The sequence below is a fragment of the Thalassomonas sp. M1454 genome, assembly GCF_007097525.1.
Taxonomy (GTDB): domain Bacteria; phylum Pseudomonadota; class Gammaproteobacteria; order Enterobacterales; family Alteromonadaceae; genus Thalassotalea_A.
Map to the genome: position 1 here is coordinate 57,672 of NZ_VKDD01000003.1, position 115,343 is coordinate 173,014.

The 115,343-nt window shown below is 37.8% G+C and carries 102 protein-coding genes and 5 tRNA genes (1 of these 107 only partly in view); 55 read left to right on the forward strand and 52 right to left on the reverse strand.

Annotated elements, in window-relative coordinates:
• A protein-coding gene (locus tag FNN08_RS08555; protein WP_143584782.1) for a TonB-dependent receptor crosses the window boundary here: on the reverse strand, positions 1 to 2,604 show its 5' portion. 9 nt of this gene lie to the left of the window's left edge; 2,604 of the gene's 2,613 nt are visible here — the first part of the coding sequence; its start codon is at positions 2,602 to 2,604; its stop codon lies beyond the left edge, outside the window.
• A 544-nt stretch (positions 2,605 to 3,148) separates the two neighbouring features.
• Here FNN08_RS08555 and aqpZ point away from each other — a divergent pair.
• The gene (gene aqpZ / locus FNN08_RS08560) at positions 3,149 to 3,844 is read left to right on the forward strand and encodes an aquaporin Z (RefSeq protein ID WP_143584784.1); all 696 of its coding nucleotides are present in this window, start codon (positions 3,149 to 3,151) and stop codon (positions 3,842 to 3,844) included.
• Positions 3,845 to 3,932: 88 nt separating this feature from the next.
• Here aqpZ and pgi read toward each other — a convergent pair whose 3' ends face one another.
• Positions 3,933 to 5,579, reverse strand: a complete 1,647-nt coding sequence (gene pgi, locus FNN08_RS08565) for a glucose-6-phosphate isomerase (protein ID WP_143584786.1) — start codon at positions 5,577 to 5,579, stop codon at positions 3,933 to 3,935.
• Between the two features lie 195 nt (positions 5,580 to 5,774).
• Here pgi and FNN08_RS08570 point away from each other — a divergent pair, with 195 nt between their 5' ends.
• Positions 5,775 to 6,788 (forward strand): LacI family DNA-binding transcriptional regulator, encoded by a 1,014-nt coding sequence (locus FNN08_RS08570; RefSeq protein WP_143585253.1) that lies wholly within the window; start codon positions 5,775 to 5,777, stop codon positions 6,786 to 6,788.
• A 12-nt stretch (positions 6,789 to 6,800) separates the two neighbouring features.
• Here FNN08_RS08570 and FNN08_RS08575 read toward each other — a convergent pair whose 3' ends face one another.
• Positions 6,801 to 7,463 carry a TetR/AcrR family transcriptional regulator gene (locus tag FNN08_RS08575; RefSeq protein WP_143584788.1) on the reverse strand — a complete coding sequence of 221 codons (663 nt, stop codon included), beginning with the start codon at positions 7,461 to 7,463 and terminating at the stop codon, positions 6,801 to 6,803.
• Between the two features lie 164 nt (positions 7,464 to 7,627).
• Between FNN08_RS08575 and FNN08_RS08580 the strand changes: the two genes are divergently transcribed.
• The 9 genes from FNN08_RS08580 to FNN08_RS08620 all read left to right on the forward strand — a co-directional run bounded on the left by FNN08_RS08580 (position 7,628) and on the right by FNN08_RS08620 (position 14,602).
• The gene (locus tag FNN08_RS08580) at positions 7,628 to 8,773 is read left to right on the forward strand and encodes an efflux RND transporter periplasmic adaptor subunit (protein ID WP_143584790.1); all 1,146 of its coding nucleotides are present in this window, start codon (positions 7,628 to 7,630) and stop codon (positions 8,771 to 8,773) included.
• Positions 8,774 to 8,785: 12 nt separating this feature from the next.
• Positions 8,786 to 11,857: an efflux RND transporter permease subunit gene (locus tag FNN08_RS08585; RefSeq protein ID WP_143584792.1), complete on the forward strand. Its 3,072-nt coding sequence runs from the start codon at positions 8,786 to 8,788 to the stop codon at positions 11,855 to 11,857.
• 227 nt (positions 11,858 to 12,084) lie between these two features.
• A tRNA-Met gene (locus tag FNN08_RS08590) sits at positions 12,085 to 12,161 on the forward strand.
• An 8-nt stretch (positions 12,162 to 12,169) separates the two neighbouring features.
• A tRNA-Leu gene (locus FNN08_RS08595) sits at positions 12,170 to 12,254 on the forward strand.
• 10 nt (positions 12,255 to 12,264) lie between these two features.
• Positions 12,265 to 12,339, forward strand: a tRNA-Gln gene (locus tag FNN08_RS08600).
• Positions 12,340 to 12,391: 52 nt separating this feature from the next.
• A tRNA-Gln gene (locus tag FNN08_RS08605) sits at positions 12,392 to 12,466 on the forward strand.
• 350 nt (positions 12,467 to 12,816) lie between these two features.
• A complete protein-coding gene (gene nagB / locus FNN08_RS08610; protein WP_143584794.1) occupies positions 12,817 to 13,623 on the forward strand; it encodes a glucosamine-6-phosphate deaminase in 807 nt (268 codons plus the stop codon).
• A gap of 231 nt (positions 13,624 to 13,854) precedes the next feature.
• Positions 13,855 to 13,939 (forward strand) — tRNA-Leu (locus FNN08_RS08615).
• A gap of 237 nt (positions 13,940 to 14,176) precedes the next feature.
• Positions 14,177 to 14,602: an N-acetyltransferase gene (locus FNN08_RS08620; protein WP_143584797.1), complete on the forward strand. Its 426-nt coding sequence runs from the start codon at positions 14,177 to 14,179 to the stop codon at positions 14,600 to 14,602.
• A 111-nt stretch (positions 14,603 to 14,713) separates the two neighbouring features.
• Here FNN08_RS08620 and FNN08_RS08625 read toward each other — a convergent pair whose 3' ends face one another.
• On the reverse strand, positions 14,714 to 15,946 hold the full coding sequence (locus FNN08_RS08625; RefSeq protein ID WP_143584798.1) for a dipeptidase: 1,233 nt from the start codon (positions 15,944 to 15,946) through the stop codon (positions 14,714 to 14,716).
• A gap of 330 nt (positions 15,947 to 16,276) precedes the next feature.
• Between FNN08_RS08625 and FNN08_RS08630 the strand changes: the two genes are divergently transcribed.
• Positions 16,277 to 17,263: an AraC family transcriptional regulator gene (locus tag FNN08_RS08630; protein WP_143584800.1), complete on the forward strand. Its 987-nt coding sequence runs from the start codon at positions 16,277 to 16,279 to the stop codon at positions 17,261 to 17,263.
• A 100-nt stretch (positions 17,264 to 17,363) separates the two neighbouring features.
• On the opposite strand, the gene FNN08_RS08635 is transcribed toward FNN08_RS08630, so the two are convergent.
• Positions 17,364 to 18,530, reverse strand: coding sequence for an FAD-dependent oxidoreductase (locus tag FNN08_RS08635; protein ID WP_143584802.1), 1,167 nt, complete (start codon positions 18,528 to 18,530; stop codon positions 17,364 to 17,366).
• 462 nt (positions 18,531 to 18,992) lie between these two features.
• Here FNN08_RS08635 and miaB point away from each other — a divergent pair, with 462 nt between their 5' ends.
• The 12 genes from miaB to tpx all read left to right on the forward strand — a co-directional run bounded on the left by miaB (position 18,993) and on the right by tpx (position 32,199).
• The gene (miaB, locus tag FNN08_RS08640; protein ID WP_143584804.1) at positions 18,993 to 20,438 is read left to right on the forward strand and encodes a tRNA (N6-isopentenyl adenosine(37)-C2)-methylthiotransferase MiaB; all 1,446 of its coding nucleotides are present in this window, start codon (positions 18,993 to 18,995) and stop codon (positions 20,436 to 20,438) included.
• A 30-nt stretch (positions 20,439 to 20,468) separates the two neighbouring features.
• On the forward strand, positions 20,469 to 21,467 hold the full coding sequence (locus tag FNN08_RS08645; protein ID WP_143584806.1) for a PhoH family protein: 999 nt from the start codon (positions 20,469 to 20,471) through the stop codon (positions 21,465 to 21,467).
• A 19-nt stretch (positions 21,468 to 21,486) separates the two neighbouring features.
• The gene (ybeY, locus tag FNN08_RS08650) at positions 21,487 to 21,957 is read left to right on the forward strand and encodes an rRNA maturation RNase YbeY (protein ID WP_143584808.1); all 471 of its coding nucleotides are present in this window, start codon (positions 21,487 to 21,489) and stop codon (positions 21,955 to 21,957) included.
• Positions 21,958 to 21,985: 28 nt separating this feature from the next.
• The gene (locus tag FNN08_RS08655) at positions 21,986 to 22,861 is read left to right on the forward strand and encodes an HlyC/CorC family transporter (protein WP_143584810.1); all 876 of its coding nucleotides are present in this window, start codon (positions 21,986 to 21,988) and stop codon (positions 22,859 to 22,861) included.
• A 43-nt stretch (positions 22,862 to 22,904) separates the two neighbouring features.
• The gene (lnt, locus tag FNN08_RS08660) at positions 22,905 to 24,470 is read left to right on the forward strand and encodes an apolipoprotein N-acyltransferase (protein WP_143584811.1); all 1,566 of its coding nucleotides are present in this window, start codon (positions 22,905 to 22,907) and stop codon (positions 24,468 to 24,470) included.
• Between the two features lie 100 nt (positions 24,471 to 24,570).
• Positions 24,571 to 24,963, forward strand: a complete 393-nt coding sequence (locus FNN08_RS08665) for an OsmC family protein (RefSeq protein WP_143584813.1) — start codon at positions 24,571 to 24,573, stop codon at positions 24,961 to 24,963.
• Between the two features lie 167 nt (positions 24,964 to 25,130).
• Entirely contained in the window at positions 25,131 to 26,408 is a 1,278-nt protein-coding gene (locus FNN08_RS08670) for an efflux RND transporter periplasmic adaptor subunit (protein ID WP_143584815.1), read from the forward strand.
• A 72-nt stretch (positions 26,409 to 26,480) separates the two neighbouring features.
• Positions 26,481 to 27,179: an ABC transporter ATP-binding protein gene (locus FNN08_RS08675; protein ID WP_143584816.1), complete on the forward strand. Its 699-nt coding sequence runs from the start codon at positions 26,481 to 26,483 to the stop codon at positions 27,177 to 27,179.
• Between the two features lie 9 nt (positions 27,180 to 27,188).
• On the forward strand, positions 27,189 to 28,502 hold the full coding sequence (locus FNN08_RS08680) for an ABC transporter permease (protein WP_143584818.1): 1,314 nt from the start codon (positions 27,189 to 27,191) through the stop codon (positions 28,500 to 28,502).
• Positions 28,503 to 28,511: 9 nt separating this feature from the next.
• On the forward strand, positions 28,512 to 29,726 hold the full coding sequence (locus tag FNN08_RS08685) for an ABC transporter permease (protein WP_143584820.1): 1,215 nt from the start codon (positions 28,512 to 28,514) through the stop codon (positions 29,724 to 29,726).
• Positions 29,727 to 29,840: 114 nt separating this feature from the next.
• Positions 29,841 to 31,490 (forward strand): amidohydrolase, encoded by a 1,650-nt coding sequence (locus FNN08_RS08690; protein ID WP_143584822.1) that lies wholly within the window; start codon positions 29,841 to 29,843, stop codon positions 31,488 to 31,490.
• A 79-nt stretch (positions 31,491 to 31,569) separates the two neighbouring features.
• Positions 31,570 to 32,199, forward strand: coding sequence for a thiol peroxidase (gene tpx / locus FNN08_RS08695; RefSeq protein WP_143584824.1), 630 nt, complete (start codon positions 31,570 to 31,572; stop codon positions 32,197 to 32,199).
• Between the two features lie 58 nt (positions 32,200 to 32,257).
• Here the strand turns inward: tpx and FNN08_RS08700 are convergent, their stop codons facing one another.
• On the reverse strand, positions 32,258 to 32,869 hold the full coding sequence (locus FNN08_RS08700) for a DUF924 family protein (protein WP_143584826.1): 612 nt from the start codon (positions 32,867 to 32,869) through the stop codon (positions 32,258 to 32,260).
• A gap of 263 nt (positions 32,870 to 33,132) precedes the next feature.
• Between FNN08_RS08700 and FNN08_RS08705 the strand changes: the two genes are divergently transcribed.
• Positions 33,133 to 33,591: an Hsp20 family protein gene (locus FNN08_RS08705; RefSeq protein ID WP_143584828.1), complete on the forward strand. Its 459-nt coding sequence runs from the start codon at positions 33,133 to 33,135 to the stop codon at positions 33,589 to 33,591.
• Between the two features lie 411 nt (positions 33,592 to 34,002).
• On the forward strand, positions 34,003 to 35,337 hold the full coding sequence (locus FNN08_RS08710) for a glycosyltransferase (protein WP_143584830.1): 1,335 nt from the start codon (positions 34,003 to 34,005) through the stop codon (positions 35,335 to 35,337).
• Between the two features lie 10 nt (positions 35,338 to 35,347).
• Here FNN08_RS08710 and FNN08_RS08715 read toward each other — a convergent pair whose 3' ends face one another.
• The gene (locus FNN08_RS08715; RefSeq protein WP_143584832.1) at positions 35,348 to 36,139 is read right to left on the reverse strand and encodes an alpha/beta fold hydrolase; all 792 of its coding nucleotides are present in this window, start codon (positions 36,137 to 36,139) and stop codon (positions 35,348 to 35,350) included.
• A 128-nt stretch (positions 36,140 to 36,267) separates the two neighbouring features.
• Here FNN08_RS08715 and FNN08_RS08720 point away from each other — a divergent pair, with 128 nt between their 5' ends.
• From FNN08_RS08720 to FNN08_RS08735, 4 genes are read left to right on the forward strand one after another with little or no spacing between them, the layout of a single operon-like run.
• Complete coding sequence (locus FNN08_RS08720) at positions 36,268 to 36,519, forward strand: hypothetical protein (RefSeq protein WP_143584834.1); 252 nt, start codon at positions 36,268 to 36,270, stop codon at positions 36,517 to 36,519.
• A 51-nt stretch (positions 36,520 to 36,570) separates the two neighbouring features.
• Positions 36,571 to 37,170, forward strand: a complete 600-nt coding sequence (locus tag FNN08_RS08725) for a glutathione S-transferase family protein (RefSeq protein ID WP_143584836.1) — start codon at positions 36,571 to 36,573, stop codon at positions 37,168 to 37,170.
• Positions 37,171 to 37,193: 23 nt separating this feature from the next.
• Entirely contained in the window at positions 37,194 to 37,751 is a 558-nt protein-coding gene (locus tag FNN08_RS08730; protein ID WP_143584838.1) for a sugar O-acetyltransferase, read from the forward strand.
• Positions 37,752 to 37,777: 26 nt separating this feature from the next.
• Positions 37,778 to 38,101, forward strand: coding sequence for a hypothetical protein (locus FNN08_RS08735; protein ID WP_143584840.1), 324 nt, complete (start codon positions 37,778 to 37,780; stop codon positions 38,099 to 38,101).
• 411 nt (positions 38,102 to 38,512) lie between these two features.
• Here FNN08_RS08735 and FNN08_RS08740 read toward each other — a convergent pair whose 3' ends face one another.
• From FNN08_RS08740 to FNN08_RS08750, 3 genes are all read right to left on the reverse strand, one after another.
• Positions 38,513 to 39,145 carry a DUF3299 domain-containing protein gene (locus FNN08_RS08740; RefSeq protein WP_143584842.1) on the reverse strand — a complete coding sequence of 211 codons (633 nt, stop codon included), beginning with the start codon at positions 39,143 to 39,145 and terminating at the stop codon, positions 38,513 to 38,515.
• A gap of 79 nt (positions 39,146 to 39,224) precedes the next feature.
• Positions 39,225 to 40,601 (reverse strand): metal-dependent hydrolase family protein, encoded by a 1,377-nt coding sequence (locus FNN08_RS08745; RefSeq protein ID WP_143584844.1) that lies wholly within the window; start codon positions 40,599 to 40,601, stop codon positions 39,225 to 39,227.
• Between the two features lie 252 nt (positions 40,602 to 40,853).
• A complete protein-coding gene (locus FNN08_RS08750) occupies positions 40,854 to 41,450 on the reverse strand; it encodes a hypothetical protein (protein WP_143584846.1) in 597 nt (198 codons plus the stop codon).
• 114 nt (positions 41,451 to 41,564) lie between these two features.
• On the opposite strand from FNN08_RS08750, the gene FNN08_RS08755 reads away from it, so the two are divergent.
• Entirely contained in the window at positions 41,565 to 42,560 is a 996-nt protein-coding gene (locus FNN08_RS08755; RefSeq protein ID WP_143584848.1) for a helix-turn-helix domain-containing protein, read from the forward strand.
• Positions 42,561 to 42,753: 193 nt separating this feature from the next.
• Here FNN08_RS08755 and FNN08_RS08760 read toward each other — a convergent pair whose 3' ends face one another.
• From FNN08_RS08760 to FNN08_RS08815, 11 genes are all read right to left on the reverse strand, one after another.
• Complete coding sequence (locus tag FNN08_RS08760) at positions 42,754 to 43,470, reverse strand: hypothetical protein (protein WP_143584851.1); 717 nt, start codon at positions 43,468 to 43,470, stop codon at positions 42,754 to 42,756.
• A gap of 89 nt (positions 43,471 to 43,559) precedes the next feature.
• Positions 43,560 to 43,838: a hypothetical protein gene (locus FNN08_RS08765; protein ID WP_143584853.1), complete on the reverse strand. Its 279-nt coding sequence runs from the start codon at positions 43,836 to 43,838 to the stop codon at positions 43,560 to 43,562.
• Positions 43,839 to 44,077: 239 nt separating this feature from the next.
• Positions 44,078 to 45,562 carry a PKD domain-containing protein gene (locus tag FNN08_RS08770; protein WP_185962607.1) on the reverse strand — a complete coding sequence of 495 codons (1,485 nt, stop codon included), beginning with the start codon at positions 45,560 to 45,562 and terminating at the stop codon, positions 44,078 to 44,080.
• 512 nt (positions 45,563 to 46,074) lie between these two features.
• The gene (locus tag FNN08_RS08780) at positions 46,075 to 46,428 is read right to left on the reverse strand and encodes an MGMT family protein (RefSeq protein WP_143584859.1); all 354 of its coding nucleotides are present in this window, start codon (positions 46,426 to 46,428) and stop codon (positions 46,075 to 46,077) included.
• The gene (locus FNN08_RS08785; protein ID WP_143584861.1) at positions 46,429 to 47,955 is read right to left on the reverse strand and encodes an FG-GAP repeat domain-containing protein; all 1,527 of its coding nucleotides are present in this window, start codon (positions 47,953 to 47,955) and stop codon (positions 46,429 to 46,431) included.
• Between the two features lie 12 nt (positions 47,956 to 47,967).
• The gene (locus tag FNN08_RS08790) at positions 47,968 to 48,633 is read right to left on the reverse strand and encodes an SDR family oxidoreductase (protein ID WP_143584863.1); all 666 of its coding nucleotides are present in this window, start codon (positions 48,631 to 48,633) and stop codon (positions 47,968 to 47,970) included.
• Between the two features lie 151 nt (positions 48,634 to 48,784).
• On the reverse strand, positions 48,785 to 50,290 hold the full coding sequence (locus FNN08_RS08795; RefSeq protein ID WP_143584865.1) for a parallel beta-helix domain-containing protein: 1,506 nt from the start codon (positions 50,288 to 50,290) through the stop codon (positions 48,785 to 48,787).
• Entirely contained in the window at positions 50,283 to 51,527 is a 1,245-nt protein-coding gene (locus tag FNN08_RS08800; RefSeq protein WP_143584867.1) for a cytochrome-c peroxidase, read from the reverse strand. The genes FNN08_RS08795 and FNN08_RS08800 overlap by 8 nt, the downstream gene beginning before the upstream one ends.
• The gene (locus FNN08_RS16590; protein WP_143584869.1) at positions 51,527 to 52,192 is read right to left on the reverse strand and encodes a c-type cytochrome; all 666 of its coding nucleotides are present in this window, start codon (positions 52,190 to 52,192) and stop codon (positions 51,527 to 51,529) included. The genes FNN08_RS08800 and FNN08_RS16590 overlap by 1 nt, the downstream gene beginning before the upstream one ends.
• A gap of 115 nt (positions 52,193 to 52,307) precedes the next feature.
• Positions 52,308 to 53,351, reverse strand: a complete 1,044-nt coding sequence (locus tag FNN08_RS08810) for a helix-turn-helix domain-containing protein (RefSeq protein ID WP_143584871.1) — start codon at positions 53,349 to 53,351, stop codon at positions 52,308 to 52,310.
• 136 nt (positions 53,352 to 53,487) lie between these two features.
• Entirely contained in the window at positions 53,488 to 56,175 is a 2,688-nt protein-coding gene (locus tag FNN08_RS08815) for a TonB-dependent receptor (protein ID WP_260679299.1), read from the reverse strand.
• 159 nt (positions 56,176 to 56,334) lie between these two features.
• Here FNN08_RS08815 and FNN08_RS08820 point away from each other — a divergent pair, with 159 nt between their 5' ends.
• The 5 genes from FNN08_RS08820 (at position 56,335) to FNN08_RS08840 (ending at position 60,280) form a co-directional block, all read left to right on the forward strand.
• On the forward strand, positions 56,335 to 56,949 hold the full coding sequence (locus FNN08_RS08820) for an arylesterase (RefSeq protein ID WP_143584873.1): 615 nt from the start codon (positions 56,335 to 56,337) through the stop codon (positions 56,947 to 56,949).
• A 197-nt stretch (positions 56,950 to 57,146) separates the two neighbouring features.
• Positions 57,147 to 57,707, forward strand: a complete 561-nt coding sequence (locus FNN08_RS08825; RefSeq protein ID WP_143584875.1) for a DUF882 domain-containing protein — start codon at positions 57,147 to 57,149, stop codon at positions 57,705 to 57,707.
• A gap of 112 nt (positions 57,708 to 57,819) precedes the next feature.
• Complete coding sequence (locus tag FNN08_RS08830; protein WP_143584878.1) at positions 57,820 to 59,292, forward strand: DNA-3-methyladenine glycosylase 2 family protein; 1,473 nt, start codon at positions 57,820 to 57,822, stop codon at positions 59,290 to 59,292.
• Positions 59,293 to 59,316: 24 nt separating this feature from the next.
• Entirely contained in the window at positions 59,317 to 59,811 is a 495-nt protein-coding gene (locus tag FNN08_RS08835; RefSeq protein WP_143584880.1) for a methylated-DNA--[protein]-cysteine S-methyltransferase, read from the forward strand.
• 94 nt (positions 59,812 to 59,905) lie between these two features.
• A complete protein-coding gene (locus FNN08_RS08840; RefSeq protein WP_143584882.1) occupies positions 59,906 to 60,280 on the forward strand; it encodes a hypothetical protein in 375 nt (124 codons plus the stop codon).
• Positions 60,281 to 60,306: 26 nt separating this feature from the next.
• On the opposite strand, the gene FNN08_RS08845 is transcribed toward FNN08_RS08840, so the two are convergent.
• Positions 60,307 to 62,337, reverse strand: a complete 2,031-nt coding sequence (locus tag FNN08_RS08845) for an NADPH-dependent 2,4-dienoyl-CoA reductase (RefSeq protein ID WP_143584884.1) — start codon at positions 62,335 to 62,337, stop codon at positions 60,307 to 60,309.
• A gap of 132 nt (positions 62,338 to 62,469) precedes the next feature.
• Here FNN08_RS08845 and FNN08_RS08850 point away from each other — a divergent pair, with 132 nt between their 5' ends.
• Positions 62,470 to 63,084 carry a TetR/AcrR family transcriptional regulator gene (locus FNN08_RS08850; RefSeq protein WP_143584886.1) on the forward strand — a complete coding sequence of 205 codons (615 nt, stop codon included), beginning with the start codon at positions 62,470 to 62,472 and terminating at the stop codon, positions 63,082 to 63,084.
• Between the two features lie 51 nt (positions 63,085 to 63,135).
• Here the strand turns inward: FNN08_RS08850 and FNN08_RS08855 are convergent, their stop codons facing one another.
• From FNN08_RS08855 to FNN08_RS08880, 6 genes are all read right to left on the reverse strand, one after another.
• On the reverse strand, positions 63,136 to 63,903 hold the full coding sequence (locus FNN08_RS08855; protein WP_143584888.1) for a hydratase: 768 nt from the start codon (positions 63,901 to 63,903) through the stop codon (positions 63,136 to 63,138).
• A 133-nt stretch (positions 63,904 to 64,036) separates the two neighbouring features.
• Complete coding sequence (gene rluB, locus FNN08_RS08860) at positions 64,037 to 64,909, reverse strand: 23S rRNA pseudouridine(2605) synthase RluB (RefSeq protein ID WP_143584889.1); 873 nt, start codon at positions 64,907 to 64,909, stop codon at positions 64,037 to 64,039.
• Between the two features lie 9 nt (positions 64,910 to 64,918).
• Positions 64,919 to 65,515, reverse strand: a complete 597-nt coding sequence (scpB, locus tag FNN08_RS08865) for an SMC-Scp complex subunit ScpB (protein WP_143584891.1) — start codon at positions 65,513 to 65,515, stop codon at positions 64,919 to 64,921.
• Positions 65,515 to 66,312, reverse strand: coding sequence for a segregation and condensation protein A (locus tag FNN08_RS08870; protein WP_143585257.1), 798 nt, complete (start codon positions 66,310 to 66,312; stop codon positions 65,515 to 65,517). Before FNN08_RS08870 ends, scpB begins: the two co-directional genes overlap by 1 nt.
• A 75-nt stretch (positions 66,313 to 66,387) precedes the next feature.
• Positions 66,388 to 67,008 (reverse strand): L-threonylcarbamoyladenylate synthase, encoded by a 621-nt coding sequence (locus tag FNN08_RS08875; RefSeq protein ID WP_143584893.1) that lies wholly within the window; start codon positions 67,006 to 67,008, stop codon positions 66,388 to 66,390.
• Between the two features lie 38 nt (positions 67,009 to 67,046).
• Positions 67,047 to 67,925 (reverse strand): PHP domain-containing protein, encoded by an 879-nt coding sequence (locus tag FNN08_RS08880; protein WP_260679300.1) that lies wholly within the window; start codon positions 67,923 to 67,925, stop codon positions 67,047 to 67,049.
• 637 nt (positions 67,926 to 68,562) lie between these two features.
• Between FNN08_RS08880 and FNN08_RS08885 the strand changes: the two genes are divergently transcribed.
• The 8 genes from FNN08_RS08885 (at position 68,563) to FNN08_RS08920 (ending at position 76,620) form a co-directional block, all read left to right on the forward strand.
• Positions 68,563 to 70,176, forward strand: a complete 1,614-nt coding sequence (locus tag FNN08_RS08885; RefSeq protein WP_143584897.1) for an anthranilate synthase component 1 — start codon at positions 68,563 to 68,565, stop codon at positions 70,174 to 70,176.
• Between the two features lie 12 nt (positions 70,177 to 70,188).
• Entirely contained in the window at positions 70,189 to 70,803 is a 615-nt protein-coding gene (locus FNN08_RS08890) for an aminodeoxychorismate/anthranilate synthase component II (RefSeq protein WP_143584899.1), read from the forward strand.
• Positions 70,796 to 71,803 carry an anthranilate phosphoribosyltransferase gene (trpD, locus tag FNN08_RS08895; RefSeq protein WP_143584901.1) on the forward strand — a complete coding sequence of 336 codons (1,008 nt, stop codon included), beginning with the start codon at positions 70,796 to 70,798 and terminating at the stop codon, positions 71,801 to 71,803. Before FNN08_RS08890 ends, trpD begins: the two co-directional genes overlap by 8 nt.
• The gene (gene trpCF, locus FNN08_RS08900; protein ID WP_143584903.1) at positions 71,796 to 73,187 is read left to right on the forward strand and encodes a bifunctional indole-3-glycerol-phosphate synthase TrpC/phosphoribosylanthranilate isomerase TrpF; all 1,392 of its coding nucleotides are present in this window, start codon (positions 71,796 to 71,798) and stop codon (positions 73,185 to 73,187) included. Before trpD ends, trpCF begins: the two co-directional genes overlap by 8 nt.
• 38 nt (positions 73,188 to 73,225) lie before the next feature.
• Complete coding sequence (trpB, locus tag FNN08_RS08905) at positions 73,226 to 74,437, forward strand: tryptophan synthase subunit beta (RefSeq protein ID WP_143584904.1); 1,212 nt, start codon at positions 73,226 to 73,228, stop codon at positions 74,435 to 74,437.
• Positions 74,437 to 75,261 (forward strand): tryptophan synthase subunit alpha, encoded by an 825-nt coding sequence (trpA, locus tag FNN08_RS08910; protein ID WP_143584905.1) that lies wholly within the window; start codon positions 74,437 to 74,439, stop codon positions 75,259 to 75,261. The genes trpB and trpA overlap by 1 nt, the downstream gene beginning before the upstream one ends.
• 75 nt (positions 75,262 to 75,336) lie before the next feature.
• Positions 75,337 to 75,495 (forward strand): DUF2897 family protein, encoded by a 159-nt coding sequence (locus tag FNN08_RS08915; RefSeq protein ID WP_143584907.1) that lies wholly within the window; start codon positions 75,337 to 75,339, stop codon positions 75,493 to 75,495.
• 75 nt (positions 75,496 to 75,570) lie between these two features.
• Positions 75,571 to 76,620 (forward strand): CNNM domain-containing protein, encoded by a 1,050-nt coding sequence (locus FNN08_RS08920; protein WP_143584909.1) that lies wholly within the window; start codon positions 75,571 to 75,573, stop codon positions 76,618 to 76,620.
• A 40-nt stretch (positions 76,621 to 76,660) separates the two neighbouring features.
• On the opposite strand, the gene ppiC is transcribed toward FNN08_RS08920, so the two are convergent.
• Positions 76,661 to 76,939 carry a peptidylprolyl isomerase PpiC gene (ppiC, locus tag FNN08_RS08925; RefSeq protein WP_143584911.1) on the reverse strand — a complete coding sequence of 93 codons (279 nt, stop codon included), beginning with the start codon at positions 76,937 to 76,939 and terminating at the stop codon, positions 76,661 to 76,663.
• A 125-nt stretch (positions 76,940 to 77,064) separates the two neighbouring features.
• On the opposite strand from ppiC, the gene can reads away from it, so the two are divergent.
• Positions 77,065 to 77,667: a carbonate dehydratase gene (gene can / locus FNN08_RS08930; RefSeq protein WP_143584913.1), complete on the forward strand. Its 603-nt coding sequence runs from the start codon at positions 77,065 to 77,067 to the stop codon at positions 77,665 to 77,667.
• A 206-nt stretch (positions 77,668 to 77,873) separates the two neighbouring features.
• The gene (locus FNN08_RS08935; RefSeq protein ID WP_143584915.1) at positions 77,874 to 79,040 is read left to right on the forward strand and encodes a MerR family transcriptional regulator; all 1,167 of its coding nucleotides are present in this window, start codon (positions 77,874 to 77,876) and stop codon (positions 79,038 to 79,040) included.
• Between the two features lie 62 nt (positions 79,041 to 79,102).
• Here the strand turns inward: FNN08_RS08935 and FNN08_RS08940 are convergent, their stop codons facing one another.
• The 19 genes from FNN08_RS08940 to FNN08_RS09030 form a co-directional block, all read right to left on the reverse strand.
• Positions 79,103 to 79,501: a DUF3718 domain-containing protein gene (locus FNN08_RS08940; protein ID WP_143584917.1), complete on the reverse strand. Its 399-nt coding sequence runs from the start codon at positions 79,499 to 79,501 to the stop codon at positions 79,103 to 79,105.
• A 178-nt stretch (positions 79,502 to 79,679) separates the two neighbouring features.
• Entirely contained in the window at positions 79,680 to 82,139 is a 2,460-nt protein-coding gene (locus FNN08_RS08945; protein WP_143584919.1) for a DUF5916 domain-containing protein, read from the reverse strand.
• A 617-nt stretch (positions 82,140 to 82,756) separates the two neighbouring features.
• Positions 82,757 to 84,568 (reverse strand): DEAD/DEAH box helicase, encoded by a 1,812-nt coding sequence (locus FNN08_RS08950; protein ID WP_143584921.1) that lies wholly within the window; start codon positions 84,566 to 84,568, stop codon positions 82,757 to 82,759.
• Between the two features lie 401 nt (positions 84,569 to 84,969).
• Positions 84,970 to 85,980, reverse strand: coding sequence for a lyase (locus tag FNN08_RS08955; RefSeq protein ID WP_143584923.1), 1,011 nt, complete (start codon positions 85,978 to 85,980; stop codon positions 84,970 to 84,972).
• A gap of 236 nt (positions 85,981 to 86,216) precedes the next feature.
• Positions 86,217 to 86,987, reverse strand: coding sequence for a DUF4097 family beta strand repeat-containing protein (locus FNN08_RS08960; protein WP_143584925.1), 771 nt, complete (start codon positions 86,985 to 86,987; stop codon positions 86,217 to 86,219).
• 194 nt (positions 86,988 to 87,181) lie between these two features.
• Positions 87,182 to 88,618 carry an NADH-quinone oxidoreductase subunit N gene (locus FNN08_RS08965; RefSeq protein ID WP_143584927.1) on the reverse strand — a complete coding sequence of 479 codons (1,437 nt, stop codon included), beginning with the start codon at positions 88,616 to 88,618 and terminating at the stop codon, positions 87,182 to 87,184.
• A complete protein-coding gene (locus FNN08_RS08970) occupies positions 88,615 to 90,105 on the reverse strand; it encodes a NuoM family protein (RefSeq protein ID WP_143584929.1) in 1,491 nt (496 codons plus the stop codon). The genes FNN08_RS08965 and FNN08_RS08970 overlap by 4 nt, the downstream gene beginning before the upstream one ends.
• Entirely contained in the window at positions 90,102 to 91,952 is a 1,851-nt protein-coding gene (gene nuoL, locus FNN08_RS08975; RefSeq protein ID WP_143584931.1) for an NADH-quinone oxidoreductase subunit L, read from the reverse strand. The genes FNN08_RS08970 and nuoL overlap by 4 nt, the downstream gene beginning before the upstream one ends.
• A 1-nt stretch (position 91,953) precedes the next feature.
• A complete protein-coding gene (gene nuoK, locus FNN08_RS08980) occupies positions 91,954 to 92,262 on the reverse strand; it encodes an NADH-quinone oxidoreductase subunit NuoK (RefSeq protein WP_143584932.1) in 309 nt (102 codons plus the stop codon).
• A gap of 3 nt (positions 92,263 to 92,265) precedes the next feature.
• On the reverse strand, positions 92,266 to 92,784 hold the full coding sequence (gene nuoJ / locus FNN08_RS08985) for an NADH-quinone oxidoreductase subunit J (protein ID WP_143584934.1): 519 nt from the start codon (positions 92,782 to 92,784) through the stop codon (positions 92,266 to 92,268).
• A 75-nt stretch (positions 92,785 to 92,859) separates the two neighbouring features.
• On the reverse strand, positions 92,860 to 93,387 hold the full coding sequence (nuoI, locus tag FNN08_RS08990; protein ID WP_143584936.1) for an NADH-quinone oxidoreductase subunit NuoI: 528 nt from the start codon (positions 93,385 to 93,387) through the stop codon (positions 92,860 to 92,862).
• Positions 93,380 to 94,405, reverse strand: a complete 1,026-nt coding sequence (gene nuoH, locus FNN08_RS08995) for an NADH-quinone oxidoreductase subunit NuoH (RefSeq protein WP_143584938.1) — start codon at positions 94,403 to 94,405, stop codon at positions 93,380 to 93,382. Before nuoH ends, nuoI begins: the two co-directional genes overlap by 8 nt.
• On the reverse strand, positions 94,398 to 97,247 hold the full coding sequence (gene nuoG, locus FNN08_RS09000) for an NADH-quinone oxidoreductase subunit NuoG (RefSeq protein ID WP_185962608.1): 2,850 nt from the start codon (positions 97,245 to 97,247) through the stop codon (positions 94,398 to 94,400). Before nuoG ends, nuoH begins: the two co-directional genes overlap by 8 nt.
• The gene (nuoF, locus tag FNN08_RS09005; RefSeq protein WP_260679301.1) at positions 97,240 to 98,622 is read right to left on the reverse strand and encodes an NADH-quinone oxidoreductase subunit NuoF; all 1,383 of its coding nucleotides are present in this window, start codon (positions 98,620 to 98,622) and stop codon (positions 97,240 to 97,242) included. The genes nuoG and nuoF overlap by 8 nt, the downstream gene beginning before the upstream one ends.
• Positions 98,622 to 99,179 carry an NADH-quinone oxidoreductase subunit NuoE gene (gene nuoE / locus FNN08_RS09010; protein ID WP_143584941.1) on the reverse strand — a complete coding sequence of 186 codons (558 nt, stop codon included), beginning with the start codon at positions 99,177 to 99,179 and terminating at the stop codon, positions 98,622 to 98,624. Before nuoE ends, nuoF begins: the two co-directional genes overlap by 1 nt.
• 6 nt (positions 99,180 to 99,185) lie before the next feature.
• The gene (nuoC, locus tag FNN08_RS09015) at positions 99,186 to 100,973 is read right to left on the reverse strand and encodes an NADH-quinone oxidoreductase subunit C/D (RefSeq protein WP_143584944.1); all 1,788 of its coding nucleotides are present in this window, start codon (positions 100,971 to 100,973) and stop codon (positions 99,186 to 99,188) included.
• On the reverse strand, positions 100,973 to 101,572 hold the full coding sequence (locus FNN08_RS09020) for a NuoB/complex I 20 kDa subunit family protein (protein WP_409574604.1): 600 nt from the start codon (positions 101,570 to 101,572) through the stop codon (positions 100,973 to 100,975). The genes nuoC and FNN08_RS09020 overlap by 1 nt, the downstream gene beginning before the upstream one ends.
• 40 nt (positions 101,573 to 101,612) lie before the next feature.
• Positions 101,613 to 102,041 carry an NADH-quinone oxidoreductase subunit A gene (ndhC, locus tag FNN08_RS09025; protein WP_143584948.1) on the reverse strand — a complete coding sequence of 143 codons (429 nt, stop codon included), beginning with the start codon at positions 102,039 to 102,041 and terminating at the stop codon, positions 101,613 to 101,615.
• 297 nt (positions 102,042 to 102,338) lie between these two features.
• Positions 102,339 to 102,857, reverse strand: a complete 519-nt coding sequence (locus FNN08_RS09030) for an outer membrane beta-barrel protein (protein WP_143584950.1) — start codon at positions 102,855 to 102,857, stop codon at positions 102,339 to 102,341.
• A 231-nt stretch (positions 102,858 to 103,088) separates the two neighbouring features.
• Between FNN08_RS09030 and FNN08_RS09035 the strand changes: the two genes are divergently transcribed.
• The 6 genes from FNN08_RS09035 (at position 103,089) to FNN08_RS09060 (ending at position 108,903) form a co-directional block, all read left to right on the forward strand.
• Positions 103,089 to 103,568, forward strand: a complete 480-nt coding sequence (locus FNN08_RS09035; protein WP_143584952.1) for a DNA polymerase III subunit psi — start codon at positions 103,089 to 103,091, stop codon at positions 103,566 to 103,568.
• A gap of 17 nt (positions 103,569 to 103,585) precedes the next feature.
• Positions 103,586 to 104,032 (forward strand): ribosomal protein S18-alanine N-acetyltransferase, encoded by a 447-nt coding sequence (gene rimI, locus FNN08_RS09040; protein ID WP_143584953.1) that lies wholly within the window; start codon positions 103,586 to 103,588, stop codon positions 104,030 to 104,032.
• A 228-nt stretch (positions 104,033 to 104,260) separates the two neighbouring features.
• Positions 104,261 to 105,841, forward strand: a complete 1,581-nt coding sequence (prfC, locus tag FNN08_RS09045; RefSeq protein WP_143584955.1) for a peptide chain release factor 3 — start codon at positions 104,261 to 104,263, stop codon at positions 105,839 to 105,841.
• Positions 105,842 to 105,918: 77 nt separating this feature from the next.
• Positions 105,919 to 107,658, forward strand: coding sequence for an arginine--tRNA ligase (gene argS / locus FNN08_RS09050; protein WP_143584957.1), 1,740 nt, complete (start codon positions 105,919 to 105,921; stop codon positions 107,656 to 107,658).
• A 187-nt stretch (positions 107,659 to 107,845) separates the two neighbouring features.
• Positions 107,846 to 108,070: a hypothetical protein gene (locus FNN08_RS09055; RefSeq protein WP_143584959.1), complete on the forward strand. Its 225-nt coding sequence runs from the start codon at positions 107,846 to 107,848 to the stop codon at positions 108,068 to 108,070.
• Between the two features lie 65 nt (positions 108,071 to 108,135).
• Positions 108,136 to 108,903: a TatD family hydrolase gene (locus FNN08_RS09060; protein WP_143584961.1), complete on the forward strand. Its 768-nt coding sequence runs from the start codon at positions 108,136 to 108,138 to the stop codon at positions 108,901 to 108,903.
• Here FNN08_RS09060 and FNN08_RS09065 read toward each other — a convergent pair.
• Complete coding sequence (locus tag FNN08_RS09065) at positions 108,880 to 109,407, reverse strand: AhpA/YtjB family protein (protein ID WP_185962609.1); 528 nt, start codon at positions 109,405 to 109,407, stop codon at positions 108,880 to 108,882. The genes FNN08_RS09060 and FNN08_RS09065 overlap by 24 nt on opposite strands.
• A 215-nt stretch (positions 109,408 to 109,622) precedes the next feature.
• Here FNN08_RS09065 and serB point away from each other — a divergent pair, with 215 nt between their 5' ends.
• Together serB and radA are read left to right on the forward strand one after the other, a co-directional pair.
• On the forward strand, positions 109,623 to 110,633 hold the full coding sequence (gene serB, locus FNN08_RS09070) for a phosphoserine phosphatase SerB (protein ID WP_260679302.1): 1,011 nt from the start codon (positions 109,623 to 109,625) through the stop codon (positions 110,631 to 110,633).
• Positions 110,634 to 110,750: 117 nt separating this feature from the next.
• The gene (radA, locus tag FNN08_RS09075) at positions 110,751 to 112,124 is read left to right on the forward strand and encodes a DNA repair protein RadA (protein WP_143584965.1); all 1,374 of its coding nucleotides are present in this window, start codon (positions 110,751 to 110,753) and stop codon (positions 112,122 to 112,124) included.
• A 71-nt stretch (positions 112,125 to 112,195) separates the two neighbouring features.
• Here radA and FNN08_RS09080 read toward each other — a convergent pair whose 3' ends face one another.
• The 3 genes from FNN08_RS09080 to FNN08_RS09090 form a co-directional block, all read right to left on the reverse strand.
• Positions 112,196 to 113,053, reverse strand: a complete 858-nt coding sequence (locus tag FNN08_RS09080) for an MBL fold metallo-hydrolase (protein WP_260679303.1) — start codon at positions 113,051 to 113,053, stop codon at positions 112,196 to 112,198.
• Between the two features lie 87 nt (positions 113,054 to 113,140).
• A complete protein-coding gene (gene dinB / locus FNN08_RS09085; protein ID WP_143584967.1) occupies positions 113,141 to 114,205 on the reverse strand; it encodes a DNA polymerase IV in 1,065 nt (354 codons plus the stop codon).
• Between the two features lie 138 nt (positions 114,206 to 114,343).
• A complete protein-coding gene (locus FNN08_RS09090; protein ID WP_143584969.1) occupies positions 114,344 to 115,156 on the reverse strand; it encodes a DUF481 domain-containing protein in 813 nt (270 codons plus the stop codon).
• Positions 115,157 to 115,343: the final 187 nt, after the last annotated feature.

The following is a 115,343-nucleotide window of genomic DNA, read 5'->3' on the forward strand; positions in this document are numbered from 1 at the left end:
AACGCTTGCACCTACACTAATGCGGCTAGCAGTTTCGTACTCGTATAAAGGGAAACCTTCAGTAAAGCCACTATAAGATGTTGGGTAATTATTGTTACCGAATTGCTTAGCTTCTTCTTCAAGTAAGTTAGTCGCATCAACTCGAATATCAACATTCTCTGTTAAATGATACGTAGCACTTAAATCTAAAGAGCCAAAGTCATCGTGTAAACGGTTACCGTAAGAGCCTGTCTCACGGATCATGTACTCACTACGCCAGTTATATGATAAACGCACAGATAACGCATCGTTTTCAAAGTAACCAGTTACATTGTACTGATCTTTAGATGAATCACTTAAGAATGGGTTACCATCAACATAAGTCGCTTCATCAGTTGAAGTATCAGTGTATGTGTAGTTAATTAGCGTACCAAAGCCATTACCAAAGTCTTGTTGGTATTGAAGCTCTAAACCTTCAATTTGTGCATCTTGGCCATTCGCTTTTTCTTGTACAGTCCAACCATTTGCATTTTCATCAACCGGTGTAGTTGGTAGAGGGAAATCAATGTCTGCTGCATCTGCTTTATATTCAGTGAAAGTTACAAAGTTTTTCACATCTTTCATGAATAAAGTCGCTGAAATTAATGATGAATCATCAAAGTACCATTCAACACCGATATCAAACATATCAGCAACGAAAGGCTTAAGACCAACATTACCTACAACCCAGTATTGGTTATCAGGTAAATCATCGTTAGCGCCAACTACATTAGGGTTAACGTACATATCAACGTACTGAGGACGAGCCATTGCACGAGAAGCCGCTACACGAACGATAACTTCATCTGAGATATCCATCGCTAAGTTGAAGCTAGGTAAGAATTCTGCATAATCAGCTTCAGTGCTAGTTTTTGCACCTTCAACATAGTAAATAGATTCAGCGTCAGTGCCCGCGTAACGAACACCAAAGTTACCACGCATACCTTCAGTTTCAAACGTTGCCATAACATAAGCAGCGTAGTTATCTTCTTCAATATGGCTGTAAGAACCTAAATCTTCAGTTTCGCCAATAATACTGTCTTTCGCCCAAGATTTTAATGCGTCTGCATCAAACTTCTTAATTGAATAGTCACCAGAGCCAACATCTAAATTACCATCTTGGATATCTGCAGTATTGATAACATTGTTAAAACCGTCAGCTTGAATGTATTCAAAACGACGAGAAGTTGTTTCATGTTGAGCAAACTTTAAACCGGTTTTGATCTCAGTGATCACACCTAAATCAACATTAAAGGTGATGTCACCTTGTAGGTATGATTCTTCATCTGTTTTAGGTGTGCGGTTAAAGTTTGGCCCTGTACCCATTGCAAGTGTGCCTGGGTCGTAAGTTGCCATATCAAAACCAGCTGGTAAATTCCAAGTTTGACCACCACCAGTAAAGTCATAAGTACCGCCGGCAATAGAAGGTACTAAACCATCATCAAGAACCATCTCAAAGTCAGTACCACCAGTTGATTCAGTTGAACCTACTTGTACCTTAACTTGATAATCATCACCACTGTAGTTAAATGTTAAATCTACAACATCTGAATCCATCGTCGCTTCACGTGGACGCATTTGATAAAAAGCAACGTTTAAAGGACCTGCAACTTGTGTACCTTGGTTAGTAATATTACCATCGGCATCTGTTTCTTGACCTAACCATGTAGTTTGATCAACAGGAACACCACCCCATGAGCTATCAGCCTGAGTTAACCAAAGTGCGTAGTTAGTGTTATCTGCTTCCATTTGCATATCCATAACATTTAACACGAAATCCATGTTATCTGTCGGCGCATATTGGAAAGTAGCGGTAATTGCTGAACGTTCACGTTCTTGTTCAAAGGCAACAGGACCTGCACCCCATTCCCAGAAAGCTTCATTACCTTGGCGTTGTAATGAACGCTCTTGCATAACACCAGAAACTAAGAAACCCATAGTTTCGGCTTCGTTTTTCCAGCTATACATAGCTGAAGCTTGTGGATCAGTTTCTTCTGAATCTGATTGGTAAGAGCCTTCAACTGATGCATAAATTGTATTTGCATCTAAATCTAATGGTTTACGAGTATTAACAATAACCGTACCACCGATACCGCCTTCTGCAAGGTCAGCTTGTGAAGTTTTATAAACTTCTAAATCGCCTACTAATTCTGAAGGAAGTAATTCGTAGTTGAAACTACGTTTAGCTGGCTCAAGTACGAACCAACCAGTTGAAGCAACGTTTTGGCCATTCAAAGTAGTCAATGTTAAATCTTGACCTGCACCACGAATTGAAACTGCTGCACCTTCACCGAATTGACGTTGAATAGTTACACCAGGAATACGTTGTAATGACTCAGCAACGTTCTTATCTGGGAACTTACCAATGTCTTCTGCGCTAATCGCATCAACACTTGCGTTTGAGAAACGTTTTGCATTTAAGTTTTTCTTGTTGCTTCCACGAATACCAGTAACTTCAATCACTTCGATATTTTCATCTGCATTAGCTGCTGCTTCTTCAGCGGCTACTGCTGATGCTGAAGCACCTGCTAATACCATTGCGATACTGCTAGCTAGTACATGTTTTTGGAATTTGAATGACGACATTTTATTTCCTACCCTTGCATTATATTTTTTAGTTTTCACTTTTGTTAGCCGTCATTGGAAACCACAACAAAGAAAAAAGTCTCTCTGTAAACCAAATTGACAGCGCTGTCATAAAGCTTGAGTAAAACCATACAATGATTTTTACATCTTGGCTACAAAAAATTACAAAAACCTGTAATTTTTAACAGATATTTATTAACAATAGCTTTACAATGCCCGAAATAAACCAAGTTTATCAGTTACTTATAGTTACAATATTTTTATCATTAAGTAGGTAAGTTTTTATTTTAAACAACATAAAAACCTTGTTTAAAATGAAAAATTAAGACTAACTAATTAAAATTTATAATATTTTTTAGGCAGATTTGCGAAAAGCAGACTAAATTGTATATAGACTTAAAGTACGAAGATTGATGTTGATTTATGATAAAAAACAAATTAAGTAACCGATTAATATCAATTACTTAAGTCCGTAACGTTATTGCTTTGTTAATAAAAATACACTCAAGTAATAACTCCATAAAATAAACATAGGAAATATATTATGGGTTTAACAAATAAATTAGCTGCCGAGTTTTTCGGTACATTTTGGCTAGTATTAGGCGGTTGTGGTAGTGCTGTTTTGGCTGCTGGTTACCCTGAATTGGGTATAGGTTTTGTAGGTGTTTCATTAGCCTTTGGTTTAACAGTTTTAACCATGGCTTATGCAATTGGTCATGTATCAGGTTGTCATTTAAACCCTGCCGTATCTTTTGGTTTATGGTCAGGCGGTCGTTTTCCTGCAAATGAATTAGTACCATACATTGTTGCACAAGTTGTTGGTGGTATTGCCGGCGCAGCTGTACTTTACTCGATTGCTAGTGGCGCTCCAGGCTTTGATGTAGCTGGTGGTTTTGCTTCTAATGGTTTTGGTGAGCATTCACCAGGTGGCTATTCAATGACAGCAGTGCTTATCTGTGAAGTGGTTATGACATTTATGTTCTTAATGGTAATTTTAGGTGCAACAGATAGCCGAGCTCCAGCAGGTTTTGCGCCAATCGCTATTGGTTTATGTTTAACCCTAATTCACTTAATCTCTATCCCAGTAAGTAACACGTCAGTTAACCCTGCACGTAGTACTGGTGTTGCAGTATTTGTTGGTGACTGGGCAACAAGCCAGCTTTGGTTATTCTGGGTTGCTCCAATTGTTGGCGCAATTCTAGCTGGTAAAGTTTATGCTTGGGTAAGTGCTGAGAAATAAGCGCAAGCTAGCAAAATTTAAAAAAGCTTAAAATAAAATGGCGAGTAATTAACTCGCTATTTTTGTATCTTGGTGCTTAACAAAGCAATTACAGTTGGGACGCCGCTTTATAAAACTCAATCAAATTACGAGTTGAGCTGTCATGGCTTGCACTTACCTTGTCAGATTCAAGCTCTTGTTGAATACTTTCAGCTAAGCCTTTGCCTAATTCAACGCCCCACTGATCAAATGAACAAATCTCTAAAATAATGCCCTGCACAAAGATTTTATGTTCATAAAGCGCAATTAACATGCCTAAGGTTTTTGGCGATATTTGCTTTAATAATAAGGTATTTGTTGGCCTATTGCCTTGATGAACTTTATGCGGAGCAAGCTTATCAATAACTTCTTGCGTGCGCCCTTTTGCTTTTAAATCTGCCCTTACTTGTTGTTCATTTACACCAGTCATTAACGCTTGTGTTTGCGCAAAGAAATTAGACATTAAGGTAGAGTGGTGCCCTGGCACTGGCGTTACACTTTTAACAGAGCCAATAAAGTCTGCTGGTACAACGTTATTACTTTGATGTAAGTATTGATAAAACGCATGTTGACCATTGATACCAAGCTCCCCCCAGATAGAAGGTACTGTAGGGTAAGATATTTGCTCTCCTTGCCACGAAACTGACTTACCGTTACTTTCCATTTCAGCTTGCTGTAAATAAGCACTAAGCATATGTAAGGTTTGATCGTAAGGTAATATAGCTTGCGATTTAGCACCTAAAAATGTGCAGTTCCACACACTTAGCAACGCCATAATAATCGGCGCATTTTCTGCCGATGGCGCTTGTTGGAAATGTAAATCCATTGCATGAGCACCTTCGAGTAATTCGATAAATTTATCAAAACCTAAATCTAATGCAATTGGCAAACCGATAGCTGACCATAAAGAGAATCGACCACCGACCCAATCCCACATAGAAAAGATATTATCAGGGTCAATACCAAATTCAGTGGCATTTTTAATATTGGCCGATACAGCAACAAAGTGTTTGGCAATGGCTGATTTATCTGGCGCCGATTTTAATAACCAATTAGTTGCGGTATTAGCATTGGTCATTGTTTCTTTGGTTGTAAAAGTTTTACTCGATACAATAAATAATACTTTTTCAGGGTTTAGTGGTGCTAAAACTTCAGTAATTTGGGCGCCATCAACATTAGATACATAATGAACATTTACACTTTGATCGCTGTAATGCTTTAGTGCTTCAGTGACCATTTGCGGGCCTAAGTTAGACCCACCTACTCCGATATTGACAATATCGGTAATGCGTTTACCACTATAACCTAGCCATTTACCTTGCCTAACCTGCTCTACAAATTCTTGCATTTTGGTCAATTGACTTTCGACTTCATTGGTAACATTTTCATTATTAAAATAAAGTGGGGTTTTACTGCGATTTCGTAGTGCGGTATGCAATACCGCCCTATCTTCAGTCATATTGATCCGCTCAGCATTAAACATTTTGTCACGCCAAGCGGGTAAATCAACATCATCAGTAAGCTGTAATAATGTATTGATGACAGTGTCATCAATTAAATTTTTAGAATAATCGAATAACAAGTCAGGTAACTTTAATGAAAATTTATTAAAGCGCTGAGGATCTGCAGCAAAAAGATCATTCATGTGTGTTTGTTTCATTTGCTCAGCTAGCTTTTCTAATGATTTCCAACTTGATAAATCAGTACGATTAGACATTTAAAACCTCAATTAGTGATGATATTTGTAATATTTTGATGTTAAGGTAAAGTTAAATGACAGCGCTGTCAATTTTGTTTTATGAAAAAAAATTCAAAAAAAATAGAAACTTTGTTACTAATTTTTAGGACAAATGCTTTATAGTGCGATAATAAAATGTCGATAGATAACCACGGACAAGGCAAAAAGATTAATATGAAAGTGACCATTAATGACGTTGCAGAGCTTTCTGGTGTTTCAATGAAGACGGTTTCAAGAGTCATCAATAACGAAGCTTCAGTGAGACAAGCAACCAGAGATAAAGTAATGGCAGCAGTTAAGGAGTTGAATTATCAACCTAACTTGGCCGCCCGCTCTCTTGCTGGCACAAAATCTTATACCATTGCCTATATTTACGATAACCCAAATGCTTATTATGTCATTGATATGCAAAATGGTATTTTGTCGGAATGTAAGAAACAAAACTTTGAACTTGTTATCCACCCATGTAATTCCAAAGCAGATGACATCATTGAAGAAATTACCAGCATGATCAAACACTCTCGAGTAGCAGGTGTTGTACTTACACCGCCATTTTCAGAGATGCCAAGTGTAACAGAGCGTTTAACAGACATAGGGGTTAAATTTGTCCGCATCATCTCAGGTCATAAAGTACCTGATGAAATTTCTCCGTGTATTATGGTAAATGACTTTGATGCAGCTGTTGAAATAACCCAACATTTGATTGATTTAGGCCATAAAGATATTGGCTTTATCAGTGGTGGCAAAGAGCATAAATCAACGTTCGAACGTATTGAAGGATACAAATCAACGCTAGTTAAGAATAATATTACCGTACAAGAAGATTTAATTATCGATGGTGAATATTCATTCGAGTCTGGCGTTAGTGGTGCCGATAAGTTATTGCAAAGACAAAATAGACCAACTGCAATATTTTCATGTAATGATGAGATTGCCGCTGGTGCCCTGTTTGCTTCACGATTACAACACGTAGCTATTCCTAAAGAGCTATCGATTGTTGGTTTTGAGAATTCCCCATTCTCAAGACAAACCTGGCCGAAGATCACTACTGCCGATCAGCCAAACCAAACCATAGCGCAAAATGCGACAGCCTTATTAATTAATGAAATTAGAGGGCAAAAAACCGATGAGATATGTGAGCAATTTACGCCGAAATTATTGGTTAGAGACTCAACCGCAAAGCACTAACTACTTTGCGGTTTAAAATATTTTATTAAAATTAAAGCCATAGCCCGTTAAAAATAGGTCTATGGTTTTTTCTATATACTGCGATATCTCAGAATCCGTTAACTGCATTTTTGTATTATATTCACGGCGCATCATAGCTTCGCCTTTGATCATAGATAAAAACTGAATAGCAGCCATATGAGGATCATTTATATTTAATAGTCCCTGCTCGGTATAATGCTTAAAGATATCACTCATTTCAGCAATGACAGGTTCAGGGCCAGCAGCAAAAAATAGCTGAGAAATCTCTGGGTTAGTTTGCGACTCAAAAATACAAATACGATGTATCGCAATACCTTCTTTAGATAAAATTAATTCAATAAAATTGTGTGAAAAAGCCAGTAAAGCTTTGCGTGGGTCATTCAGCATATCTTCTGGCATTGAAGACATTCTAAATAAATTACAACGTGAATTGATCGAGGCTTTAAACAAGTCTTCTTTATTACCAAAGTGACTATAAACCGTTTGTTTCGAAACTCCAGCCTGTTTAGCAATATGATCCATACTAGTTGCTAAAAAACCCTTATCACAAAATAGATCAGTGGCAGCGGTTAAAATTAACTGTCGCTTCTCTTCACTCTTACTGCGAGTTTTATTTGCTGTTTTAGCTGTTGTTTTTACTTCAGTTTCACTCATTAATAACCTTAACCTTACAACTATTTTGGTAACCAAACTGTACAGTTTGTGAATAACTTATATCTCAATTGTAACAAATCACACTAGACAGTCTAGTTTAAATTACCTAAACTAGACTACACCGTCCAGTTTTATTTATAAATATTTGGTACCGAAAAATTATTATGCTTACATTAAAGTCGTTTATTTCACCGTTGCAAAGACTCATACATTTACCTCGAAATGCATTTGCTTTTGCATTATTAGGCATGTCTATAACAGCTTGTTCGCCAGAACAAAATGCAGGCGCAAGCAATCCAGATAATTCTCACCAACCTTATTACCATAAGGTTAATTCAAAAGTATTAGAACAACTTGATGGCTACTCTGTATTACGTAAATTTTCAGGTACTGTAGTAAGTAAGCAAACAGCACAGCTTAACTTTGAAGTTGCTGGTCGTGTTGATAACATTGCCTTTTTTGAAGGTGATATGGTTAACAAGGGCGAAGTAATCGCAACTCTCAATACCGAATTACTTAATATTGAGAAGCAACAACTGTCAGCACAACTTAAACAAATTGATGCAGAAATAGTGTTAGCAAAAGCCAACCTAGAAAGAGTAAATTCATTAATAAACGACGGCTACGCTTCTAAGCAAAACTTAGATGAATTAAACGCACAACAACAAGTTCTTATTGCAACCCAACAGCAATTAGCTGCAACAATTAAAGCCAAGCAATATCAAATTAGTCATGCAGAAATTACCGCCCCATTCTCAGGTGTAATTAATCAACGAAATATTAATATTGGCGAAGTAATTAATAGTTCAAAAATTGCCTTTGAATTACAAAAACAGCAAGAAAGTGAATTAAAAGTTGGTGTGCCACAGCATCTGATCAGCCAGATTAGGCAACACCAAAAGTTTAATTTATTGATTAACAATACCAAGGTTAAAGTTAGCGAGCTTGCTATCAACTCTAGGGTTAACCTGCAAAACCGTACCATTCAATTGCGCTTCCCATTACCCAGTGAATTGACTTTATTTGATAATCAACTTGGCTATTTTGAATTTGAACAGTTTTATCCTCAAACCGGATTTTGGGTACCTATTACTGCGTTAACCGATGGTATACGCGGTACATGGAACGTCTACACTATCGAACCTAGCGACAATGAACAGCTTTATAAATTGGTCAATCATAGCGTTGAGGTTATTCATACAGAACAAGATACAGCATTTATTCGAGGCAACCTAAAATCAGGCCAACAGTTATTAGCTGATGGACTGCAAAGAGTAGTACCTGGCCAAATAGTAAAAATTGCAGAGTAAGTTGAGCCTATTATGATTGAATTATTCGTTAAAAATGGCCGCTTAATGATCTTAATGATCGCGCTTTTGATTGTTTCAGGTCTTGCATCCTTGCATAGCTTACCTCGAGCTGAAGACCCAACTATGGTCAATCGCTCAGCAAGTATTATTACTAAATATCCGGGTGCTAGTGCGGAGCGTGTCGAGGCTTTAGTTACAGAAGTACTTGAACAGAAAATCCGTAAGCTATCTGAAATTGATTATATTACTTCAAATTCACGTCCTGAAATTTCAGTCATAGTAATCAAGCTCAAAGGTGAGGTTACTGAGGAAGATCCTGTCTATTCAAGGATCCGTGATTTAATTGCCGATGTTGCAGACCAACTACCAGCTGAAGCTCTGCCTCCATATCTTGAAGACGAACGTAGTTTTGCTTTTACCCAATTAGTCGCCCTTAACTGGCAAGCAGACTCTGAGCCTGACTTAGTTATATTAGGGCGTTATGCCAAAGAGTTAAAATCGCAATTACGTTTAGTCCACAATACCGATATTGTTGAGATTTATGGTCAAAATCCAGAAGAAATATTAGTTCAAGTTAATCAAGACCAAGCCGCAATGGCAGGTATTTCTTTAAACCAGATAAGCCAAGCAATATTAAGCGCAGATGTAAAAATTCCGGCTGGTAAATTAGTCAATGACTATAACCAAATGCAAATAGAGCTCAGTGGCGCGCTCGACTCATTAGATAGGATCCGTAATATTCCTATCGTATCTAACAATAGTAGTTCATTAAAAGTTGGTGATATCGCTCTAGTTAAACGTCATATAAAACTTCCAATGACTGAAATGGCTATTGTAAATGGTAAGCCCGCTTTAGTTGTTGGTACTCGCATGATCCAAGATATTCGCGTAGATACTTGGACTAAAAACGTGCAAAAACAATTGGCTCTATTTGAACCAATACTGCCAAGTTCTATTAAGCTTGAGGTTTTATTTGATCAAAATGATTATACCGATAAGCGCTTAAATGGCTTGATAGAAAACATCTTTATTGGTTTTGCTATTATCGCTGTTGTATTGCTTTTTACTTTAGGGGTACGCTCAGCAGTTATCGTGGTTATATCATTACCTTTAACCGTATTTTTTACCCTTTCAGTAATGAATGTTTATGGCTTACCAATTCATCAAATTTCAGTAACAGGCTTAGTTGTTGCGCTAGGTATTATGGTTGATAACGCCATTGTTATGACCGATACCATTCAACAGAAAAAATTACAGGGTATTAATGGCCTAAAAGCTGTTGTCGATTCAGTTAAACATTTATGGCTGCCGCTACTAGGCTCTACTGCAACAACTGTACTTGCGTTTATGCCGATAGTTTTAATGCCAGGTGATGCTGGTGAATTTGTTGGCGGCATAGCACTTAGTGTTATATTTTCTTTAATTGGCTCTTACGTTATTTCACATACCATTGTCGCCGGTCTTGCTGGCCGCTTTATTAAAGTAAAACTTAATCAACAAGCTTGGTATCACAATGGTTTAAAATTTCCGCGTTTAGATAAGCTATTTAAAAAATCTTTAGCATTTACCTTTAACTGGCCAAGAACGACTATTGCATTAGTCTGTATTCTTCCTATAACCGGTTTTATCATGGCAAAACACCTTGACGAGCAGTTCTTCCCTGCCTCAGAAAGAGATATGTTTCAAATTGAATTATTTATGCCAGCCCAATCTAGCATTGTTGCTACCAAAGATATGACCGATAAAATATCTTCAACATTAAATAAGCATGAAGAGATTAAACATTTACGTTGGTTTATTGGTAAAAGCGCGCCCTCTTTTTATTACAACTTAATGAGTAATAAAGACGGCATGCAAAACTATGCACAAGCGATGATCACAGCAACTGATTTTACTGCGGCCAATAAGCTAATACCTAAATTGCAGCTGATTTTAGATGAAGAATATCCACAAGCTCAAATTATTGTACGTAAACTAGAGCAAGGCCCTCCATTTAATGCGCCAATAGAGATCCGTATTTTCGGACCTAACTTAGACACCCTGCAAGTTTTAGGTAATGAAGTTAGACGTGTATTTTCAGAAACTGAAGATATTATGCACTCAAGAGCAACTCTATTACCTGGAACGCCAAAAGTGTGGCTTGAAGCTGATGAAGACGCGGTAAACGCATTAAACTTAAACCTTGCAACCATTGCCAACCAATTACAAGTTGGTTTAGATGGCGCGGTTCAAGGTTCAATAATTGAAGCAACCGAGTCTATTGATGTGCGAGTAAAAACCGATAACAGCCAACGTACAGATGTGAACCATTTAAACAACTTCCCTGTTATTAACCAGCAAGACGGTCAATTTATTCCACTATCGGCAATAAGTAACGTTAAAGTAAGTCCAAGCCGAGGCGCTATTCCTCACCGCGATGGTAAACGAGTTAATGTTATTGAAGGTTATGTACGCTCGGGAGTGTTACCTTCTGTCGCTTTAAAAGATATTTTACTAAAACTTGAGCAACAAAACTTTGTATTGCCAAATGGCTATGAATTACAAGTTGGTGGTGAATCAGATGCACGAGACAATGCTGTAGGAAAATTGCTTAGTAGTGTAGGGATTATCTTAACCTTGCTTATAACTGTGGTAGTACTTTCATTTAACTCTTTTAGAGTATCAAGCATTATATTTATCTCCGCATTTATGTCGACGGGCTTAGGCCTACTGTGTGTTTATCTATTTAATTACTCTTTTGGATTTATTGTGATCATTGGCTTGCTTGGCTTAATGGGCCTAGCGATAAATTCAGCAATTGTGATTTTAGCTGAGCTAAAAGCCAATAACAGTGCCATTGTCGGTAATAAAGAAGCAATAACGACAGGCGTACTTAGTTGTACCCGTCACATTAGCTCAACCACAATCACAACCGTTGGTGGATTTTTACCATTAATATTATCTGGCGGTAAATTTTGGCCTCCATTTGCAGTAGCAATTGCCGGTGGCACAGTTTTAACTACTTTATTATCTTTTTATTTTGTACCCGCAGCATTTTATTTAATGGCAAAACGCAAAAAATTTCAAAAAACAGGACATGCTTAAACAAATGAGTTCTAGTTAATTTTGTAAGAAATAAATGTTTTCGATTTAAATTCGCTGAAAAATATTAATTTTAAGTTAAAATTTGTGTGATTTAACCTCAGATCGACGACTCTTTAAGCAAACGATCAAAAAGTCACGATTTTTTCGAAAAAAACAGTTGACGTGACCGAGGTAGATTTGCATAATACGCCGCACTTGCTTAGGGCGACTTAAGAAAGTAATGTTATGGCTACATAGCTCAGTTGGTTAGAGCACATCACTCATAATGATGGGGTCCCAGGTTCGAGTCCCGGTGTAGCCACCATAACATTTGCGGACGTGGCGGAATTGGTAGACGCGCTGGATTTAGGTTCCAGTATCTTGCGATGTGAGAGTTCAAGTCTCTCCGTCCGCACCATTTACATTGTTGGAGTATAGCCAAGCGGTAAGGCAGCGGGTTTTGATCCCGTCATTCCAAGGTTCAAATCCTTGTACTCCAGCCATTCTCTTTTAACTCCTAAAAGATTATGGGTTCAATGTAGGAAGCTATAAAGTTGGAGTATAGCCAAGCGGTAAGGCAGCGGGTTTTGATCCCGTCATTCCAAGGTTCAAATCCTTGTACTCCAGCCATTCTTCTTTCTTCCCCAAGACTCAAAAACTTCAAAAACTTCAAAAACTTCAAAAACTTCAAAAACTTCAAAAACTTCAAAAACTTCAAAAACTTCAAAAACTTCAAAAACTTCAAAAACTTCAAAACAATATATCCTAGCAAGCTTTAAACTGATTTGTATCTTAATTTTATTCTCGTTTTATATAGCAGCTTTTTCTATCTAATCAGCTTAGCAATATCCTTTTATTTTTCTCTTAACCTATACTCCATTGATTCATTTTAAAAATAAAATGTAAAAATAAATGACAGCGCTGTCATAATATTGTTATAGTTTGTTTATCAAGTTCAAATACTAAGTTTAGGATTTATTATGCAAGTGATAATTTATGATGATGCTCAACAAGTTGCACAAAGTGCCGCCGTTTGGGTAAAAACATTAATACAACAAAAGCCAGATACTGTTCTAGGCTTGGCTACAGGTAGCACCCCTATCAGTTTGTATAAAGAACTTGTTGATGAACACAAAAAAGGCAACCTTAGTTTTGCCAATGTTAAATCTTTTAATTTAGATGAATACCATCAAATTGAAGAAACTAACCCACAAAGCTACCGCAGCTTTATGAAACAGCATTTGTTTGACCATGTCGATATAGACCAATCAAACACTTACCTACCAACTTGTGCTATAGGTGAAAACCCAAGAGCACAGGGCTTAGCTTATGAAGAAAAAATTAAACAAGCTGGTGGTATCGATTTACAAATACTAGGTATTGGCGCTAATGGCCATATTGGTTTTAATGAACCGACATCAAGCTTAGTATCACGTACTCGCATTAAAACGTTAACAGAGCAAACAATCACCGATAACTCACGTTTATTTAGTGCTGATGAAGAACAACCAACTATGGCGATGACAATGGGCATAGGCACCATTATGGATTCTCGCTATGTATTGCTTATGGCAACAGGTAAAAACAAAGCGAAAGCAGTTTTAGATACAGTTGCAGGCCCATTATCAGCAATGTGCCCTGCTTCAGTATTACAAATGCATGAAAATGCGGTGATTTTATTGGATAAGGAAGCTGCTTCTGAGCTTGCCGATCATGAATACTTCCAATGGACAGATGAACAAAATAAAAAACTCAATGCCGAGTTTGGTTTGTTCCATAACTTCTAAAAATCAACAGGGTCAGATCAACTTGAAATTAACCTTGAGAAGCTATTCAAGTTGAGTTGTCCGACCTAATAAGTTTTAGCTTAATTAGGTAAGGTTAGTTTGTAATACTCCCCCTCTTACAAGTTAACCTTACCTATTAGCTTATTTTTCAACCTGATTTTTTTTATTTCTTCATTTTAATTAAATAACGCTTGCGCTTTATAATTCATTCTTTATAATTCGCTTCGGATTGCGGACGTGGCGGAATTGGTAGACGCGCTGGATTTAGGTTCCAGTATCTTGCGATGTGAGAGTTCAAGTCTCTCCGTCCGCACCATTTAAAACTCTAAAGTAAATTTTTTAAGTTTATTTTGGAGTTTTTTTATGTCCAAAATTTGGCGTGTGATGCCAACTTCACTTTATCTTCGAGTTCAAACTACATCTGACACCTAGCTCTTTTCAGTGAGATAAGCTAGAAAATGTAAAAATATTAACTCAGCTAAGAACTAATTGTGTAATTAGATAAAATCACTTTAAGATAAACCATTGTTTAAATAATTAAATTGAGACAAATATGATTAGAACACTACGAACGGAAGATCTAGATGACGCTGTAGGCATCTGGTTAAATGCATCAATTAAAGCACACAACTTCATTTCACAAGATTTTTGGGTTTCACAACACCAGAATATGCGTGATTTGTACTTACCTAATAGTGAATCTTGGGTTTATGAAGATGATGGCCGTATCCTTGGTTTTATTTCCTATTATGAAGGAACTATCCCCGCAATTTTTGTCGACCCAAAGTCTCAGTCTAAAGGAGTTGGAACTCAGTTATTAGAAAAATTAAAAGATAAATACCAAAACTTAACGTTAACTGTTTACTCAGAGAACCATAAAACCCATCAGTTTTATATACGTCAAGGTTTTACAGATGTTGGCAAATGTATTTGTGAACACACGGGTCATGAGCAGCATGAGATGCGTTGGGTAAGATAAGTACTGTAGCTAATCAACTAGAAAACTTATAACCTTCTTAACTACAAAGAACATAATTAAGAAGGCACTAGACTCACTAACGCTCATTAGAACGTTTTATAATTGAAAAATTTACTTCCAAGTTTGTTTATAAACTCGGGTTAAATTACCACCATATAGCTTTCTTAAGTCATCATCTGAATAACCCATTTTCCACAGTTCGTCTGTAACAGCCGCAAGGTGTTTTGATAACTCAGCACAGCCTGCTGCGCCTTTTTCAAAAGCGTCAATCATATAACCGTTATCTGCATATTTATCAGCATTCGCTATTGCAAACGGTACTACTTTGGCAGTAGTCATTAAATCATCTGTGCCAATGCCCACATGGTCTACACCGGCAACTTTTACTGCGCCATCAACCATCTCGGCAAATTGTTTTGGGCTAATATCATCTGGCCAAATACCATCCATCATAAACTCAGTCGCGGTTATTGCTACAACGCCCCCTAAAGACACTACTTTTTTAACCTGCTCATCAGACAGCAAACGATAACACGCAGCTAAACGATAATCAGCATCGCCTTTTTTCAAGCCATTTTTTTCCATTCGCGCTTGGGTTTCTTTAATCGTTTCATGTGGCTCACAATTATAAGTAGACGCTACTGGTGAGTGAGAGAAAATAGGCGGTACGCCTTTATGATTTTTCTCCATATAATTCATCATATCCATAGTGGTTTTATATGCCGTATGTGACATATCTACCGTGATACCATGTTTTACCATTTCATCAATGACTTCTTTACCAAAGTCAGTGAGGCCACCTTTATCACCGTTAAGGTACGATAAAACACCTACGCCAGCTTTTTCGGTTTCGTTATAGGTAAGCTGCATCGTTTTAATACCTAGTGCAGCTACATCTTTAACACGACTTGCATCGCCTTCAAGGATCATCGTGGTTTGGGATGCCCATTGCACTGCATATTCACCATTTTCTAAAGCTAGCTGAAAATCTTCTGGTTTGTTAACAAAGCGAATTGGCGTTTTTGCCTGTTTTGCGGCATCAGCCCAAGCTTTATGTTCGGCAACCAGAGTTTTAAAGTTCGGTGTATGTGGAGCGGCTATTGTTACAGAAGCTCCGGTAATTCCGCGAGATGCTGCTAAGTCAATATAATTAGCAACTTCAATAGGATCGTCCCAACCGGTTTTATAAGGAGATGCATAAAAATCAATGGCGATATTATCTTGAACGAACTTTTGTGCTTTTTCTGATGCGGTATTGTGCCAATCTCGGGTTTCGATTGAAGCATTAACAGAGGCTGTAAAACCTAGCGCTATACAAGCACTTAAAAGTGTTTTTTTTATCATAAAGCTTTCTCCCTAAAAATATATTAATCAACAGGTATGCCACTGCTATTTTATTTAACCTCACCGAAACAGTTAAAATATCTAGCAACATATCAAGTATATGGCATGTTTATAAATATTGGACTAAATCCAAAAAACATATAAAACTATAACGAGCCTCAATAAAGAAACTTTATATAATTTATATATTTAATAATAACTTACAATGATAGCACCACATTTTAATTACAAATGCAGCAGTTATCATTTCCCGACACCAATTTAGCCTTATAATTAAATTATTATCGTAGACTTAACTTTTAACCGTTTTTAGCAAGGAATTTTTAAACAGTGGCTATTAATATTTATGTTGTACGAGCGAGCCATATGCAGCCATTTTTCAGTGCGCTTGAAGCAATAAACCAACCCATTTCGCCTTTACTCGAGCAAGTAGGTTTAAGCACCGAACAATTTGATAATCCAGACAACTTAATTCCTGAAGCACCGCTTTGGGAGTTTATCGAACTCGCAAGCATTGCTTGTGATAAACCGCATTTTGGTTTCTTTGTCACTGAGCATACATGTTTAGATACTTATGGCGCATTTGGAGAGCATTTATGCCATCAAGATAACCTACTCATAGCACTTGAATCTTTTATCTCTGACTTACAAACTCATGCTAACTACATGAACTATTGGCTTGAGGAGAGTGATGAATATGTGTGGTTATGTCGTAAAGGCACACCTGGCATTGAAAAAGGCAAATGGCCCGTTGAACAACATGTTATCAGCCTTATGGCGGAACTCATTAAAGTCTACGCCGGTGCCAATTGGTGCCCCAAAGAGGTTAGATTTGCTAGTGAAACTGGGAATGGTATCGAATATGCCTACTATTTAAAAAATACTCAGCTCTCTTTTAATAACCCTTTTGGCGCAATTGCTATAGAAAAAGAAAAACTAACCAGCAGCTCTACCCTGAAAAAGAAAGAATCTAACCTTTCTGACATAGTGCCAAGTATCTTACCTGAAACATTAACGACGCTTATTGCTGAAAAATACTTCGGAACTCACCCTAGTGTAGAAACAATAGCCGCATCATTAAATATTAATCCTAGAACGCTTCAACGCTATTTATCAACAAACAATACCACGCTTAAAGCTATACTGGAGAGAGCTAAATATGCTCAGGCAAAGTCGCTTTTATCACAAGGGGACATTTCAATTCTACAGGTTGCAGACTTATTAGGTTACACAGCTGCCGCTAATTTTACTCGCGCATTTAAACGCTGGAGTGGATTAACCCCAAAACAATTTAAAAGCAACAAAGCCAATAACTAACAAAAAAGACAAAGTATTTACTAAAACGGGTACCTTTCCTCTGAACTTGCCCCAAAAGCACTCTTGTATGAGTCTTTTATTAAAATTAATAAGCTAATATTTATAGTCCGCAAGCATAAGCCAGCGCTTTTTCTTTAAGGATAGGTGCACGGTGAGCGGCGAACACTCCTATATTTCTTAGTAGTTTTAATGGCCCAGATTTATTTTTAAACGTACCATAAATTGCATCCATACCAGACATCATCAATAGATTGTCAGCTCTTCTAGAACGTTCATATCGTTTTAACACTTCTTCACTATCAAAGTTTTCACCAGAGCCTATCGCTTTGGCGATAACTTCTTGCAGTGCTTTGATGTCTTTAAAACCTAAGTTAACACCCTGCCCAGCTAATGGGTTTATGGTGTGAGCTGAATCACCAACTAAAATCACTCGCCCTTTTACGTATTGATTGGCATGACGACGTGTTAAATTAAACGCACCTTTAGCAACTACTTCAATGCCGCCAAGTCGTTTTGGAAAGGCTTGTGTAATTGCTTGAGTAAGTTGTACATTACTTAGCTTAGATAAGCGCTTAATTTCATCACGGCTATGGTACCAAACTAAAGAGCCGTTATTGCCTGGCATTGGCAAATAAGCAACCGGTCCTGTTGGGCTAAAGTGCTGCCAAGTAATATCTTGTTGTGGTAATTCGGTTTTTACATTGATTAGCATAGCTGATTGCTGATAATCCCAGCCCGTAGTGCCAATATTTGCTAGTGTACGAACTTGCGAATTAGCGCCATCGGCACCAATTAAAATGCGTGCTGTAACCGTTGAATTAGATAATTCAGCAACTACTTCATCTTTGGTTTGAGAGTAAGAAACTAATTGCTCTGGACATAACAAGTTAACATTAGGGTTTTGTTCTAGTTGCTGCCAAACCGAAAGCTGTATAAGGCGATTTTCAACAATATGACCTAAATGAGGCTGCTCAATTTCATCACTGTTAAATTCAGCGTAAGCAATATCATTTTCCCAAACACCTAGTCGCTTATATGGGCATGCTCGCCAATTTTCTACTTGCTGCCAAGCGCCTAATTGGTTTAATAACTGTTGCGAACCAAGAGATATCGCAGATACGCGCAGATCAAAGTCTTGCTCAGAAGAGAATTCTTTTGGTGCATATGCTTCAACAACAGCTACCTTCAAACCTAATTCAGCTAAGGCTAAGGCTGTCGTTGCGCCAACCATGCCACCACCAACTATTAAACAATCAACTTTTAACACTGGGATATCTCTTAATGATTACATTAGCTTTATTCTAGCTAACCAAATTAGATAAATCGTTAGTTATTTTACTCTTTTTATATTTTTATTATGTTTTATTGATTTTACTCATGATTTATCAAAAATCAGCATAGAAAACAGCAATTACAAAACCAACTTTCAAGCTAAGCCTTTGCTAATATTGATATTAATTTATCCACCTAAACTTATCTGCTGTTACTTGTTAATCAAATCAATTAATAAAAAACGCCTTACTTGTCTATTTTTTATTCTTGTTTACAAATTAATACTGGCTCTTTAGTAGCGTCAACTGTGAAGAAAGAGTAAAATACCGCTCTTTTTTTGGTTAATAAGATAATTTATATCGGTTTTTAACTGGTATTTGTTCAGTCACACGTTATAAACGAGGCTTGAACGATAATTAACCTAAGTGTTTTCGCGATATTATTGGGCAAATAAGCAATGAGTAAAAAGCTGTATATTAAAACCTGGGGCTGTCAAATGAACGAGTACGACTCGCAAAAGATGGCAGATTTATTAGACTCTACCCACGGCTTCACTGAAGTACATGAACCGGAAGAGGCAGATGTATTATTACTTAATACCTGTTCAATCAGGGAAAAGGCTCAGGAAAAAGTTTTCCATCAACTTGGTCGTTGGAAAAACTTCAAAAATGACAATCCAGATTTAATTATTGGTGTTGGTGGCTGTGTTGCTTCTCAAGAAGGTGACGCTATCCGTCAACGTGCACCATTTGTTGATATTGTATTTGGTCCGCAAACATTACACCGCTTACCAGAAATGATTAATCAGGTTAACAGCGATCACGACTCTTCTGTTGTTGATGTTAGTTTCCCTGAAATTGAAAAATTCGACCGTTTACCAGAGCCAAAAGCTGAAGGCCCAACAGCATTTGTTTCTATTATGGAAGGTTGTAGTAAATACTGTACTTTCTGTGTTGTACCATATACTCGCGGTGAAGAAGTTAGTCGTCCGTTAGATGACGTATTATACGAGATAGCTCAGCTTGCAGAGCAAGGCGTACGTGAAGTTAACCTATTAGGTCAAAACGTAAATGCTTACCGTGGTGATATGCACGATGGAAGTATTTGTCGTTTCTCTGAGTTACTGACCTTAGTAGCCACTATCGATGGTATCGACCGTATCCGTTATACCACTTCGCACCCGGTAGAATTTACTGAAGACTTAATTGAAGTTTACAAAGAAATTCCTGAATTAGTAAGTCACTTACACTTACCTGTACAAAGTGGTTCAGATCGTATTTTAAATATGATGAAGCGTGGTCACACTGCTATTGAATATAAATCAAAAGTACGTGCCCTTAAAAAAGCGCGCCCAGATATTTGTATGTCTTCAGATTTCATCATTGGTTACCCAGGTGAAACTGATGAAGATTTCGAAGCAACAATGAATCTTATCAAAGCCATTGATTTCGATTTAAGTTTTAGCTTTATCTACAGTGCTCGTCCTGGTACGCCAGCAGCCGATGCAATTGACGATGTTTCAGAAGAAACGAAAAAGCAACGTTTGCATATTTTACAAGATCGTATCAATGCGCAAGCACTATCAATTGCTCGTAAAATGTTAGGTACAGAGCAACGTATTCTGGTTGAAGGTCCTTCTAAGAAGAATCCTATGGAGTTACGTGGTCGTACTGAAAACAACCGTATCGTTAACTTTGAAGCACCACATACTGTGATTGGTCAATTTGTCGATATTGAAGTAACTGACGTTTACAGTAATTCATTACGTGGTAAATTAATTCGCACTGAAGATGAAATGGGCTTACGTATTGCACATTCTCCAGCTGATATTTTAGCAAACCAACATCACCAAGCGAAAAGAGCAGGTGTTGATGAGCTAGGTGTTGGCACATATACGCCTTAGTATTTTATATAAATTAAAGAGACACTGTCCTTGAGTAAAAAAATAATAAGCCAACAAATAACGCTAGAGCCTGAAGATAATAATCGCTTTGCTAATTTGTGTGGCCCGATGGATGACAATCTACGAAAAATTGAACGACGTTTAGGCGTTGAAATTAGTTATCGTGGTACTTTAGTTAAAATCGTTGGTAACCAAGCTCATTGTGATGCAACCATCGAATTATTAAAAAATCTATACGTTGAAACCGCTCCTGTGAAAGGTAAAGCCGGCATAGTTACTGCTGAAGCCATTCACTTAGCGATATTAGATTTAAATATTTTAGAGCAAGGCAGTGAAAATGAGTCAGCATTTGAAGAAATGGTGACCATTAAAACTAAGCGCGGCATAATTAAGCCGCGTAATGACAATCAAAGTACTTACGTACAAAATATCTTAACAAATGATATTAGCTTTGGCGTTGGTGTTGCCGGTACTGGTAAAACATACTTAGCTGTTGCCTGTGCTGTAGATGCCCTTGAACGTCAAGAAGTACGCCGTATACTACTTACCCGCCCTGCTGTTGAAGCAGGAGAAAAGTTAGGTTTTTTACCTGGTGACTTGTCACAAAAGGTTGACCCTTACCTGCGCCCTCTTTATGACGCTTTATTTGAAATGTTAGGTTTTGAGAAAGTTGAAAAGCTGATTGAGCGTAATGTGATTGAAGTAGCTCCCCTTGCCTATATGCGCGGGCGTACACTTAATGATGCCTATGTTATTTTAGATGAAAGCCAAAACACCACGGTTGAGCAAATGAAAATGTTCTTAACTCGTATTGGTTTTAATTCAAAGGCGGTTGTTACGGGTGATATTACGCAAGTAGATTTACCAAAAGGTCAGCGCTCGGGTTTACGCCACGCAATTGAAGTATTACAAGATATTAAAGGCGTTAGCTTTAACTTCTTCCAAGCAAAAGATGTTGTACGCCATGCCGTTGTTGGTCGTATTATTGAAGCTTATGAGCGTCACGACACTGACAGCCTGCACCGCTAATTAATAAAATTAAACTCATATGACTCAAGCTCAAATTACATTAGATGTGCAAATTGCCTGTGATAACCCTCAACTACCTAGTGTTGAGCAATTACAATTATGGGCAGAAACAGCACTATTACCATACGGTAAAAACTTTGAGCTTACCGCTCGCATCGTTGAAGTAGCCGAATCACAACAATTAAACCATCAATATCGCGGTAAAGACAAACCAACTAACGTGCTATCTTTTCCTTTTGAGGTGCCTGAAGGTGTTGAATTAGATTTATTGGGTGATTTAATCATTTGTGCGAACGTCGTTGAAAATGAAGCAATTGAACAAAATAAAGCATTAAATGCCCATTGGGCGCATATGATTATACATGGATGCTTGCATTTATTAGGTTATGATCATATAAGTGAAGAAGAAGCAGTTGAAATGGAAACCATTGAGATTAAATTAATGGCTTCACTTGGGTTTTCTAACCCTTACATCGACTGTACAGATTAACTAACTTTAAAGGTATAAAACAAGCTCTATGAGCGAAGACAACCCCCAATCTGGAAACGGTTCTTCTAAAACATTTATGGAAAAAATAGTCCAAGTGTTTACTGGAGAACCGCAAAATAAAGAACAACTGGTTGAAGTATTAAATGATGCCGAAGACCGAGAACTGATAAAACCATCTACCAAACTAATGCTCGAAGGCGTATTAGAAGTATCTGATATGCGTGTTCGTGACATTATGATCCCACGCTCGCAAATGATCACCATCGACATAGAGCAAACAGTTGAAGAGTTTCTACCAACCGTTTTAGAGTCGGGCCATTCAAGATTTCCAGTAATCAATGATGATATTGATCATATTGAAGGTGTTTTACTGGCAAAAGATCTTTTAGCCCATGCGTTTACTAAAGATTCTACTCAGTTCACTTTAAAAGACATTATTCGCCCGGCGAATATTATTCCAGAAAGCAAGCGCGTTGAACCTTTATTAAAAGAGTTCAGACAAGAGCGTTACCACATGGCCGTTGTTGTAGATGAATACGGTGGTGTTTCGGGTATAGTTACCATTGAAGATATTATTGAGCTTATCGTTGGTGAAATTGAAGATGAGCACGATGACTTAATTGAACAAGATATACGTCATTTAAGCGGCAATGTTTATCAAGTAAAAGCATTAACCGACCTTGAAGATTTCGATGAATACTTTAACTGTGAATTTGATAATGAAGAAGCCGATACTATCGGCGGTATTATTATTCATGAATTTGGCCATATGCCGAGTAAAGATGAATGTATTGAAATCAATGACTTTCATTTTAAAGTTGAAAAAGCCGACAAACGTCGAATCTTACAACTTCAAGTAACGGTTGCTAAAGATCACGAAATCACAGGTAAAATCACCGATTAAAGCGGTTCAAAGAAAATAGCTCAACAACTAAAAGAATAATAGAATGCGCACATCAAAAGGATTTAACCTGCAAATCAACAACAGCGGTTATTCATACCTTGTCAGTTTTTTTGCCGGACTAAGCTTAGTTTTTGCTTATGCGCCATTCTCACTTTGGCCAATAGCACTATTGGCTCTATTAGTTTGGTTTACCCAGTTAGATCAGCGCTCACCAAAGCAAGCATTTTATCAAGGTCTAGCCTTTGGTTTTGGCTGGTTTGGCGCGGGCATCAGTTGGGTGCACGTTAGTATTGAACAGTTTGGCGGCATGCCGCTGTTCGTGTCCGTTCTGCTAATGATTTTACTCTGCGGCTATCTCGCCCTATACCCTGCTTTAGCGGCATGGCTTAGTGCCAAGTTATCAATTAATAAAACCGTTAATTTATACTTCTTACCTTTTGTTTGGCTTTTAAGTGAATACTTAAGAGCGCACATGCTTACCGGTTTCCCTTGGCTTGCGTTAGGTTATAGCCAGATTGATGGACCTTTTGCAGCACTCGCTCCTTTTATTGGAGAGGTGGGTATTGGTTTTGTTTTACTCTACTTTGCAGTAGCCGCATTTAAACGAATTAAGCGTAAACAAATTAGATTAACTCGAATTATTTTACTCTCTAGTATTGTTGCCATCACCCTTACACATAATGTCAGTAATATTGAAGAAACTGGTGAAAATATTAATGTCGCTTTGGTGCAAGGTAACATAAAGCAAGAATTACGTTGGGACGAAGCTCAAGAGCAAAACATAATAAATAGCTATATTGATGACAGTAAAGGTTTGTACCAAAGTCATGACTTAGTTATTTGGCCTGAGGCGGCAATTCCAAGAATAGAGCCTCTTGCCCAAGAGTATTTACAGCAACTAGATGAGCAAGCATTTGAGCAAAACTCAGCATTAATCACAGGCATTATTAACTACGATCCGGACAGCCGCAGCTTTTTTAATCGTTTAGTTATGCTAGGTAAAAAGCAAGATGGCGATAAGCTTGGTGATTACTATTACCGTAACTCAAACCATTACGACAAGCATCATTTACTGCCTATTGGCGAATTTGTGCCATTTGCTAGCTTATTAAGGCCATTAGCACCATTTTTCAATTTACCAATGTCGTCATTTAGCCGTGGAGACTATGTACAGAAGAACTTACTGGCTAATAATCTAAATATTGCGCCACTAATATGTTTTGAAATTGTATTTCCTAAACAGTTAGCAGCAAATATGAACCAACAAACCGATTTACTCTTAACTGTGAGTAATGATGCTTGGTTTGGCGACTCGCATGGCCCACATCAACATCTAGAAATTGCACGTATGCGTGCCTTAGAGTTTGGTCGCCCCATGCTAAGATCTACAAACAATGGCATTACCGCAGTAATAAACCATAATGGTGAGATTATTGCTGATATTCCACAGTTCACCAAAACAACGTTAAGTACGCAGGTGCCGTTAGTTAGCGGAGCAACTTTTTACAGCCAGTATGCGCTGCATTTAGATAAGCTTTTATTTTTGATTTTCTTAATCTCTTTGATCTGGCATAAGTTTTCATTTAAAAAAAGCAATAAATACTCTTAAATTTCAACATAGTAAAAATTCGTTGTTATAATTTTAATAAGCTAACTAGCCGTACTAGTTAGCGTGTTACCTTGTTAAATAAAACGATTAGGACTGTGTTATGAAAATTGATGTTGAAATGCTTGCTGGTCAGCAGTTAAAAGCAAAATTTGGTGATTATGAAGTCATTAGCGATCAAAATAAATCTGTTGGTGGCAACGAAGAATATCCTGAGCCTTTTGATTACTTTTTAGCAAGTATGGCCCTATGTGCAGGCTTTTATATTCGTAAGTTTTGCCATACTAGAGATATTTCTACAGATGGTATTGTGATCAGTCAAACTAATCAGGCTATTGGCGATGATCACTATAAAAAGAAATTCAATATCTCTGTTACTCTACCCGACAGCTTTCCTAAAAAGTACCGTAAAGCGGTATTAAGTGCTGCAAACTCATGTACCGTAAAAAAAGTAATTCAAGCTTTGCCAGAGTTTGAAATATCGCTTGCCGAATAAAGACAAATTAAATATTTTGGCATTATTACATTGCTAATAATGCCAACACTCCCCCTTGCTCGCCATCATAGTTAATTAAATGTAAATTTATTTAAACCTTTTTCCCCTTACTTGCTACTTACTTAAAAGAATAGCAAATGATTGTAATTAAAATTCGGGGGAATTTTATGAAAATAGCAGATACCAGCAACCAAGATGTGGTTGTTGCAACGAAAAACTCTAAGCGTAAATCAATACTGATTACTGCGCTAATAGTAAGTACTCTGGCCATTTCAATATGGCAACTTGCACCGGCGGCAAGCAGATGGAGCCAAGCTGAAAAGTCAGTTCCGATGTCTCGAGTACGTATAGCAGAAATCAATCGTAGTGACTTTATACGTGATATCTCAGTACAAGGACGCGTGGTTGCAGCTGTAAGCCCAACTGTTTACAGCCCTGCAGAAGGTACTATAACTTTTAGTATTGAAGCTGGTAGTGAAGTTACTGAAGGCACTGAGCTTGCGGTAATTGAAAGTCCAGAGCTCACGAGTCGGCTCGACCAAGAGTTATCCACTCTAGAAAACCTTAATACCGGATTTAAGCGTCAAGAAATACAAGCGAAGAAGCAACTGTTAATTGATCAAAAAGCCGTTGATTTAGCGCAAGTAGCATTAACCACTGCTGCACGAGAAAAACGCCGAAGCGATCAAGCCTTTGCTAAAAATGCAATCAGCCAAATCGATTTCGAAAAGGCACAAGACGATTTAGCAAATGCAAAATTGCAATATGATCACGCCGTTGCAGATGCCGCCCTTGAACAAGAGAGCCTTAATTTTGATTTACAGTCACTCGGCTTGCAAATACAGCGACAAAAGCTTTTAGTTAAAGATTTACAACGCCAAGTTGACTCACTAACAGTTATTTCTCCGGTAAACGGTATTGTGGGCAATTTAAATGTTGAAAATAAAACTTACCTAAGTAAAAACCAAGCAATATTAATGGTGGTCGATTTATCTCAATTCGAAGTTGAAGTAGATATTCCAGAGAGTTACGCCGATGACTTAGCGATAGGAATGGATGTAGACATTAGCTTTGATCAACAACGGTTTAGTGCTCGTCTAGTAACAATTTCCCCCGAAATACTGAACAATCAGGTTACTGGACGAGTACGCTTCGAACAAAAAACACCAGCCAGTTTGCGCCAGAATCAACGCCTGAATACTCGAATCTTATTAGAGTCTAGAGAAGATGTATTACAGGTTAAACGAGGACAGTTCCTAGACAGTAGTAACGGCCGTTTTGCTTATGTTGTTAGTGACGGTATGGCAAAGAAGACCATGATTAATGTTGGCGCTAGAAGTTTAAGTAGTGTCGAGATTTTATCGGGATTAAAGGAAGGTGAGCGAATTATTATTTCAGGCACCGATATATTTGAAAGCGCAGAGCAAGTGCTACTTACCCAATAACAAACAAAATAATTTAATAAGCGAACGCTTTATTTAACTAAATAATATTAAGAATTCAGTAAGGAATAACCCATGTTAACGATGAAAAATGTAAGCAAAGTATTTAAGACCGATAATATTCAAACTCACGCATTACGTGATTTTAGTTTAACCGTAAATGAAGGTGACTTTGTTAGTGTCACCGGACCTTCCGGTTCAGGTAAGACAACCTTTTTAAACATTGCAGGTTTATTAGAAACATTTAGCAGTGGCGATTTTTTATTAGATGATATTAGTATTCAACAATTAAACGATCGCCAACGTTCAAAAATCCGCAATGAAAAAATTGGCTTTATTTTTCAAAGTTTTAACCTAATTCCAGATCTAAATTTATTCGACAATGTTGATGTGCCGTTAAGATATAGAGGCTTTAATGCCAAAGAGCGCAAACAACGGATAGAACATAATTTAGATATGGTGGGTTTAGCCTCGCGCATGAAGCATTTACCAAGTCAACTTTCAGGTGGGCAACAGCAACGAGTAGCCATAGCAAGAGCACTCGCTACCGACCCTAGATTTTTATTAGCCGATGAGCCAACAGGTAATTTAGACACCCAAATGGCGCAAAGTGTAATGAGTTTATTAGAAGATATTAATAAACAAGGCACCACAATCGTTATGGTAACTCATGATAATGACCTGGCAAATCGAGCTTCTCGTAAGATTCAAATAAAAGATGGCCGTGTTAGTGAGCTTGATGTGGTTGTTGCTAATTCACAAGCAATTGCTTAGGGGTTGATTATGTTTTTCTATTACCTAAGACTGGCACGGATCAGCATTGTTAAACATTGGGGTTTAAGTTTATTGATGATAGTCGCTATTGGTTTAGGGATCGGCGCATCAATGACTACCGTGACAGTTAATTATTTGATGTCAGCAAACCCAATTCCGCATAAAAGTAGCCAATTATATAATGTGCAACTTGATAGTTGGGATATAAACGAACCTTATAATGATGATGGTACGCCGCCAGAGCAACTAACTTACCGAGATGGCACCAACCTTTTAAATGCCAATAAAGCGTTCAGACATAGCTTACAAGCGCAAGCAAATGGTGTAATTGAACCAGAAGGCAAAGATAGTTTACCTTTTATGGTTTCAGCCAGAGCTAATACGGCAGACTTTTTCACTATGTTTGATCTGCCGTTTATTTACGGTGGTGGCTGGGATAGCGCTGCAGATCTAAATAAGCAACAAGTGGTGGTTATTAATTCCGAAACTAACCAAAGAGTATTTGGCGGTGAAAACTCAGTAGGTCGAGACCTAAAAATTAATGGTAACTATTTTAAAGTCGTTGGCGTAATTGATTACTGGGATCCTAAGCCAAGGTTTTATGATATCAGTACAGGTGCTTTTAATGACGCAGAAGAAATTTTCGTCCCATTTGCAATGATAGCAGAAGAAAAAATAGGCCGTTCAGGTAACACCAACTGTTGGAAAACACCTGAAGGCGAAGGTTTTGAAGGCTTTTTAAACTCAGAGTGTGTGTGGCTACAGTTTTGGGTAGAGTTGCCAAATCAGCAAGATAAAGAAGATTATTTAAGCTTTCTTAACGCCTACGTTGAAGAGCAAAAAGCATTCGGTCGATTCGAACGCCCATTAAACAATAAATTACTAAATGTTATGCAGTGGTTAGAGCAACAACAAGTGGTTGAAGATGATGCCATTATGATGATGGCTATGTCACTTATGTTTTTAATTGTTTGTTTACTTAATACCGTTGGCTTATTACTAGCGAAATCCCTTGGTAAAGCACCAGAAATCGGCTTACGCCAAGCATTGGGCGCTAGCAGAAGAACCTTATTCGCTCAGTACATTATAGAGTCTGCTTGTATAGGTATAGCAGGAGGAATACTTGGTTTATGTTTCGCCTGGTTAGGGCTGCAAGGCATTGGAGCTTTATATGGCGATATGCTCAAAGGCTTAACTAGCTTAGATACAAACATGGTAGCAAGTGCTATAGCGCTAGCCATTGTAAGCAGTATTTTGGCAGGCCTTTACCCCACTTGGCGAGCATGTAATGTTCAGCCTTCTCAACAACTTAAAAGCCAATAGGAGAGCATAATGCTAGAGTTAGGATTGATATTTCGCGCATTATTGCGCAACAAAGTAGGTGCTTTACTCATTGGTCTACAAATAGCACTAACGTTAACTATCATGACCAATGCAATTTTCATGATGCAAGAACGTAATGCTCAAATGGATAGACCAAGTGGGCTAGATGAAGCAAATTTATTCTTTGTAAATAACACCATTTTTGCCACTGACTACAACCAACAAGTTGCCTTAGAAGAAGATTTAACATTGTTACGTAATACCGAAGGTGTTGTCGATGCCATTCAAATTAATGCTATACCAATGAGTGGGGGCGGTTGGTCAATGGGCTTACAAACAGAGTCTGGAGTAGGTAAGGATAGTGTTGGCGTTGCTGTTTACATGGTTGATGACCATGCTATTAACACTTTAGGTTTAGAGCTTATCGCAGGTGAAAACTTTTCGATAAATGATATCCAATGGCGAGAATCATCGCAAACAACCTGGCCAGCTAAAACTATTATAACCCAAGCAATGGCTGAAAGTTTATTTGCTGATGATTGGCACTCTGCAGTAGGTAAAACAGCTTACATATCGCAAGAACAACCTATGCAAATAATAGGTATTGTCAAAACATTACAAGCACCATGGAATGGTTGGGATGGCGTCGAACGCAGCATGCTTGTGCCTTTTAAAATGGAAACAATGGGCAGCCGCTATATGATAAAAACCGAACCAGGCCGCCGAGATGAATTAATGCCTATTATTGAAAAAGCATTAGCTGATAGTAACAAAGGCCGAATCATCCGCCGAGTCACTACCATGGATGATATACGAGAGCGCAGTTATCGTGGTCACAATGCGGTAAATAAAATCCTATCAACGGTAATTGTTGTTCTAACCTTGATCACTGGCTTTGGTATTGTCGGTTTGGCAATGTTCAGTATTAATCGTCGTACTAAACAAATAGGCACACGCCGAGCTTTAGGTGCAAGTAAAGGCCAAATAATGAGTTACTTTATGATTGAAAACATAATGATTTCAAGCTTTGGTATTGTGTTAGGCATAGCAGGTGCAATAGGCTTAAATATATGGTTAGTAAATACATTGTCTATGTCGCCAATCAATATTGAGATTATTGTCTTTGGTGTAATTGTTTTATATTTTGTTGGCCAACTTGCCGTGCTTTATCCAGCTCGAAAAGCTGCAAATATTCCGCCAGCTACCGCAACAAGGACAGCCTAAAGCAAGTATTTTTTATAATCAAAAGGGCCTAACGGCCCTTTTTCAATTCTAGCTATTGCTGTTAATTTCAATATTGATACTATAACGACACAATAACTAAAATTTAAAATATCTATGAAACATTTAAAGATTACTAGCGCAATTATTGCCACCCTACTTTCACCAAACCTACTCGCAGCAACAACCTTAATCGAGAATATTCAAGGTTACTCGCATAACGGCGAGCAATTACAACAGTTCAAAGCGGTACAATTTAGTGATGACAAGATTGACAAAGTCTTTTTTAGCTCGGATAAATTACCAACAAATTCTGATATCAAACGAATTGATGGACAAGGTAAAACCTTATTACCAGGCTTAATTGATGCACACGGTCATGTGCTTAGTTACGGGTTAAGTCTAACAAGCGCAGAGCTATATTCCACTTCTTCAGAGCAAGATGCTGTGCAGCAAGTAGTCGAGTTTAATAAAGCCAACCCAAGTAATGGCTGGATAAAAGGCCGTGGTTGGAACCAAGTTCAGTGGCAAAACAAACAATTTCCAACCGCGAAAAGCTTAGATAAGTATTTTAAAGATACCCCTGTTGTCCTTGATAGGGTTGATGGTCATGCCTTATGGGTAAATAGCAAAACGTTAGAATTAGCAGGCATTAATAAAGATACTAAAGAAGTTGATGGCGGCCAAATAATACGTGACGAGCAAGGTAACCCAACAGGCGTATTAGTTGATAATGCCATGAACCTTGTTTTCGCTAAAATTCCAGCATTAACACCACAACAAACAAAAGAAGCATTATCACTTGCGATGAAGTCTCTAGCTAAAGTTGGGCTAACTAGTGTTCATGATGCAGGTATTGAAACAGCAAACATTGATGCCTTTAAAGCAATGAGTGCTAATGATGAAATGCTCATTCGTATAAATGCCATGCTTGGCGCTTGGGATCCTGAATTTAGTAAGCAACTTGCTAAAGGTCATTTCAATTCAGAAGACGATATGCTGTTAATTAACTCGGTTAAAATTTCTGCTGATGGCGCTTTAGGTAGCCGCGGTGCTGCTCTAATTGAAGACTATTCAGATATGCCTCATCATAAGGGCTTATTACTTTATAGTAACGAAGAGCTGACCGCAGTAATGAAGCAATCTATGCAAGCAGGGTTCCAAGTGAACACTCATGCCATAGGTGATAATGCCAATAAAATAGTTATCGATAATTATGAGCAGTTAATTAAACAAACCAAAACAAAAGATTTACGTCATCGCGTTGAGCATGCGCAAATTTTGCAACTATCAGACATTCCTCGCTTCCACCAGTTAGGTATTATCGCATCAATGCAGGCAACTCATGCGACAAGCGATAAAAATATGGCCGAAGACAGGGTTGGTAGCGAACGTATTAAAGGAGCCTATGCATGGCGCTCATTATTAGAGGCTAAAGCTGTAATAGCAGCTGGCTCTGACTTCCCTGTTGAATACCCTAACCCATTTTTTGGTTTACATTCATCGGTAACAAGACAAGATCAACAAAATCAGCCTGAAAATGGTTGGTATAGCAATGAAGCAATGACCATAGCTGAAGCATTTAAATCTTTTACCATAGATGCAGCTTACGCTGGCCATCAAGAGAAAATCATTGGCTCGATTGAAACCGGTAAAAAAGCCGACTTTATTTTAATTGATCAAAATATATTTACTATCGATGCTAAAGAGATTTGGAAAACCAAGGTAATTAATACTTGGGTAAATGGTAAAAAAGTTGAGTTTTAAGTTAAAACTCGAAGATATCACTTTCACCAAAGTGATATTTTAACTACCATTACCTCAATATTTTATAATAAGTAGAACTATGAAGAAATTACTCACACTATGTATGGCTACAGCAATCAGCTTTAGCGCAATTGCCGCTGACGGTATTAAACAAACTACAGGCTTAGTAGTTGCTGGTGGTAAACCAATTACTCTGCTTGGCAAACAAGTATATGTTGGCTCTCAAGCACCTAATTTTAGAGTGGTAAATGAGCGTTTCAGCCCAGTAAAGCTAAGTGATTTTGCCGGCAAAACAGTAATGCTGTCGGTGGTGCCAAGTTTAGATACTGGTGTTTGTTCACTGCAAACTAAACGCTTCAATGAAGAAGTTGCCAACCTTCCAGATTCAGTTGCTATGTTAACTATTAGTAATGATTTACCGTTTGCCCAAAAACGTTTTTGTACTACAGAAACCGTTGAAGATATTACCGTTTTATCTGATTCGGTATGGCGTGATTTTGGTGAAAAATACGGTTTGCTGATTAAAGATATGGGCTTACTTAGCCGAGCTATCTTTGTTATTGATGGCAGTGGAAAAATCACCTACAAAGAGTTAGTTGCCGACATATCAATGCACCCTGATTATGATGCAGCAATAGAGGCTGTTAAAGAAGCAGCTAATATTGCTGTTGAAGTAACTACAGAGCACGAAGTTACACAAAGTAATTAAAAAATATAAGTGACAATATCGGTCAAGCAACTAATTTAAATTAGGTTATTAACTAGAATTAAGTTGTTTGACCAAAATTAACGCCGGTTTTTAAAAACTGCAACTCAGCATCACTAGATTCCCTTCCCAATACTTCATTGCGATATGGAAAACGTCCATATTGTGCGATTATCTGCTCGTGCTGCTTAGCAAAACTCAAAGAATGTCTAATTAGTTCTTGATGAGACTCATCTGTATAAACTTGCTGTAAACTTTGAAAGTGACTCACACATTGTTGTTGCAGTGCTAAATCTTCTGCATGCTCTAAAGGGTGATAAAAAAACACCCGCTCAATTAATGCCAGTTGTTTGTCATACCCTTTCTCAATCCCTTGTAAGCAATATTTAAGTGCTAAGTGATCACTTAAAAACGCTTGCTCAGTGCCGCGAAACATATTTCTGGGCATTTGATCTAATAAAACAATTAGGGCCATTGCGCCTTTAGCAGAAGACATCCAATATTCTAATGAACCATTTAATGCCTGTAGATAGAGATGTTCAAATTTTTGTAAAATAAAAGCATCATCATCAGTGGTTGCACTATACCAAATTCGCTGATTTTGAGCTGGTGATAGTTGGTTATCTAACTTACCAAACCAAAAATCAATTACTTCATCAATATTCCCGCTCATTAATTATCCTTATATATCAAAGCGTTAAATTACAAAATAAAATTTTATTAAAATTAATTTAATTTTATCCTTGAAAATAAAACCAACGTTCCCATCTTTATATTGTAGTCGCCATAAAGGGTCTACACACATCAAGTCTAAATGTTGTCGATTGATAACTTGATTATAGAATCAAATGTCATAACAACAAGATTGGTAAATTAAACGCCTGTTCCTCGGAAAGGCACATTATTAACATATTGCTAAATAGCTAGGATATGACTATGCGTACACTTACAAAAGATTTTTCACCATTATACCGTTCATTCATTGGTGCTGAGCACTTAGCCTCATTAATGGACAAAGCAAATAAAGCAGAAAAACAACCTGCTTATCCTCCATACAACATCATTTCAATAGCCGAAGATAAATATCGAATTACTATGGCTGTTGCAGGATTCGTTGACTCTGAATTAGATATCGAATCGAAAGAGAATTCATTAGTAGTTACTGGTACTAAGGTAGCTAAAGAAGAAGATACTAACGTAACTTACCTTTATCAAGGAATTGCCGAACGCAACTTTGAAAGAAAATTCCAACTAGCAGATCATGTAAAAGTTATCTCTGCCCATATGGAAAATGGTTTATTACATATAGATCTATTAAGAGAAATCCCTGAAGCCTTAAAACCTCGTAAAATTGCCATTAACGGTAAAAGTTTACTTGAAGGAGAATCTAATTAAGGCTTGATTTGCTCGCGCAAAATGCCAATTTTAATTAATTGGCAACAACTCTCCCTATTTTTTAGCCCGACTTTGTCGGGTTTTTTTATGCTTTTTTATATTTTATTTAAAGTAAATCTTTACAACATTATAAACAAACAAGCTCGAACCTATATTGTTTGCGATTATTTTTAAACAGTTATCCCGCAAAGACTTAGCTCAATTTATAGCCACACCTGAATCATCACAAAAACCAGAGATTATTGTACAAACCAACAATAGCAAGACTTTCAAGCCAACTAACCATGTAGTTAGAGCTATTTACATCTGAGAAAATATAGGCATACTGCTAGCCTCTAAAAACAAATTAACATTTTATTTACAGCTAAAGGTAATGGATGTCCTGATTAAGTATTACAGAGAATTATCACCATGAAAATTTCATTATCATTACTGCAACGATTACCCCTTTTGGTTTTATTTAGCATTACCTTCATCGTATTTTATTTAGCGCTGACGACAGAAAAAGTTGCAGCACCTATATTTAACGATGCTCGTTTGATTTTGTTTTTGTTATTACTACCCATGTTATTTAGGTATGTATTACAGTTATTACTACTACCAATCTACTCCGTTTTGTCTAGAAAGATCAGCGCTAACGTTAATAAGATAGAGCCTTTGTCAGTAACAGTTTTAATACCGGCTTACAATGAAGAAGTGGGTATCATCAAAACCCTACAATCGGTTATCGACACTCAATACCCAAAACTTGAAATCATTGTTATTAATGATGGTTCAACTGACAAGACTCATCAGTTAATGACAAACTATATTGAGCATCAAACGCCAAGTTTAAACTCGAATATACAGCTACACTACCTTGCACTTACTAATGGTGGTAAATCTAATGCATTGAACCAAGCGTTAAAGGTTGCCTCAAATGACATTGTTATGACCATAGATGGCGATTGTATTATGGACCCAAATGCCATTAAAAATACCGTTAAGCAATTTAGTTGTGACAAGGTTGGCGCTGTCGCTGGCAACGTCGTTATCGGCAATAAAAGTAAGCCTATTGAGGTTATTCAGCAATTAGAATACTTATGTGGCTTCTTTTTAAGACGTGCTGATTCAGTATTAAATTCGGTATTCATTATTGGCGGCGCCGCAGCGGCTTATCGCAGAAAAGTGCTAACAGAAGTAGGTTTTTTCAATAGCGAGATAGTTACCGAAGATATTGAAATGTCGACAAGGATCTTAGCTGCAGGTTATAAAACCAAATTTGCCAGTGATGCCATTACTTATACTGAAGGACCATCAAGTTGGAAGGGGCTATTTGAGCAAAGGCTTCGTTGGAAGTTTGGCCGTTTTCAAACATTTATTAAATACAAAGAGTTATTCTTTAGTAAGCAAAAGCATCATAGTAAATATCTGACTTGGTTAGTATTTCCGGTAGCGGTATACGCAGAGTTTATTTTATTACTTGAAGCTTTAATTGTGGTCGCTTTTTTTGCTATTACCTTTTATAGCAATGATTACTTACCGTTAGCGCTACTAATCTCGTTTATGACGGTAATGATCACGATACAAGTACATGCGCACTATAAAAGCCGATTCCATCGAAATTTGTTATTACTAGCGCCTGTAGCTTGGTTATTATTTTATGTTGTTGAAGTTGTAGAGTTTCAAGCGCTTTGCCGAAGCATAAAACGTTTAGTGAAAAAACAAAGCTTACAATGGCAAAAGTGGGTTAGAGTCGGCCTTTAGCTAACCCCCTTTAAACTATCGAATCGATAAACTGTTCAATCTTATTAGCTATGTCATTAGCATGACTAATTGGTGCCATGTGGCCAGCATCAAACTCTGTCAGGCTCGATCCTGTTATATTGTTTTGTAAAATACTGATCAATGTTTTACTTATGTCAGGGCTTTGTGTACCACACATTAAGTTTACCAAACAGGTGATTTTATCCAAATCTTGAGCCGTATAGTTTTCCGAAATTAACCCTTTAAAATCTAGGTTTACTTTATCAATATCTTGCGCCATCAAACGCTGCATTTTTATCGGTAATTGATCGAAAAATCCGGGTTTATTCCAAGTATTGGTAAAAATTCTCGCGCCCTCTTCATTTGAGCTAATAGCAACATTGTGGGCAAACTCATCAACTTGCTTGCGAACCTCACTACCTTTTTCAAGCAAATGAAAAGCAACAGGTTCAAACAAACTTAAACTTAGTAATCTATCAGGGTTTTCAACAGAGATTTTTAATGCATTAGCACCACCAAACGAATGCCCTACCAAATGAAAACCTTGTGTGCCGATGACATGATTCACGATCGACATTACCCGTTCCACTTCAGTATTGAGGGAGTAATTAACTGCATCAATAACCTCTGGAGCACTGCCGTAGCCTAATAAATCAATGTTAATACAAAGGTAGTTTTTACTAAGCATGGAAACTAATAGTCGCCATTGCTTAGAGCTACTCAAAGAGCTGTGCAATAAAACTACGGCTGGACCACTTCCTGAAACAGTTGCCCCCTGCATTAAATCTTCATTAACTAACATCCAAACAAGCCTTTAATGGATAATACTAATTTATAATTCGCCTATCTTAGCTTAATCATAAATTGAATAGTATTACTGTGGCCTAATTTATATAATGAAATCTTGTTAATCACTCACTCTAATTGATTATGGCCAAACCAAATAAAAAGTTGCCCACTAAAAGCGTAGATATTTTATGCAGGCAATGTAAAAGCGTATTATTTAAGTATAAAAAAGGTGGAAAAGGTGCGTTATTAAAATGCTTTAAAGAGCGTATTACCCAAGACTTTACTAAGCAGTCATGCCAGTGCCCAAACTGTGATAGTATTTTTGCTCGTGATGTTTTAGTAAATGGCACACCAGCATTTAAAATCATCGGTAACAAAGCTTTTGCCAAATAAACATGATATAAATTAAGCAATAATAAATCAGTTAAATGGAGTTGTTAACCAGTGATAATTTATGGTGATAGAAAATCAGGCAACTGCTATAAATTGCAGTTATTGTGCGCAAATTTAAATATTGAACACCAATGGATAGAAGTAGATATTTTAAATAAAGAGACGCAATCCAGTGATTTTTTAGCTAAAAACCCTAACGGCAAAATTCCTGTTTTAGAACTCGACTCTGGTGAGTTCTTAACTGAATCAAATGCTATTTTAAATTACCTTGCGCAAAATTCGCCTCTACTCGCAAATGACCTCTATCATCAAGCAAAAATACTGCAATGGCAATTCTTCGAACAATACTCCCACGAACCTTTCATAGCTGTGGCTCGTTTTATTGAAAAATACTTAGGCTTACCAGCAGAGCGTTTAGAGGAATATAAGCAAAAACAGCAAGGTGCATATAAAGCTTTAGATGTAATGGAAAACCACTTATCAACTAATAGTTTTTTTGTTAGTAATCAATACAGTATTGCCGATATATCACTCTATGCTTACACTCATGTAGCCGATGAAGGTGGCATAAGTCTTGTTAACTACCCTAATATAAATGCTTGGTTAGTACGGGTAGAACAACAACCGGGCTATTGTAAAATAGCGCAATAAGATCATTAATTTCTGGATTACCAATGAGCCGTTCTGAAAAAGACAAAATGCTTAATTGTGAGCAATATAACCCGCTTGATCGTGAACTATCTAAAGAACGCGAAGATTGCGCCCTACTTTGTAAAGAGTTTAATGATTCATCACCTCAAGATACCAAACAGCGCCAAGCACTACTCAAATCTTTATTCGGGCAAAAGTATCAAATATGGATTGAACCACCATTTCATTGTGATTACGGCCAAAATATAACGCTAGGCAAACAAGTTTTCTTCAATTATAACTGCGTTGTCTTAGATGCGGCTAAAGTGACTATAGGAAACCATGTTTTTATTGGGCCTGGCGTACAAATATACACATCCACTCATCCTAAAGATCCAGCAATAAGAAGAAAGTTCTTTGAATCAGCCTTGCCAATAACAATAGGCAATGATGTGTGGATTGGCGGTAACGCGATTATTTTACCGGGAGTAACTATCGGCAATAGAAGCATTATAGGCGCAGGTAGTGTAGTAACAAAAGATGTACCAGATGACGTAACAGTAGGCGGTAATCCCGCTAAAATTATTAGCTCGAACAAATAAATATAAACCTAAACAAACTGAAAATTATGACACCAAAACTAAAACAACTTTCCGAAATCATTGCTGCAGCTAATGACAAGTTCTTTCACCTATATACCAACATAAATACTTCAATAGGCATTATGGATAAAGTACTGCGCCAACAAGGTATGAACTCAGACGCTGTGATTATTAACTGCATTAGTAACAACAAAAAGATTGTGTTCTTACTACACGACGAAAAGCCTGAAACAGTGGATATTGCATTAGGCACAAATGATGGCGATGTAGAAACATCAAACCAATACCAACTAGCAGAACTTGATGTTGATAAGACATTAGAAATAATGACAGAGAACTTAGTCAAGTAATCAAAGCATTACCACATCATAAGTAGAAAAAGAGCACCGTCATCGTGGCGAAGGCCACGACCTCATTGAACGTGCCGTGGGTCCGGTTTGTGCCAGCTGCCTCTATACGATATTAGAAAAAATACTCCGTCATTCCGTTGCGCTTTTGAACGGAATCTTCTCCAGTTATACGGTGACTTTGAACGGCAATTCAGTGCCAACTAGAGTCATTCACAACATAAGAAAAAGAGCATCGTCATTCCATCGTGTTTTTGGATGGAATCTCCTCCAGTTTCAAAGTGGCTCGACCGGCTGAAAAGTGCCATTTTGAGCCGTTCAATTTATTTAATCTCTTTATAAGGTTACGAATAAAACACGCTCACCTCTTCTGATTATTGAATACTGATACTTAATGATGTCTAAACGAAACCATTAAAGTTCAGTAACGTTAGTTGCCACCATGCTGTAACCCATAGTGATATCACGTTTACCATCGACAATATGCAGGTTTTCGGTGTGTAAATTAGCATTTAACTTGCCTTCCACCCAAATAGGTTCCTTAACTGTTTTAATACTGTAGCCTTGTGGAAATGATACTCGAATAATTTGGTTCGCTGGTGGTGGTGGCATGTGTACACAGGCGCCTGCTGTGGGTACAAGCAAAAACTCTGTTGTTACCATATCGCCTTTAAAAGCAACAGGTAGTAAAAAGCCTGCCATGCGAATATCTTTACCATCAAGTTGATGATTTAGCGATTCTACTTCCTCCTGCTTTTGCACCATGTACTCTTCACGAATTCGAAACATTTCATCAGCATCAATGCCTTCTTGTTTTAATTCTGCTTTAATCTTGTCAATTTCTGAATGTGTGTCGCGATCATGCGTGTGCATAAGTGAGAAAATTTCTTGAATCTTGCCTAATTGTTCTTTGGTCAACTCTGGCAAAACGATATTTTTTTCAGGAAGATCAGGTTGTAATGTATTCCATTCAACAACTTCAGAAGCAAGAGAAGCATTAATGATACTTACACACAATAAAAAAACTACACTTAATTTTACGAACATAGGGACTCAACATGGATATGAAAAAACTTGAACATTAAAAAGGATCAACGCTTGAGATTAACGTTGATCCTAGTTTTACTTAAAGTGTATTTTTGTAAATAACACCATCTTTCATGATTAACTTGATTGTTTCAGGGCTGTCTGAACGTTTTTCAGCACCAAACCATTTATCGCCAGTACCAACAATAGAAAAGTCTTTTAATGGATTGCCGTCTAATAAAAGAATATCGGCATAAGCACCAACTTCAATCACACCAAGTTTACCTTCTGGATAAGGGTTCCAGTAATCGCCCGTTAATGCGGCAATTTCTCCCCCAACAGATGTTAATGTTTTTAAAGATTCAAATGGTCCGAAGAATTGATTGTTCAGGTGTTTCTCATATGCAATTTGAATATTACATGCGTCAACAGAGCCTACGCAATCAGTTTGAAAGCCGCGTGGTGCAGGACACTCTTTTGTCATACTAGGCATATACGTTTTAAATGCTTCTGTAGCCGATTTTGCTTTACGTAAACTTGAAGGCACATTTTTAACTGCGGGAATATCTAATAAGCCAGGGTCAAAAGCGGTAATATTAGTTGTAATATAAGCCCCTTTCTCTTTCATTAGTTCAGATATTTCACAATCAAACATAAAACCATGCTCAATAGTTTTAACGCCAGCATTTAAGGCTGCAATAATGGCCTCTTTACGATATGAATGGGCCATAACATATGAACCGTAGCTATCCGCCACACCTACAGCAGCTTCTAACTCTTCTTTAGATCCCGCGAGTAATTGCCATGGGTCAAAAGCTGATGTAACGCCACCTGATTGCATATACTTTAATTGTGTTGCCCCCATACGCATATTATTACGTGCATACTTTTTAATTTCGGCAACACTGTCAGCTTCTTGCGCTAAATTTAATCGCCCCATGTTGGTTTCAGCCCCAACGGGTGAAGAGTAGTTGGCGAAATCAGCATGACCACCTCTTGCACTTAAAAAAGCACCTGAAGGGTAAAAACGTGGCCCTTTAATTTGACCAGCATCAATTGCCCTACGTAAACCACCATTGGCTCCACCAGCGTCACGCACTGTGGTAAAGCCTTGCATTAAATACATTTCAGCCATACGAGTACCGTGTATAGCAAAATCTTCCCAAGTTGCATTAGACTCCATTGCTGGTAGTGTTGGCCCCATTAACATTAGGTGAGCATGATTTTCGATAAAACCAGGTGTTAACGTTTTTCCTGTACCGTCTATCACTGTCGCTTCGCTATCAGCTTTAATCGACTTTGCCGAAATACGCTTAATTTTATTATCTTCAACTAGTACAAAATGATCTTCATACAGTTTATTTTCTGTACCATTAAAAATATCAACATTTTTGAAAAGCACTTGTCCTGCCGATGCTGCGCCAGTTACAAGTGCGGAACAAACTACCGCTATCGTTTTTAATTTCAAAGCTTTCATATACTTACCTTATTTTTGTTAAATTTAACCATTTATCCATGTATTAAAAACATTTTCGACTACTGGAGTGATAGTAAAAGTCACCATAAAATCAGGACCAAAATCATCGTCTTTTTCCACGTAGTAATCTATTTCAAAACCAAATTTCCATGGACGAGAGCCTAAGATTGCCGTCTTACTGATGTTAATATTTAAAGGAATTGTCCATTCATTATCAGCTTCATGATTGTACTCAACTTTAGGTGCTGAGCCCTAAGTCCAGCCGCCAGAGGCAAAGTTAATCCACATTAATTGCGATGACGTCACGCTTAGTTTACCTGCATCACCTAAGTCACCTTCATCGGTACTTTGAATATGAGAAGTGTATGCCCCTATTAAGCCTTGCTTGTCCATTTTTCCGTAAAACAAGCTAGGACCAATAGCCGTAACTTCACCGCCACCAACTTTGTCATCACCCGTTGGCATTGAACCAACCATACCTAAGGCAAACAATGTTCCCGGCGTTGTATCACCAAATGCGTAAACTAAATCAAAACTGATATCGGCTAAGCCTGATTCCTCATTTCTACTATCGTAGACTATAGGTAGAGCAGGTCTGAATATAATTTTATTACCGCCATCAAGCAGAAAAGGCAAAACTGGTTGGAATAATGTTTGGGTAAGCTCTGTATCATCCTCAAATGATTTGAATTGATTTTTGAAAGCTAGACTTGCAAAAGCAGTATTTGGGTTGGCAAGTTCTTTAGCGGCTTCATCAGCAGAAGCCCCTTTATCGGCCATTGCGAATGAACTTAAGCACAATGCACCTAAAGAAATGGCATTAAAAATAAGACGTTGAAGCTGAACCATATAGAAGCCAATTAGTTGATAACTATTAAATTTAAATCAAAGTATAGTTGTAGAATCAATTTAATACATATAATATTTACCATAATACGCCACATTAGTTAATAAGTTGTAAAATTGCTTTCATTTACTACAACCTCATCAGAAATTTTTGCTTACTTCATTCACTATTTAAAAACTAAAAATATAGATGTCGATACTTACCTAGCTCAACACTTCTTACCCAAAAAGAGCGTAATCCAATGCAAAAACATAGCCATTTCAACACCATTAATTTATGAAATGTTTACGGATATTTGCTGTAAAGAAAACTTAAATGGATTTGGCTGGTATGCTGGGCTAAACGCGGGCATAAATGGATTGGCAAATTTAAGCCTTCTGGCAGTTGAAGAGAGTACTTTAGAAAATATACTTAATAGCTTCATTAAGCATTCACAACTTGGCTCCTCTAACGCTAACTTTTTTATTGTAGAGCATCAACAAACTATTCAATTTTGCCATAAAGGTGGATTAAACACTCCTAACCAGGGTTATTTTGAAGTCGAATTATATTTATTAAGCTTTTTTCAAGAGTTAGTAAAGAAAGTTACAGGTGAGAACTTTAAAATTGATTACGCAACTGTTAGGAGTAATGCCACGGTCAACATACCGATAAATAAGGTTGATGATAACCAAGCTTATTTTTCCTTTTTAATACCTAAAAGTTTATTGAAATGCCCTAATCAACTGCTTAAAACAGCCTGTACTTTTAAAGAGTTTGGCAATATTGGTACAAGCGCTTTTTTAAGAAAAAACGTTGATGATCCTGTATCAAGGTTAAAGTCTATTTTAATGGTTTACGATATTAATGAGCTTCCAACAGCTAAAGCCGTTGCGCTAATGGCTCAATGTTCCTTAAGAACATTACAAAGAAATTTATGGCAACTTAATTCTTCATATGTAGACATAATTCAAGAACTAAAAATGAAGCAAGCATCAAGGCTGCTAAAAGATAGCGCAATGTCGATTGAAGATATTGCACGTTCTATACATTATAAAAACACCGGACATTTTAGCCGAGCTTTTAAAAAAAGTTATGGACAGACGCCGTCCTCATACCGAAAGGTAGAGTAACGTTACCTATCAACTTCGAGACAATGATAACTATAGGGCTTTGTACAACGCCCTATAAGCTTATAGCTATTTACGATAAAAAGGTGGAGTTACATAAGACCCTTTTTGTAGAAGCGAATCAATGTAGCTTTATTACTGTGAACGTCCGTTGTTCGCTCTTTGCTGCCTGTGGGTTTTAGATTAATTTTAAAATCTACTTCTCTAAGTACGCTTGTATTTGAACTTGGTTGACATGACAAATGCCTTCAGATACTTCAATGTTTGAACTATACCAGTTTTGATACCCTTCTTTTTCAATAGTGACATTGTAAATACCAGCTCTTTCAGGTGCAGCTCCGACACCGATTATAAAATCACCATCCCCTGCCGCACTAGATCCGCCCATACAATCAATGAGCTCTTCTATATAATCGCCATCTTCAATTGTGATTGTGGCATCACAATGAAGTCGCTCTCCTGTTTCTTTATCAAATAATTCAAACCATAGTCCAGATTCTATATTGTCAGTACAGGCCACGCCTTGATCTTCTGGAGATATTTTTTCTAGATAGGCTTGTATATTTACCGTGTTTACGTGGCATTCATTTTCAGATACTACTACGTTGTAGGTATTCCATTCGTAGTAACCTTCTTTAGAAATGCTAATGTCGTAGTTACCTGCACGCTCATCCGCAGCCCCTAAAATAATGGAATCATCACAGTTCGTTTCTGGAGTGTTTTCTACTTCTTGGGTAAATGTACCATCCTGTATAGTCGCTTTTGCTCCACAGGATATGGGTAACTGGGTTGCACTATCAAAAACTTCAATTTCAATAGCTGGCTCTTCTGAATCATTGCAAAAAAAATCATCCTCATCCCCGCCGCATGAAAATAAGAATATTGGCATAATGGTGGCTATAAATTTCTTCAAAAATTCTTCCTTAAATTTATTTTTTTATTAAACATCCGTGCTGATGTAAATTTGTGACGGTCTCTTTATCGCTCTTTTTTGTCGTTGACTTATTCTTTTGACAGCTTCAACTTGGACTCTATATTGGATAAGCCCTCAGGTTCAAGTAATGCCAACAAAGCACTAAACCGAGAATTTACATGCAAACTAATCTGTATGAATAATCCAACGACTAAACCAAGAGTTGCATGTTGAATTGAAAGGTCGCTAAATGCGTACATAAGAATTTGAAATATATTAATTACACCCATCATGATTTCAGGGATAGAGAATGATGTCCCTTTTAATATATTAACTAATCTTTTTTTATCATCTGGTGCTAAGTACATATAAAAATCCTTTTATTAGCTTGGTCAATGACGGTTCATCGCTCAAAGCGGAAGTACATCAACCGCTCACCTAACTTATCCTATCTTAACCCATGAACAAGTCAAATATTCAATATTGTGAATAAAAATTCGAGGACTATGCCTCGAATTTTTTAGTGTCCCCACTTAAGGTTAATGCCTTGGATATTAATCACTAGGGCTTTAAAGGTGAACTTTTATAAAGGTCTCAGGTTGAACTCTTATGAACCCGTGATTAGGTATGAAAACCCGTCAATTTTTAAGAATAAATTATCATGATATTCCCAGTGATAAAGATCATCGTCGCAAGGCTCTCCATAAGGAACATCGTAACAACTATCAGTTGGGCCGATATATATCTCAGAACCTTCAAGTGTTTCGTGATTGTATATTACTTTCGCTTGGCGACCTGAAGACGCAACTGGGCGCTTCACAATAATTCTCTTGTCTCTATCGTCTTGATGATAAGCTATTTGCCAAAGGTTACCCTCAAGATCTAGCTTACTTGTATCAATATCAGCATTGTAGCCAGAAGGCATGTCAGAAAAATACCCATCTTCTAATACTTCCATAGTGGATAAGTTAATAGTAAGTCTTATTGAGTCGTTTACATTGGTATTTGATTTATAATATGCCAACCAGACTTTTGTATCGCCTGACTCAGGGGCGATAAACTGTCGAGCGCCGCTGTAATATGTCCAATCATAAGCATAGGGCATATTTAACACTGTTTCGTCAAGATTCGCATCAACGTAAATAATCCCTTTTTCAGCAGTAAACACCAAAAGGCCACCATCTGGAAATACTGCTAACAGGCGATTAATACTGGTAGTGCCCGTATCATAAATCTCATTTCCCGTTTGATCATAGAACGTCCTATTGGGGCATGAGTATACAAGCTCTTCAATACCTGGTACCACCAACATCCGACTAAAACCACAACCTTCTGCTTTTGCTGTATGGATAATTACCTCATCGGAAAGATTTGCATCTGGGTATACCCAATAGCCATTATCATCACGACTTATCTCTTGATACATAAATGCATAAAAATTTTTGTTAGGGAAACCAGAATCTGAATATAAGTAGCGACCAGTGCTAGCAATTTGTCCTTCAATCAAATGATCTTTAATTAAGCCAACACAAAAATCGTGAGGATTGCTCGGGTCAACAATTCCATAGTAACGGGTGTTTTCTTGAAGCGTTCCTAGTAGGTAAATTTTATTTGGGTCTAATGCGTTACAGTCAAGCGTTTGTTGCTCAGCATTTATCAATACCGAATCCGTCAGACTATAATCCTTGCCATCAAATACCTTTAATTCAATCTCATATTGACCAACTACATCAGCAGTAAAATTTGGATTAAAGCGAGCATCACCGTTGAGCAATAAATCACTATATTGAGGCTGACGTACAACACTCCACTGGTAGGAAAGTGAGTCATTGTCATCATCATAGCTGCTGCTGCCATCCAACTGAATATAAGTCTCAATATTCGCGTTAATATCTATGCCCGCATCAGCAACAGGCATACTGTTAGGTACTGGTTGTGGCGTTGGTTGTGGCGCTGGTTGTGGCGCTGGTTGTGGCGCTGGTTGTGGCGTTGGAGTAGTCTCTGTGCTTCCTCCTGAATCGCCGCAGCCACTTAATAGCAGCAACGTCAATGCAAAAAGGCTTTTATTGTTCCATTTTTTTTGTATTTTCATTTATTAAAATTAATATCCATATACTTTTGTAGTACCATATTCTTACCTATTCTAGGTAAAAAAGAAACCTTACTTTAAAAATGAAAGGCAGTACATGGCACAATTTGTACGATCACAGTATATAGCGTAAGTTATTGACAACAAACGGCTCTGATGAGCGAATTATAGTCATTCACACCTTTTATATTCATAGATTATATTTATAAGTTACGTACTTGCTGTCTACGAATAATGAGCGAGCATATCTAAAGAAGTGATTAAGTCCTCAGTGTTCAATACCTATAACAAAGTTATTCTTGTTTTTGTTATTTGGTTTCTTCCTGTTGTAGGTTTTTTAGTTGCAAAGCTTAGCCTACCATCTAAACCGAAGTATTTAGGCGACAAAAATAATTCTTTTATTGGTCAAGACTACACTAATGGCGGGGACAGTTAATAAACCAATAGAAAACTGTTCGAGATGACGTTCACTGTCCCTAATTGGCACTAAGTTACCGTTCATAAATTCCGAATAACTAATACTCTAATTTAAACAATAATTCAGAAAGATCTGGCTGCCATTGAAATTCTTTGAGTTTAATTCGGCCATTCAGAACCACTACTTGTTCTGTTTGCAGTAAGCCTTTTTGTTGTTCAAAGTGCTCACTGCCAATAGGAAAAGATATTTTACCTTGCGAGTTAATCACTCTGTGCCAAGGTACTTTTATTGATTTAGGAGCAAAACCTAGTGCACGTCCTACTAACCTTGCTTTGCCTGGCAGGCCAGCTAAATCGGCGATCTGGCCATAGCTTGCTACTTTCCCTTTTGGAATAAGCAAAACGGTTGCCCAAATCCTTTTATAGTTTGGATTTTCAGGTTTATCTGACACTTATTTAACCTGTAAAACTAACAATTTATTGTGTCTTTTAGCGCCATCTTCACTGTCATAGCGAATGATGATTTCATCTTTACCATCTAAGTTAATATCATCTGAGCTAAGTAATTTACCATTTTTGGGTAAACGAATTTCAAGGCTTTGTGAGCGAGTAGATACTAATTGCTTGTTAACATCTCCTGGGTAAATATTTAACGAGGTTTCCGACTCTGATAAAATCAACTCTTTAATACCATCTCCGTCTAAATCAGCTAATTTGACCACTGGAGAGCCACTTTTCCCCGAAGATAAGCTAAATTTAAGCTGAACTTGTTCACTTACTCTTTGTTGATATTTTTGTTGGTTGTCTAATGAAAAGATTAAAACATCTTGGTCAACACTGCCTGATAACAGCGCACTTATTATTTGTGACACAGAAATATCAAAAGATGAAACTAATATCTCTTTACGTTGGTCATTGTTTAAATCAATAAACTCGAACCCTGCTAGAGTTCCCTCCCCTTTAACCAATGAACTAGCTTGGTTAGGGTAACTTAATTTTCCTTGATTTATTTGCCCTAAATAAATTTCATAGTCATTACTCTTATCTAGCACACCAGAGCTTTGAGTATATGCAACCACCATATCAGGTAGTAAATCACCATTAATATCTTCTAACTCTTCTACCGTTCGATATTGTAAATTACTTTGATCTAAGCTTTTACCATCCGCTCCACGAGCATCCCACCACTTTAAGCTTTGCACTTCTTTGCGCACAGAAATACTTGTAGGTTTAGTCGCAAACTTTCCACCCGGAGCTTGCATAAATGCCAACAATTCGGCATCACCAGATAAGACAATATCTGTTTTATTATCTTGGTTCATATCGACTAAATAATAAGGTCTCTCAGTATAGCTAACACTATTGTCATAAAGCTCAACAGTAGGTGCAATAGGCAATTCCTGTTTTACAAAAACATTTGCACCTTGGTTTAAATAAATATTTAAGTTACGAAAATCTGACAAAATAATATCGTTTAAACCATCTTCATTTAGGTCATTAATAAACTCTGCAGACTTAAGGTAGGTTGCGTTATCGTTGATATAAATTGAATCTACCTTAGCAACTGCAACAAATGGCTGTGCTAATTTGGCGTTGAAATATAAAACGTGATTACTTGCTAAGAAATACAAAGACTGTGAATTGTCTTCTTTAGGTTCGGTTACATCAAAACGAAATACATCTTTAGGGATATCAATAATCAGCACTTGCTGATAACTTTGTTTTTCATCGTCAAATGCAAAGAGTGTTAATTTAGATTGACCGTTGTCATTACCAATAAAAATAAGCTCTTTGCCTTTATTTTCAAGTAAATCTACGCGGATCACATCTTGAGCAATATTAAATGGTGCTACAACTTCAAAATGGCTAAATTCATACTCTTGAGCACTCACCTTTGATAGCTCAGCAAATAGAAGTATTAATATGCCACTAACTTTAGCAAGCTTTAACCAAGCTAATATTTGTAAATGATTATTCATTTATATTCCTAATTACCAAGGTAAAATTTGACCGTTTGAATGATAAAAAACACCGGTATTGGCTAACGATAGATCATCAATTAAGTTAACTAAACGACCAGCAGCAACGTCAGCAGAAATGTCACCGTTGTGATTTACCATATCAGTTTGCACGTAGCCGGGATGATATATTCCTGTTGCAATGTCACGATTAGCTAAATCAACCGCTAAAGATTTTCCCGCTGCATTTAACGCTGCTTTTGACATTCGATAGCCATAACGACCTCCAGAATCATTATCAGCAATAGACCCCATTCTTGAGGTAATTAGGGCAACTTTACTGCCTGAGCTTAGGTTTTTCTGCAATCGTTGACATACATTGATCGGGGCTAACGCATTAACCATAAATTGCTCAATAATGGTTTGGTTATTAAAGTTAGACAGGTTCTCGTCTCGTAAAATACCAGCATTGTTGATTAAAATATCAATAGTAATACCGGCAAGTGCTGTCATCATTTTGGCTAAACCAGCATCACTTGCTACATCAATATCAGTAACAACCGTTCCCCCTAATTGCTCAAGCTCTGGCGAGCTTTGGCGACATAGCGCAATAACATTATCGCCATTTTGCTTATATATTTTCGTAAAAGCCAAACCTATACCTCGGTTTGCTCCGGTGATTACAATTGTACGGCTCATCACTTTTCCATTTGATAAAATTTCATATGTTAACAGTATGTATAATTATCGAGTTAAGATCACAATTAATTTGTAACTTTTTATTCTTTTTTTTGATAAAAAAAAGGCCATAAGTAAACTTATGGCCTGATGACAAAAATAGTATTAAATTTTATTTAGTTCTTGAAAGCATATATTTAGCAACGGCTAAACGAGTTTCTTCGTCTAAATAATTTTGCGGTGGCATTTCAGGATAGTCATCACGCTTTTTGGTTGGTTTTGCGATGTAGTCAGCAATGCCTTGTGGGTTATCCATATATAACGCTTGAATAATACTAACTGGTGGTCCAATCATGCGGTCACTATAGGTATGACAACCAGTACAAACGCCTAAATAAGCAATTTTACCGGTTTCAGATTTATCAATAACACGAGGCGGAACAGGTGTGTCTAATAAGTAAGTATCAATATCTTTGGTATTAGTAAAGTCACACTCTTTCCAAGAGCTAACACCCGAGGTGATGTAACGATGACGATTAATGATACAGCTATCTACACCACCACCAACTTTAATAATATCGGCTTTATTAGTGTCTTTAAATTCGGCTAATAATAAGGCTTTTACTTCATCGATAGTATCGTAGCCATTATTTAGCATAAAGTTATCTAAAATCATGGTACGGTCTGAATTTGGCTCTGATTCAGGATCGTTCGAACCCGAACCAAAATCATCATGACCAGCAATTAAAATACCTGCCGTTTTGTTGTTAGTAATAATATTACCTTCAACAATAACGTCATCGCCAGCCCAGATAACAATACCAGATCCGGCTGGGATCATGCTCACCATCGAGCCTGGTATAGCAAAGTTTTTATGATTATTATCGACAACAAAGTTATTACGGATAATAACATCGTAAGTGGTTTTAATCGGTAAACCAGGGGTAACAAACGCTAAGATGCCACCAGTGTTATTATGCACGTAATTGTTTTCAACAATAGCGTGGCGAGAATTTTCAATTTCAATTCCAGCAACACTTTCAAATACGTCGTTGTATGCCACTTGAATATTGTCACTCATCCCCACATAAATCGCAGCATCTTCAATACCCGATACGATGTTGTGCTCAACAATACCGTTTTTACCTAACTGTGGAAAAATGCCGTAAATACCCGTATCAACAATTAAGTTATTACGAATAATAAAGTTATTACCGGCTTGGCCCATAATGCCGTTGCCTTTGTAACCAGTAATTTTCATGTTTTCAATAACAAAATTATTACCTGAATATAAAACCGCGTCATTTAACACGCCTTTACCATCCATAGTGGCACGCTCGCCTTCTTTAACCACGCCGATAATTGAGATGTTTTCTTTATCTACGTACACAGTTTCATGGTAAGTACCAGGCATTACTTGGATAGTATCACCAGGATTTGCAGCTTTTACCGCTTCCATAATCGACTCGCCATCATTGACGGTGATTACTTCACCTTTTACTACTTCAATTGCGCCTGCACTGGCATCAGCATCTTTTGATGCATCATAGCCGCCACTGAAACTTGCGCCACTACTGCTTGATGTTATGACTGCGTCTTTATTTAAGCCGCCCCAATAACTACCGGCAGCAAAAGCCCCTGCAATTAATACTGCGCCTATAATTTTGCCTTTACTCATCTTCTTCTCCACTTGCTGTATTATTATATTTATTTGTTATTATTTTTTCTTTCTTATTCGCCTTTGCATAGTTTGCATCAATCACCGGTAGACCTGACGGTAAATGAGTTGGTAATTGCGGCGTTAAACTTTCATCGGTTAGGGTTTGTAAAAACTCAACAATAAGGTCTATTTCAGCATCTTGTAAATTAGGCTCCCAAATATGCCAATGAATCAATAATTCTTCACCTTCAGGGATTGCGTGACCTCGGCCTTTATTATAAAACTCAGTTGCCTCACGTAAATCCTTCATACCACCAGAATGCATGTAAGGTGCTGTTTTTGCAATATTTCTAAGTGTTGGAACCTTAAAGCCACCACGGTTCTTTTTATTATTGAAGGTTTTTTCAGCGCCAACATCAAATGGAATCCCCTCTGGTTCAGGCGTGCCAATTACTGCAATTTGGTTATTGGTAAATAACGGTGGTTGATGACATTCAGCACAACGCGCAACAAAAGAGCGGAATATATTTAAACCTTTAATTTCATTTTCAGATAAGGCTTGATGATAGCCATGGGCATATTGATCGTAACGTGAATTCAAGGAAATCAAGCTAGTCTGAAAAGCAGTTAGCGCAATAGTAATATCTTCAACAGTTAACCTACTTGAGTTTGGAAAAGCCACTTTAAACATCTGCTGATATTGTTCAATACTGCTTAACGTTTTCACTAAATGTTCAGGCGTATTACCCATTTCGTTAGGATCAAACAATGGACCTAATGCTTGCTCTTCTAGGGAATTGCTACGCGCATCCCAAAAGAACTTATCTAAAAAGGCCACATTCCAAAGTGTTGGTGCACTACGAGCAACCTTTTCTCCGGTAATACCTACACTTCTGTCTAAATCATCACTAAAGCCTTTATCGGGCTGATGACAGCTACCGCACGATAAGCTGTTATCTTTTGATAACGCAGGATCAAAAAATAAATAACGGCCTAAATCAATTTGCTCTGGTGTAAAGCCATCTCGATATTTAGGTAATGAGGTTTGCGTGCCACCTAAGCCTCTATTTTGCACTGAATTATAAAACTGGTACATATTGCGCAATTCACACACACCAGCGTTTGTTTTTTCAAAGCTTGGTGGGCATTGCGTGCTTAGTACAAAGTCAGTTTTATTAGAGGGATTATTGTTTTGAGCAACGACTTGTGTGCTTGCCAAAAATGCTACAACAATGGTGAGAAACAATAAACGCATTACTTGTCTGATTGCTTTGATTTAATAAAAGCAATAATGTCGATTAAATCTTTTTCACTGCGCACCATACCCGCCATCATTTTCATTTGGCGACCTAATTTATCGTCAGCGTGGTAGCCGCGAATGCCAGCTTTATAATTATTAACTTGCGTGGTTAAATATTGCGAAGACAAGATAGTTAAATTTGGTGCTTTTAGGCTTTCATTGCCATTAGCTGTTGGGCCATGACAGGCACCACAAACTGCATTGTATTTATTATCACCGTTTCGAGCATCGCCCTCTATTGCTATAGCCTCAACCTGTGATGGTAATGAGGCGAGATAAGCACTTACATTGTTAACCGCTTGCTCATTGGCTAAAACCTTTGCCATAGCAGCCATTTGTTGACCGCTAACATCGTCAGCATGAGTGCCACGCTTACCCGATTTAAAATTATTGAGTTGCGTTGCTAAATACCAATCGTATTGACCTGCTAAACTTGGCGATTTTAATGCATCATTACCTTGAGCCTTATCGCCATGACAACTAATACAAGTTTGATACAAGGCTTTACCAGCATTTATATCAGCAGTTGCCTTCTCAGTATTTGCTATTGATGAATTGGAGAAAGTGAAAAGCAAGCTCAGAGCAGTAATTTTAATTAGTAACGTAGAGAGAAAATTCATAAGCACTCATGATTAGTTAAAAACAGTAAATACTATACTATTATTTATTCACAAAATGCTTACGTATTTTTAAAAAATGCTGACGGATTATTAAAATTATCGATTAAATAATCAATTAAGCTGACTGATTCTTACGGTATTCGCTAGGTGTAGCGTTATGGGTCATTTTAAACGCTCTGTTGAAAGAGCTTAGTGAACGAAAGCCTGCTTCCATTGCTAAACTTAATATCGGGGTCGTTTTATGCTCATTGGTAAGTAATTTTTCACTGACATATTGAATGCGATAGTAGTTTAAAAAATCATTAAAATTGCGATAACCGAGCTCGGTATTAATTAACACTCTTAATTTATGCTCAGCAATACCTATACTTTTTGATAATTGTGAAATAGTTAAACCTTCTTGTTTATATAAAGACTCATCTAACATTGTTTGCTTTAAGCTTTGCAATGCGGCATCTTCCACAGGTAAGGCTTCATTTACCTCAGTATTAACAGGCTTTGCAAATAAACTATCAGGTTTAACACGGAACATATAAAAATTTAAGCCCGTCATCAGTAAAGCCAACAAAGCCATTTCCAGTGGATTTAACCAAGACCAGTTTACCTGCACTACTTGTCCTAACAAGATCACTAAAATAATATAAGTTGCAGCTATGCTAATAACACCGCCACGAACTATACGGCGATCAGCAACTAAGTCGTTGCGCCAGCTTTTTATAGCAACAAAAAGTGCATAACAAGCTAAGCCTAAATCTAAAATTAAAACAAAGACTTTACTCGGATATAAAATAGCTGAATCACTTTCTAAATTTAAATTAATCTGCACCATCTGCGCCACAAGTAAAATAATAGCCGGTGTTGTAGCAAGTGAAAATTGCCAAGACTTAAGCTTTACTTGTTCACGAAATAAACTTACACAGACTAAATAAAACACTCCAGGTAATAAATTTCCCGCGATAAATATTAACCAAGCGAATAAGTTATCAAGGGTAAAGCTACCAAAGATGTTAGGTAACAAATAAAGGCTGGCACAAACAACCAGAGAGCAATACAGACGGACTTGTTGACTGTTGGCTAAAAGAGGTAATAGTAAAAGAATGGCTATAACCATTTGAGCAAAAGCAAACTGAGCAAAAAAATGGCTTATCTGGTCCATCATAAAATACAAACTTGGGAAATTATTAGATTCTAAAGATTATCATTCCCGGTAACGAATACCAAGATTAATAAAATGTATAGCGTAAAAATGCCACCTTGATTTAGGTGGCTATTGTTAATAATTAACGCTGCAGAAATTAGAATGAATATTGAATATCAATACCGGCTTCTAAACCACGGTTAACACTAGTGTAGCCAGTACCTAATATATCTTTAGTACGACCACCTGGAGCGCCACTGTAACGGTTATCCATTAAGTTTTTACCCCAAATACCAATTTCTATCGCATCGCTTTCGCTGATCCAAGAAATACGCGCATTAAGTAGTTCGGTATCGTCAAAATAATGAGGGATTTCATTAACCCACTCATCTTCACCAATAATTGCACCACGATCGTTTTCTCTAAATACATAATCAAGATGCACAACTGTGGTGCCAAAACCTAAGTCTGGCATCCAATCGGCTTTAAGGGTGTAAGATGTATTGGTGTCACTTGAGCTGCTACCGGCAGGAATTAAGGTACCAACATCATTATAAAACTCTTCAGTTTCAATATCAGTGCTTCTAACTTCGGTAACAAAACCAGTTACAAAAGTATCGGTTACTTGCCAGTCCATACCAAGCTCAAAACCATCAATTTCCATATCTTCATTAACAATGGTAGGTAAAGCTTGTGCTTGATCCGGTTGCTTAGAGTTTTTACTGGTTTGTCTGTCATCTAAGATATTGTGGAATATAGCAAACGTTGTACGTACGCTATCAAATAATACCCCTTTATAGCCAATTTCAAAGTTTACCGATTCTTCCGGTTCAAATGAAACATCAACCGGCTCACCAGTTGCAGGATCAATAATAATTGAACCATCCGCTTCACTATGAGGCGAATTTAATGAATCAAAACCACCTGATTTATAACCTGTGGCAACCGATGCAAAAACCATATGGTCGTCGTTTATCTGATAGCCAGTACCTAAACGACCAGTTGTTTTACTCCAAGTTTTTGACTGCCACAGCTCCTCTCTTGGTGGGAATAAAACATTGCTTACCCCAGGTCTTACTTGGGCAAACTGAGTTTCACTTACTTCCCATGAAAAATCTTTTTCATCTTCAGAGTAACGTAAGCCAAAGAATACATTCCATTTATCAGTTAACTGGAAATCAAAATCAGAATAAATACCATAGCTGGTAAATTCACCATTATTGATGAAATTTTCTGACCACATCATGCCTGAAAAACTTGGACCAAAGATTAAAGCTTCGCCAAATTCAAGCGCGGCTAAATCATAAGTTAAGTCACCTGTTTGTCGAACAAAATCGGCATCAACTCCCATGCCCATAGCCATTAAGGTATTGGCCCATTCATCGGCATTCCAAATATGATCCATTTCTAAACCAGAATCGTCATAAGCTTGGTTTACTACATCATCAAATGATACTTGACCAATACAAGCAGTAGGATCTGGAGCACCTTGAAGAGTACACGCATACAATGCAGCTGCAGTATCAACATCACCGCCCGCCATATCAATTAAACCGGCCTGATCAAGACCATTATAAACCTCGCCTTCGACAACGCCTTTAACTTGACCATTAAGATCACCTGTAACTAAGCGAGCAACGGTATCCGTTGTCACATTAATATAAGTTGTTTGATGAACATCTTCTTTTGAGTAAGTAATACCGCCCACATAGTTAAACTTGTCACTGTTATAGTTAACCTGTAACTCGTTATAAAAAATATCTGAATCTTCGTGGTTATCGGTATCAAGATAGCGAGTAATGTCTTGCGTACCATCTTCATCTATACGGTTATTCGTTTCCCATTCACGGTAACTTGTGGTGAACATCATTGACCATTGGTCATTAAATTCATGTTCAAATTTTAAGGTGGTTGCCGTCATATCTCGGCTTTCACCGCCATTAACAACATCATTAGCAAAAGTATCGGCAAACGGGTCACGTGGATTTTCAGCGTATTCACTTAAACCAATTGCAGCACCAGGAGCTTGATCTAACTTATCCCAATCGTAAGACAATAAAATATTAGTTTTATCTGAAACATCCCACTTAAGTGCAACACGAGCGGCTTGGTGGTCTTTTTCACCAGCATCCCATACCTTTTCACCCATATTTAATGGTGAATCCGCAACATTATCAATATAGCCATCTTGTGTGTTGTTTAAGGCATTTATTCTCAGGTAAACATTATCTGTGATACCAAAGTTAACCATACCTTCAAGGCGCTGTAGATTATCGGTACCAAAGCTACCTTTGATAAAGCCTTCGAATTCTTCTTGTGGCGCATTAGGGATCATATTTACAACCCCCATGGCAGCGTTTTTACCAAATAATGTACCTTGCGGACCTTTTAATACTTCAACTCGCTGCATATCTGAAAATAAAACATTTTGCGCAGCACGCGGTAAATACACACCATCAAAAAAAGTTGCCGTTGAAGGATCTCCACCGACACTTATATTTGGACTTGATACACCGCGCATAGTAACACCGGCTTGGGTAACATCGCCGTCACTAAAATCAAACCCTGGAATAAACTTATCGATATCACTCAACATAATTGAGCCACTTTGCTTAATTGTTTCTGCAGAGATACTGTCGACAGTTACCGGCACTTTCATCACGTTTTGCGAACGTTTTTGCGCGGTTACCACAATAACATCATCGATGTTTGCTTTATCTTCTTCGCTTTCTTCTGCTGCATAGCCAACAAGTGGCGTAGCAATTAATGCCGCGGCAATTGTTTTAGCAAGGAATTTTTTCTTTAACTTAGTCGCTGAACTATTTTGAATAGATTGAAATGACACGAATTTTCCCCAATAAACTTATTTTTATTATTTTTTACGTTATTCCTTAACGTGTTTTTTATTAGACTTTCCATGCCTTTATCATATACTCCCTTTATTGTTAATATATGTAAAGCAATTTGTTAAAAACTAGTAACCACAAATAAAAAATAATAATCAATGAATAAACCTAACCCTCTATTTTTAATTACCTTTTTTCTTGTATTGTGTTTAGTACAATCATGCAATAACGCTAAATTATCGCCATTGCCATATTCGGCTAAAATATTAGCTTTTGGTGATAGCCTAACCTTTGGTAAAGGTGTTAATAAAAATCAAAGCTACCCAACAGTACTAGCAGATTTAACTGGATTAACCGTAATTAATGCTGGAGTTTCAGGTGAAACAACGGAGCAAGGCTTATTAAGGCTTCCTGGTTTATTAGATAAACACCAACCAGATTTAGTCATTTTATTAGAGGGAGGGAATGATATTTTACGAAACATTAATTTATCAAAAACCAAAACTAATTTAGCTTTAATGATTGAATCAATGCATGCAAGAGGGATAGAGGTAGTATTAATTGGCGTACCTCAGAAAAGCTTATTTTCTAGCAGTGCCGATTTATATCAAGAGTTAGCCGATGAATATCAACTAGTGTTTGATAAAAATATAATTTCTTCACTGCTAAAAACTCCGGCTTTAAAGTCAGATTCAGTGCATTTTAACCAACAGGGTTACCGAAAACTTGCTGAACGAGTATCTGAAATATTACAAGATAATGGCGCAATATAAGGCGTTTATACTGTTTTGTACAAAATAGTACAATTTAATACGCCATTAACTTTTCATTAAAAACTACTTTACCAATAAACACTTACAAGCTTTACTTAACCACACTTAACAACTGTACACTTTTTGTACTGTTGCCATATTTAAAAATTATAGGTAATCTAGCCGACCTTTCAATAACTATGTATCTAAGAGGCAGTATGGGCTTAGCTTGTGGTAACCGTAGACAGTTTTTTCGCCAAGTAAGTGCGGTAGTAGCATTAGGAGCGACAACACCTTTAATTGCAACTAAAGCACAGGCAAGTTTAGGGCAAAAATCGGTACGTCGTTTAGCGTTATATAATCGCCATACTAATGAAAGAGTAGAAGGTGTTTATTGGGCTAACAATTCATTTCAAACTGATGTTGTTAATGCTTTTGAGCATAACCTTAGAGATCATAGACAAAATGAAGCTGCGCCAATGGATAGACGTTTATACGATTTCCTGCATCAAATACAACAGCGCTTAGTAACGGATAAAGAAATTCATATAATTTCAGGCTTCCGCTCTGAAAAAACCAACAATATGTTAGCTAGTCGCAGCAATGGTGTTGCCAAAAAAAGTTTTCATATGAAAGGCATGGCTATCGACTTTACCATTCCAGGTATTGATCTTAAATTAATCCGCGATACAGCTAAGTCACTTAAACTAGGCGGTGTTGGTTACTACCCTAACTCTGGATTTATCCATATAGATACCGGTTGGGTTCGTAGCTGGTAATTTCTACATTGAAACCTTGTGACATTAGTTTTGACTAATGTCGGGTTTTCGCGAGAATAACTTTATCTAATGTCGTATGATGAACTCAATTAAATTTTGAGTTCTGTATGTTATGCAATTAGATCCGACAATATGTAATCGAGCCAGACTTTCTCGTGATGAACGTTTCGACGGTCAATTTTATACAGCAGTAATTACTACTGGAATATATTGCCGTCCGACTTGCCCTGCCGGCCCAGCAAAAGAAGAAAACGTGCGTTACTATCAAAGCGCTACTCATGCAGAGTTTAATGGTTTTCAGCCCTGTAAACGTTGCAAACCGGAGTTAGCGCCTGGGCAAAAATTACCTTCCATATTAGATCAAGCGCTAGAGTATTTAACGTATCAGCCACAACTATCTGTTTTACAACTTGCTCAAAAATTAGCAATAAGCGAGAGGCAATTACAACGCCTGTTTATTGAAAAAATAGGGTTAAAACCGAAACAATTTATTAATCAAAAAAGGCAAATTAATGCCCGTAATTTATTACTTACTACCTCATTACAATTAAATGATATAGCGATAATTAGTGGCTTTGGCAGCTTACGTAGTTTTAACGAGCAAATAAAAGCGCAGTATGGCATAACCCCTTTGGCTATTCGCAAAAGTAGTAAAGCTAAACTTACTGATAATTTATCTATAAAGTTGAATTATAAAGGAGAGCTCAATTGGCCATTAATGCTCGATTTTTTAGCAAATAGAAAAATTCCAAATATCGAGTTTATTGAGCACAGTTACCAACGCACTATAAATATAGATAACAGCACTGGTTGGCTGGAAGTATCAAAACCAACAAAACAAAATTATTTGCTACTGAATATTAATTTAGATAATTATTGTGCATTACCAAAAGTAATCTACCGCATTCGTAAAATGTTTGATTTAGATTGCGACTTACTCTCAATACAAACTCAGCTTAAAAAAGATGCTGATTTAGCTAAAGTAATAGACAAGGTAAATGGATTAAGGCTACCGGGATGTTGGGATATTTTTGAGTTTTCTATCCGAGCTATCTTAGGCCAACAAATATCAGTTAAAGCGGCAACAACTCTTGCCGGTAGAATTGCCGAAAAATATGGCACAGCAGTACAAAGCCAAGGAGCCAGTGCAGGTAAGACAATAGACAATACGTTTCCAGAGCAATTAAGTTTATATTTTCCTACCTATCAACAATTACTGAAAGCTGAATTTAGCGATATCGGTATTACCAATACACGACAACAAACATTAAAAACTTGGGTTAATTTTTACAGTGAAAATATAGAATTGTTCGCCCAAGCTCAAGACAGTGACTCTTTTGAGCAGAAACTTTGTCAGGTTAAAGGTATTGGTCCTTGGACAGCTAACTATTTAGCGATGCGTGGTTTAGGATTACCTGATGCATTTCCGGCTGCCGATTTAGGTATTATTAAAGCATTAGCAAAAAATAAAAATACAGAAGATGAACAACGACCAACCACTAAAGAAATACTTAGTAGAGCAGAGAGCTGGCGACCTTGGAGAGCTTATGCAGCTATCTACTTGTGGTATTCACTTTCTTTGTAACAATACATACGAGACTTATAGATTATGATTTACTGTCACATTTTAACTAGCCAATGCGGCGACGTAGCAATTTTAGCAAGCGATGAAGGCATTACTGAAGTTGCTTTTCAGCAAGGTAAAGTTGCCGTTGATGTGTTAACCGAATACTGCCGTGATGAGCAACAATACCCACAACACTTGCATGATGCAATAGAGCAATTAACGCAATACTTTGCCGGCCAAAGAACTCAGTTTAATTTACCACTAAGCCAGACTGGAACAACATTTCAAATGAATGTTTGGCATGCCTTAACAAAAATACCGTCAGGAAAAACCATAAGTTACGGTCAGCTTGCTAAAAACATCAACAAACCTGCTGCTGTTCGTGCTGTAGGCAGTGCAAACGGAGCTAATAAAATTGCCATTATTGTGCCTTGCCATCGAGTGATAGGCGCAGATAAAAAGCTTACCGGTTATGCCGGCGGTATGGGAATAAAAGCAAAACTACTTATGTTAGAAGGAGCTAACTTTAGGGTGTAATAGCAATTTTTATTAATTAGAAATTAGCACGTGAGTTCTTCTAACTCTATTGGTAAACTAGCCCTGAATTTTAGCCACAAAAATACTGAAATATATGTCCGAAGCTATCGCCATACTTGCTACTCTCATTTTAATTTGGATGATGTGGCGACTGTATCAAGCAAAACAATATAATGCTTTTATCGATTGGTTAAGGTTAGATATTGCCGAAAAAGTAGCGGCTGATTTAGAAGCAAAGCTAATTGAGCAACGCTCGCCAGAAAACCCAAATAATCAAGCTCATATTGAAGCGACGCAATTGTTTTACCAACAAGCTCCAGTTCGCATATTTGAATATGCCGTAACACATCAAATTATTTCGAGCCAATGGCTAGAGAAAAAAAGTAACAAACGCCATGCTTCACATTTACTGTTTGTACAAAGCCAATTCAGAACTAGCCATTGTAAGAACCTATTACCACCTGAGTAAATAGAAGTAATAGGTTCTATTAAAAACTAGATCCTAGCGGCTAGTTCAGCCCCTTGACGTATTGCACGTTTAGCATCAAGCTCTGCAGCAACATCTGCGCCGCCAATTAAATGTACGTTTTTATCGCTGTCTTCAAGACCATTGTATAAATCTCTTAATGGATTTTGCCCAGCACACAAAATAATATTATCAACATCAAGAACTTGTGTTTTGCCATCAATACTAATATGTAAGCCTTGATCGTCAATCTTGTCATAGCTCACATTGTTGATCATTTGCACTTGTTTTTGCTTTAAGGTAGCACGATGGATCCAGCCAGTAGTTTTACCTAAGCCTTTACCTATTTTAGTCTTTTTACGTTGTAATAAGAAAACTTCGCGAGGTGACTCGTCAATCTGCATTGGCATTAAACCGCCATTGTTACTAAAGGTTTTATCAATGCCCCAGTTTTTCAGCCATTTTTCAGGATCAACGGTTAAGCTATGCTCTTCAACTAAAAACTCGGCAACGTCAAAGCCAATACCACCTGCGCCAATAATGGCTACACGTTTACCAACTTCAACTTTATCTCTTAGCACATCTAAGTAACTTAATACTTTGCTATGTTCAACACCTTCAATCGCTGGTGTTCTTGGCGCAATACCGGTAGCAACAACAACATCGTCAAAGTCAGATTCTTTTAATGATTGAGCGCTTTGTTCACTATTTAAATGCAGTTGTACACCCATCAATTTTATTTGATTGTTAAAATATCTAAGCGTTTCAAAAAACTCTTCTTTACCTGGTACTTGTTTGGCGTAATTAAACTGGCCGCCGATCTCAGCAGCTTTATCAAATAAGTGCACTTCGTGGCCACGCTCGGCGGCGTAACAAGAAAATGCTAATCCTGCAGGTCCTGCCCCAATAACGGCTATTTTCTTTTTATTAGGCGCAGCTTCAAAGTTTAATTCCGTTTCATAACAAGCCCTTGGATTAACTAAACAAGACGCTCGTTTCTTTTGGAAAATATGATCTAAACACGCTTGGTTACAGCCAATACAGGTATTAATATTTTCCGATTTATTAGCTGCGGCTTTGTTAACAAAGTCAGCATCAGCTAAAAATGGACGTGCCATTGACACCATATCAGCATGGCCATCGGCTAGTACTTGCTCTGCAACTTCAGGGGTATTTATACGGTTTGAAGTAATTAAAGGAATAGAAACTTCCTTTTTCATACGCTCAGTGATCCAAGTAAATGCCGCTCGAGGCACAGATGTAGCAATCGTTGGTACACGCGCTTCATGCCAGCCAATACCTGTGTTGATTATGGTTGCACCTGCTTTTTCAATCTCTTTAGCAAGATATACAACTTCATCCCAACTTGCGCCGCCTTCAACTAAATCGATCATAGATAAGCGATAGATTAAAATGAATTTTTCACCAACTCTTTCTCTGGTCTTTTTAACGGTTTCAATGGCAAGTCGTGCTCGATTTTCTAAGCTACCGCCCCACTCATCTGTTCTGTGGTTGGTGCGCTCACAAAAGAATTGGTTAATTAGATAACCTTCAGAGCCCATAATTTCCACGCCATCGTAGCCGGCAAGTTGTGCCATAGCTGCTGAATTGGCGTAATCATCAATCGTTTTCCATACCTTTTTAGAACTTAATGCGCGAGGTTTAAATGGATTGATTGGCGCTTGAATTTTTGAAGGTGCAACACTAAAAGGATGGTAGCCATAACGACCGGTATGCAATATTTGCATACAGATTACACCGCCTTCTTTGTGTACTGCCTCAGTAACAACTTTATGGTGCTTGGCATGGCGCTTTGAGCTCATTCGGCCACCAAACGGCATAACCCAACCTGCAACATTTGGCGCAATGCCTCCGGTAACTATAATACCTGCACCACCACGAGCGCGTTCAGCATAAAATGCCGCCATTTTTTCCATACCACCTTTTTCCTCTTCAAGGCCTATATGCATAGAGCCCATCAAGGTACGGTTTCTAATTTTAATAAAGCCTAAATCAAGTGGCTCTAATAAATGAGGAAATGGAGAAGTAGTAGCAGTCATTTTATTACCTTTTAAATTCTTTTATGGATATTTGCCACATCCATATTAATCTTGACATCGTCAAGTTACCTAGGTATTTTGACATTGTCAAGATTGAATCAATATTAAGATTAACAATAAGTTTAGAAACCTATGGCCAAATCATTAAAATCTGAAAAAACGGGTAATAATTATCATCATGGTGAATTAAGAGCGACCTTACTCAAAGAAGCCACCAAAATGGTCAAAGATTTAGGTATCCAGTCATTGTCTATGCGCGCTTTAGGTGAAAGTATCGGCGTGTCCCGTACTGCTTTGTATCATCATTTTAAAAATAAAAATGATTTACTTAGCGCTATTGCAGAGTCTGGTTTTACAACCTGGCAGGATATCGTTAGCTCGATAATAAGTGACGATAAAGCAACACAAAAGCAGATCCTTCACCGTTACATCAAAGGTTATATCGAATTCTCAACCGATAACGCCTTTATCTATGAGTTAATGTTTGGCTCTGCATTATGGAAAGAGCAAGCAAGCTCAGAATCTTTAAAATCAACGGCCTATAAAAGCTTTCAATTCCATTTAAGTTTAATTGAACGCTGGCAAAAGCAAGGCCTTTTAAATTCAGATGTAGATACATTAAGGTTGGCGCAAGTAACATGGGGAACGTTACATGGCATTTGTAAGCTGATTATTGATGGTATTTATGCTGACAATAAAAATATCGACCATTTAGTCGATACCATCATCGCCAGCCAAACCCACTAACATATCAAGGTGTCATATCAAGGTGTCAGACACCTTGATGGTTTAGCGCTGTTATTTAGCGTTAAAGGTTACCGAGTATTTACCAAGGTTTTGATATGCTATTTCAGTTAGTTTTTCAAAATCCACTTCAACAATACCAGCATATGAAGCCGTGATAATTGCTTGTCCTGCTTTGAAACTAACACCGCGCTTGCCTAAATAATTTATCATCCAATACAGTGGTTTTATTGGCGATTGATTCGGATGTTTACCTGAAAACTCTTGAACATTGTCACCTTGGCTAAAGCTGATATTAATTGTTGCGGCTTTATAAGCTTGCTCTAAATTAATTTCTGGACCTAAAAATATGCCTTGATTTAGTAAGCAATCAGCTAATCTTTCAAAGTAATCAACACCACAATCGCTGATAAATCTGTCTTGCATAAGCTCAAGAGCCATATGAGCACTGCCTATTGCTTGGTCAATTTCAGACTCTGAATAATCGGTATCTTGAGCGGGTAAATCTTTTGCTAAGACAAAGGCTATTTCGGGCTCTAATCTTGCCATGCAGTTATCAGCAAATAACTCACAGTTATCGCCAGATTCAATACTAGATTTTAATATTGGAGCAACAATAACTTGCTCATCATTAGGTGGTAATAAACACTTCCAACCACCAATAGAGTCTTTACTTTGTTTTACCGTTTCCATTTGAATTGCTAATCCATCTTCAATAGAGATAGGACGAACATTGTCTTCTAAACGAAAAGACTTATTCATCGCGCTGCGACGATTTAATAACTCTTTTGCAGCTAAGTTAATGGAACTTTCAGGAAGCATAATAAAACCTATTTTTATTCTGTTTAATGGCTACTGTGTCGAGCAATGACACATACTTGTTTATATAAAAAAGGGAATATAAATATTCCCTAAATGTATTACTAAGCAATCAAGGTGTCTGACACCTTGATATTTATTTACGTTGGCGACGCGTTGTTGTCGCGGCGGCTTGGCGCCGTTGCTGATGTTTTTTTACATTTTTACGAATTTTTCGACTTTGGGTATTATCGATTTTTTTCGCATCTACTTTGACTTTCGATTTCGTTTCTGGTTTTAATTCAACCAATTTACGATAGTAGTTAACATCACCTAAGCCTAGCTCAATCCAACCACCTAGTGGCAATCGGCGTTCCATTGAAAAGTCACCATAGCGTACACGGATCAAACGACTCACCTGTACACCTTGGCTTTCCCATAAACGACGAACTTCACGGTTACGACCTTCAGTAAGTACAACATGGAACCAATGGTTTCGTCCTTCACCGCCTTTATAAGTTAGCTTATTGAATTTGGCCATGCCATCTTCAAGCTTAACGCCGTGGCGTAGTGTTTGTAGCATAGCTTCGTTTATTTCACCAAAAACACGTACCGCATATTCACGTTCAACTTCGTGTGAGGGGTGCATTAAGCGGTTAGCTAGTTCGCCATCGTTAGTAAAAAGTAACATACCTGAGGTATTAATATCTAAGCGGCCAACGGCTATCCAGCGGCTGCCTTCAATAGGAGGTAAGCGGTCAAATACGGTTGGGCGGCCTTCAGGGTCTTTACGGGTACACATCTCACCTTCAGGCTTGTTGTATACAAGTACGCGACATGCTTCATCTTCATTTTGAGCAATTTTAACCGCATGACCATCAAGGCGAATTTGTTCGGTGCCATCAACACGGTCACCTAAAAAGGCAACTTTACCGTCAACACTTACTCGACCACTACTGATCACAGCTTCCATCTCACGACGAGAGCCTTTACCAGCTCGGGCTAATACTTTCTGTAATTTTTCAGACATTTAATAAACTCATTCTGTTTCGACAGCATTATTGCTTGTCGATGGGGCTTCACCCTTCTCAGGGTTAAGATCTAACTGATTAACCTGCATAAGCTCTGGTAATTCAGCTAGCGATTTTAAAGAGAAATAATCTAAGAATTCATTGGTGGTGGCAAACAGCCCCGGACGTCCAGGAACTTCTTTGTGACCAACTACATGGATCCAATCTCTTTCTTGTAATGTTTTAATTATATAACTACTTACTGCCACTCCGCGAATATCTTCTATTTCACCACGGGTAATTGGTTGACGATAAGCAATCAATGCTAATGTTTCCATTAAAGCTCGCGAATAACGCGGTGCTTTTTCCTTAAATAATAAGGCGATCAACTCACTGTATTCATTCTTTGCTTGGAAACGATAACCAGAAGCAACTTCAATTAATTCAATACCGCGCTGATCATAGTCTTTTTCTAGGTCTTGTAAAGCAACAAGTATGCGTTTTTTTGTTAATGTTATCTCTTCTGCCAATGTTTTTTGTATATCTTTTACTTTCAGCGGCACAGCCGATACAAATAGCATAGCTTCAATTAATGATTTTAGTTGTTGTTCAGATAGTTTTTTCATTATTGTATTGTCGCCAACTTCACTTGTATTTGACCAAACACCTGCGCTTGCACAAATTCAATTAAGTTTTCTTTTAATAACTCTAGTATTGCCAAAAAGGTTACCACAACACCGCCTCGCCCTTCTTCTAGCACAAACAAGGTACTAAATTCTTTATAGCTGTCATGCTCCAGTGTGGCTAATATTTGGCTCATGCGCTCACGGGTTGATAAATTTTCTCGTTTAATATGGTGATGTTCAAATGCTTCGACACGCTTTATTACCCCTTGTAGTGCTTGCACTAAATCATCAAGGCTAACATCGGCTTCAACAAACCTAGGCTTATAATTTTCAGGTAAACTCGCTCTTCCCTCAAAGTTATCACGCTCTAGGCGCGGGATGGTATCCAGTTTATTGGCAGCATCTTTAATTACTTCGTATTCTTGTAAACGCCTAACTAACTCAGCTCTTGGGTCTTCTTCGTCATCAACAACGTCAGTTTTTGGCAGTAATAAGCGTGATTTTATTTCCGCTAAAATTGCCGCCATCACTAAATATTCGGCGGCCAATTCAATTTTAACGTCTTTCATCAATTCAACATATTCCATGTATTGATGGGTAATTTCAGCGATCGGTAAATCAACAATATCAAATTTTTGTTTGCGAATAAGATAGAGTAATAAATCGAGAGGACCTTCAAAAGAATCAAGAATAATTTCTAACGCATCAGGAGGAATAAATAAATCAAGTGGTTGCTTAACGAGGGCTTCACCGCGCACCATAGCAAGAGGCAAGACTTGTTGTACCATGTCTTGCATCGTTGTTTTATTATTAGAATTTTTCACTGCGCTGCTGATATTAATACTCACTGTAGCGTTTGATTAAGTTTGAGCTTATTCAAATGGTGTAGGATCGCCCTCACCCACTCGAATAATATCGGCAAAACCCTCAGAAAAATCGACTACTGTAGTTGGCTTTTCGCCTAGGTAGCCACCATTTAAAATTAAATCCACTTGTTTTTCTAAGTTATCGCGAATAATTTCAGGATCAAACTCAGCCATATCATTACCCGGTAACAGTAAGGTTGTGGACATCAACGGTTCACCTAATTCTTCAAGCAAAGCCATGGCTATATTGTTGTCAGGAATGCGAATGCCTATGGTTTTCTTTTTTGGGTTAAGTAAACGCTTAGGGACTTCTTTAGTGCCTTTAAAAACGAATGTATAAGCGCCTGGAGTATTATTTTTTAATAAACGAAAATTTGCATTATCGACTCGAGCATAAACAGATAACTCAGATAAATCTCGACACAATAAAGTAAAATTGTGATCTTTGCTGATATCGCGAATTTGGCAAATTCTATCAAGTGCTTTTTTATCTCCAGTATGGCAACCAAGAGCATAACCAGAGTCAGTCGGATAAACCACAACTCCGCCTTGGTGGATAATTTCAACCGCTTGTTTAATTAAGCGTGCTTGCGGATTATCTGGGTGCATGTAAAAAAATTGACTCATAATCGTATCCCTAATTATTCATACTAAGTTTAGTCGGGTTAATTCCAATGCTGCCACACTACCGATGTATTTTCCGGTAATGCTAAATTTTTACCTAAATCACTCCAGCGGTTAGGAAAATGAAAGTCAGATCCAACCGATGCTTCTAAATGGTACTCATTACACAACTCTATAAGAAAGTCTCGTTGCTGGTCGTTACGTTGCCCAGAAACGACTTCCATTGCGTGACCATTTGCTTGTTTAAAGTCATTAATTAAGCGGCGTAACCATTTAGTTGATAAATCGTATTTCTTTGGGTGGGCGATAACACTATGTCCGCCAGCCTTTGCAATTACTTCAATCGCTTCGTCTAAGCTACACCATAATGGTTTAACGTAAGCTCTATTGCCTTTGCCAATATATTTATCAAAGGCTTTTTGTAATGTACTCACCACACCGCGATTAAATAATACCCGCGCAAAGTGAGAGCGAGTAATTGAACCGCCTTTAGCTAAAAGCTTGGCATCTTGGTAACAATTTTCAAAACCGGCCTTAGCTAACTTTTCAGCCATAAGCAGAGCTCGTTGCTCTCGCCCTTCTTGCTGGCTTTTAATTAAGGCGAGAAGTTCAGGGCTATTACAATCTATATTTAAGCCTACCACATGAATTTCAAAGTTTTGCCACATAGTTGAAAATTCAATACCCGATACTAAACGTATTTTCAATTGCTGCTCTGCAATATGCTGTTGCGCAATGCTGATAGCACTAATTGTGTCATGATCAGTTATGGCAATTTGGTCAATTTGATAATTACTTGCCCTGTCGATAATTTCACTCGGCGTTAAGTGCCCGTCCGAGCAAGTAGTATGACAATGAAAGTCAACTCGTAATGAATTGTTAATTTTGCCGTTTTTTTCTTCAAGATCTGTTGACATCATTCTCAAATTGCGGTCTTCTATAGGTATACTTATTAGTGTACTTAGATGCGAGAGTAATTGATAGCCATTTAGTTTACCTAAAGAGCCATATTCGGTGCGTTTAATTACCTTATTATAATTTAAAGAATAGATAAAATATGCATATACAACAGCAAGCTAGCTTAAACATTTGGTGGTGGCATAACTCTACATAGTGGGTTGTGACATTTGCTGTTAGCAAAAAGTTTATTAAACCCGCTTATTCAAGGCGGGTTTTTTCGTTTTAATTAACATTAAAGTTGCCTTATACCAATTCCATTAATTAAGTGATCTACTTTTTTATGAGGAAAAAGGGATAAATACAAGGCATAAAATTTAGTAAGTAGTTATTCTACTTATAAATTTTATAACGCAGTAGTTATTCATTTTAACCATTAAAAATGAGCGGTTAATTAATGGACTTGGTATTATAAATAAGAACAAGCAATTAAGCATAAGATAGAAGAAACAATCACTAAACACAGTGCACAAACAACTTTAATATAGAGTAAATAATGTTTTTAAAGAATTGCAATAATAAGCAGTTAATGAGTTCGATCTTAACCATGAATACCCTTAACGTGCAGCGCAAAAATAACCTAACTAAGGAAGGTTAGAAATGATCCAAACTAATTTACAGTCCCCTGGTTTTGTTGCCAGTACTATTATTGATGCAAAGTATCAAGACGATCCATTGGCTCTTTATAAAAGTTTAACTGAAAATAAAACTAATACCCTATTATTAGAGTCTGCCGAAATTAGTGATAAAAGAGCTCTTAAAAGCTTGTTGTTAGTTGATGCTGCGGTAAAAGTTGAATGCTCGGGTTTTAATGTAACGGTAAGTGCAAAATCTTTAAATGGACAATCTGTGCTTGAGTTATTAGCAGATAGATTCTCACAAGATAAATATCAATCTAGCGTTACTATCAACAAGCAATCCGAGCAATTTTTATCGTTAACGTTTATCGAAAATAACGAACAGCAAGATGAACTGAGCCGTTTATTAACCGTTAACCCAATGCAGGTTTTACGAGAGTTACAAACGATTGAAAGTATTGAGCAGCATCCATTTGCAGTATTTATTGGCGGTGCTTTCGCTTTTGATTTAATTACTATCAGTGAGCAACTACCTGAGGTAGATGAAAGCACAAACACTTGCCCAGATTACGTTTATTACTTAGCTGAAACATTAATTATTATTGATCATCAAAAGCAAAATACTGAGATCATCGGTAATGTATTTAGTGGCAAGGAGCAAGCTCAAAGTCAAAACCAAATATTAAAACGCATTGAGCAACTTAAAGATTACTGTGAGCAACCTTTGCTATCTAATGATATTAAACTTGACGTGGCAATGAACTCTGCCGATGTAAAAGTAAATATTACTGATAGTGAATTTTGTCAGCAAGTTGATGACTTAAAAGAGCACATCCGCGCAGGTGATATTTTTCAGGTTGTGCCATCAAGAACATTTTCACTACCTTGTACCGACCCTATCTCAGCATACCAAGCGTTGAAGCTAACCAACCCAAGTCCGTATATGTTTTTCTTAAAAGACGATGACTTTTGTTTATTTGGCGCGTCACCAGAGTCGGCATTAAAGTTCTCTAGCGATAATCGCCAAGTAGAATTATACCCAATTGCCGGTACTCGCCCTCGTGGCTTTAATTTAGCTGGTGAATATTCTCCCGATTTGGATGGCCGAATTGAACTTGAATTACGCAACGATGAAAAAGAAAAAGCCGAGCATTTAATGTTAGTTGATTTGGCTCGTAATGATATTGCCAGAGTATCTGAAGGCGGTACTCGTTATGTGGCAGAATTGCTAAAAGTAGATCGTTATTCACAAGTGATGCATTTAGTTTCTCGAGTATGTGGCACTTTATCACAAGACCTTGATGCCCTGCATGCGTATCAAGCTTGTATGAATATGGGCACGCTATCTGGTGCGCCAAAAGTTAAAGCGACACAACTAATTCGCCAAATAGAAGGCAGTCGCCGTGGCAGTTATGGCGGCGCAGTTGGTTACTTAAACGGTGAAGGTGATATGGATACCTGTATTGTTATTCGCTCTGCTTTTGTTAAATCAAGCATTGCTTATGTGCAAGCTGGCGCTGGAGTCGTATATGACTCTGACCCACAAAGTGAAGCAGATGAAACCAGACAAAAAGCGCAAGCGGTGATTAAAGCAGTACAAATTGCCAATGCTGCTGAAAATCTTTTAACTAAATAATAGGAGTCTAAAATGCAAACAAAACTATATATGTTAGATAACTTAGATTCTTTTACTTACAACTTAGTTGATGAATTTAAAACCTTAGGCTTTGAGCCAGTAATTTACCGAAACACCGTATCGGCAGAATTTATCATTGATAAAATGAATGCTGAAACTTGCCCTGTTATTTTAGTGCTGTCGCCAGGCCCTGGCGATCCTAAAGGTGCAGGTTGCTTAATGCAATTAATCTCTTTAGCTGTAGGCAAATACCCTATTCTAGGCATTTGCTTGGGACATCAAGCGTTAGTTGAACACTACGGCGGTAAAGTTGATAGAGCCGGAGAAATTGTTCATGGTAAAGCATCTCTTATTGAGCATAACCAATTAGGTCCTTTTGCTAACTTACCTTCTCCGCTACCTGTTGCTCGTTACCATTCATTAGTCGCAACGATAATGCCAAAAGGCCTAGAGTTACTTGCCTACTATAATGATTTACCTATGGCGGTGGCTAATCCATTAGATAAAACTTTAGGTTTTCAGTTTCATCCAGAATCACTATTAACATCAAAAGGTAGCCAATTATTAAAACAAAGTTTTGATTACCTTTTACAAGAAACGCAAATGCAAGGAAATGCTAATGAGTAAAATACTTGACCAATTAATTGCAGGCACTGACTTAAGCCCTGTTGATGCCAATGAGTTTTTTAGCCAAGTGGTTAACGGCGAAGTTGAGCCAGCACTTATGGCCTCAGTATTAACCGCATTAAAAATCAAAGGTGAAACACCGGCAGAAATAGCCGGTGCAGCCCTTGCCATTCGTAATGCGGCAACACCATTTCCTGAAATTGATACACCATTGGTAGATTGTGTTGGTACTGGTGGTGACGGTGCAAATACCATAAACATTTCAACAACTGCGGCAATAGTTGCAGCAGCCTGTGGTTTAAATGTAGCAAAGCATGGTAACCGTAGTGTATCGAGCAAATCAGGCTCCGCCGATTTATTAGAGGCGTTTGGCGTCAACTTAACGATGGAACCTGAAACCGCAGCAGAGTGTATCGCGCAAAGTGGTTTATGTTTTTTATTCGCGCCAAAATATCACAGTGGTTTTCGCCATGCCGCGCCAGTGCGAAAAGCAATGGGCGTACGCACCTTGTTTAATATTTTAGGGCCGCTTGTTAATCCGGCGAAACCATCAATAATGCTTTTAGGTGTATATACTCCAGAATTACTTATGCCAATGGCAAAAGCCCTGCAGCTTACAGGAGTCAAACGCGCTTGGGTTGTACATGGTAGCGGTTTAGATGAAGTCGCCATTCATGGTGAAACCCAGATAATAGAAATTGATGGCGATGAGTTAATCAAACGAGATGTTATTCCTGCCGATTTTGGTTTAGACACTCATACATTAGCAAGCATAAAAGGTGGCAAGCCTGCTGAAAACGCAGCCTATACCATGGCGGTTCTGCAAGGCCAAGGTCAACAAGCTCATAAAGATGCGGTAATTATAAATACTGCTGCATTATTATACCTAAGCGGTGTTGCTAATAACTTAAGAGACGCTAGCGATAAAGTAAAACAGGTTTTAGCTTCTGGCCAAGCAGCTAAAACGTTGGCCAAAATGGTTGAGGTAAGTAATGGCTAATATACTAGAAAAAATTGTTGCCGATAAACGTATTGAGGTTGAACAATTAAAGCAAGATATTCCGCTAGCAAGCTTTATAGATGATTTAAAGCCAACGCAAAAAGATATGTACGCAGCGCTTGCGCAACCTAACGCAGGTTTTATTTTTGAGTGTAAAAAAGCATCACCTTCAAAAGGCTTAATTCGCCCTGTATTTGACGTACTAGAAATAAGCTCGGTTTATAAAAAATACGCCAGTGCAATTTCAGTATTAACCGATGCAAAATATTTTCAAGGTAATCATGATTATCTTAAAGCAGTATCTGAAAACGTCGATTGCCCGGTATTAAATAAAGACTTCTTTGTTGATAGCTATCAAATTCATCTTGGCCGCTATTATGGCGCTGATGCCATATTATTGATGTTAAGCGTATTAACTGATGAGGAATACATTGAATTAGCTAACGTTGCTAATAGCTATAACATGGCTATTTTAACGGAAGTATCAAACGTTGAAGAAACCGTGCGCGCGATTGATTTAGGTGCAAAATTAATTGGTATTAATAATCGTAACTTACGTGATCTTTCCACCGACTTAACTCGTACTTTTGAATTAGCACCAATGATCCCTGATGATCGTTTGATCATTTCAGAATCAGGTATCTACACCAATAAGCAAGTACGTGAATTAGCACCTGCAGTAAACGGCTTTTTAGTAGGTAGCTCAATTATGTCTGAGGATGATATCGACCTAGCTTGTAGGCAAGTAGTATATGGCAGTCACAAAGTTTGTGGCTTAACTAAGGCTAGTGATGTGGTTAATGTGATTAATGCAGGGGCTTGTTTTGCCGGCTTAATTTTTGCAGATAAATCGCCACGTTGTGTCACCTTAGAGCAAGCACAAGATATCATTAATGAAGTTAATAACAGTGTATCAGCAAGCATTAACTATGTTGGTGTGTTTGCCAATGAACACTTAGAAGTAGTTGCAAAAACGGCAAACAAATTAAATTTAGCGGCGGTGCAATTACATGGCAGTGAAGATGGTGATTACATCAGTGAGCTACGCAAGTTATTGGATTCAAACACTTCTATCGTAAAAGCCATTAGTGTTAAAGACGATATTGCACCTTTAGATTTAGGCGCAGACTCTTATTTACTCGACAGTAAACAAGGTGGTAGCGGCGAAGCCTTTAACTGGCAATTGTTAGCCGAGTGTGAGCAAGACTTATCCAAGACTATGTTAGCCGGTGGCTTAAATACCGAGAACTTAGCAGACGCAATAAGATTAATGAACGATACTGATATTAGCGGTTTAGACATAAATTCAGGCATTGAAATATCACCGGGCATTAAAGATAAAACAAAACTCGAGCAAGCATTTAGCTTGCTTAGACACTATTAAATAGAAATAGATTAAGCTCTCTGAGCAAAGGTAGATAAATGACTCAAGATACCTCAAAAAATATCAGTCCATATTTTGGCGACTTCGGTGGTATGTACGTAAGCGAACTATTAGTTCCGGCACTAGAACAACTCGAAGCGGCCTTTATTGACTCGCAAAATGACGCAGAGTTTCAAGCTGAATTCGATAAATTATTACAGTCTTATGCTGGTCGTCCAACGCCGCTAACTCTATGTCGTAATTTAGTTAAAAATCCATTAGCTAAAATTTATTTAAAGCGTGAAGACTTACTGCACGGCGGCGCTCATAAAACTAACCAAGTACTTGGCCAAGCTTTACTAGCAAAACGTATGGGCAAAACAGAAATCATTGCCGAAACAGGCGCTGGACAACATGGTGTTGCCACTGCCCTAGCCTGTGCATTATTAGGTTTAAAATGTAAAGTTTATATGGGTCAAGTGGACTGTGAACGTCAACAACCTAACGTATTTCGTATGGAATTAATGGGCGCCGAAGTAATTCCAGTAACTGCCGGCTCGGGTACATTAAAAGATGCGGTAAATGAAGCATTGCGTGATTGGTCTGCAAACTATGAAAATGCGCATTATTTACTAGGTACAGCTGCAGGTCCACACCCGTTCCCTACCATAGTACGTGAATTTCAAAAAATGATCGGTATTGAAGCTAAACAGCAAATTTTAGCAGAGCAAGGTAGCTTACCTGATTACGTTATTGCCTGTGTTGGTGGAGGCTCAAATGCCATCGGTATGTTCCATGACTTTATCGAAGAAACGGATGTTAAGCTTATTGGCGTTGAAGCTGGTGGTAAAGGTATTAACACAGACCGCCATGGTGCAACATTAGTTGCCGGCACAAAAGGCATGTTACATGGCGCTTACACTTACATAATGCAAGATAAGTACGGCCAAATAGAAGAGTCGTACTCTGTTTCAGCGGGTCTTGATTACCCTGGTGTTGGCCCACAACATTCATTATTAAAAGAAAGCGGTCGCGCAACTTATGTTGCGATTAACGATGATGAGGCTATAGCAGCGTTTCAAGCGCTATCTCGCTCTGAAGGTATCATTCCTGCATTGGAGTCATCTCATGCACTAGCACAGGCGCTTAAAATGGCAGATGCGGCTACCGAAGAAACGGTAATTTTAGTGAACCTATCGGGTCGTGGCGACAAAGATTTAACCCATGTTCATAGTATTTTAAATGGTGAAAACTACCGGGAGAACAAATAATGACACAGTTAAAATCGGCTAGTGCCAACCGCTATGAGCAAAGTTTTAATAACTTAAAAGCAAAGCAACAAGGGGCTTTTATTCCTTTTGTAACTATTGGCGATCCTAATGCAGAGCAATCATTTGAAATAATTAAAACCTTAATTGACAATGGCGCAGATGCATTAGAGCTTGGCATTCCTTTTTCAGATCCAAGTGCGGATGGCCTAACCATTCAATATGCAGCACAGCGTGCGTTAGCTGCCAACATCAATACCGATGTATGTATCGAGATAATAAAAAAAGTGCGCGACTATAATGCCGATATTCCTATTGGTTTATTGCTTTACGCTAACTTGGTATTCGCCCGTGGCATAGACGTATTTTATCGCGACATGAGCGATGCTGGCGTAGATTCAGTACTTATTGCCGATGTGCCAATTCGTGAAGGTGAAAAATTCAGAAATGCAGCAATTGCAAACAACATTGCGCCTATCTTTATTGCACCGCCAAATGCTTCAAATGTAACCTTAGAAAAAGTTGCTACATTAGGGCAAGGCTATACTTATGTATTAAGCCGTGCGGGTGTTACAGGAACTGAAGTTGTTGCTAATATGCCAGGTAAAGATCTTATTGATACATTAAATCAATATAACGCACCGGCACCGGTATTAGGTTTTGGTATTTCAACGCCTGAGCACGTAAAAGAAGCTATAGCCAATGGAGCTAAAGGCGCTATTAGCGGTAGTGCCGTGGTTAAAATTATCGAGAATAATCTTGATAATAACCAGCAAATGCTGATTGAATTAGGTGATTTTGTTCGAGCTATGAAAGCAGCTACATAAACGCTACACTGTTATCTATAGACTAAAAGGAATGCTAAGCATTCCTTTTTTATTACAAGAGTTATCGAGGGCTAAATGTCTTTAACAAGTTGGTTATTAATTATCTTTATTCTACTGTTCATTGTCAGTGGTATTTATATGCTTTATAAAAGCGCGCGCAAATTTAACCTGACACCCGAACAGCTTCAAAAAATAAAACAACGTAATAAAGAGCTCGAGCAAGAAGAAGAGTAATACCACTTTTATTATATATTGATTACACTGTAGTTATTGATACAGTGCTTTACACCAAAGGAAAACTTCAATTACATGACGTTATTAATTGTTTATCTATGCATTGCCATAGGCGTATCTTTTTTATGTTCAATCTTAGAGGCAGTGCTATTATCAATAACCCCAAGTTATATTGCCCAAGTAAACAAAAGTGGCAATAGCGGTGGTAAGGTCCTCACCCAAGTAAAATCTAATTTAGACCAATCTATTGCTAGTATTCTGATCTTAAATACTTTTGCTCATACCATGGGTGCAGCTGGTGTTGGCGCACAAGCTATTAGAGTTTTTGGTGAAAAATGGGAAACCTTAATTGCCTTTTTGCTAACTCTAGCAATCTTATATTTATCTGAAATTATTCCTAAAACCATCGGTGCTACATTTTGGCGCAGTCTTGCTATTCCAAGTGCCTACGTTATAAGAACCTTAGTAAAAGTAGTCTTCCCTTTAGTATGGTTATCAACCCATTTAACCAAGTTGTTTTCGTCAAAACATAGCAGTGAAACATCAAGAGAAGAAGTGTTAGCTGTTGCTTCGTTGAGCTATAAAGATGGCGCTATCGTTAGCCAAGAAAACCAGCTAGTTGAAAATATTTTAAAGATGAGAGATGCCGATACAAAAGACATACTCACACCAAGAAGTGTTGTACATGCTTTTGATGAAAACATGAAAATAGTTGATGCCCTAAATGCACAAGAAACCGAAAACTTTACTCGCATACCCGTTTACAAAGACAGTATCGACAATATCACCGGCATAATTAATAAAAATAACCTTTATCAACATGAACGCCAAGGTAACGGCGACTCTTGTTTAAAAGATATAGCCAACCCTTTGTTTAGGATCTCAGAAAGCTTCCCTGTATTAAACTTACTCGATTTGTTCATTAAACGCAGTGAACACATATTTTTAGTTACTGATGAGTTTGGCCAAACAGCAGGTATTGTTACCTTAGAAGATGCGATAGAAACATTTTTAGGCCAAGAAATTGTTGATGAGAGTGACAAAGTTGCCGATATGCAAAAATTAGCGAAAGCCAAATACAGAGACAGGTTAAGAAAGACTTCAAATAGCGATAAAACCAAATAGTGTTAGTGCCACTACTTGGTTGTAATGCTAGGTTGTGATACTAAGTTCGATATAGAGTTTTAATTATGTGATAACCAAACTTAGTTTTTACTATTGTCGGGGTTAGTATTTCGCCTTTGAACACAAACTTATCAAAGGCTGGAACCATTTGACCTTGTCTAAACTCACCTAAATCGCCACCTTTTTTGCCTGATGGGCAGGTTGAATATTTCTTAGCTAACGTTTGAAACTTAGCGCCTTTTTTTAACTGCTTTAGAATATCTTCGGCTTTATCTAAGTGTTTAACAAGAATGTGTAATGCGTGTGCTGAGCTAGCCATTTTAAAAACCTATTTGGTAGAGTTAACGATAAAACTTTCTAGTTATAGATTATAAACTAAAACCTCTTTACAAGATCACTGCTTTTTCAGACAATAGCTAAAATTTTAACAAGAAATCAATATTTATGCCTGTATTATCACAATTATTCGAACACAATAAAGCCTGGGCTGACAAAATAACTAAAGAACAGCCTGATTTTTTTGATAAATTATCACAACAACAATCTCCGGAATATTTATGGATTGGTTGTTCTGATTCCCGCGTACCAGCAAATGAATTGCTCGGTATGATGCCAGGTGAAATTTTCGTACACCGTAACATAGCTAACCAAGTAATACACACTGACTTAAACTGTTTATCAGTAATTCAATACGCTGTTGAAATGCTAAAAGTTAAGCACATTATCGTCTGTGGTCACTATGGCTGTGGCGGGGTTGCGGCATCACTTGATGACAACCAACATGGTCTGATTGACAACTGGTTACGCCACATTAGCGATGTGCATAGATTCCATAAAGATGAATTAGCTAAGCTATCTGGTGATGAATTAACCGATCGTTTATGTGAATTGAACGTAGTGGAACAAGTAGCTAACGTTGCCAACACAACAACACTTATTAATGCTTGGCAATCAGGTCAAGAGTTAAGTATTCATGGTTTTGTCTACAACTTAAAAGACGGCATTTTAAAAGATCTTGGTGTAAGTATTAAAGGCCCACAAGCCTAATTATTTATAATCTTAATAAAATGCTAGGGATCTTTATGGTCCCTTTTTTATTCCTCTATTACGTCTTTTTAAAACCTTCATCATAAATTAACCATTTCTTTCCTACTCAACTATTTTTATTATCAAACTATTGACCTGTCTATAGCTTTATAGTTTAAAGTAATACCAAGTCCATTAATTATTATCATTAAGACTGTGAGCAGAATATGTATCGAATATCTGAGTTAGCTTCTAAAGTTGGTTTGTCACGAACAGCTATACTCTATTACGAGAAGCAACAGCTGATCAAAGGTAAAAGATTAGACAATGGTTATCGTGTATACAGCGATAAAGACCTACAACGTATTCGCTTAATTCAACAACTACAAGCTGGTGGGCTAAGCCTTAAAGAGTGTAAAGCCTGTGTTGAAGAGAAAATTGATCGAGTCACTCTGAATAAACGACTGCGCATACTTGATGATGAAATTAAACACAAACAAGAAGCACGTAAGCTTCTTAATGCCTTGCTAGGTGATGGCGACCTTAAGGTGTGGCATGAAACTGTAGATAAAATTGCCCCAGATGCACATTTACATTGGTTATTTAAGCAAGGTTTTGATGAAAAAGAAGCGTTGCGATTAAAATGGTTAACAAAAGATATGAACAAACACGACGAATATATGGCTGACTTTATGAAGGTATTTTCAACACTTGAACGTTGGGGACCTGGTAGTCAATCAGAAACTAAAAAAGCATTATCATCTTTACCACAATTACCTAAAAACATTTTAGAAATTGGTTGTGGTAAAGGTATAGCGACAAATGTATTAGCCCAAAATACAACGGCCAATATCACCACTGTAGACAATGAAGAGTCAGCAATAGCTTATATTAATGACAAGATTGCAAGTGGTGATTTATCATCGCGTGTAACTCCTGTTTGCGCCAGCATGACAGAGTTACCTTTTGCAGATAAGAGTTTTGACCTTATCTGGTCGGAAGCAAGTGCTTATATAATGGGGGTATCAAAAGCTCTTACCCAATGGAAAGCGCTACTGAGTGACGATGGTATTTTGATGATAAGTGACTTAGTTTGGTTAACGCCAAACCCAAGTGATGCTGCTGTTGAATTTTGGAATAAAAACTATCCAGACATTGTTCATGTAAATACTCGTATCAAGCAAATGCAAGACGCTGGTTATGAAATAGTAGAGAGTTTCACATTAAGTGAGCAAGCTTGGGAAAACTATTGCCTGCCTCTGAAAAATCGTGTTGAAGAGCTACAGCACGAAATGCAAGGCTCACAAGCATTACAAGATATTCACCACGAGTTAGATATTTATAACCAATTTCTTGGAGAATTTGGCTATCAGATGTTTATACTTAAAAAGTAAATTATTAAAATTCTATAGATAATTATGCCAGATACTCGGTCAGTATCTGGCATACTTATTTATTATTTACTTGAAACATAAATAACTTTAACTGTTTGAGGTAAAGCAGGAGTATAAGCTAAATCTGTAATTGTCACATTATCGAGATCCATTTTATATTGTTTAGGAGCGTGTCGGTTTAAGTATTCAGCAGTCACTTGTGCATTATATTTTGCCGAAAAACCAGTCACATTCTCACCATTGCAAGTTAAGTTTCTGGTTATATCTCTCACACCAAACTTATCTCGAATTACCAATTTTTTTACTTTAACTAAATCATTATTTGCTGAGGCCACACATAACTGAGTTGCATTGGAGTTATCCGTTGCTTTAAAAACATACTTTATGTTTTGATCTGCCATTGTTTGCCAAGAAGTTGCGGTAACCAGAAGTGTTAAAGGCATTAGATAATTAAATTTCATAAATCCTCCTAGATTGAAAGCCTAGTGAGTTAACTCTAGCCTTTATATCTGGAGGTGCCATGAATAAAAAATCATTATTTCATTAAAGATTTATGATGCTTTACTATAAATTTTATCTAAAAAGTTAGTTGTTTCTTATTATTTCTTATAAAAGGTTATCTAAGTAAAGATGTTTAAATTACTTACCAATAAAGCCCATTCTATAATTCATGCGTAAATAAATTTCACGTTTACTAGTAAAGTCATCACCGATTTCATTATCTTTTTCACGGGTATATTTAAGGCCGGATAATAAGGTTAAATTTTTACTATATTCCAGTGAATAAGTTAACTCTGCTTCCACTTCACGTTCAAATGATAGCTCATCACCGCGCCATCTATTGATATCTCTATCAGTATCATCGTACTTGACTAAAAATCTTAAAACCCGCTTATCATCAGGACGCCAGTTCACTGTATATGTACTGAAATTCTCCTTATAAAGCATGGAGTCTTCATAATCAAAATTACGATAAGTATGTTGCACACTAAAATTAAAATCGCCAATTTGATAGCGGATCCTAGGCTTTAACTCCTGCATATCACCAAGGACAATATTTTCTGCATCAGCAATTTCGCCGTATTTACCATCTAAATTAAACGTCCAAGCAGGAAATGGAGATGTTTCTAGATACCACTGAAAATACTGCTCATCAAATTTAGGTGCATTAGCTTTTAAATCCAAAGTATTTTGCTGTATTCGATTAACCGCTCGTTCTTTAATACGAAAGCCTGGTCTAAATACCGTTTGGTATGAGCCTCTAAATTCAGCCCATAAATCATAGCCTGTTTCTATCTTTTCACCTTTTTGCGATTCGACTTGAGTGGCAACAAGGTAAACCCTGCCTCGCGATTTACCACCGTCTCCACTAAGTGTTTCAAAGTACCAATTACGACCGTAAGCAATATTATATAATTTATAATCGGTTCGTTTAACAAAACCCAAATCTGCTCTAAAGTCTTTGCCCACATCAAAATAATTAGCCCAGAATAAAGATTTTGGCCCGGTATGTTTATATTTTACCTGAATCGCGTAATCTTCTAATGTTTCATCCGTTGGTGCTCTCAGTACTGATGTATTCGTATCACAATACCCTAATTCACAATTATCATTTTCAGTGATATCTAAACAGTCATCTCCGTCACATAAATCTTGGGCAAAATTAATAGGATATTCAGTTTGAGAAAACATAACTTGGTAACGCAACTTATCATCGATGCCCAAATTAACTAAGCTATCAAAAGCAATAACACCATTTTTATAATCATCCGCTGTTCTTACTGTGCCTAAAACGCCATAAGCACTTCCCCCACCTGCGGTTACATAGCGAGCGGCCATTGATTCATTTTCAAGCCCGGTGATCTCTACTTTCTCAGAGCCTAAATTATCCGGCATAATAACTTCAGTATCAGTATCTCTTGCCCAAAAAGAGCCTGACGCTGATTCTTTTGTTTCATGAGATACACTAACGCCTAAGTCGGGGTTAATAATATTTCGTGTGTAAACTAATGGCATTAGAGTGGAATATAAGTCCATATCTTCTTGGAAGAAGCGACGTTTTTCAGGTTGAAAAACATTGAATGGGTTGTTGATACTATCTCGGGCAATATCGGCTTCAACTTCAGTAAAGTTGGGATTGATTGTTGCAGAGATCTTAGTTGCCGAATCTATGGTTAAACTCAGATCCATACCTGCTTCGGTTTCTTCAATTTCTTCATCTTGCTCAAAACTGGCTTTATATTTTCTCTTTTCAGCAGGATGCCATATAGCATACGGGTGCAACTCTAAGTTTTGGGTAACATCTTCTTCAACCTGCCCTTGTTCATTAGTAGTAACAATCCGCTCTTTAGCTGCAGGATTTGGCGGTGTAATTAAATAAATTCCCCCCATAGTCCTATCTATTTGTCTTGGGTAACTGCGCTTTAAAATAACTGCCCATTGATTTTTTTCATCGCCATCAACTGAAGGTTGCTTGAGTGAGTCAATAGGAATAGCCATTTCAACCAACCATCCCTTTTCGGTTATTTGTGCTGCAGCTTCCCACGAAGTATCCCAATCATAGATATAACGGTCACTAACCGTGTTTTGTAATACATCGGATTTACTACCACTTGGGTTAACTCTAAATTCGTATTTACGGCGTAAATTACCAGTGGGGTCGATAACAACAGAAACGTAATCATCATCTTTAACGCCGTCTTCATCTCGAACCGCAGTTCTTAATTTAGATAAATCATTGTCATAGGCATTAAATGCAAAGTATACGTGGGTTTGAGTTACACCAATTAAAGCATCGGTTGCAACTTTCGCTTTGGCAAAGCGTTCAGGGTACATTTCTAAATCAATGCTAAGAATACTCGATGATGCCCAAAACTTATCAGTTAAGTTACCATCAATCGTTGGAGGAGACTCTAGTACTCGCAGTTCAAGCGCTTTGATCATATCCATAGAAAATTCACTTGCTGCTTTATCAACAGCTTCTAAATCTTCATCGGGAGACTCTTCAAGATCTTGTGCGAAGGCAAATACATGTGTTTGAAATAAAGATAAAAACAGAAAAATAAATACGGATAAAGTGTTTTTTTTATTATAAAACATTACTTAACGTCAATTTTTAATTGAATATATGCTTTAAGCATAGCTTCTTTACAATGTAAGTGTAATGTTTTTTAAGTGTTTTATGTCATTAAATGATAATTCAATAAAAGGTTAATGCAGGAGCAATTACCGAGGATGTAATGTCATACCTACATCCTGTAGGCAACCGATACTTCGCTAATTTACAGGACGTAATGAATGCAGAATTTACAGGGATGTTAAAAATTCTGTCCCGGCGGTATCGGATTACGACCATCTAGTTACAAATTTAACGCCATGACGTACAAGGATGTACTAATGCCATGATCGCATGGATGCGAAGGAATGGTCCATGTAAGCTACCGAAACTACACCATGACGTACACGGAAGTACTAATGCCACGGTCGCAGGGATGCGAATGAGTGGTCCATGGTGTTTCGGCATACCCCACGTCCTGTGGGGCAACCGATACTTCGCTCTCGGCGGTATCGGATTACGACCATCTAGTTACAAATTTAACGCCATCATGTAAGCTACCGAAACTACACCCTCCATGGTGTTTCGGCATACCCCACATCCTGTGGGGCAAAAAAAAAGAGAAGCAAAGCTTCTCTTTTTATTGGTAAATAACTAGTTATTAGTTATGACGTGCAGGACGGTCGTTACGACGGTCATTGCGAGGACGGTCGTTACGAGGACGACGAGTCTGTGTTTCAACTTTTGCATCAGATACTGAAATATCTAATTGTTGACGACGAACACGTACATTACGTAATTTTTCAAACGCGTCTTTTGGCATGCCTTTAGGTAACTGTACAATAGTATGGTTATCTTGTAGGTTTATTTGACCAATGTAAGCACTGTCTAATGAAATTTCATTCGCGATTGCGCCAACGATATCACCAGGACGTGCGCCATGCTCTTTACCTACCTCAATGCGGTATGCTTGCCAATCGATGTCTGAACGAGCGCCTGAAGACTGTTTACGTTCACGTTGTGGACGTTCACCACGGTTGCCTCTGTCATCACGGCCTCTGCCACGAGTATCTCGAGAATCACGAGAATCTCGAGAATCACGACCACGACTATCACGCTCAGAACGCTCACGACGAGGTTTTGGATCTTCTTTTGGCTCAAACGGTTGCTTAATTTGTTTTTCAAACAATAAAGCAGCAGCTAAATCTTCAATAGATACTTCTGAATCAGCAGCCATTTTTTCTAATGCGGCACGCATTGTTGTTAAATCTTTGTTTTGCGCAGTTTCAACTAACGACTTACGACAACGCTCGATACGAATAGCACCAAGCTCACTTACTGTTGGTAATTCAAATGTCTTAATGGTACCAGCAGTTAAACGCTCGTAATGACGGATATTGTACATTTCACGAGGACGGATAAACGTAATCGCAGTACCTTCACGACCAGCACGACCAGTACGACCAATACGGTGTACATATGATTCATGATCGCCAGGAATATCGTAGTTTAATACTAAGTCTATACGAGGAATATCTAAACCACGAGCTACAACATCAGTTGCTACTACAATAGAAACTTTACCATTTTTAAGTTGCTCAACCGTACGTTCACGTTGGGCTTGGTTTAAATCACCATTTAAAGCTGCACATGGGTAACCTAAGCGTTCAATTTGCTCTGAGATAGTGATGGTATCGTTACGAGTTCGTACGAAAATAATCATCGCTTCATAGTCAAATGTTTCAACTATACGCTCAATCGCAGTATTTTTGTTAATACCAGTAACTTTCCACGCTAACTGAGTAATGTTTGCTTTCGCTTTTGTTACTGCAGCTACTTTAATATGTACTGGGTCAACTAAGAAACGGTTAGCAACTTTACGAATAGCTGGTGGCATAGTTGCTGAGAATAACGCCATTTGCGCTTCGTTAGGTAAGTGCTCAAGAATCCATTCAATATCTTCTAAGAAGCCCATGTTTAACATTTCGTCAGCTTCATCAAGAGCACAGAATGTTAAGCTATCAAGCTTTAACGTTTTGCGACGTAAATGGTCCATTAAACGACCCGGAGTACCAACAACAACTTGAGCACCGCGCTCTAATTGAGATAGCTGAGGACCGTAAGATTGACCACCGTAAAGGGTTGCTACACGTAAGCCTTTCATGTCTTTACCGAAAGACTCTATCGCTTCAGCTACTTGCATTGCTAATTCACGAGTTGGTGCTAACACCATCATTTGTGGCTTACGAATGCTCATATCTAGTTTAGCTAATGCAGGTAAACCAAAAGCAGCCGTTTTACCAGTACCAGTTTGCGCTTCACCTAAAACATGCTTACCTTCTAATAAAGGTGGGATAGTTTGTGCTTGGATTGGTGTAGGCTTCTCAAAACCCATTTTTGTTAGGGTGTTAAAGATAAAATCAGGCAAGCCTAATGCGTCAAAACCAGGAACGGTATTGTTTAATTCAGTCATTTATTTGTTTTCTCAATAGGCAGAAAAATACAAAAACAGAAATTTTGTCTGTCGATGGTATAAAACTGCGAAAAATTTCGAGTTAACCACCGGGAGACTCATGGCACGATCAAAACTCTATTTGATCTAAAGCTAATCTGGAAATTAGCTGGGCAAGTCAGTTGGCGGAAGTAACCCCACTCATGTAGCAAGTTTAATTGTAACTTGTTACGATTCAATCGCTCTCGAGAATTCTGTCTCGGAACTTGAAAGTTGGCGCATGATACCCTTTTGTAAAAATAATGCAAGTAACATAGTGTAATAATTAACCAACATTACGTAAATGGGCACGGTTTTTGCTTTTCGGTTCATAAACTTAGCTAACGTTACATAAATTTCACATATCACAATCACGGCGCTTGCTATTTCAATATAGCTCGTCCAATTGTATTTGCATCACTGCCAAACCATATTGCATCACTTGCTTGGTGATAATACATATAACGAATTGACCCACCACCACTTGGTATATCTTGTGAGGTAATAAAGCCTTTACTATTACTATCAAATACTCTGAGTTTATTTGGCTTAACGCCAGTAAGTGCAAGCCAAACTCTATCGTTATCATCTATAGCTGAGCCGTAAAGTTTCGCTTTATCAATTTCAGGCATGAGCCAACGTTCCAATATTTTAGTATCAGGATTAAACTTTCCTAAATAGCCTAGCTTATGGTCTAAATAAAAAATGCCATTATTCTGACTTATCTCTAACCTCCTTGGTCGCTCCTGAACATCTAATAGATCAATAATTTCAAGACTCAAACTTGCTACATTTACTTTAGCTATTTTATTAGTGCCAAACAGTACTACCCAAGGTACATCATCATAATCAACTTTAATGCCGTATGGCCTAGCCCTTTCTACGCCAACATCAATCAACTTAACTTGTTTAGTTTCGGTATCTAAAAAACCAATCTTATTACCCCATTGTGCAGTAAACCAAATATCTTGTTGGGAGTTAAATACCAAAGTATGCGGATCGATGGGCGTATCAACAGGCATAGCTATTTTTTCAATAGTACCAGTTTTAGGATCTAATAAACCTATATGGCTATTTCGATTGCCGGCATACCAGATTCTATCTTTGCTATCGATAATTAGATTATGGGGATGAGTATTATCACTTAACTCGAAACGTTTGAATTTTCCTGTATTAGGGTCTAGATTGGCAATATAATTTCCTGATTGCCCACAAAACCAAACTATTCCGCTAGAATCTATTGCAGGATCTCTAGGACGAGTGTTAGGCCAAGGCACTTGCCACTCTTTTATTTCAATAGTAGCAATTTTTTGCTCAGCTAATAGGTTTGAGCTAAACAAACAGATAAATAAACAGATAAATAAAATAAATAATATCAGTAGCAGCTTTTTCAATTTTTATACCTATCATCACAACGCTTATATAAAATATAGACAATAGATGACCACTACTCAAAATATAGTATTAGAATTTAGCTCGTTCACTTTTAACTCTTTAGGTAAATGCTAAAAAGGCAAAAGCCCTAAACATACAAATATACGTTTAGGGCTATTACAGAAATCAGAGAGTGATTGACAGATCAGGCCTCTAATTAACTAATACCAAGTGAAATAACAATATAAAACTTAGTTTAACTATCGATATTAAATTCACCTTTAACATCTTTTACTTTTAAACCGCCAGAGCCACTTTCTGTGATAGTTAATCCACCAGCATCAGATAAATCAATATCACCAGAGCCATCATCTATAGTGACGCTGCCACCAATATGATGAATGTTCATATCACCAGAGCCATCAACGACTTTCACTGAGCCACTAATATCAGCGATAGACATCTCACCTGAACCATCATCAATATCTACATTGCCACTAACATTACTTACTTGTAACTCTCCTGAGCCGTCTTCTATGGTTACATCGCCTTGGATGTTCTTAACCAACAAACTACCTGAGCCATCGTCAATGGTTACTTTATTATTGATGTTTTTTACTTCAATAGGACCTGAGCCATCATCAATATCTAATGCTAATGATTTAGGTACTGTAACGTGCAGGTCAATGCTTGGAGAATTTCCATTCCAAAAACCACTAGTAGAATTATTTTTTGCCACTAATACTGCACGAGAGCCAACTTTTTTAAGACTTAAATCATAATTTTTATCGTTGTCAGTATAGATGTCCGCTTTAACGGTAATTTCAGTAACATTATCCGAGCCAGTGATTACTAGCTCACCTGAACCAGATTCAACTTCTAGCATATTTAATTGCTCACTAGTTATTGTTAATGATTCTTGTAAATGGATGTCTGCAGAACGCGCATTACTTGAACCCACATGAAAAACACAGCCGCTTAAAGTAATAGCAGCAGTTAGTAAGGCAATTGATTTGATTAATTTCATTTTTCGATATCCCTGATAAAATTGGTAAATTCTAATAATTTAACTACTAACCTACAAGATACACGCCAACTTTATAACGTATTGTTTTTATTGAATTTACCAAAACAAATCAAAACTAGCAAAATAACAAAATAGTCAATTAAACTATTTATTAGTATTTTTAATCATTGATTAATGCGGTTTCTACAAATCAATTATAAAAAAATGTAAATATCAGGATAGATGCCAAACGCGAGCAAAATCATAGTTAACGAAAATAATAAAATATGGGATAAGCTACTATTTATAGATAAGTCATAAGCATTAGCGCCATTTGGTATATGTTTAGCAAACATAATAAAAATAATACGCAAATAGTAATACAAGCCAATAGAGCTGCCGACAACTAAGCTTGCTAGCAATAACCAGCTTTGATTTGTCAAAGCAGAAGTAATTAAATAAAACTTACCAATAAAGCCCATGCTAAGAGGAATACCAGCTAAAGATAGCAGCGCTAATATAATCGCACTCGCTTGTATTGGTGACAGCCAAAAGAGGCCTTGCCAATTGTGCCAATTATCTAGGTCAGAGCTTGAGTTAGATTTTGATGTTTCAGCTATAAAGGTAAACAGTATCAATGTAGCTACAGCATATGCGGTGAGGTAAAACAGTACACTTTGCTTAGCAAACTCTATTGATGAAGTTGATAGCACCGGTAAAATAATAAGTAAATAACCCATATGAGCAATAGATGAGTAAGCAAGTAAACGCTTAATATTATTTTGTTTCAAGGCTAATAAATTACCAACTAGCATAGATGCTACTGCGATCAGGCTGATAATAGTCAGCATTACCTGATCAAGAAACTGCTCTGATAAAAACCAAAACTTAATTAATACACTAAACATAGCGATTTTAGATACTGTAGCTAAAAGCATGGTCACAGGTGCAGGCGCACCTTGGTATACATCGGGAGTCCAAAAATGAAATGGTGCAAGAGATAATTTAAATGCTATACCAACCAGTAATAAGATACTTCCTGCTTGAGCAAATAACTTCGAATTAGCTGTGGAGTTGTCTAGGTTAGCCTCAATATAAGTAAAGCTCATATCGCCACTGTAAGCATAAAGCATTGCCATTCCTAACAATAAAATACTCGATGCGGTGGCGCTTAAGATTAAATACTTAAAGCTTGCTTCTAGGGTTTGCCTGCGGTCTCTTAAATAACCGACAAGACCAATAACAGCAATACTTAACAGCTCTAATCCTAAAAATACACTGGCGAAATGATCGCTTATGCTTAAAATCAAAGCACCTAAAGTTACTAACATCACTAGCAAATAATATTCATCATGGACTTCATGACTAATTGTTAAATAGTTACCGCTAACTAAAACCACCATTGCCGAACAAAATAAAATCGTATTAACAATCGAAAATGAAAATCCGTCTAAATAAAACAACAAGGTTATTTGGCTATTTAACGCAGGTAGAGAAAATACCGATGAAGCGATAGCCAATAAGATACAGATAAAAGTAAAGCTTTGAATTAAACGTGTTGATCGCTTAAAAGCAATTAACAGCATTTGTAATACTATTGCTAAAGAAATAATTAGCTGTGGAGATATGGCTAATAGCTCAAAACTACTCATGACATTACCTCAATAGATAGCTTGTCTATTGTTATCAGGTTTATATTAGTGTGTAGGCTATACTCGGTAAAATGATTAAGAATCAACTCGGGGAACAAGCCAAATAAAACTAGTAAAAACAATAAGCTACTACAAACCAACAACTCCCGATGGGTTAAATCAATGATCTGATGTTGTACTTTTCCTTGAAAGCTTTGTCCAAATAAATAGATACCATAAATTGCCGAGCCAATTAACCCTAAAGCCCCTAAAACAACTTGCAGCGGGTAAACCTTAAACGCCCCCGTTAAACTTAAGAATTCACCAACAAAGTTTACTAATCCAGGTAAACCAAAAGCGGCAGCAACAAAGGCTAAAAGCATCCCCCCCATTACAGGTGCGCTACTAAACAAGCCGCCCATAATTTCAAGGTCACGTGAATGTAACCTTGAATACATCATACCCGCCACGGCAAATAACGCCGCGCTACTTAAACCATGAGCAACAATGGTTAATAGTGCGCCATGGTAAGCAATTTGCTCGAAGGAAAATAACGCCAACATTACAAACCCCATATGAGAGATAGAGCTGTAAGCTACTAAACGTTTAAAGTCTGTTTGTGCAAAGGCCAATTTTGCGCCATATAATATACTGATCACGCCAAGCCAAACGGCAATGTTCGCAAACTCTAAACTCGCCTCGGGAAACAAACCTAACACAAAGCGAATAAGGCCGTATGCACCAGTTTTTAACAATACACCAGCAAGTAAGACACTACCGGCTGTTGGCGCTTGTGTATGAGCATCAGGCAACCAGGTATGAAATGGAAAGGATGGTAGCTTAACCGCAAAAGCAATAAAGAAACCGAGCATCAAATAATATTGTGTTTGGCTTGATATTGTGAGTTTTTGCAGCTCAAAATAATCAAAACTCCATATTCCAGTATGCTGTTGATTTATTAATGCTAAAACAATAATAGCAAGCAGCATGAGTAAGCTACTTACTTGGGTAAAAATAAAGAACTTTATCGCAGCATAATGCCTGTGTTCATGACCCCAAATAGCAATTAGAGCCGTCATAGGAAGTAACATTACCTCCCAAAAAAAGAAGAACAGAAATAAATCAGTTGCACTAAAAACGCCAACTATACCAGCAAGACTGGCCAGTAAATTAAAGTAATAAAAGCCGATATTATCAGTAATTTCTTGCCAAGAAACGAGTACGCAAACTACGCCAAGTAACAAGGTTAAAGCAATCAAAATAAAGCTTAGGCTATCTATGCCCATTGCATAGTTAATACCAAATTTATTAATCCAAGGGATCTGGCTAATTTTTACATATTGATAAAAAATATCGTGGTTATCATTAGCAAATGAGATTAATAATGCCAAGCTAAAGCCTATGGCGATAAGACTTAACCACTTAGCACTTTGCGGCCGCTGTAATTCAACGCGCCATGCAACAAAACCACCAATAAAAAGTACCAGAATGATTTGCGTTAAGATCATGCCAGCTCTCCTGAAGTTTGCCCTAACAGGACTGCAAGCAGGATGATTACCCCTAAAGCAAGCATGGCCAAATACCACCTTAGGCTAGCAGTTTGTGTTGCTTTTAGTACTTCATGCCAAGTAACAACATTCCAACTTATGGCTTTAATCAACAGCTCAACAACATCATTTTTATTGCATTTACTCAGAAATAAAAATGGCTTCACCAACAACAGAGAATAAAGGCCATTAAAACCAAGACCATTTTGTATAAATAAAGTCAGTTTCGACTTACTTTCACGGATAGTTTTGCCAGCATGAGGGAAATAAATTAAATAGGCTATAACAATGCCGATAAAAGGTGTTGCCACAGCAACACTGTGTAGCCAGCTAGGCTCTGTCGATATATCAATAACATTAACGTCAAATAAAGCGGTTAAATCTAAAGTTATCAAACCGCCGGCTAGCGCTAATACCGCCAGTAAAAACAACGGCATAATTAATAAATAATGGCTTGGTTTGGTAATTTCAGCACAGCCTCGATATTGCCCAAAGAAGGTCAGAAACACCATTCTAAAACTATAAACACTAGTAATTAATGCGCCAACAATAGCGGCCCACCAAAACCAAGGACCAGCGGTTTTAGAAGAGTAAAGCTCGGCAATAATAGCCTCTTTCGAAACAAAACCAGAGGTTCCTGGTAGTGCAATGAGCGCTGCCACACCAATAAAAAATAAGCTACTTATCACAGGCAGTTTTTTCAGCAAGCCGCCCATTTTGAACATATTTTGTTGATGATGCAGAGCTAATATAATTGCGCCAGCGGTTAAAAATAATAACGCTTTAAAAAATGCATGTGTCATTAAATGCATCACCCCTGCACTAAATGCACCAGCGCCTAAGCCTAACATCATATAACCAATTTGACTCATGGTAGAGTATGCCAAAACTCGCTTGATATCGCTTTGAGCCAGTGCGGCAATACCGGCAAGTAATAAGGTAAGTGCGCCGATGATAGCCACAATAGTCATCACCTGTGGCGTGAGTAAAAATAAATTGTTCATCCGCGCAATTAAATAAACGCCTGCAGTTACCATAGTCGCCGCATGAATTAGCGCACTTACTGGTGTTGGGCCAGCCATAGCATCCGGCAACCAGGTTTGCAGCGGTAACTGCGCCGATTTCCCTACTGCGCCGCCAACAAATAATAAACAAATCCAAAATGCCATATTATTATCAACTAATAAGCCCAGCTCATTACTTGTCATAATATCCGTTATCGTTAAGCTACCCACTTCCCTAAAGAGTAAGAATAATCCTATGGCAAAAAAAGTATCGCCAACTCTGGTCACAATAAAAGCTTTTTTGGCGGCCTTAGCATTAGCCGGTTCTTGATACCAAAAACCGATAAGTAAGAAGCTGCATAAACCGACACCTTCCCAGCCCAAATAAAGTAAAACCAAATTGTCAGCAAGAACCAGTAACAACATGGCGCTAATAAACAAATTCATATAAGCCATAAAACGGCTAAAATTTTCATCACCTTTCATGTACGCAGCGGCAAAAACATGAATTAAAAATCCAACTCCGGTAACGACACCGAGCATAACCGCGGAGAGACTATCTAAGCGCAAAGCAAAGTTAACAGCCGCATCACCTAGCTTAAACCACTGCCATAAATGCACAGCAACAACACTGTCAGCTGAGATCATAAAATTATGTATTAAGTAACCTGCCGATAATGCACTTAAGCCTACGGAGCTAACAGAAATAATACTTGCCTGTAGCCAAGTTAGATTTTTACTCAGCATGATTAACAATAAGAAACTTAGCAAAGGATAAAAAGGTAAATAAGCCAGTACTTGCATGCTATTCCCTCAGCTCATTAAGTGCGTCAATATCTAAGCATTGACGCTGTTGTTGCAAGCGAATAAGTAAGGCAAGACCTACCGCTACTTCAGCGGCAGCTAAGGTTAAGATCAATATAAACATTACTTGCCCGTCGGCTTCAACCCAAGCACTACCAGCACCAATAAATGCTAGGCCAACAGCATTTAGCATTACTTCTAGGCTCATCAACATAAACAAGGTATTACGACGAGCTATCACCCCAATAAAACCTATAACAAAAAGAATGATGGCAAAGATAAAAACATGATTTAATGGAATTTGACTCATCGGCTAACTCCCGGCATCAGGTTTAGCAAAATGATAACCCGCAACTAACCCTGCGAGTAATAAAAACGAAGCTATCTCAACGGCAAGTAGGTATGGACCATAAAGTAAAATACCAACTTGTTTTGCTTCAACAATATTAGATACATACAGTTGCTTTGAATCGCTAACAACGATTATATATACGAGCTCGAACAGTAATAATAATGCTAAAATACTGGGCCCAAACCATGCAGAAAACCAAGCTGAATTCCCTTCTCGGCCAAAATGTTTAGGCTCATCATCACCTTGCAAATCGAACATCATCACCGCAAAAACAAAGAGCACTAAGATAGCTCCGGCATAAACAATCACTTCTAACCCTGCGGCAAATGGTGCACCGATAAAATAAAAGCACACTGCAACGGCAAGTAAAGAAACCACTAAATACAACAAAGCATGAATCGCATTACTACCCGTTACTACTCGTAAACTAGCAATAATTGCAATTGTTGCTGCAAAGTAAAATGGTACTTCTACACTCATCACGTTCCCTTTTTTGTTTTAACACTCTGAACTCATCGTTCTTTCTCGAGCAAAATACCGACACAGTAAAAATTATTATGGCATCAGGTCTTTCACATTAACCGGTTGCTGCTCATGCTCACCTTGGCCTTTATTTTTAACATCAGTTTGCACCCCTGATTGTTTATAAAAGTTATAATCTGGATATTTACCAGGGCCATTAATTAATAAATTTTCTTTTTCATAGACTAAATTTTTTCTGTCATATTCAGCAAGTTCTACATCAGGTGTTAACTGAATAGCATAAGTTGGGCATGCCTCCTCACAAAAACCGCACAAGATACAGCGAGAAAAGTTAATTCGGAAAAATTCCGCTCGTTTGCGGCCATCATCATCAATTGTTTGCTGCAATGAAATACAGTCCACCGGACATGCCACCGCACATAAATTACATGCAACACATCGTTCACTACCGTCGGGATCTCTGGTTAATACAATTCGCCCCCGATAGCGTGGTGCTAAATACGGTTTTTGCTCTGGGTATTGCACCGTATCGGCCTTGCTAAAGGTATGCTTTAACACCAACCATATGGTTCTAAATTGGCTATAGAATAATTTAACCATAACTGATATCACCTGCACCGGAGATCACGCCAGTTAATCTAAGTATGGCGGTAAGTAATAAATTAAATAATGCTAGCGGTAACATGACTTTCCAACCAAACGCTAGCAGCTGATCAAATCGGGCACGAGGCAGAGATGTGCGCAGTAAAATAAAGAATAAGATCAAAAGCAAGACTTTGCCGGTAAACCAAACAAGACCAGGGATCATTGCTCCAACAGCTTCAGGTAAAAAACTAGGTGCTAAATACCCGCCAAAAAATAAGGTGACTGCCATAGCTGAAATTAATGTTACTCCTAAATATTCACCTAAGAAAAATAATGCAAATTTTAAACCTGAATATTCGGTATGAAAGCCAGCGGTAAGTTCAGTTTCAGCCTCGGGTAAATCAAAAGGTAAACGATGGCTCTCAGCAATACCGGCAATGAGAAAAACAACAAAGCCTAAAATTTGCGAAGTTATAAACCAATGTTCTTGCTGGGCAAGTACAATATCTCGTAAGTTGAAACTGCCAGTTAAAAGCACAACGCCCATTAATGACAATCCCATAAACACTTCATAACTTATCGTTTGTGCCGCAGCGCGCATACTACCTAACAGAGCGTATTTATTTTTAGATGCCCAACCAGCAAGTACCACGCCATAAACCGCTAAAGAAGTCATGGCCAAAAAGAACAATAAACCTATGTTTAAATTTGATACGCCGATAGTGTCGGAGAAAGGAATAACAACAAAACTCATTAATACGGTTACAGCGGCAATAATAGGTGCTGCAATAAAGATAAATTTATCGGCAAATTGGGGAATAAATTCATCTTTGCCTAAAATTTTTAATAAATCAGCAAGTGACTGTAAAACTCCTCCAGGGCCAACACGGTTTGGACCATGTCGGTCTTGCCATATACCTATCATTCGTCTTTCAACCCAAACTAGCATTGCCGCAATAGGAATAAGCAAAGCTAAGATCACAGCAATTTCGATTAATTTAAATAGCACTTGGGGGTTGATTAAATCAGCCATCATCTAATCCTCCCGCCATTAAGCGAATAGGAATAAACTGATCTTGCTGTTTTAGTCTTCGCAGTTGCTGTTGCTTAGCTTGGTTAATTTGTTCTATTTGCTCATGCAGTTGCTTATCAAAGGCATGAATTTTTTCACTAATAGCTGGTTTTATAATAATTGAGGAATAGTCAAACTGACGTAAAACCTGCTCGTTTAAAAATAAAGTAGCGCAATATTTAGCATGTGCCGCATTTATCTTAACCTGCACAGTAAATTCTTCACCGGCGATGACAATACACGCATGAGAAGATTGAACTAATTTGTATTTATCAGCATCATTAGGGGTTAATTCAATAAATGGAATTGGCTTAGTGAGTTTAAATTCGCTAGTTTTTATTCCTAAATAATCATTAGCAAAAATATGCTTAGCAGGATAAACCTTCAATTCATCATCGCTGCTTTTTACCTCAGAATTAATGGCTGCCTGAATAGACAAATCTTGCTCGTTGTTAGGGTCAAAGATCTGAACGATTGCAGGTGACTTACTAAGTTTACCGCCAACAAACTCTTGATATTTAGAAATCGATTGATTTGAATTCCAACCTGGAGCCCAAGTAAATGGCATTGCCGAGCTATTATTTGCTCGCCCACCTTCCATTGAAAAATTAAATGGTGAGTTATCATCAAGTGTCGTTTTAGCTTCATGTACAGATTGATTTGCCGTCATTGCAGTCCGGCCAGATGAACGATGAGTTTGCCTTGCTGTTTTAAGTAAGAATTGTTCTGCTAAAAACTTAAAAGTATCTGGAAAGTGGCTTTCCAGTTGCGATAATGATGTTCTAAAATCATTTAGATTATCACCACAATCTGCCAGTTTACCTTGCCCTAAAATACCATCTAACATTTGTATGTAGCGCCAACTTGGCAGGATTGGCAACTTGGCATTTAATGCCGAATAAAAACATTGCACACTGCCAGTATAATTAACCACTAAACCTTGTGACTCAGCAAAGCATGCTACAGGTAAAATAACATCAGCATGCGCACAAACAACACTTTGACTATGCTCTAAAGCAATAATAGTTGCAGCACTAGATAGTAGTTGCTGTTGTCCTTCGTTAGTTAAATTCGACAATTCATTTTCAGCAATAATAAGGCTAGTCTCTTGCTCACCTTGCAATTGAGTTATAACTTGCTCGAGTGATAATGTTTGCTGATCAATTAAACTGGCCAAACCTAAGCTATTTACACTGCTTGGCATAATGGCAAAACCAAATTTACCTTGATGATTTTCAGCTAATGCTAAACATTGCTGGAGGATTTGCACATTAGCTAAACTATGACCACTAACAATCAAAGGATTTTGTGCTTGTTGAAGAGCCTTAGTTGCACTTGCAACGAAGTGTTTTTGCTGAGGTTCTAAATAATTAATGTCAGCATCAGGGGCTGTTAACTTGGCATTAATTGCTTGTGTAATAAGGGCTATATCATCCGCATTAGAATAGTTAATTTCTTGAGCAACATCATCAAGTTTACTTTGACTTACCTGAGCGATAAAAAGCGGTGATAAAGTTTTACCTGCCGCAGTGCGCACAGCTTCATCTTGCCAGCGAGGAATTCGCAACCTATCAGCAATGGCCAATCCTGCATTACGAACTGACTGCCTTAAAGCCAGTGCGATACGAGGCGCTGTTTGAGTTACATCTTCACCTAAAATAAGCACGAAATCGGCTTGTTCTATGGCATCGATATCGACACAGTGATGTTGCTTGATTAACTTCTGGTGCAATTGCAACATAAGCATTTGCGTTTGAGTTAACCCTGCACAAAAGTTATCGGCTCCCAAGAGTTGCTTTAATGCGGTATTAGTTTCTAAAGAAGCACGAGATGAGCCAATGGCAATAAACTTTTCAGCTTTATATTTTGCTAAAGAAATATGAATGTCTTTAACACTCGGACTTTCCCCCGAAAATTTAATGCCCTTGCAAGCAGTTAGCCTATCGTCGCTATTAATATAACCAAAACCAAAGCGACCTCGATCGCAAAGAAAGTATCCGTTAATGCTATCGTTATAGCGATTGACGATACGGCGCACGCTACCATATCGCTCACCAATACTTATATTGCAACCCACAGAGCAACCTTGGCAAATAGATGGGGCTGATTGTAAGTCCCATTTCCTTGCATAGTGCGCCGAAAATGGTTTATCAGTAAAGACCCCAGTTGGACAAACTTCGACTAAATTACCAGAGAATTCACTTTCTAAAACACCATCTTGTTGCCGTCCAAAACAAACCTTATTACGTGAACCAAACACTCCAAAATCTGTGCCTCCTGCATAGTCCTTATAATATCTTACGCAGCGATAACAAGTGATGCAGCGATTCATCTCATGACCAATGTAAGGTCCTAAATCTTGATTTTCAAATGTGCGTTTATCGCCTTTATAATCTCGAACACTATGACCTGTCATCACCGTCATATCTTGCAAGTGACACTCACCGCCCTCAGCGCACACAGGACAATCATGCGGGTGATTGGTCATCATGGCACTGATCACCTGCTCTCTAAAAACAGTTGAATACTCATCACCTAAACCAATATACATACCATCAGTTACAGGCGTCATACATGCCATTGCTATTCGGCCTCGAGTCTGACTTTCATCATCAAAAATTGTGACTGCACATTGGCGACATGCACCTATCGATCCCATCGAAGGATGCCAACAAAAATAAGGGAGATTAAGTTTGTTAGATAATACGCCTGCGAGTAAATTATCTTCTGGGTCAACTTGTAATTTAACACCATCAACATAAATGTTAATGGTATTACGCTCGTCTATAGTCACTTTACTCATGTTTAACCCCATTAACGGCTGCGGGGGGATTTTTTGTAAGGTGATTTTGCTTAAGTCCGACACCTATGTGATCTTTTTTTAAGGGGCAACAACCTTGCTCAATGTGCTGAAGAAAGTCATCTTGAAAATACTTTAAACCACTTCTTAGCGGCTCTACGGCACCGGGAGCTAATGCACAATGAGTTTTACCTAACCACATAAAATCACATAACTTATTTAAGCTATCTATATCATCAATACTGCCTTGTCCGTTTTCAATGCGAGTTAATATTTCAACCACCCAAGGGGTACCATCACGACATGGCGTACAATACCCACAGGACTCTTGAGCGAAAAATTTTAATAGATTAAGGATCATACCTACCGGACAATTTTGCGAGTCCAAAACAATAATGCCAGCAGTACCTAATCGGCTGCCTACCTTAGAAATATTGTCGTAATCCATAGGCACATCAAGATGTTCACTGGTTAAGAAATCGGTTGAGGCACCTCCAGGTAAAAAGCCTCGAAGTTCAAGACCATCTTGCAAACCTCCTGCTTTGCCGTAAAGCACATCACGTATGGTCATACCCATCGGCATTTCCCAAAGCCCAGTTGTTTTTACTCGACCGCTGACACCGTATATTTTTGTACCAGGATCGCTATTTGGAGAAAGTGCCTTAAACCATTCGGCCCCATGCTTTAAAATATGAGGTAAGTTACTTAATGTTTCGACATTATTAACTATGGTTGGTTTACCAAATAAGCCACTAACTTGTGGAAATGGCGGTTTAGCTCTAGGATTAGCACGCTTGCCTTCTAAGGCATTAATTAATGCAGTTTCTTCACCGCAAATATAACGTCCTGCACTAGTATGTAGATATAAATCTAAGTGGTAATTACTACCTTGAATGTTACTGCCAAGCCAACCGTTTTCATAAGCTTGCTCAATGGCGCACTGCAAACGCTTAGCACATAAAAAATATTCACCTCTAAGAAAAATATAAGCCTTGTTGGCATTAATGGTATAGGCGGCAATGATCATCGCCTCCACCAACTGATGAGGTACGCCCTCAAGTAGAAAACGGTCTTTAAAAGTCCCCGGCTCCATTTCATCAGCATTACAAACAAGGTACTTATTATCTGGTTTATGCTCGTCATCATCAGCAAACATGGGCACGAAACTCCATTTCATCCCAGTGGGAAAACCAGCACCACCTCGCCCTTTAAGGCCTGAATCTTTAACTAGCTCTAACACATCACTAGGCTGCATTTCTAAAATAGCTTTACCTGCACCTTGATAACCGCCAGCAGCAACATAGCCTTGAAAATCGAGTGGTTTATCTAAATTAACTAGAGCCGTTAAAGGCATCGCATTAGGATCGTAGCTAGGCATTATTGCTCACCTTCCGTCAGTCCATTGGCACTATTGGTAAGTTCAACCAATATTGTTTGCACCGCATCAACCGTTAGGTGCTGATAATGCTTGCCATCAATCATCATTGTAGGGCCTTTATCACATCCTCCTAAACATGCATTAGTTAATAAGGTGAATAAACCATCCGAACTTGTTTGACCAAAGCCTATGCCTAATTCTTGCTGTAGATAGTCAGCAATTGTTTCAAAGCCTGTTAAATAACAACTAATACTATCGCACAAGTGAATGACATATTTGCCAACAGGTTGGCGATAAATCAGATTATAAAAAGTTGCCACGCCTTCTAACTGACTCACCGGCATTTGTAATAAGTTAGCAATAGCAAACAAGCTATCATCAGAGATCCAGCCTCGATTGTTCTGGACAATTTTTAATGCTTCAATACCTGCGGCTTCTCGATATTCTAAGAGAGTAGTTTCATGCTCAATAGCGGCAATTTCGCCTGCACTAAGGTAAGTTCGATAATCAATATTTACCGTGTTAATTTGCTGATATTTTAAAGAAGCTAGAGTCATAATTATCTACCTATCTACATCAGCCATTACGTAGTCAATACTACCTAATGTGGCAATTAAGTCTGCGACCATCTGGCCTTGTGAAATCAAAGGCAGCATTTGTAAATGCGCAAATGATGGCGTGCGAATGCGGGTGCGATAACTCATGGTACTGCCATCACTTATCAAGTGATAAGCCATGATTCCTTTGGTAGCTTCAACGCTAACCGATACTTCACCAGCGGGGATTACTGGCCCCCATGAGACATTAACAAAGTGAGGGATCAAGCTGTCGATATCCATCATGGTTTTGCTTTTATCTGGCGGTGTGGTTTGCGGATGTTCGGCTTTATAAGGACCTTCAGGCATATTATTTAAGCATTGCTCAATAATGCGAATACTTTGGCGCATTTCCTCAACACGAACCATACAGCGATCATAGCAATCACCGTTATGGCCAACAGGAACTTCAAAATCAAATTGATCGTAGCCAGCATATGGCCTTTGTTTGCGTAAATCCCATGAATAGCCAGTAGCCCGTAAGCCTGGACCTGTGACGCCCCATTCTATCGCCTCACTTGACGAGTAAGCACCAACGCCAACAGTCCTAGCTTTAAGCAAGCTATTTTGCATAACCATTTTTTCATATTCATCGAGGCGTTTAGGTAAGTAGTTGACGTATTCACGCACTAAGCTATGCCAACCTTTAGGTAAATCTTGGGCGACACCACCAATGCGAAAATAACTTGGGTGCATACGCGCGCCAGTAAATGCTTCGACAATAGCAAATAGCTTTTCTCTATCGACAAACATATAGAAGATTGGTGACAACGCGCCGACATCTTGCGCAAACGTGCCGTAAAATAACAAATGACTTAAAATACGAAACATTTCTGCCGTCATAATACGAATGGTTTTGGCTCGATCAGGAACAGTAATGCCAGCAAGTTTTTCAACCGCCATAACATAAGGAAAGTTATTCATTACTCCGCCGAGGTAATCAATCCTGTCGGTATAAGGAATATAACTGTGCCAAGATTGTCTCTCACCCATTTTCTCAGCACCACGATGGTGATAGCCAATGTCAGGTACACAATCAATTATTTCTTCACCTTCCATTTGCAACACAATGCGAAACGCACCATGTACACTTGGATGGTTTGGCCCTAAATTTAAAAAACTAAAATCACTGGTTTTACTTTGCCGTTTCATCCCCCACTCTTCGGGCTTAAATTGCAGGGCTTCTTGCTCTATATCTTGTTGGCTGTCAGGTAAGGTAAATGGTTCCATCTCTGTAGCACGAGCTGGATGATCTTTTAACAGTGGGTGACCAATCCATGTTGGCGGCATAAGAATACGAGTTAAGTGCGGATGATCATTAAATGTTATGCCAAACATATCCCACACTTCCCGCTCGTACCAATTAGCATTTGGCCAAATTGAGCTAATGCTATCTAGGCTTTTATCACTTGTACAAAGTGCAACTTTTATACGTACATCACGATTACGAAAATAACTGCGTAAGTGATAAATAACCGTAAAATCTTGTACTTGCGAAGCTAATTTATTTTCTCGTACTCGCTCATCTACGGCGGTTAAATCGAAACATAAATCAAAGCCATGCATTAATTCAAAGCGTAAAATATGCATCAACATAACCAGATGCTTTTTATCGATCCAGTAAGTTTCGATGGCATCGATAAGTACTTGCTGCTCTAACTTTAAATCCGCATTAATGGCATGAATTTCATCAATAAGAGGAAAAGGCGCTTGAACTTGCCACTCTTTAGATTTATGTAAAAAAGACGCCGCCATTAGACACTATCCGGTTCATCTAAAAAGGTGGTAGCAATACGACTTTGTTGTTTAATATCTCGCAATGAAGGCTGGGTAATAGCGCTTGTGGATTGCTCGCCAACAATCCAACTTAGAGGACGAGGTTGATTGGCTATTTTTGTTTGCAGTAATAACAAGCCTTCTAATAATGCTTCTGGTCGTGGTGGACAGCCAGGAACATAAACATCAACAGGAATAAATTTATCAACCCCTTGCACAACAGAGTAAATATCATACATGCCCCCAGAATTTGCACATGAACCCATCGAGATTATCCATTTAGGCTCAAGCAATTGATCGTATAAATGACGGATCACTGGCGCCATTTTTCTAAAACAAGTCCCAGAAATCACCATTAAATCTGCTTGCCTTGGTGTGGCTCTAATAACTTCAGCACCAAAGCGGGCAATATCATGACGAGAGGTAAAGCTGGTTGCCATTTCAACGTAACAACATGACAGACCAAAATTAAATGGCCAAATTGAATTTTTTCTGCCCCAATTCACCATATCGTCTAGTTTGGCAAACAATACATTACGTTTTAGCTCATCTTCACTTATATTTTTCGACGCCAACATTTCTTTATCGATCGCGGCTTTGGTTATTGACCATTCCATATTAATGATGCTCCCGAGATTGGGTGCGTTTAGATAAATGCTTACGTGGAATTTCTAACCCGCCGATGCGCCAAACATAGATCAGCGCAACCAATAAAATAGTAATAAATATTGTCGCTTCAATAAATCCGGCAAGGCCCACCTCTTCAAACGCAATTACCCAAGCAAATAAGAAAATAGTTTCTAAATCGAAAATCACGAAGAAAATAGCATATAAGAAAAAGTGATTGCTGAATCTAGCTTTACCGGATTTAACAGCAACAATTCCTGATTCATAAGGAGTATGAGTTTTTCTAGCTCGAGTTTTAGGTCCGAGCACATAGGAAAGCGCCAACATAATGGCTAATAAAATAATGAGTAATACAAAATAAGCCGCAATGGGCCAAAGTTCAGTTAAGTTTTGTACATTTGCCTGTGGTAACTGATTCATTGCTTTTGAGCAACTCCCCATGATTACCGATAGAAAACAATGTCTGTACAGCAAATACCAAGGTTAGATAAAGTTGGTATAACAGCATACTTACCAGTTTCAATTACGAAATTTTCTTAGAACAAATTATTTAAGCTTAACGACGCAATTTGGTTCTGTTTTTAAGAGAATTATGTAACTAAATAAGCTTTTGTTATTAGTACAAATAATAGCCAAGATTTAGAGGAAAGCAATTCGCATAAACAGTTATTTAAAATTTATGCGAACTGTATTTAGATAGGGTAATTTATCGAATAGTTAGAAAGCGAAACGTACGCCAGCACCAACAAGTTCAGATTCAACTTCGTTGTCAAATACTAAGTATTCAACATAAACATCAATGGTATCTAAAATATCAAGAGATGCACCAACACCACCGAATGCTTCTTCGCCATCAACGTCTTGTTTTAAGCCATTGATAGTTACATCACCAGATGTTGAAGACACACCCGCTTTTGCATAAACTTCAAAAATAGGACCAATTGGTAAGTAAGCAACGCCTGCAAGAGTAACGGCTTCTACCTCTGATGATGCAGTGTTACCGTTAACAGAAACGCTGTAGTCACCTAAGTCATAGTAACCAGCTTCCACTGAGAACATAAAAATATTAGTGTCGATAAAATTATAGCCTACGAAAAAAGCAGGCACAGTATCATCTGTGCTAACTTCATCGTTGTCAGATTCGTATACACCAGCACCAATGTATAAATTTGCCATTGCAGTACTTGGCAAAGCAAGTGATAAAGCAAACGCTGTTGCTAATAAAGACTTTTTCATATGTATTTCCTTGTAAGATTCTTATGAGAATGAAGTGATTTTATTTATTATTGATATAAGTTTAGTTTAAATTTGTTATAAACGCTGTAATTAAACGCGTTAAAATGTATTTTTTGCTTATATTTTATGCACATAGGTTATAGCTTTGACAATAATTTTTCCACTTTAAGTTAAGCCTTCAATCTGTCATCATTATCAAACTTATTTTATTAATCGATTTAAAGTAACCCAATGGCTATCACTGCAAAACAATTTCATTACTTAAATACTATGGGAGTTAGCCTTTGGCAACGCCGTGATGGCATTTATGCAGATGAAAAAACTACTGCAGATAAAACAACCGAGGTAACTAAAGCGCAAGCAATAACGCCAGAAAAGTCGCCAGCAGCAAAAGTTGTAAAACAAACAGAAACAACTGCAGTGAACGATTCGATTTCTGTCACTATTGATGAGTTACTTAATAAACCAATGTTTATTGATATATTAAAAGCTCTTAATATAGCTGCCAAAGATTTAGTCGAAGATGCATCGGGGTTAAATTTAGATAATTTTTATTGGTTATTTAGCCAAGAGCAAAACATTCAATACCAGGATAAAAAGCTTATCACGCCAACAATAGAAGTAATATCTCAAAACTCTCAGTTAAAACAAGAGCTTTGGAATGTTTTTACCGACTTATTGAATGCTAAAACAGATTCAACCGACTCCTAATTTAATCGATAATAAATATGCCTCAAACACAAATTACAACTTTTTGCGACAATGAAATAGATAGTATTTATCAAATAGAATGTGCTGCAAATCCATTTCCATGGACATTAAAAACACTACAAAGCTGCATTGGTGGACGTTACGTAACTAAGCAGTTACTTGTTGATGGTAAAGCGGTCGGCTTTTATGTTGGTGATTTGGTTATTGATGAATTAACTTTAATGGAAATTTGTGTTCACCCGGACCACCAAGGCAAAGGTTATGGTCAGTTATTAGTTGATGATTTTCTCAAATTTGCCAAAAATAATGACGTAGTAAAATGTCATTTAGAAGTTCGCGCTAAAAATATCTCGGCACAAATGCTCTATATCAAAAATGGCTTTATGCAAATTCATCGTCGCACCGGATATTATCCGGCAAAATTTGGCTATGAAGATGCCTTAGTCATGTCATTAAGCCTTTAGCTATTTAATTCAATAAGCTTGATTAACATAGCAAAATGCCTATAGCTGCGTTTTTTTGGATAACTTCGCGCCCTATCCCCTTCTGTATAAATATTTTTAACAATAAACTGCACCTTAACTACTGCTTATATCTACGTATTTCTGTATAATGTCGATTTTTTATGCCTGTATACTTTTCAAACACAGGCAACACGAAATAATCAATTTAGCAGCGAGTAATTGTAAAACATGACAATTCAACAGCAGGAAGTCAATAAACGTAGGACTTTCGCCATTATATCGCATCCCGATGCGGGTAAAACGACCATCACTGAAAAGGTATTACTTTTTGGTCAAGCTTTACAAAAAGCAGGTACGGTTAAAGGCAAAAAGTCAGGGCAACATGCCAAATCAGATTGGATGGAAATGGAAAAAGACCGTGGTATTTCGATCACTACCTCGGTTATGCAATTCCCATACAATGACTGCTTGGTAAATCTTCTCGATACTCCTGGGCATGAAGACTTCTCTGAAGATACTTACCGAACACTTACCGCTGTTGATTCATGTTTAATGGTTATTGATACCGCAAAGGGTGTAGAGGATCGAACCATTAAATTAATGGAAGTAACTCGTCTGCGTGATACACCAATCATTACCTTCATGAATAAAATGGATCGTGATGTACGTGATCCTGTTGAAGTTATGGACGAAGTAGAAGACATTTTAAAAATAAAATGTTCGCCTATTACTTGGCCTATTGGTATGGGTAAAGAATTTAAAGGTGTGTACAACATCTTAAATGACGAAGTTATTTTATATCAGACAGGTCAAGGTCATACTATTCAAGACCGTGTTGTAATTAAGGGGATTGATAACCCTGAATTAGATACAGTGCTTGGCGCTTTTGCTGAAGATTTACGAGATGAACTTGAGCTTGTTGTCGGCGCTTGTCATGAGTTTAATCATGAAGAGTTCCTTAACGGTGAGCTAACCCCGGTATATTTTGGTACGGCATTAGGTAACTTTGGCGTCGATCATATGCTTGATGGTTTAACCCAGTGGGCACCAAAACCTTTACCACGCGTTACCGATTTAAGAGAAATCAAAGCGGAAGAAGAAAAGTTCTCAGGCTTTGTATTTAAGATCCAAGCAAACATGGATCCTAAGCATCGTGACCGTATTGCATTTATGCGTATTTGTTCAGGCAAATACACTAAAGGCATGAAGATGAAACAAGTACGTATTGGTAAAGATGTAAAAATTGCTGATGCGGTAACCTTTATGGCTGGCGATCGTTCTAACGTTGAAGAAGCTTATGCCGGAGATATCATCGGTTTGCATAACCATGGTTCGATTCAAATTGGTGACACATTTACTGCTGGTGAAAACTTTAAGTTTAAAGGTATTCCTAACTTTGCGCCTGAAATGTTCCGCCGTATCCGCCTACGCGATCCACTAAAAGCTAAGCAGCTACAAAAAGGCCTTATCCAGTTATCAGAAGAAGGTGCTGTACAGGTATTTAGACCACTTAGTAATAACGACATGATTGTTGGCGCTGTTGGTGTTCTACAATTTGAAGTAGTAGTTCATCGCTTGAAAAATGAATATAACGTTGATGCATTATACGAGCCTATTTCGGTAGCAACTGCTCGTTGGGTAACCTGTAGCGACGAAAGAAAATTAGCTGAATTTCAAAAGAAAGCTTTTGATAATGTAGCACTAGATGGCGGTGATAGCTTAACTTACATTGCGCCAACTATGGTAAACCTTAACTTAATGCAAGAACGTTACCCGGATATTGAGTTCCACAAAACGCGTGAACATTAAGAATAAAACTGTATTTATATTAAGCCCTTTAATGGGCTTGTATTAACATTGATAAACACAATTAGACCGAAGACATTATGAATATTCGTCACATTTTAAGTGAAAAAGTAAAAGCAGCTATGGTTGCTGCAGGACTGCCAGAAGATACGAACCCAGCGGTAAGTGCTTCTACTCGTGCAAATTTTGGTGATTACCAAGCTAATGGTGTTATGGGAGCAGCTAAAAAATTAAAGACTAATCCAAGAGCATTAGCACAAACAGTGGTTGATAATCTTGATTTAGATGGCATTGCCGATTTAGTTGAATTAGCAGGTCCAGGCTTTATTAACATTCACTTAGATAAAGCATGGTTGGGCAAACAATTAGAAGTGGCTAATAGCGATGAAAAATTAAATGTAAGCCAAAATGCTAAGCCACAAACCGTGGTAGTTGATTATTCAGCGCCAAACTTAGCAAAAGAAATGCATGTAGGTCATTTGCGCTCTACTATCATTGGTGATGCTGTTGTTCGCGCATTAGAGTTTCGCGGTGAAAAAGTTATTCGTCAAAATCACATGGGAGATTGGGGCACACAATTTGGTATGTTACTTGCGCACTTAAATGACAAGTTAAACAGTAACGAAGTAGCTGAAACAGCGTTAGCTGATTTAGAAAACTTCTACCGTGAAGCTAAAATTCGCTTTGACGAAGAAGAAGGCTTTGCTGATCGAGCTCGTGACTTTGTGGTTAAACTACAAGGTGGCGATAGCGAATGTTTAGTGCTTTGGAAGTTATTTATTGATATCTCAATTAAGCACAGCGAAGAAATTTACGATAAATTAAACGTAACATTAACTCGTGACGATATCATGGGTGAAAGTGCTTATAATCCAGATTTGAGTAATGTTATTGATGAATTAATGGCAAAACATATTGCCGTTGAAGATCAAGGTGCGAAAGTTGTATTTATTCAAGAGATGGCTAACAAAGATGGTGAGCCTTCAGTATTTATCGTACAAAAATCAGGTGGCGGGTACTTATACGCAACCACAGATTTATCAGCATGTCGTTACCGCACAAATGAGCTAGGCGCTGATCGCATCATAATTTTCACCGATGCACGTCAAGCTTTACACTTTAAACAAGTTGAAATTACAGCTCGTAATGCAGGCTTTTTGCCAGAGACTACTGCATACGATCACTGCCCTTTCGGTATGATGATGGGTGATGATGGTAAACCATTTAAAACTCGTACAGGTGGCACCGTTAAGTTAGCCGAGTTACTTGAAGAAGCGGTAAAACGTGCTGAACAATTAATGGCTGAAAAAATTGCTGACTTCTCAGCAGAAGAACGTTCTGAAATCGCTCGAAAAGTTGGTATAGGCGCAGTTAAATATGCCGATTTATCGAAAAACCGTACTAGTGACTACATCTTCAACTGGAAGTCGATGCTGAGCTTTGAAGGCGCTACAGCCCCTTACTTACAATACGCTTATACTCGTATTCAAAGTATCTTTAAAAAGTCAGGTATTGATTTAAATACGCAAGCACAATCAATAGTAATTAATGAGCCGCAAGAAAAGGCCCTTGCCGTTAAATTAATGCAATTTGAAGAAGTTCTTGATGCGGTGATCAGTGAGTGTACGCCTAACTTATTGTGTAATTACTTATACGAACTGGCCAGCTTATACATGACCTTCTACGAAGCATGCCCTATTTTAAAAGAAGGCATTGATGGCGAAGTTAAAGTGTCACGTTTACAGCTTTGTACTTTAATTGCTAAAACACTACAGCAAGGTCTTGATTTGCTGGGTATTGAAGTAATGGATCGTATGTAACACCAAAAACATTAACTCGCTTTATATAAACTAATAAAGCGAGTTAATTCCGATTAAGAGAACTGTGGTTAAAAAACATTATTGTACAAATATAAAATTTAAACTGGCATGTTTGGATAAATATTATACAATAATAATATTACTTAGAATTTTAGAATTCTCAACCTTTTAGAACATGGATGTATAAATGGCTTCAGAACAATTTGGAAAGTTTTTTCTCTACAGTATTATTTCACTGTTTTTATCCCTAACCATAAGCTACTACGTATTCTACTTTGATGAGTTTATGCAAGTCTCTAAATTACAAGGCATAAGCTTACTTTTAATGCTTATATTTACGACGGTTTTCTTCATTTATTATACAATCGATTTTATCAAAGACTCCGATTCATGGCAGAATAAACGTGATTAATAAGCCCCAATTTATACCAAATTTAACTAGCTTACATTTACCTTTCTTAGAAAACATTTACTGCCGTGCTGTTCACTGATAGTCATTGTCATATAGACTTTATCGAATTTGAACAAAGTAGAAATGAGCTTCTACAGGCATGCAACAACGCCAATATTCACCGTATTATCGTACCAGGTATAACCGCAAAGTCTTGGCCAAGATTATTACAAACTTGCCAATCGTCCCCTAGCCTATTCCCTTGCCTTGGGCTTCATCCTTGGTGGATTAATAAGGCAAACAACTTAGATTTAGATACACTAGAGCAGCATTTATGCCAACAAAAGTTAATTGCACTTGGTGAGATTGGCATTGATGGTGGCATTGCCGATATTGGTAAGCAAACCCATTTTTTTGATCTACAACTCGACTTAGCACAACAATTTAACTTGCCTGTGCTTGTTCATCATCGTAAAAGCCATCATTTAATAGTGCCTATATTAAAGCAAAAAAAATTAGCTAATGGCGGAGTTATTCATGCTTTTTCAGGGAGTTATCAACAAGCTAAAGCCTATATTGATTTAGGCTTTAAGTTAGGGATCGGCGGCACAATCACATATGAACGGGCGAATAAAACCCGAGAAGCAATCAAAAAAATCCCTGTCGAAAGTATTTTATTAGAAACTGATGCACCAGCGATGCCTCTTGCAGGACATCAAGGACAGGATAACTCGCCTTTAATGCTACTCAATATCTTTGCCCAGCTTTGTAAATTACGTTGTGAAAATGCAGAAATCTTAGCGGATAAGATTGAGCAAAATATTGAGCAGTTATTTTTTCTTAGCAAGCCTTAGGCCTTGACGTGAAAATCGGCTAGATCCTCGAGTAAGTAAGAAGCCAGCGGCAACAGCAAATATTAACATGATCCTAAATAACTCATTTTGTGAAAACAGCTGTTTTTCAAGTGGCTTGATGAGCACTTCTCTAACCACATTTAAACGTAAATAACCTTGTAGCTCTTGGTCTCTAATTTCATGAGTAAAAGCAACATAATCATTCGATGTATCTTTACTTCCTTGAGCAATACCATAAAGCTCATTAACTGAGCTAAAATTTTCTGAATGCGCAATAAGTTGACCACTGGAGTCATATAACAAGGCCTCGGCAACCGCATCAGATTCAGTTAATCCTTGCATTAGCTGTTGCTGCTGTTGCTTATTCTTACTTGCTAAGATAATTTTACTGGTATTGACTGCTTGCCTAACAAAAGCATCAGAGACATCGTTAAAGTGCTCCTCAAGTTGTACTTTACTGTCACTCGCGTTCATCACCGAAAGGTTCAAAATTAAAAATAACAAAATAACTCCAACACCAATTTGTAAGAGCTTATTGTAGATTGAAGTAACCTGCGGATATAAAATTTCGTTTGGATCTGTCATATGAAAAAAAAATCGTTGAAATCTATATACACTATAGAGGGTTATTTGCCATTATAGAATCAATTTTTTAACATCTGATCTAACAAGCGATCTAACAAGCCTTTTTTTGGCTCAAACTACTGCAGGAATTTATTGTGTTGCCATCTTCTCAAACCTTATCAGCGAATGACTTAAACTCTAGCATTGGCGAATATTTCAGCCCTTACCTAACGCAATTACCTGTACAAATTGAAGTTTCTACGCAAACTGTTGCTCTACAACAAGCCAATCAAGAATTATCTAGCACAACTGAACTGATATTATTTACTGATTGTTCTATGCAGCAACTTGTTGAGTTAGCAACAACAATGCAAGCACAGATAACTGGCATAGTTCAACATACAGACAGAATGGGTAAACAAAGCCTTAGATTTAGTGTTGAGTGTACAAATCTAGATGCATGTAAAACCCAAGTAAACGATTTTGCTCTACAAAATAATACTGAGGCGGCTTTAATAAAAGATGCCCCTTCATTATCGACCCCAGGTTTGTTAGTGATGGATATGGACTCTACTACCATTGAAATTGAGTGCATTGACGAGATAGCTAAACTTGCAGGTGTAGGCGAGCAAGTAAGTGCTGTAACAGAGCGAGCGATGCAAGGCGAATTAGACTTTGCCGAAAGTTTACGCGAGCGAGTGGGCACACTCAAAGATGCACCTGAAAGCATCTTATCTTCTGTAGGTGAAAACTTACCTTTAATGCCAGGCTTAGAAACATTAGTAAAAACATTGCATCAAAACAATTGGAAAATAGCTGTCGCATCGGGTGGCTTTACTTATTTCACCCAAATATTAAAAGAGCAACTTAACCTTGATGCTACACAAGCAAACGTTTTAGAAATTATCGATGGTAAACTAACAGGCAAGGTCATCGGCGATATAACGGATGCGCAAGTTAAAGCAGATACCTTACTTAGATTAGCCGATGAGTTTTTCACACCACAAGGCCAAATGGTTGCTATGGGTGACGGTGCTAATGATTTAGCTATGCTGGCAGTAGCCGATTTAGGCGTTGCTTATAAAGCTAAACCCGTTGTACTGCAGCAAGCACAATCGAGTATTAATTTTTCAGGTTTAGATTGCCTACTACACTGGCTAAAATAATTACCGGTAATAGCAAATAAAATCCTTTCTTGATTTAATTAAATTAGATGATCTACTTGCTAGATCATCGCCTCAACAATATACTGTATATTCATACATAACTCGTAAGAATTCTTTATGGCCAAAACAAAATCTAAAATTACTTTTATCTGTAACGACTGTGGCGCTGACTTTTCTAGATGGCAGGGCCAATGTAGTGAATGTAAAGAATGGAATACTATAAAAGAATTTAAGGAAGCTGCGCCAACTAATAAAGCGGTAGCAACATTAAATAAAGGCTATTCAGTTCAAGACAGTGGCGTTGAGAAATTATCGGCAGTGTCTGAGCAAAAACTCACTCGCTTTAAAACCGGAAGTCTTGAGTTAGATAGAGTATTAGGTGATGGATTAGTGCAAGGCTCAGTGGTGTTGCTATCCGGAGCACCAGGTGCTGGTAAATCAACCTTACTTATCGAAGTAATGGCAAACTTATCAAAAACATCACCTGCACTTTATGTTTCAGGCGAAGAAAGTAAAATTCAAATCAAAGATCGTGGTGAACGACTTGGTTTGGATTTAACCAACATTGATATTATGACCTCTGGCAATATCGAATTAATTTGTCAAACCATGTTAAAGCATGGCCATAAATTTGCCATTATTGACTCAATCCAAACCATGTTTTTAGAAAGCATTGATGGCTCCCCAGGTAATGTTACTCAGGTAAGAGAGTCAGCTGCCTACTTAAACCGTACAGCAAAAGAGCATGGTTTAACTTTAATTTTAGTTGTGCACGAATCAAAATCAGGTGCAGTAGCTGGCCCGCAAACCTTATCCCATATTGGCGATTGTACTTTAAAGCTAAGCCGTGAATCAGACAGTAAATACCGTACCCTGCGAGCTTTAAAAAACCGATTTGGTAGTGCCGAAGAAATAGGCACCTTTGCCATGATGGCAAACGGCATGAAGTCAGTCACTAATCCTTCGGCAATATTTTTACAACTATCTATAGAAGCTTCAGGAAACATCGCTTATGCCTCTTATGAGGGAGGCCGAACTCTGCTAGTAAATATGCAAGCATTAGTCGATACAAGTATGGCTGAGCAGCCACAGCGAGCAGTTGTTGGCGTTGATCCCCGCCGACTTTCCATGTTACTTGCTGTGATCAATAAGCGCATGAACATTACTATTAGCGACCAAGATATCTATATCAATGTTGTTGGTGGTTTAAAATTAAATGATGAAACCGGTAGCGACTTACCTATGGTTTTAGCTATTTTGTCATCATTTAGAAATGTGACCTTACCGGCAACAACAATTGCATTAGGTGAAATAGGTTTAGGAGGTGAAATTCGAGCCGTACCTATGGGACAAGAGCGAATAAAAGAAGCCGCACGCAATGGCTTTGATACCATAATAGTACCAAGAGCAAACGCCCCTACTAAGCAAAGCAATTCAAAGGTAAAAATTATTGCAGTAGATAACGTTAACGATCTTTTGCAGTTCTTTTAAACTCAGCTTTCAAATTCAAAAAAGCCAGATTTATAATCTGGCTTTGTTTATTCTAGATGTCGATGCAATACTTACTTTCTTAAATCAGCAGTTAAGGTTTTTATCCAACGTTCTTCGGTAATAAAGTTCCACGACCATGATTTATATTTGTCACCAATACCTGCTTTTAAAATTTGCTCATCGCTATTTCCCGCTTTAATTGCTTTTTCGATATGCTCTACCGAATACTCAATCATAGCAATAAACTCAGCTAAACCTGCCATATCAGTTAACACACCATGGCCAGGAATAATTTTGATGTCTTTAGGGTAGCTACTCGCTACTTTTTTAATATTTGCTAAATAACCTTTAACCGTACCGCCTGCTTTTAAATCAATGTAAGGGAAACGACCTTGAAAGAATAAATCTCCCATATGAATCACGTTAGCTTGCTTGAAATAAACAACGCTATCACCATCGGTATGGCCACTTGGCAAATGCAATAATTGGATTTTTTCATTGGCCAAATGAATCGTTACTCCTTGCTCATAAGTAACTACAGGTAAGTCAGCGCCCGACTTTTTGTTATCTTGTTCAACACGTTTACGTACATTGCTATGGGCAAATATTGGCGCATGCTTAGCGAAATGGGCATTACTGCCTGTGTGGTCACCATGGTAATGAGTATTGACAACATACTTTAACGGAGCTGATTTGATAGACGTCATAGCTTGTTCTATTTTTGTCGCTAATGGTGCAAATTTATCATCAACCAGTAATAAGCCTTCATCGGTTGCTAGCACGCCAATATTACCACCAGGGCCTTCTAACATGTATACATCACCGGAGACTTGTTTGGCTTTAATTTCGGCCTTAGAAAAATCTTGGGCGGCGTTAACCTTAATGCCAGTAGTTATAAGGAGCATGGAGAGTAGTAATAGTTTTTTCATAATTTATCTTTTTTATAAGTTATTGATTGTTAATAATATGATATATAACTAATTAAATTACCAGCAAGAGCAGTAGTTTATTTATTCTTATAGAGAAAAAGATAATTGGCTGACGTGCTCATCAGCAGCCTGCTTTGGTTTAAAACCTAAGGTTAAACCAATTAAACGCACTCGTTTTCCTTCGCCCCTTTGTAGAGCCTGCTCAACTAAATGCTTAATTAAACCTGTATCAAAGCTATCACTTTTTTGCTCAACTGTAGTTTGGCTAAAATCTGAAAACTTAATTTTAACCCCTTGGCGAACAATGGCTAAATCTGAGATTTTTTCTAATCGTTGATTAAATTTAGGCAATAAAGTTTGTATTACATCAAGACAGCCATCTAACTGATTTTTGCTAATATCCTCAGCTAATGTGGTCTCTATCGCTAATGATTTACGGATCCTACTCGGCTCTACTTTACGGTTATCTTCACCAAAGCTTCGGGTGTAAATTACAGCGCCAAATTTACCCATTAACTGCACCATTTTATCTATTGTACTGGCACGCACATCAGCGCAAGTAAAAAAACCATGTGCTTTTAGTTTCTCTAGAGTTTTTGGACCAACACCTGGGATTTTTTTTAATGGCATATGCTCAATAAAATCGGTAACTTTATTTGGCGAAACCACACATTGGCCATTAGGCTTATTTTCATCAGATGCAATTTTGGCTAAAAATTTATTTGGTGCAACTCCTGCAGAAGCGGTAAGGTTAAGCTCTTTAAAAATATCGAATCGTATTTTTTCAGCAATCAAAGTAGCACTGCCTTGGTATAACTGACAATCAGTTACATCTAGGTATGCCTCATCTAAAGACAGAGGTTCAATTAAATTAGTATAGCGGGAAAATATTTCTCGGATGTGGGCTGATATTTCTTTGTAAACACTCATCCGTCCGGGCACAAGCTCAAGATGAGGGCAAAGTTTTAGCGCTTGAGTAACTGACATTGCAGAGCGAACCCCATACTCACGAGCTAAGTAGTTACACGTAGAAACTACACTTCTTGCACTGCGCCCTGCGATTGCGATAGGTATATTGTTAAGTGCTGGATTATCTCGCATTTCTACAGCTGCGAAATAACAGTCCATATCTATATGAATTATTTTTCGCATAAAATCATCACCAAACCAAACACTGTATATAAAAACAGTTTAATATAATAAAAATAGAAAGGCTAGTAACGGGAATAGAATTTTAGACAAAAAAATAGCGCTTTACAGCGCTATTTAAGATTTATCTACATAGTTAAATTAAAACTTGTAGCTAACACCAGCACCAGGACCAGTGATTTCTAAGTCATATACAAAGTCATTATCAGCATAATCAACTTTCATATAACGGTAGAAGTATTTAAGTGCCCACTTATCGTTTATTTTGTGATTTAGCGTAAGGTTTGCCATGTAAGACTCTTCAGAGCCAACACCAAAGCCACCTGCTTCAACACGACCTTGAAGTGCAAAGGTATCATTCATTGTGTATTTGGCGTGTAAACCAACTTGTGGTTCAACCCAGTCATCACCAGTACTTACCGGACCAAGATCAACCATAACTTCCATGAAACGCACACCACCGTAACCGTAAAGTTCAAACTTATCTTGTTCAACTAAACGGTAACCAGCACCAAGGTCAACAACATAACCATCAATATCAATTGCAACGGTTGTGCTTAAATTACCACGAGGACCTGTTACTCGGTAATCATCAGATGCTACTAGGTAAGTAACTTCTGAATACATTAAAATATCATCTTTAGTCGCAGTAAAGTTACCCATAGTACCGAAATCTAAATGATCCATTAACGTACCAAAATCGATATCTACATGGCCAACACCTGGGCCATTTTTATCTTGTCCGACACCTGAGTTACCGTGGTTTCTTGCACCCCAAATGTATGGAGTAAATTCAAATGACCATTCGTCAGCTGAAGCTGCAACAGCAGTTTCTTCAACAACAGTATTTGTTGAAGAAGTTTTTTCTACAGCAACTTCATCAGCATAAGAAGAGTTGCTTAGTAAAGCGAGTGATGCAACAGCTGCACCTGTGATTAAAGTTACTTTATTCATGTGAATACCTACATACATAGTAATAATTTGGGAGCTAGATTTAGCTATAAATTTCAATGTTTGCAGAATATGCTCATTTGTACCATTGTACAAATGATTTAGGCGCAATAAGGTTATGATTTTATTGCATATGTTAAGAGAGGAAACCAGAGGTTTCTAGATGTAACCGAGTTCATTCGCTGCACAT

Excerpts from the sequence above, each read along its gene's own strand:
- aqpZ (WP_143584784.1), top strand. The coding sequence starts at position 3,149 with ATGGGTTTAACAAATAAATTAGCTGCCGAGTTTTTCGGTACATTTTGG.
- FNN08_RS08575 (WP_143584788.1), bottom strand. The coding sequence starts at position 7,463 with ATGAGTGAAACTGAAGTAAAAACAACAGCTAAAACAGCAAATAAAACT.
- FNN08_RS08580 (WP_143584790.1), top strand. The coding sequence starts at position 7,628 with ATGCTTACATTAAAGTCGTTTATTTCACCGTTGCAAAGACTCATACAT.
- FNN08_RS08965 (WP_143584927.1), bottom strand. The coding sequence starts at position 88,618 with ATGAGTAGTTTTGAGCTATTAGCCATATCTCCACAGCTAATTATTTCT.
- FNN08_RS08970 (WP_143584929.1), bottom strand. The coding sequence starts at position 90,105 with ATGATCTTAACGCAAATCATTCTGGTACTTTTTATTGGTGGTTTTGTT.
- FNN08_RS09080 (WP_260679303.1), bottom strand. The coding sequence starts at position 113,053 with ATGAAAAAACTATTACTACTCTCCATGCTCCTTATAACTACTGGCATT.
- FNN08_RS08770 (WP_185962607.1), bottom strand. The coding sequence starts at position 45,562 with ATGAAAATACAAAAAAAATGGAACAATAAAAGCCTTTTTGCATTGACG.
- FNN08_RS08700 (WP_143584826.1), bottom strand. The coding sequence starts at position 32,869 with ATGAGCGGGAATATTGATGAAGTAATTGATTTTTGGTTTGGTAAGTTA.
- FNN08_RS08655 (WP_143584810.1), top strand. The coding sequence starts at position 21,986 with ATGAGCGAAGACAACCCCCAATCTGGAAACGGTTCTTCTAAAACATTT.
- FNN08_RS08880 (WP_260679300.1), bottom strand. The coding sequence starts at position 67,925 with ATGATGTCAACAGATCTTGAAGAAAAAAACGGCAAAATTAACAATTCA.
- FNN08_RS08820 (WP_143584873.1), top strand. The coding sequence starts at position 56,335 with ATGAATAAACCTAACCCTCTATTTTTAATTACCTTTTTTCTTGTATTG.
- FNN08_RS08835 (WP_143584880.1), top strand. The coding sequence starts at position 59,317 with ATGATTTACTGTCACATTTTAACTAGCCAATGCGGCGACGTAGCAATT.
- nuoI (WP_143584936.1), bottom strand. The coding sequence starts at position 93,387 with ATGGTTAAATTATTCTATAGCCAATTTAGAACCATATGGTTGGTGTTA.
- FNN08_RS08825 (WP_143584875.1), top strand. The coding sequence starts at position 57,147 with ATGGGCTTAGCTTGTGGTAACCGTAGACAGTTTTTTCGCCAAGTAAGT.
- FNN08_RS08920 (WP_143584909.1), top strand. The coding sequence starts at position 75,571 with ATGACGTTATTAATTGTTTATCTATGCATTGCCATAGGCGTATCTTTT.
- FNN08_RS08890 (WP_143584899.1), top strand. The coding sequence starts at position 70,189 with ATGCAAACAAAACTATATATGTTAGATAACTTAGATTCTTTTACTTAC.
- FNN08_RS08800 (WP_143584867.1), bottom strand. The coding sequence starts at position 51,527 with ATGCGTTTATTGTTTCTCACCATTGTTGTAGCATTTTTGGCAAGCACA.
- nuoK (WP_143584932.1), bottom strand. The coding sequence starts at position 92,262 with ATGAGTCAAATTCCATTAAATCATGTTTTTATCTTTGCCATCATTCTT.
- nuoE (WP_143584941.1), bottom strand. The coding sequence starts at position 99,179 with ATGACTCTAGCTTCTTTAAAATATCAGCAAATTAACACGGTAAATATT.
- FNN08_RS16590 (WP_143584869.1), bottom strand. The coding sequence starts at position 52,192 with ATGAATTTTCTCTCTACGTTACTAATTAAAATTACTGCTCTGAGCTTG.
- rluB (WP_143584889.1), bottom strand. The coding sequence starts at position 64,909 with ATGTCTGAAAAATTACAGAAAGTATTAGCCCGAGCTGGTAAAGGCTCT.
- ppiC (WP_143584911.1), bottom strand. The coding sequence starts at position 76,939 with ATGGCTAGCTCAGCACACGCATTACACATTCTTGTTAAACACTTAGAT.
- FNN08_RS08730 (WP_143584838.1), top strand. The coding sequence starts at position 37,194 with ATGAGCCGTTCTGAAAAAGACAAAATGCTTAATTGTGAGCAATATAAC.
- FNN08_RS08705 (WP_143584828.1), top strand. The coding sequence starts at position 33,133 with ATGCGTACACTTACAAAAGATTTTTCACCATTATACCGTTCATTCATT.
- FNN08_RS08945 (WP_143584919.1), bottom strand. The coding sequence starts at position 82,139 with ATGTTTTATAATAAAAAAAACACTTTATCCGTATTTATTTTTCTGTTT.
- FNN08_RS09055 (WP_143584959.1), top strand. The coding sequence starts at position 107,846 with ATGGCTTCAGAACAATTTGGAAAGTTTTTTCTCTACAGTATTATTTCA.
- FNN08_RS08570 (WP_143585253.1), top strand. The coding sequence starts at position 5,775 with ATGAAAGTGACCATTAATGACGTTGCAGAGCTTTCTGGTGTTTCAATG.
- FNN08_RS08675 (WP_143584816.1), top strand. The coding sequence starts at position 26,481 with ATGTTAACGATGAAAAATGTAAGCAAAGTATTTAAGACCGATAATATT.
- dinB (WP_143584967.1), bottom strand. The coding sequence starts at position 114,205 with ATGCGAAAAATAATTCATATAGATATGGACTGTTATTTCGCAGCTGTA.
- FNN08_RS08710 (WP_143584830.1), top strand. The coding sequence starts at position 34,003 with ATGAAAATTTCATTATCATTACTGCAACGATTACCCCTTTTGGTTTTA.
- FNN08_RS08750 (WP_143584846.1), bottom strand. The coding sequence starts at position 41,450 with ATGGTTCAGCTTCAACGTCTTATTTTTAATGCCATTTCTTTAGGTGCA.
- pgi (WP_143584786.1), bottom strand. The coding sequence starts at position 5,579 with ATGTCTAATCGTACTGATTTATCAAGTTGGAAATCATTAGAAAAGCTA.
- FNN08_RS08850 (WP_143584886.1), top strand. The coding sequence starts at position 62,470 with ATGGCCAAATCATTAAAATCTGAAAAAACGGGTAATAATTATCATCAT.
- FNN08_RS08740 (WP_143584842.1), bottom strand. The coding sequence starts at position 39,145 with ATGTTCGTAAAATTAAGTGTAGTTTTTTTATTGTGTGTAAGTATCATT.
- nuoH (WP_143584938.1), bottom strand. The coding sequence starts at position 94,405 with ATGGCTGATTTAATCAACCCCCAAGTGCTATTTAAATTAATCGAAATT.
- FNN08_RS08870 (WP_143585257.1), bottom strand. The coding sequence starts at position 66,312 with ATGCAAGACATGGTACAACAAGTCTTGCCTCTTGCTATGGTGCGCGGT.
- nuoF (WP_260679301.1), bottom strand. The coding sequence starts at position 98,622 with ATGCCTAGCTACGATCCTAATGCGATGCCTTTAACGGCTCTAGTTAAT.
- FNN08_RS08665 (WP_143584813.1), top strand. The coding sequence starts at position 24,571 with ATGAAAATTGATGTTGAAATGCTTGCTGGTCAGCAGTTAAAAGCAAAA.
- FNN08_RS08685 (WP_143584820.1), top strand. The coding sequence starts at position 28,512 with ATGCTAGAGTTAGGATTGATATTTCGCGCATTATTGCGCAACAAAGTA.
- FNN08_RS08840 (WP_143584882.1), top strand. The coding sequence starts at position 59,906 with ATGTCCGAAGCTATCGCCATACTTGCTACTCTCATTTTAATTTGGATG.
- FNN08_RS09035 (WP_143584952.1), top strand. The coding sequence starts at position 103,089 with ATGGCTATCACTGCAAAACAATTTCATTACTTAAATACTATGGGAGTT.
- prfC (WP_143584955.1), top strand. The coding sequence starts at position 104,261 with ATGACAATTCAACAGCAGGAAGTCAATAAACGTAGGACTTTCGCCATT.
- trpD (WP_143584901.1), top strand. The coding sequence starts at position 70,796 with ATGAGTAAAATACTTGACCAATTAATTGCAGGCACTGACTTAAGCCCT.
- trpA (WP_143584905.1), top strand. The coding sequence starts at position 74,437 with ATGACACAGTTAAAATCGGCTAGTGCCAACCGCTATGAGCAAAGTTTT.
- FNN08_RS08720 (WP_143584834.1), top strand. The coding sequence starts at position 36,268 with ATGGCCAAACCAAATAAAAAGTTGCCCACTAAAAGCGTAGATATTTTA.
- FNN08_RS08795 (WP_143584865.1), bottom strand. The coding sequence starts at position 50,290 with ATGAGTAAAGGCAAAATTATAGGCGCAGTATTAATTGCAGGGGCTTTT.
- FNN08_RS09030 (WP_143584950.1), bottom strand. The coding sequence starts at position 102,857 with ATGAAAAAGTCTTTATTAGCAACAGCGTTTGCTTTATCACTTGCTTTG.
- FNN08_RS08625 (WP_143584798.1), bottom strand. The coding sequence starts at position 15,946 with ATGATAAAAAAAACACTTTTAAGTGCTTGTATAGCGCTAGGTTTTACA.
- ndhC (WP_143584948.1), bottom strand. The coding sequence starts at position 102,041 with ATGAATCAGTTACCACAGGCAAATGTACAAAACTTAACTGAACTTTGG.
- FNN08_RS08680 (WP_143584818.1), top strand. The coding sequence starts at position 27,189 with ATGTTTTTCTATTACCTAAGACTGGCACGGATCAGCATTGTTAAACAT.
- nagB (WP_143584794.1), top strand. The coding sequence starts at position 12,817 with ATGCAAGTGATAATTTATGATGATGCTCAACAAGTTGCACAAAGTGCC.
- FNN08_RS08670 (WP_143584815.1), top strand. The coding sequence starts at position 25,131 with ATGAAAATAGCAGATACCAGCAACCAAGATGTGGTTGTTGCAACGAAA.
- FNN08_RS08960 (WP_143584925.1), bottom strand. The coding sequence starts at position 86,987 with ATGAAATTAATCAAATCAATTGCCTTACTAACTGCTGCTATTACTTTA.
- miaB (WP_143584804.1), top strand. The coding sequence starts at position 18,993 with ATGAGTAAAAAGCTGTATATTAAAACCTGGGGCTGTCAAATGAACGAG.
- nuoJ (WP_143584934.1), bottom strand. The coding sequence starts at position 92,784 with ATGAGTGTAGAAGTACCATTTTACTTTGCAGCAACAATTGCAATTATT.
- FNN08_RS08845 (WP_143584884.1), bottom strand. The coding sequence starts at position 62,337 with ATGACTGCTACTACTTCTCCATTTCCTCATTTATTAGAGCCACTTGAT.
- trpB (WP_143584904.1), top strand. The coding sequence starts at position 73,226 with ATGACTCAAGATACCTCAAAAAATATCAGTCCATATTTTGGCGACTTC.
- FNN08_RS08735 (WP_143584840.1), top strand. The coding sequence starts at position 37,778 with ATGACACCAAAACTAAAACAACTTTCCGAAATCATTGCTGCAGCTAAT.
- FNN08_RS08915 (WP_143584907.1), top strand. The coding sequence starts at position 75,337 with ATGTCTTTAACAAGTTGGTTATTAATTATCTTTATTCTACTGTTCATT.
- FNN08_RS08875 (WP_143584893.1), bottom strand. The coding sequence starts at position 67,008 with ATGAGTCAATTTTTTTACATGCACCCAGATAATCCGCAAGCACGCTTA.
- ybeY (WP_143584808.1), top strand. The coding sequence starts at position 21,487 with ATGACTCAAGCTCAAATTACATTAGATGTGCAAATTGCCTGTGATAAC.
- trpCF (WP_143584903.1), top strand. The coding sequence starts at position 71,796 with ATGGCTAATATACTAGAAAAAATTGTTGCCGATAAACGTATTGAGGTT.
- FNN08_RS08745 (WP_143584844.1), bottom strand. The coding sequence starts at position 40,601 with ATGAAAGCTTTGAAATTAAAAACGATAGCGGTAGTTTGTTCCGCACTT.
- FNN08_RS09090 (WP_143584969.1), bottom strand. The coding sequence starts at position 115,156 with ATGAATAAAGTAACTTTAATCACAGGTGCAGCTGTTGCATCACTCGCT.
- FNN08_RS08855 (WP_143584888.1), bottom strand. The coding sequence starts at position 63,903 with ATGCTTCCTGAAAGTTCCATTAACTTAGCTGCAAAAGAGTTATTAAAT.
- rimI (WP_143584953.1), top strand. The coding sequence starts at position 103,586 with ATGCCTCAAACACAAATTACAACTTTTTGCGACAATGAAATAGATAGT.
- argS (WP_143584957.1), top strand. The coding sequence starts at position 105,919 with ATGAATATTCGTCACATTTTAAGTGAAAAAGTAAAAGCAGCTATGGTT.
- nuoG (WP_185962608.1), bottom strand. The coding sequence starts at position 97,247 with ATGAGTAAAGTGACTATAGACGAGCGTAATACCATTAACATTTATGTT.
- FNN08_RS08715 (WP_143584832.1), bottom strand. The coding sequence starts at position 36,139 with ATGTTAGTTAATGAAGATTTAATGCAGGGGGCAACTGTTTCAGGAAGT.
- FNN08_RS08585 (WP_143584792.1), top strand. The coding sequence starts at position 8,786 with ATGATTGAATTATTCGTTAAAAATGGCCGCTTAATGATCTTAATGATC.
- FNN08_RS08790 (WP_143584863.1), bottom strand. The coding sequence starts at position 48,633 with ATGAGCCGTACAATTGTAATCACCGGAGCAAACCGAGGTATAGGTTTG.
- FNN08_RS08935 (WP_143584915.1), top strand. The coding sequence starts at position 77,874 with ATGTATCGAATATCTGAGTTAGCTTCTAAAGTTGGTTTGTCACGAACA.
- FNN08_RS08885 (WP_143584897.1), top strand. The coding sequence starts at position 68,563 with ATGATCCAAACTAATTTACAGTCCCCTGGTTTTGTTGCCAGTACTATT.
- lnt (WP_143584811.1), top strand. The coding sequence starts at position 22,905 with ATGCGCACATCAAAAGGATTTAACCTGCAAATCAACAACAGCGGTTAT.
- FNN08_RS08950 (WP_143584921.1), bottom strand. The coding sequence starts at position 84,568 with ATGACTGAATTAAACAATACCGTTCCTGGTTTTGACGCATTAGGCTTG.
- FNN08_RS08785 (WP_143584861.1), bottom strand. The coding sequence starts at position 47,955 with ATGAATAATCATTTACAAATATTAGCTTGGTTAAAGCTTGCTAAAGTT.
- FNN08_RS09020 (WP_409574604.1), bottom strand. The coding sequence starts at position 101,572 with ATGTTGGCGTCGAAAAATATAAGTGAAGATGAGCTAAAACGTAATGTA.
- FNN08_RS08690 (WP_143584822.1), top strand. The coding sequence starts at position 29,841 with ATGAAACATTTAAAGATTACTAGCGCAATTATTGCCACCCTACTTTCA.
- FNN08_RS08830 (WP_143584878.1), top strand. The coding sequence starts at position 57,820 with ATGCAATTAGATCCGACAATATGTAATCGAGCCAGACTTTCTCGTGAT.
- nuoL (WP_143584931.1), bottom strand. The coding sequence starts at position 91,952 with ATGCAAGTACTGGCTTATTTACCTTTTTATCCTTTGCTAAGTTTCTTA.
- radA (WP_143584965.1), top strand. The coding sequence starts at position 110,751 with ATGGCCAAAACAAAATCTAAAATTACTTTTATCTGTAACGACTGTGGC.
- tpx (WP_143584824.1), top strand. The coding sequence starts at position 31,570 with ATGAAGAAATTACTCACACTATGTATGGCTACAGCAATCAGCTTTAGC.
- can (WP_143584913.1), top strand. The coding sequence starts at position 77,065 with ATGCCTGTATTATCACAATTATTCGAACACAATAAAGCCTGGGCTGAC.
- FNN08_RS08765 (WP_143584853.1), bottom strand. The coding sequence starts at position 43,838 with ATGTACTTAGCACCAGATGATAAAAAAAGATTAGTTAATATATTAAAA.
- FNN08_RS08940 (WP_143584917.1), bottom strand. The coding sequence starts at position 79,501 with ATGAAATTTAATTATCTAATGCCTTTAACACTTCTGGTTACCGCAACT.
- FNN08_RS08810 (WP_143584871.1), bottom strand. The coding sequence starts at position 53,351 with ATGATGGACCAGATAAGCCATTTTTTTGCTCAGTTTGCTTTTGCTCAA.
- FNN08_RS08620 (WP_143584797.1), top strand. The coding sequence starts at position 14,177 with ATGATTAGAACACTACGAACGGAAGATCTAGATGACGCTGTAGGCATC.
- nuoC (WP_143584944.1), bottom strand. The coding sequence starts at position 100,973 with ATGGCGGCGTCTTTTTTACATAAATCTAAAGAGTGGCAAGTTCAAGCG.
- scpB (WP_143584891.1), bottom strand. The coding sequence starts at position 65,515 with ATGAAAAAACTATCTGAACAACAACTAAAATCATTAATTGAAGCTATG.